The sequence below is a fragment of the Vibrio sp. LB10LO1 genome (genome assembly GCF_010092875.1).
Classification (GTDB): domain Bacteria; phylum Pseudomonadota; class Gammaproteobacteria; order Enterobacterales; family Vibrionaceae; genus Vibrio; species Vibrio campbellii.
Genome location: NZ_JAADJW010000012.1, coordinates 1 through 115,343, shown reverse-complemented (window position 1 = coordinate 115,343; position 115,343 = coordinate 1). Strand labels below are relative to the sequence as shown.

Below are 115,343 nucleotides of genomic sequence, written 5' to 3'. Positions count from 1 at the left end.
ACCTTCTCAGTTATTTGATATTCGAACATCAAGGTATCAGAAAGCTGCTGCGATATTGCTTGCCACATACAAAACCTCGCTTATCTATTTGACCAACAATAGTTTAGGATAAACGGCGGAACATTGACGCGGAGTGAAGCAAACTTCGACAATAATTTTTCCGCCTATAGTGAAAAATGTTTATAAGTGTGAATCACGTCGCCTATAACCCTATGATTTATCGGCTTAACATATGGAGCTATAACAGCACAGCTAGTATTATAATTTTTTTGACTTTAGTTCCATTGGTGGCATGAAAATACTAATTTGTGATGATTCGGCAGTCGCACGAAAGTTGATTACCCGCTCCATCGTACAAGATACATCATTACACCTACTTGAGGCCCAAGACGGCCATGAGGCTTTGAAAATCCTAGCGGAACAAAATATTGACGTTTTGTTCCTCGATTTGACCATGCCCGTCATGGATGGGTTCGAAGTACTAGAGTCGTTACCCGTTGGTCAATATCCAACCAAGATTGTCATTATTTCGGGTGATGTCCAACACGAAGCCAAGCAACGATGTTTAGAGCTTGGTGCAATGGATTTTATCGCCAAGCCTCTGGCTGAAGAAGAGATCATTCCTCTCTACGAAAAGCTGGGGTTACATTATGCCTTCAGTGCCCATACTAATGCAGAACCTTTACCTGTTGCTGAGGTCTCTCCCTTATCGAAGTTCCGCGAAGTCGCGAATATCGCTTTGGGTAAAGGTGCCGCGATTATGGCTGACCACTTACGAGAATTCATTCAGCTTCCAGTTCCTCATGTTGGCCCTTTGTCTTATGGTGAACTCCATATGACGCTGGTGGACGTTATTGGAAGAGATGGCTCCGTGGCGGTTGCGCAGCGCTTTGTAGGCGGTGGCATTCATGGTGAAGCGCTGGTCTGCTTACGTGGTAAAGACATTAACCAAATTGGTGAGCGCCTTGGGTACCTGTTGGAATTCACGCCACATAATGAAATCATTCTAAACGTATCGAACCTACTGGTTTCATCATTCTTAACTTCTTTGGGAAACCAGTTAGATAAACAGTTTTCCCTGCGCCAACCTGGCATTATTGAAACCATCACACCTTACTGTGAAGAAAAAGAAGAATCTGGCGAACTCTTTACCATTGAATACACCTATATGGCAGAATCACTCGACTTTGAGTGTGAAGTTCTGTTCCTGATAGATAAATCATCCGTAGACATCATCTATGAAATTATGGAGCTAATCTAATGTCCGAAATTACGCTGGACATAGCAGACTTTCACTGGGTCACTCAAATACTGGATACCATGGACTCTGGGCTTATTGTTCTCGATCAAGACTATAAAGTCTGTGTTTGGAACAGCTTTATGCAGTCGTATAGTGGTATTTTGTCCCAGAATATTCTTGGTGAGTGCTTATTCGATCACTTTGAAGAGCTGCCCAGAACGTGGCTAGAAACCAAGCTTAAGACATCTGCAGATTTAGAAACGCGTTCATTCTCTAGTTGGGAAAACCGACCATACCTTTTTAAGTTCAACAACTTCTCTCCGGTTTCCAACAGCAGTAACCTGATGTTCCAAGATATTGTGATCACACCTCTGCGCTCGTTGTCAGGTGATGTTAGCCACATTGCCATTCAGATTAACGACGTTTCCGAAACGGCGCGTAACCGTATTCATTTGCGAGAGACTAACCAACACCTGTCGGAAATCAGTCGTAAAGACGGCCTTACTGGATTGTTTAACCGAGCGTATTGGGAGCAGTCGTTGAAAGAGGAGTTCGCTCAACTTAAAGTCATCGAAGGGGCGAGTTCACTGGTTATTTTCGATATCGACCACTTCAAGAAGGTCAACGATACCTACGGACACCACACGGGAGATGAGGTAATTCGTCGTACTTCAAGCCTGTTGCGTAAAACAGCGCGTAGTAGTGATATTTGTGGTCGCTTCGGAGGGGAAGAGTTTACGGTGTTGCTGCCGCACACCAATCAAGAACAAGCCAATTACTTTGCTGAACGATTGCGAAAGCGAATTGAGCAAGAAATCGTGAAAGTTGAAGAGTTTTTGATTAACTACACGATAAGTATCGGCGTTTGCGAGTATAAATCGTATTTTGAGAGTCATACACAATGGCTAAAGAGTGCCGATGCAGCGTTATATCGCGCTAAAGAAAGTGGAAGAAATCAAACCTGCAATCATGAGGATGCTTAAGCTAATTGGATAAAAACCATGCAGTTAGTGCATCAATGCTTATTAATATGAAATAAGTTAATGAAATTTTCTCGGCATGTCTTACTATTGAAACTAATTCGCTTTCAGCTTCGAAGGCTTGCACAAAACGGAGAAAAACAGTGGTTGTAGAAACCGATGGATATCTCGCTCTAATCGAGCACTTGTCACTCAACTTAGACATTTTCACGTCTGAAATTGGTGACACAGGATCAGAAAGCATTGAAGATGTCGTAACGGACATGGTTGCGTCGAACATCATGGCGATATTCGAACAAAACCCAGAATTGCATTCAAGTGTGCGCTTTAAGTTACTAAAAGAAGCTGATGCGGTAGTGGAAGATTTGGGTGAAGTGCTTGCGGGTGTATGGACGAAGAAAGCGACCAATGAACAGATCGCTTTCCTAGATGAGTACATTGCGCTGGTGAAAAACTTATTTGATACCGCTGTCGCGACTTACGACTGATTCTAATCTTTCGTCATTTCAATCTAAAGGAGAGTTACATGGTAACTCTTCTTACTTGCCAAAATTTCGATGCCCAGTAAGGGTTATCGATTCTAGAAATGATCACGCCTTTTGATGTAGAAGCGTGCATAAACTGTTTATTCCCCAGATAGATACCTACGTGGTAGGTGCTTCTTCTCGTTTTAAAAAATACCAAGTCACCTTGTTGCGCGTCTGACCAACTCATTTCAACGCCTTGCTTAGATTGTTGGCGTGTCGTTCGAGGTAGCGACATTTTGTATGCCTCAACAAATGCTTTTTGCACGAATGCAGAGCAGTCAATGCCGGACTTTTTCGTTCCACCTAATCGATAAGGTGTACCTTCCCATTCATCATAAAAGTCGAACAAACTTTGATTATCTGAGAGGAGCTGAGTTACAGGGAGGGAGTGCTCTGCTTGCGTTTCTGGATCCGGGCCAGATGAACAAGCACTAAGTAGCACACTGATTATCAAAGGAAAATAAATACGACGCACATCACCCATCTGTCATTCCTACGACTTAAAACTGAAATATTAACGTCATAACCAATACCTAGTATGGGCAGCAAATCACGTTATTGTCTCACTTATGTGACGAACAAACGGAAAGTTGATTCAAACCCAAGAAAGAACATAAATTAATTATGACGATGCGCAAACGTTTACGCTTTTCTTTTTCACTGATTCAGACTATCAGTGCAACATTTTTAACTATCATCGCACTTGTTATAGCCCTTTCTACCGCAAGTTTCAAAGGAATGGAGCAGGTTGGGGAACAATTTGAAGAGTTGTCTCAAAAAGCGTTACCGATGGCAATGGCAAATGCGACACTCACTCGCAATGTGCTAGAACAGGTCAAGTTACTTAACTATGGGATGCAAATTACTGATCCCACTGAACTACTTCTTACCATTTCACAAATTGAGGCGTTAGCAAAGCAGAGTGATGGGCTAATCGAGCAAACATCCACTGTGGCAGAACATCTCTCAAGTATGCTGAGAGAAAACGTTGCAGAGCTTCATCAAGTCACCAATTCGATCTTATCGAAGCAGTCTGCGGTGATTCAGATGCAAAGCGATATTAACGCCGCAGTGGGTGGCTTTCGCTATGGTTTGAGCTCTATCGGGCCGGAGATGAACCGAATTAGTTCGTTCCTCAGTGAGGATAAACCTGAGTCTAGCGACGCAGCGAACCGCTTTATCGCCTCTGCAAGCTCAATGGAGAGTACTTTCTTGCTTATGATGACGCAGACCGAGTTAGAGAAAGCCGAGAAAGAGTATAGGGAAATGCGCAATCGAATTGCTGGTATCAATCTCGCTTTTGATGACTTCAAAGAGTGGCATCCGGAGGTTAATGAGTTTACCAGCTTGATCGCGCCTTATGACATGGTGCAAGCTGGCTTTAACGATGACGGCGTCTTGCGTTTAATACTGACCAAGCTAGAGCACAGCAAACAACAGAAAGCGGAGTTTCAACGTGCCTCACAGCTCGCAAACGAAACCATGTATTTGCTCGACCAAGTATCTGATGCCGCGTCTGATCTTATTGATGATCGTAAGTCCGTAGTTCACAGTACCATTCAAAACGCGAGTTTGATGTCAGTTATATCCGCTGGTGTTATCTCTCTAGTGGTCTTAGTGACGTGGTTTGGTCTAAGAACGTGGATCAACCGGGGCCTCAAGAATATCCTTAGCCGTTTGTCGGCACTGACAGAGCACGATTTCCGAGGTAAAGCGCAAGAGGTTGGACCGTTTGAGTTAAAAGAAGTCGCGCGCAAACTCAATCAAGTTATCGACTCAACGCATGATTCTATTTCTACCGTCACGCGTAACTGCGAAACCTTGTATCAAACCGCTGAGATCAGCCATGATGCGGCAGAGCAAACAAATCAAAGCCTAACTGTGCAAAATTCGGCGCTGGCGAGTATGGTAACGACGGTTACGCAACTAGAGGCTTCGATTCGAGAGATTGCGATGGTGACAAATGCCTCTTCCGAAGTTTCATACTTAGCGACGAAACATACGGTCAAAGGCGTGGGCGTGGTTGAGAAAAATCGCCAGCGTTTGGAGTCGTTAGAGAATTCACTCAATATGAATGAACAATCGATGTTAGAACTCGATGAGCGCGTCAAACAGATTCGTGAAATGGTGGACATGATCAGCGGCATTGCTGATAACACTAACTTACTTGCATTAAACGCGGCGATCGAGGCCGCTCGGGCAGGAGACCAAGGCCGAGGATTTGCGGTCGTTGCGGATGAAGTTCGTAAGTTAGCCAGAGATACCTCTCAGCAGACGACCAACATTCGCGAAATTATGAATGAGTTAGTTGCGGCGGCGGAACGTTCTCGTAAAGCGGTGAGTGATTCGCGAGAAGAAATGTCATGTGCGTTGCAATCAAGTCAACAAGTGAAATCAGCATTTACCGATATCAATGAAGCGGTACAACTGATTCAGCAGCGTGTCGACCAGATCTCTGTTGCGACAGAAGAGCAAGAGCGAGCAACGGCGGATGTGTCGCAAGCCATTACACATATTTCTGACCAAGGTGTACACACCAAACTTCAGTTGGAGTCGATGGTCGAGAGCTCAGAACAAGTTTCAGACATCGCGGGGCATCAACAAGCAATGCTGCACAAATACGAGCTGCATCAGATGAGTTGATCCAGTATTAGGTGAGACCAAACAAACTTCCAATACGACCAAAGGCAGGGCAATCGCTCTGCCTTTTATTTTTCGACTCCAAGAGTGAGTGACCCAAATCGCAAATTGATTAACGGCACAAGAGAAATGTGTTACCAGCATTTGTTAATGCTTTGTTATCGCTCCAAGGTTGTTAGAATATTCCGCTCAGTCAACGGAGTGAGATAAATGCCAGAGCGAGCAAGTCTGATATTAATAAACGATCATGGGGAGGTTTTATTGATTGAACGAGTGAAGAGCGATAAACACTATTGGGTGTTTCCTGGCGGTAGTGTAGAGGATGGTGAGAGTCTTCCTGAAGCGGTGAAACGCGAAGCTCTAGAAGAGACCTCTATAGAGCTGAAATCGCTCACACCTGTGTTTCAGATTCAAAATCAAGGCAGAATGGATCATTACTTCTTATCAAATATCAGCTCAGCTACCACAACGCTAGGTTATGGCCCCGAGCAACAAAGGCAATCAGCTTCCAATCAATATATTTTGAGATGGGTGAGTTTTACTGAGCTAGCCGTGCTTCCTCTGTTTCCAGTTGAAGCGAAACAAATATGCCTTCAGAGCGAGGAGGTATTCATTGGTCGATAAAGTGTGTCCTCTGGTGTTACGAAAACAAAACCGCGAGATACTTCTTTTCAAACATCCTCTTGCGGGCGTTCAGTTGGTTAAAGGCACTGTTGAACTCTTCGATTGCGACTTCTTAAGTGCGGCAAAAAGAGAATTGGCAGAAGAGTCGGGCATCGAAATGGTCAATCAAACAACCTACTTAGGGGCTTGGGAGAGTGGGTTTCAAGAGCAACGTTGGCATTTCGTTTTGTGTGAGTGTGAAGCGTTGCCGGAACATTGGGTCTTCCACACTCAAGATGATGGTGGGCATGATTTCGAATTCTTTTGGCATGAAGTTGCGAAAGACATTTCTTCCTGCGCCCATCCTGTTTTTCAGCGTGCTCTAGAGCAGGTTCGTGAGTTGCTCCGACTTGGAGAAATGAAGTGAACGTTGAAATTGGTAATCACACGAATGCAGAGTTGCTTCAAGAACTCAAAGAACAACACATTCAATTCAATCCGTTTGCATTGCAGCTGTTTGAAGACAAAATGATACAAACCAAACAAAGTGCCCAGACATTGTCTGTACTGGTAACAACGCCTTTGGATTTGGGGGCACCTTTTGGCGCAACGCTGGCTGAGCTTCTTGATCATGCAGCTCTGAAAGGGCTAGAGCCTTGTCCGCTCGCCGTCGCACCATACTTGTTACTTCAAGGTATTTCTCTCACAAAAGGTGAATACGTAACGCTCGCTTCTTTGCCTCTAGCTAAAGAGGATACCTATCCTAGAGGTTTGTATCTGCGTAAGCGGGATGATGGTTTGTGGCTAAGAGGCTACCGATGTGATGATGATTTTATTTTTCCGCCTTCAATGAAGTTTGTGTTCATTGACTTAAAAGCACCACAAGAGGGATAACCTTGACCTACGTTTACCATCGCGTACCAAGCAACTTGACGGGAGACCGATTAAAACCTCTTAACTGCTTGAAAGCATCACACCCGAACTTGTATCAACAACATGTCCAGAAATACGAGTATCGCCCGCAAGCTCTACAGCGTCGTGTTCATGGATTAGATTGCTATTGGAATGACGTGCTTCACTTTACGCCGATTCATCCGGTTAAGGTATTAGAGGGATTTAGAAAGTGCGGCCTTGAGACGACAACGCTAGGTCGTTGGTTTCGATTTGATGTGAGAGAACTCGGCTTTGATCAAACCAATACCGTGATTTTCTGGTCGCCCAATCAAGAATTTGGTGATTGGAAAGAATCAAAAGAGGATTTTATGCCTTACAGAGAGACCGAGCTTTCACAACTCAGCGAACTTCCGAGCAAAACGCTATGCTTTTATCAGGAGCGAATCGATAAGGAAAAAGTGCCATTGTTATTCTTTCGTACCCCTCACGTACTGTTTAAAGGCACTGTCGCTCTCAAAAATGGCGTCGAAATTACAATTATTTAGCTGATTTCTATATGCTTTGCGCATTCATTCAGATAAGGAAAGGAAACGATAATGGATAAATTCGTACTGTTTCTCCTATGCCTTTGCCTGACAGTGGGTGGTGTCATCCACATTTACGACAATATTGTCGATGGCTTTTTGCCTTACGATTTTGCCCCAGGCTGGTTAAATATGTATTGGAGTGCGCTTGGCCTCCTTGATTTGCTTGCCGTGTATTTGTTGATCAAGCATCGCCGAACAGGGCTGGTTTTACTGTTATTGATCATGTTGAGCAGCGTTGGCTTCAACTCTTATGCGCACTATGGATTAGGCGTACTAGAGAGCAGTGGACAACTACAGTGGCAAACGTTGTTGTTAGGATTTTCTATTGGAGTATCTATCTGGCTGTGGAATTCGCAAAAGCAGCGCCGATCACGTCAGATATTCCGTTAATTCTTTAGACGTTACGTATTTTTCAACAGGGAAGTGTTATGGATAATTTTAAGGAGCTAGCAAGCTTCGGCATTTTTGCAGCGTTATCAGGCTTTAGTTTTGGCGCCATCTTTTTTGGGATCGCGTTTGTATATTCGGCCATCAACAAACAACAAGACGTGAGTGTACTCGCCATTTCGTCGATTATCTTGGGCATTATCGGCTTGTTTGTTGGCGTGACCCAGTCAAATAAAAAACGCGATTTGATTAAAGCTTAACGGTTTTTATTCAATCCGAAGTACATTGGGATGAGTTGCGGTCGCGTGCTCGTGATACATATCATCTAGGTAGGTCAGCAACTCGTCCTCATCGAGAAAGGGCGGCACTACAAAGTCTCTTATTGGGCGCTTTATCGAAGCTTCCGAATCGATATAAAGCGCCCAAATCCCATCTTTGCATTCAGCAAGCATGATCTTTCCGAACACATTCACTTTCATTGAACTGCTCATGAGGAAGACTTTTTCTTGTAACGAAATGGCTGGGTAATCAGTTTATCTAATCTTTGCTCGTCTTTGTCGCGAATCTCTGGAACACCAATCACAACATCATCATGACCTAATTCCGGTTGAGCGCGGTAAGTGCCAAACAAACGATCCCATATCGACAAGAAGAAACCAAAGTTTGAATGTGTCTCGCGCACGATGACAGAGTGGTGCACTCGGTGCATGTCCGGCGTCACAACCAATTTGCGTAACTTCGCATCCCAAGGTAGTGGTAGCTTTGCATTGCTATGGTTAAACATCGCGCTGGCATTCAATACGATCTCAAATACCACGATGGCGATCGGAGACACACCCAAAGCAAACACCGCAGCGATTTTTACAATCATTGAGAGAATGATTTCTATCGGGTGGAATCGTGTCCCGGTTGTGACATCGATATCCAAGTCAGCATGATGCATGCGGTGAAGCTTCCATAGCGGTTTAACTCGATGGAAGACTAAATGCTGTAGGTAGATGATGAGATCGAGTAGCACAACGGCTATCAGCACATGTAACCAAGTCGGCAAGGCGAGTGCATTGAGTAGACCCCATTGGTTTTCATAAGCGATGATGGCTGCTTGGAAAGCGGCGATAGGCATCACAACGGCAACAATGACACTATTTAGCGCGACCAATGTGAGGTTGTTAAACCAGCGAAATGAACGGTCGACGGTCAACTGCTTTCTTGGTAGCTTGTTTTCCCAAAGGGTACACAGCAACAAAACACCAATAAAGATGCTGAGTCGTAGCCAAGAAGGGTCGTTAAATGCTGTTTCAGTCACGCTAATTTCCTTGATTGATTCGCTTATTTGTTAAGACCTTAAGACTCCACCGTATCTTTCACCGAGAAGAAAGGAATGTGAATATCAGTCCGTTTACGAGCATTTCTTGAGACTAACTGGCGATGCAAGTAGAATCGCGCTCTACTTCATACATGCACTTATTCTAACTGGCACTTTCTATCCATGAGAATCCACGCTTTCCATTGTTTATATCAGCACCGTCAATCTATCTCAACGAAGCCGTTTAACGCTCGTGGCTGTAAAGTGGTTCGCTGTCCATATTGTCAGGTTTCTGAGCAATATTGTTTGTGCGACATTCAGCCTAACATCGAATCCAATATTGCCTGCATGCTGATCGTATCAGAAAACGAAGTGTTCAAGCCGAGTAATACCGGGCGTTTAATTGCTGATACGATTCAAGAGACCTACGTGTATCAATGGAATCGTACTGAGCCTTCTCAAGAGATGCTCGTACTGCTAGAAAACGATGCTTATCAACCTGTGGTTGTCTTCCCTGCAGATTACGTGGATGAGCCTGAACGTTTGTTGGATGGTTTGAATCCAGAGCGTTTGAAGGCATCCGATTGTTCGGACAAAAAATGGTTACTGATCTTCATTGATGGCAGTTGGCGTGAGGCGCGTAAGATCTTCCGCCGTTCAGAGTTTCTTAAATCTTTGCCTGTGCTTTCCATTGAGCCTGAATCATTGTCTGAATACATCATGCGCCGCTCGGACAACGAGCAGCATTTGTCTACTGCAGAAGTCGCGACGTTAGTATTCAAACAGGCAGGTGAAGAGCAAGCTTCGGAGTGCCTGCAATTGTGGTTTGAAGCCTTCCGTGAAACCTACATGCTGACGAAAACTCGCGTAAAAACCGACTGGTCTCGACCGCATCTGAAACGTTTCAAAGAGTGGGCTAAAATCGAGAGCTAACTCTAAGGAATGAACTTTTGTTGATGGCTTGTTGTTCAACTGGCTTCAATGAGGGGATAAATCTGCATTCGGTCACGGTTTGCAGGCGTACAGATATGGATAATGCCTAAAGTTTATCTTTTTGACTCCAGCATATTTTGGGAGTCGTTTGAGCATTTTAGGAGAGAATTGCATGTATTACGGCTTTGATGTCGGTGGCACTAAAATCGAGTTTGGTGCGTTTAACGAAAAACTTGAGCGTGTAGCAACTGAACGTGTACCAACACCAACAGACAACTACGACTTGCTGGTAGAAACCATCGCAGGACTGGTTAACAAATACGATGCGGAATTTGGTTGTGAAGGTACGATTGGTCTTGGCCTTCCTGGGATGGAAGATGCGGATGACGCAACTGTACTAACGGTTAACGTACCTGCAGCAAAAGGCAAACCACTTCGTGCTGATCTTGAAGCAAAAATCGGTCGCAGCGTAAAAATTGAAAACGATGCAAACTGTTTCGCGCTTTCTGAAGCATGGGATGAAGACCTTCAAGACGAACCATCTGTACTAGGTTTGATCCTTGGTACGGGTTTTGGCGGCGGCTTTATCTACGAAGGTAAAGTATTCTCTGGCCGTAACCACGTAGCGGGTGAGGTAGGCCATACACGTCTTCCTATCGATGCATGGTTCCACCTAGGCGACAACGCACCTCTACTAGGTTGTGGTTGTGAAAAGAAAGGTTGTCTAGATAGCTACCTATCTGGTCGTGGTTTCGAGCTTCTTTACGCGCATTATTACGGCGAAGAGAAGAAAGCGATCGACATTATCAAAGCAAACGCAGAAGGCGAAGCAAAAGCGGTTGAGCACGTTGAGCGCTTTATGGAGCTTCTTGCAATCTGTTTCGCGAACCTGTTTACTGCGACTGACCCACACGTTGTTGTACTAGGCGGCGGTCTATCTAACTTCGAACTGATTTACGAAGAGATGCCAAAGCGTATTCCTAAGTACCTGCTTTCTGTCGCGAAATGTCCAAAGATCATCAAAGCAAAACATGGTGATTCAGGTGGCGTACGTGGTGCTGCGTTCCTAAACATCAAATAATCGTCTGAGTTTTCGGTAAGCGAAAATACATAAGACCTATATTGAAAGCTTCGTTTTCCTTTAAGGTGAAACGGGGCTTTTTACTTATAGAGTACGAACAAAAAGAATAGGTATAAAAAACTCGCGACGAATCGCGAGTTTTTGTTTTGGTCTGTGTAGTTTGGCTTATTTGTTCTTTTTACCTACGCCCAAGTTTTCTTTTTGAGCTAGGGTGATCTTGCTAAAGCCTAATTTTCTGAAGTAGTTATCACGGTAGTTACGCACCGCTTTAGTATCAGATACTGCTTCAATTTGTTGCTCCATCTTTAGGAACTCAGTGATGTCGATACCTTCGGCTTCTGCAACCGCTTCTTGAATGTTGCGGTGTTGCTGGTACGAGAACGTCAGTTCTTTGTCTTGGTCTTTGTAAGTGTAAAGAATGGTGCGAGCCATAGCTGTCTCTCTGAAAAATTTTTCTGTAATCAATAAAAAGGCCAGACATGCTGACCTTTGAATTCTGAATTGGCCTAGATTCTGCCTTGAAGCGGGATAATTGTCACGCTTTCTCCCGCTTTTACTGTGTCAACAGCAGGGGAGATTTCGATCAAACAGTTTGCCTCACTCATTGAACGTAAAATACCAGAACCTTGTTTGCCCGTTGTGCACACCGTTAGGCGACCTGTTTCGTCTAGTTCGTAGATACCGCGACTAAACTCGGTACGACCTTGGCGAGAGCGCAGATTTTCTGTTGCAATGGCACTGACTTTGAGTGGCTTCCAACCTTGTTCACCTTGCATCTTACGCAGCGCAGGCTCAACAAAGTTAATGAATGAAACCATCACAGCCACAGGGTTACCCGGTAAACCGAAGAAAGGCTTATCGTTGATTTGACCGAACGCAAGTGGACGACCTGGGCGCATGTTGATACGCCAGAAATCAATTTGTCCCAGCTTATCCAATGCCAGCTTAATGTAATCTGCATCGCCAACGGATACGCCGCCAGAAGTCATCACTACGTCGGCTTGCGCAGAAGCATTTTCGAGCGCTTCAATCATTAATTGCTCGTTATCTTCTAGGATACCGAAATCCAAAATTTCACAGCCAAGTTTCTCTAACATGCCCATGATAGTGAAACGGTTTGAATCGTAGATTGAATTCGCTTTCTGTTCTGTGCCTGGCGCTTGAACTTCGTCACCGGTAGAGAACACAGCAACTTTCAACTTGCGGAACACGTTCGCTTCTCCAAAACCAAGAGAAGCAATCATGCCCATCTCAGGGGAGGTTAGGCGAGTGCCTGCGGTAAACACATCGCTACCAATTGCTAAGTCTTCACCTGCTTGGCGAACGTTTTGACCAGTTTTGATGCTCGCACCATTGAACGTGACAGTATCGCCATCCTGTTTCGCTTGCTCACGCATAACAACGGTATCACCATTGATAGGTGTTGGTGCGCCCGTCATGATCTTAACCGCTTGACCAACTTCCAAAGGCTGATCGTAAGCGTGACCTGCCATCACTTCAGCAACCACTTGGTAGCTTTCACGCTCGACGTCATCACCGCGAATCGCGTAACCGTCCATCGCTGAGTTTGTGTATTGCGGAACATTCACTGGTGACACAACATGATCTGCAAGCACACGGCCGTATGCATCTTCAATCTTGCATGCTTCGGTTTCAGAAACCGTGTTTACCAACGAAAGGATCTTTTCTTGTCCTTGAACCACAGAAAGGAAAGCTGGAGAAAGGGTATCGCAGCAAGCGGCTTCTTTCTCTTTACTCTTTGGTGCTTTCGCTTCTTGAACATACCGAATAACGAACTGGGCAATTGCTTCAAGATCGTTGATGTTCATTTGTGGCAGATCAGAATCCAATTCGCCGCTGTCTGAAGCAATCGCGATGATGTTTTCATCATTTGGATGAAGCCAAGGCTTGCCGACTTCTTCACGGTGCAATTCGATCTTAGGAAAGGCAATGTTTTTGCAGCCTTCCACTAAAACCACGTCTAGTTTGTCTTCGTCGAAACGCGTCAGTAGGTAATCAAACTCCGATTCTGACTCTGGTGTTTCTGTCATCAGTGCGAAGCGGTTACGAGAAGAGATCAGCATTTGCGATGCGCCTGCTTTACGTAGGCGGTGGCTGTCTTTGCCCGGTTGGTCGACATCGAAGTTATGGTGTGCGTGCTTTAGCATACCGATGCGTAAACCCGCGTCGGTCAACTTTGGTAGCAATGCTTCAAGTAGCGTAGTTTTGCCCGTGCCAGAGTAAGCAGCAAAACCAAGAATAGGGATGTTTAGCGTGTGTTTCATGATTCGAGTTGTCCAAATTGCGCCAGTTCTTCAGGCGTATTTAAGTTGACGAAACAGTTTGGTGAGTCGCTAAAGTCAACGTAACTGGTGTTGCACTCTTTGTAGAGTAGGATGATCTTACGATCGCCACGTTCTAAAAACGCGGTCAGCTTTGGCAGTACGCGCTTGTGGTAAAGCGTGAAGACAGGCTGCTGGTGGTCGCCATCATGAGCAACCAAAATATCGGTGTCTTCTTTTACTGCATTGCAAAAACGTTCAACAAGATCAGTGTTGATTTGTGGGCTGTCGCAAGGGACGAAGCCAACCCAATCGGTTTCTGCATGAACCAAGCCCGCGTGGATACCGCCCATCGGACCTGGGAAATCTTTAAATTGATCGCTGAAGACGAAACCAAACGCACGGTAGGCGTCTTGGTTTCGGTTCGCATTGATTAGAATGCGTGGTGTTTGCGGAGATAAACGTTCGATAACGTGTTCGATGAGTGGCTTCTGATTCAGTTCGATCAGACCTTTGTCTTTTCCACCCATGCGGCTGGCTTGACCACCAGCCAAAATGACCCAACTAGTTTGTGTTGGCTGAAGCATATGCGTTCTCTTGGGATGTTTCTTTTGGTATGACATACAAGAGTGGAGACTCTACCAAAGTCTTGTCTTTAATCCACCACTGTTTTTTACATAAATCCGTCAACGCGTTCGCTTGGTGGCTAGTCACAACAATACTAGAACCGCGATCAAGCAGATCTTTTGCCATGATAACCAGACGTTCAATCGACTCTTGGTCGAGAGAGGCACTTGGTTCGTCCATCAACAAAATCGATGGTTTTAAGATCCAAGCTCGTGCCATTGCTACGCGTTGCTTTTCACCGCCGGACAATACAGAGATGTGTTCGTCGGCTAAGGTTTCTAACCCTACCATGCGCAGCGCACTAATAACTTGAGCTCGCTTATCTTTTGCCGTGTCTTGTTGATATTTAACTCCATAAACGACGTTTTCATACACAGTGCCGTCAAAAAGGTAAGGAGACTGATGGAGATAAATCACGTCAACACGACCATTGCGACGTGTCCACTTCTTCAACCAAGTATCTTTCGGTGCCACCACTTTACCCGTTGAAGGCTTGAGCAAACCTGCAAGGATCTTGAGTAGGGTGGTTTTACCAACGCCATTGTCACCTTTTAGGTAAATCGCGTCGTTTGGACCAATGGCCAATTCAGGGATGTGGAAAAGCACACGCTCTTTAAAGCGCATGGACAATTGCTCGGCGGTAATTTTTATAGTCATAATTCACCCTTACATTGGGTCGATGGCGAGTCGATTGCTTGCTTCATGTTCTTAGATAGCCTTTGCCTCTCATGCTCGATAAGAGGAAGTTGAGCGCTAACGCTAACGATAGTAATACAATTCCTAATGCAACTCCTTGCGCAAAAGCACCTTTACTACTTTCCATAGCAATGGCAGTCGGAATATTACGGGTTACGCCCATAATGTTGCCACCAACCATCATTGAACAGCCTACCTCTGTGACGATTCGTGAGAATCCCGCAATGATAGCCGCCAATAAAGGAAAACGTGTCTCCCAGATCATAGTAGCAGCGATACGAGGGATTGACGCACCTAACGTAATCGCTGTTTCAACTGCGCGACGGTCACTCGATTGAAGCGCACCGTGCATCATGGAAACCAGAACCGGAAAACAGACGATCATTTGTCCTAAGATCATGGCTTTTTGCGTAAACAGCATTTGCCAATCACCCAAAGGGCCTGCTCTTGAAAGCATCATGTACAGTAGCAAACCAATCACTACCGTTGGCACCGCCTGTAAGGTGTTCACAATGGACAGCAAGAACCACTTACCACGAAAGTCGGTGTAGGCGAGGACAAAAGACATCAAAATAGACGGCAATACCACCAAAGATATTGCCGTAATAGAAACACTAAAGGAGACCGCAACGATCTCCCATAGGTCTGCATCAAAATTCACCAGTAAGCGCAGGGCTTCTAGTGTTGTATCAGCAAGATTCATATTGCGTTATTTGCTCTCAGCATTCGCAACGAACAATTGTTTACCATTCAGACGGAAGCCATTGATCAGCTCTTGACCGCGTGGGTTCACCAACCAGTCACTGAAAGCCTTCGCACCTTGGTAGTTGATGGTTGGGTAACGCTCTGGGTTCACCAAAATCACTTGGTACGGGTTAAACAGTTTTTCGTCGCCTTGGAATAGAATCGCAAGATCCAATTTATTTTGGTAAGCCAACCAAGTGCCACGGTCAGTCATGGTGTAGCCTTGCATTTCTGACGCCATGTTTAGAGTAGGACCCATGCCTTGACCTACGCTGCGGTAGCCACCAAAGTTTGGTTCCATCTTAGTTTGCGCCCAGATGCCCAGTTCTTTTTTGTGTGTACCAGAATCATCGCCACGAGAGATGAATGTCGCGTCTTTGTTTGCGATCTCTTTGAATACGTCTAGTACTGACGCATCGTCTTTAACTTGTGCTGGGTCAGCTTTAGGGCCAACGATAACGAAGTCGTTGTACATCAGTTTACGTGGAAGGACGCCGTAGCCGTTCTCAACAAACACACCTTCTGCTTTAGGAGCGTGTGTCATAACCAAATCAACGTCGCCGTTTTCACCCATCTTCAGCGCTTTACCAGTACCAGCAGCGATGATATCCACTTTGTAGCCAGTGTCTTTTTCAAATTGAGGAAGTAGGTAGTCCAGTAAGCCAGAATGGTAAGTACTTGTTGTTGTCGCCAGGCGAATGTGTTCGCCATCTTGAGCTGAAAAAGCAGAGTAGCTTACAAGAGTGATTGACGTTGCAGCTAGAGTCAGCGCAATTTTTTTCATTTTAGTTGTTTCCTTTCCAATGATTCTTTGGCTTCTTAAGTCTTGGGTTACTAAAGAAGTCGCCAGAGCGTCAGAGAGCGCTCAAATCACAAGCCACCTTAGGGTGAGGGAGCGAGAAGCGATGGTATTGCATTGATGTCTCCCACATCCTGAGATCACTTGGACACTCCATATAGCAAACAAGATGCCAACATTTTACAAGCTCAAAATGTTTGATTTATGCGCTAATTCATGGACTTATTTGCATAAAAATTTGCGTTGGTACAAAATGTCGCACTTTTTGTAGGGTATCTCTATTTAAACTTGGTACACTCTGTCCCATTCCAATCCAACTGGGGTAAATATGTCTACTCAATCCCATATTAGTACAAACCAACAATACAACGCTTTTTCAGTACTGGTCGTTGATGACGAACTCGGTATGCAAGCCATCCTTAAAAAGGCGCTGGGCAAACTGTTTTCTCAAGTCGATACAGCGGGCAGCATTGAAGAAGCGGAAGAGCTACGTAACTCACGCCACTACGATTTGATTCTGTTGGATATCAACTTGCCGGGGCGTTCAGGGATTGAATGGGAAGAGGCGTTTGAAGATGACGACAAACGCGCGGATGTCATTTTTATGACCGGCTACGCGGATTTGGAAATTGCCATTCGAGCACTTCAGCTTGGTGCGTCGGACTTTATCCTCAAGCCGTTCAACCTAGAACAGATGCTGAAAGCGGTCAGTCGTTGTATGGATCGTCGTTTGAACGAGCGCATGCAATACGCGATGAAGCGTGACTATCAGCGTCACAACACCTCAGAGATTATTGGCGGCTCGGAAAAAACTCGCCAACTCAAACAGTTGATTACGCAATTTGCACCGTCTCGTGCGTCTGTATTAGTAGAAGGCGAGTCGGGCACGGGTAAAGAACTGGTAGCGAGAGGCATTCACCAAGCAAGTGGTCGAACAGGTCCATTCGTCCCACTTAACTGTGGCGCGATTGCACCAGAGCTTTTAGAGAGTGAGCTATTCGGCCATACCTCAGGGGCTTTTACAGGCGCTAAGAAATCTCGCGAAGGTCTTTTCCGCGTAGCCAATGGCGGCACATTATTCCTTGATGAAATCGGTGAGATGCCTTTATCCATGCAAGCATCACTGCTGCGTGTATTAGAGCAGCGCACCATTCGTCCGGTAGGTTCTGAGCGTGAAATCAGCATTGATGTTCGTATTGTCGCGGCGACCAACCGCAACCTCCAAGAAGAGGTCAACAAAGGTAACTTCCGTAGCGACCTTTACTACCGTTTGAACGTGTTGAAGATCGAAGTTTCCCCTCTGCGTGAGCGTAAAACTGACTTGTTTGAACTGGTTCCATACTTCAGCAACATGCTGACCAGTGAACTGGGTATGCAAGCACCGAAGTGGGCTCATGAAGATATGGAAGCCATGAGTGAATACGATTGGCCGGGCAACATTCGTGAGCTTAAAAACCTCATTGAACGTTGCATTCTGCTAGGCAAACCGCCTGCACATCACTGGCGCGAACTCAATGGCGGTCATGCTTTACCTAATGTTTCCATTACCGTGTCACACAGTGAAGAATTGCCAACCTTCAAAGAGGGTAAAGAGTTCTCTGGTGAAGGCTATCCAAACACTTGGACATTAAAAGAAGTGGAAAAAGCGCATATCCAACAATTGGTTAATTTGCACGAAGGCAACAAGTCGGCGGCGGCTCGAGATTTAGGAGTGGCACGAAAAACGCTAGAGCGCAAATACAAAGAGTGGGATTCTGAGGACGAGGATTATGCCGAGTAGTAGTTGGCAGCAACACAAAGGATTGTCTAAATGGACGTACCGATTCAAAACCATGGTGCGTTATCGACTGTTGATTTTGACATCTGCACCAATCTTCTTAACGCTGATAGCCCTTATTGGCATTACGATCTATTGGTCGATTCACTATACGTGGCAAAACGCGTTATTAGACGTTTCGGAGCGTTTGGGGGTCGCTAATAACAGCATTACGCTGCTGCAACAAAAGCAGGCGAACTACGTCAAATCGTTCGCGGACTCTTATGACTTCCGTACCCGAGTGAACCAAAATGTCCCACAAGCAGAGTTGCAAAAGTGGGTGACTGCGCAGAAAAAACGCTACGGTTTGGACTTTTTGTCCTTCCAACGTGTTAATTCGATGGAAAACAAATTCCGCTTTATGGATTTAACTAAGCGCGAATCTTTCTTCGATGTTCTGGACAGAAAAGAACTGGAAAGGCTAGACCCCGAACTCGCCAAACGTGCTGAAGTGCCGATTCTAAAAAGCGGTGGTGTGGAAGCGCGTGGCTTGGTGAGTCGAACCGTGATCCCAGTTTACAGCCAGCAGAATGACTTGATTGGCTTCTTAGATGGCGGTTTGCTGCTCAACAATAGCACGGTATTGGTCGATCAAATTCGTGATCTTATCTATTTGAGTGATCATGACACCCTCCGTCCAGTCGGGACTCTGACGGTATTTTTGGATGATCTTCGCGTCAGTACCAACGTTCCGTTAGACAGCGACCAACGTTTGGGGCGCGCTATCGGTACACGAGTAAGTTCTGAGGTATACAACAAGGTATTGGCGGAAGGTGAGCAATGGGTCGACCGCGCGTTTGTTTACGATGCTTGGTATATCACCGCTTATCAACCAATCAAAGACCAGTACGATAATGTCATTGGGATGCTCTACACCGGTTACTTGATGTGGCCATTTGTCAAAGCGTATATGACCAATATCGTTGAGATCAGCTTGATTACCTTAATGTTGCTCTTAGTTTCTGGCGTGATGGTGTATCGCGGCTCACGTGATCTATTCCGTCCAATCGAGCGCATCTACAAAGTCGTGAAGCTTGTCCAGTTGGGTAAAGAAAAGCGCATTGGCCCATTAGGGTTGGATGAACACCATGAGCTGGCTCAGTTAGCGCGCCAGTTCGACAACATGCTTGATGCTTTGGAAGATCGTAAAGTCGAGCTGAAGAACTCTGCCATGCAGCTAGAAGGTAAAGTTCAACAACGTACGGCGAGCTTGAAAGACAAAACTGAAGAGCTTGAACTTCATATTCAACTGCTTAACCAAACCCGTGACAAACTGGTCGTTAACGAAAAGCTTGCCGCACTGGGTGAGTTAACTGCGGGGATTGCCCACGAGATTAACAACCCAACCGCAGTGATTCTGGGTAACGTTGAATTGATTCAGTTTGAGCTAGGTGAAGAGGCAAGCCGCGTTCAGGAAGAGATTGATGCGATTCACGCTCAAATTGACCGTATTCGCAATATCACGCGCAGCTTGCTGCAATACAGCCGTCAGGGTGGCGTACAAGACGAAATTACGTGGCAACACGTGAATCCAATCATCGATGAGAGCATCACGCTGGTTAAAACCGGCACTAAGAAGCGCGACATCGAATTTGTCACCGATTTACAAGCCCATACTTCAGTTGAGATCAATCGCCATCACTTGCTGCAGATTCTGGTGAACTTGCAGATGAATGGCATTCACGCGATGGACGGCAAAGGCAAGCTAACCGTCGTGAGTGAAGATTGGATTGAAGACGGCGAACTGAAAGGTGCCGCGATTCATGTCACTGACGAAGGTTGCGGCATTAAGCCAGAAAACTTAAGCCGTATCTTCTCTCCGTTCTATACCACTAAACGCGATGGTACGGGTCTAGGGCTTTCGGTTTCGCAAAGTATTCTTAGTCAAACTGGCGGCGAGCTAAAAGCTGAATCGGAATGGGGCAAAGGCAGTACGTTCAGTATCTACCTTCCAAAGAAAGCCGAGCTATTGCTTGAGGTAACGAATATCGCTTAACCGGCGATTCCAATTAGCTAACGCGTAAAGAAAAGGGTCAGTGTAATCACTGACCCTTTTTGTATCTGTCCTTCTCTAAACGCGAGAGGAATACGTTGAATTAACCCGTATGCACTGCAATCTTCGGTGGATTGATGCCATGCTTCTTGAACTCTTTCATCACACGCAGAGTAATGTCGGTTTCAAATAGCTTCTCGTAGGCGGTGTCTACCACATAAGCCTTACACGTTAGCTGAATCGCCAAGTAGTTATCCGTAATGGTCTGCTTGACGAGAACCGTTACTGGCTTAGGTAGGTGGATATAACGACTTGAAGACGCCGCTTCCTGAATCAAGTCACGCGCTAACGTTATGTCTTCATTCATGCCGACATAAAACGGAATCACCACCTGCATATCCAGCGCGCCATAGTTACCGCTGACCACAACTTCACTCAAGAACTTGTTGTTTGGAATCGTAATGATGTCATCGGTTAGGGTACGCATACGCACTGAGCGCAAACCAATCGCAATAATATCGCCGTAGTTGCCTTCGAACGTGACGCGGTCACCAACTTGGAACGGGCGATCCACCATCACCGTCATACCCGCGATGAAGGATGCGGCTAGGTCTTTCAATGCGAAACCGACCGAAACCGCTAACGTACCACCAATCAAAGCAAGGATTTGATCGTTAATACGGAAGCTCATCATAAACACGACAGAACCAGCGGTTAAGTAGATAAAGAACTGCAAGAAAGATTGAAGCTTTTGCAGGACCATGCGGTATTGCACGAACTGGCTACCAATACTTTCTACCATCGAGTTCATGAACTTAAGCAATAGCCACGTTGAGGCAATCACAATGATGGAGAAGAACACGCCGCTCCAGCGAATTAGGCTGGCAATTTGCGAGATATTATCCACACTCGCGATCTCTTCAGTCGCCAATGCAGAGGTGCTTAATAGCGATAACGCTAATACGGTGAGTAGTTTTTTCATCGTTATTTCACCAATAAATGTTGACGGTCGAGAACGTTGGTAATGTGACGGAACCAATGATCCGACACGCGAGCTTTGTCTTCGCTCCACTCAATAAAGCCGCGGCTTTGGAAGTAGCGCAGAGTACCAATCACTTCCGCAATACTTAGCTGAGTACATTCAGACAGCTCTTCCGGCGATGCCACTTCAAGCTGAACAATTGAGCGCAGCACTGCCAGCATAGGCTTTGGCATTTTCTCTAGCTCTTGAGACTCTGGTGCGTGGAACAATCGAACCACCACTTGTTGCGTCTCTTTGTTCTGACGAAGAGACAGGCGGAAGAAACGTAGCGCAACCGTTGGATTACCATCTGAGTAATGCCACAGAATACGGTAGAAACCTTGCTTAGCACGTTCTTCTTCGGTGATGTCTTCTTGGTCCCATTGTTTAGGCACGACAAGACCATCAAACGTCACTGGGTTCTCAATCTCTTGGTTAATACGTGTATCAAACAGCGCAGACAGTTGTTTCTCGCTCCAACGCGGCATAAACGCCACCCAGTCAAACAACAAACGTTCGCCACGAGCACGGTCGACGAAACGCCAGCTCGCTTTCTCAATCGCCATGACAACACGATGGTTCTTCTTAGAGCGACGCAGTAGGTTCGTCAACTTAATCAAGTCGCCCAAACCGCCAACCATTGGCTTAACTAATCGTTGAGCATTATCGACCGCAATGAGGTAAGAAGTGTCGCTTTTACGTAGGACAGAAAGCACTTGAATCTCAGATGCGTCTTCTTCTAATCCTAATTGCAGAGCGAGCTCTGACAGTAGTTCACTGTAGCCTGCGTAAGGGCAGTTCAAGTAAATTGGTTCTGCATTTTTTACTTTACTCAGCATAGTGCGCAAGAAGGTTGTAGTACCGACGCCTCGCTCACCGGAAACAACGCAAACCGCAGGGCTGTCTGTGAGAAGGTATTTGGACAGCAGCTTGATTTCATCAGAAGCGTATTCCACCAATTCACTGTCTTCGCTACCAGGGAGGATATACTCGAACGTTTGTTCGCCTTTGATTCTCGCCAGATTGGTGTCGCCACCTTTATTGCCCGTTTGCTTGGCGACTTCGATGCGGAACAAGTACGCCAGCGCTTGGCTAAACATGGTGTAATTAGACAGCATTGCCACGATACGATGCTTGGAGCTGTGTAGTATGATCCACACTGCACAAATCGCAGTGCCAATGATACTCAGGAACAAAGTGTCTTTGCGGCGCAGAGACCAGTTTACCCAAACCGGACGGTCAGAAAGCTTCTCTGTGACTTCGAACACCTTTTTACGCCATAGGCGCAACACAGACAATGTCACCAAGACAAACCAGAAGAAAAGCGCACTGTAGATCCAAGAGTAGATGGTGCCTTTGCCTAGTGTTCGAATCGAGATTTGCAGAATCACACCCGCAACAATGGCGCTCCATACGTAACGACGAATGGTCGAAAGGCGTAGGGCAATGACTTCCTTACTAGTACTGCGACTGTTGCGGTAAGCAAATTCGAGGATGAAGCTAATTGCGATTGAACCACCCAGAACCCACCAAGTGAAGATTTCTAGAATGATTAAATGCTGCAAGCTTGGGATTTCTGATAGCACGCGCAGAGAGAGCGTAATGGCAATCAACCAAGCAATGGCTCTATGCGCACGGCTGAAATACCAAATCAAACGAACCCAAATTGGCGGCTTAGCGACGTTATCCAGTTGAGTCTCGCGGAATAGATTGATGATGCGCTTGCTATTGGTTAACCACCACACCAAACCGAAGTAGATGAACAGCACTTTGACGCCAGCCCAAACGACCGGGATTGGCGAAATTAGAATCTCCTTGATCAGAGATTTGAAAGCACGAATCTGGAAGAACACTAAGTATTCAACATTAAGCTGTGTTTGACGCCACTCTTGCTTAAACTGAGTCACACCGTATGGACCAAAACCGGTCAGTTTGTCATGCGTGATGGGATCAGTAAGTTCCAGCAAACGCTCTTTACTTTGTCCAAGGCTGTTCAGTGTCAGGTAGCTGGATTGCGTCTCAAACCATTCGCTGTCTTCACCGGACTCACGATAAGTCTGTAAGTGCTTATCAAAGATAAGGGTCTGTTTGCGCTGCTCGTTCATTACTGCATTGAGCAGTTGGTTGACCTTACGTTTGTCTTGGTCAGACATAAACAAAGGTTCTGGCAGCTTATTGATCTCCTGAGTGATCTCTTTTGCCACTGGCAGTATTTGAGGCTCAGGTTGGAATTCGTACTCCCACTCAGCGTGAGCAGGTAAAGAAAGCACGAGACCGACTAGCATTAAAATGCGCGCCATGAAATGCATAAAATTCTCTTAAAACTTATAAGGTTAGAGTTAGTGTAGTTGCTTTATCGCGATATGCGAGTTTTACCCATTAACCGTGTGCTATGTTGCGATTTGTTTTGAAAACTGACGTTTAATAAAAGCATAGCGTACGGAATTAATAAAAGGGGGCGCACTATAAACCCAATTTCATGGGTTATGTCAATGCTTAGTCATGACGAATTTTTGTCTCAAATTTGAGTCGGTTAGGGTAGGTGCCCTTATTATTAGCAAGGTTTATGTTGGCTAAATCTCAAAAATCCGTCCGCTAAAGAGTGCTTTTTCTCATTAATTAATAAAAACAAAACTTGAAGTGTGTAGCCTTAAGCAGTAACGTTGCGCGGTTTTTCCTAATAAACTTGAATTGCTAAGGTAAAGGTTTTGATTTCCACAGCGAATATTACTCAACAATTTGGCGCTAAGCCGCTATTTGAAAACATCTCAGTTAAGTTCGGCGAAGGTAACCGCTACGGCTTAATCGGGGCTAACGGTTGTGGTAAATCAACCTTTATGAAAATCCTGAGTGGTGAGCTTGAACAAACAAGCGGTAACGTAAGCTACGATCCAAACGAGCGCGTTGCAAAACTGAACCAGGACCAGTTCGCGTACGAAGAATTCACTGTAATCGATACAGTAATCATGGGTCATAAAGAGCTATGGGAAGTGAAGCAAGAGCGTGACCGCATCTACTCACTTGCTGAAATGAGCGAAGAAGACGGCATGAAAGTGGCTGACCTAGAAGTTCAGTTCGCGGAAATGGACGGTTACATGGCAGAAGCGAAAGCAGGTGAGCTTCTTCTTGCTGTGGGTATCCCAATGGAGCAACACTTCGGTCTAATGAGTGAAGTTGCACCAGGTTGGAAACTTCGTGTGCTTCTAGCACAGGTTCTATTCGCAGACCCTGACGTTATGCTTCTTGACGAACCAACCAACAACTTGGACATGGACACTATCCGTTGGTTGGAAGACACGCTAAACGCGCGTAACTGCACAATGATCATCATCTCGCACGACCGTCACTTCCTAAACTCAGTATGTACGCACATGGCTGACTTGGACTACGGCGAGCTACGTGTTTACCCAGGTAACTACGACGAGTACATGACTGCAGCTTCTCAAGCTCGTGAACGTCTACTAAACGACAACGCGAAGAAGAAAGCACAAATCGCTGAGCTACAAACGTTCGTTGCACGTTTCTCTGCAAACGCATCGAAAGCAAAACAAGCGACATCTCGTGCTAAGCAAATCGACAAGATCAAACTGGACGAAGTAAAAGCGTCTAGCCGTCAAAACCCATTCATCCGTTTTGAACAGTCTAAAGAGCTATTCCGTAACGCTCTGATTGTTGAAAACCTAAGCCAAGGTTTTGAAGACGACCTGTTTGCTAACTTCAATGCAATTTTTGAAGTCGGTGAGCGCGTTGCAATCATCGGTGAGAACGGTGTGGGTAAAACAACCCTACTGAACACACTTGCTGGTGTACTAGAACCACGTACTGGTGAGTTCAAATGGTCTGAGAACGCGAACATTGGTTACTACGCGCAAGACCACGCACACGACTTCGAAGAAGACCTAAACCTAACTGATTGGATGGGTCAATGGCGTCAAGAAGGCGATGACGAGCAAGTGGTTCGCAGTTTCCTAGGTCGTATGCTGTTTGGTCAAGATGACATTAAGAAGTCAGTAAAAGTACTGTCTGGTGGTGAGCAAGGTCGTATGCTGCTTGGTAAGCTAATGATGCACAAACCAAACATGCTGCTAATGGACGAACCAACCAACCACATGGATATGGAATCGATCGAATCATTGAACACGGCACTAGAGCAGTACAAAGGCACATTGTTCTTCGTATCGCACGACCGTGTATTCGTAGACTCACTAGCAACACGTATCATCGAAATCCGCGATGGTAAAATCACAGACTTTAAAGGTACTTACTCTGAGTTCCTAAAATCTCGCGGTATTGAAGGCTAACTGAAGGCTAACGCTCTTATTGCCCCAAAATAAAAAGTCTAAAGATAAAAAGCCCCAAGCATGCCTTATGCTTGGGGCTTTTTTATGTCCCCCCAAGAACGGAATATTAAAACAGGTACATATTGTGCAAAGGACAACTTAGAAAGCGAACCTTCGAGCTTTCTCGTATTTTGAAATTCAAAATGAGAATAGGGACGGGAATATATGCCGAATCATAGATCAGGCGTGAAAGTCAGAGCCGTTGTGCTCATGCTGTTGACATGCTTAGTGCCAATGCTGGCATGGTTTGCTTATTCTGCGTCTCAAGTACAAACGTATTGGCAAAACTGCACAGAGGTTTGGGCACATAGGGGGCTTACTGTAAGTGCGGAAGAAAATACCATTTCAGCATTTGATGAAGCGCTGAAAGCGGGAGCGAGGGGGATTGAAATTGATGTGTTCTTCGACCCAGCTCAGCAGCGTTTTTTGGTTAAGCATGAACCGGAACCGAGAGAGCAAGAGCTGACTTTAGAGTCAGTATTTACCACCTTTGGTAGTGGTACACAATATTGGTTGGATTTTAAAAATCTATATCGACTTAATATCGATGATCGTAACGCTGCGTTGGAGCGCTTGGTTAGTCTTGCTGACCCCAATATTAGCCGGAGACAAATCGTCATCGAGTCTGTCAATGAACGCGCGCTGTCTACTTTCACGCACCAAGGTTTCAATACGAGCTATTGGTTAAACTTAAATGATGACGTCAGTGACTGGCAGTACGTTGTCTATGGGGTCAAAACGCATATTAAGTATTGGTTAGGTTGGTTTACGGCGGTCTCAACCGACATATCCTATTACACAGACCGATTTCGCATTGCTTTCTTCGACATTCCTACTTTACTGTTTACTGTGAATCAGCCAATGGCGATAAGGAAAATAGAGCACCCCAACATTAAGGTTGTTTTAACCGATATCCCCATATATTCGCAGTTTTCTTATTGTCACCAACAAGGAGGTGAGTCATGAGTCCATCTCGTTTGGTTCGCTCGCAGTCCCTTGTATGCGTTGTCGTCATGGTTGCGTGCATCACTTTCGCCTACGTAACGAATATCGATAAGTTTCATGTCTCGATTGTAAAGGCGCTGATACACGTACTATTTCAATCCATATTGCTCTTTGGTTTAGTGGTGACATTAAACGTCTTTAAGCCGTTGAAATGGTTGGTTGTGCTTTTCCTCGGTATCGTGTTTTTTACACACTTGGCCTACCAAGCACCACTTTCGATTAGTACGATCTTCAGCGTGTTCAATGCACCTACTGAAGAGTCTGCGAGCTTCGTCGCTGAGCATGGGTGGGAAATGCTGAGTACTGTGCTTTGGGTTATCACGCTTGGGTTACTTAGCTCGGCGATAACGGCAAGCAAATGGTGGCGACGCTCTCTCTATGCCGGTTCGATATACCTGTTATTGCCTTTTCTTGTACAGATCCCTAAGGTATACAGTGGTAATGAATTTGCAGACTATATCAATAAAGGTACGGCGCGCGGGTACTCGCACTCTTACACAGCAGCTGAATACACCATCCATAAACTGTCTTTGCGTTTTCCGACCTTTCAAAGCGTGATTGCTATTAAAGACTCTGTAAGTCTGATGACACTGCAAACCGATAATGCGGCAACTTGGACGAATGTGGAAGTATCAATGGAGGCGCCAAAGGTTCTTGTTATTGGCATAGGAGAGTCTCTTCGAGCCGGTAACATGAGTTTGTATGGGTATGAGAGAAAGACGACTCCAAAACTCGATGCCATCAAGAGCCAGTTGACGGTCGTAAATCAGCCGTATGCGGCAGGGAGTAATACTTGGGGGGCGATACCAGCGATGCTAACAAAAACTGGCAATATGCCTAACTTCTCACAATCAATTATTCTTCTAGCGAAGGCGGCAGGTTATCAAACTTTCTGGTTGTCGAATCAAGCGCAGTTCGGTCAGTGGGACTTTTCAATCTCAACACTTGCTCAGCAAGCGGACACCCAATACTTTGCATCAAAGGAAGAAGGAGGGTCTCTGTATGATGATGTCTTAATTGAGCAATTATCCGCAGCACTTGAACAACGCTCTCAACGTAAACTAATCATCCTACATTTCTATGGCTCTCATATGAACTTCTCCGATCGCTACCCTGCAGATTTTGATTCTTTTAGCTCGGGAGACAAGAGACTCGACCAATACGATAACAGCGTTTTATACACTGATTTTTTGCAAGCTGAGATCATTGAGATGGTGAAAAAAGCGGGCGGAGAATATGTCTTTTTCTCCGACCATGGGCTTGGTTCTCCTCACGGAGATTTACCGCTTAAACACGACGTCAGAACACCACCGGATATCGAGTCTCTATACGTGCCATTTTTCTTCACGGGAAACCGAAATATTCCAGATATTAATCATCAACCATTTTCTCTGTTTTACTTTGAGTGTTTCTTCTCTAGTTGGTCAGGGATCACTACGGAAGAGTTATCGGAAGAATACTGTGGGAAGAGTGTTAACAACGATTTTATCGTGTATATGGATTCTAATATGGCAGTGCGTAAGCAAGGTAAACCTGAACTGGTTGATAACCATGTGGCGCAAAGCAAATAGAATGGGGAAGCGCTGAACTTCCCCCGTTGCATTACCTAGGCCTTTAATGCTTAAAGTGTGCACCACTTTTACTATTGGCTAAACGCACAAGCCTGAATGATTGTGTGGTTACTGGTTACCTTTCACGTCAAAATCAATCTTCTCTGCACCAGTAAAGACTTGGAAGCGTAAGCCTTTCGCACGAGCGATAGTCGTAATGCCAAACTTTTTCGCCAGATCTAACCCCATTTGAGTCACGCCTGAACGAGAAAGCAGGACAGGGATACCCATCTGCGCTACTTTAATCACCATCTCTGATGTAAGGCGGCCCGTTGTGTAGAAAATTTTATCTTCCCCTGTCTCTTGGTTAAGCCACATTTCACCAGCTAGCGTATCAACCGCGTTGTGACGACCAACATCTTCCACAAAAGACAGCACTTCATTGCCTTTACATACCGCACAGCCATGCACTGCACCTGCTTTTTTGTAGGTATCGTTGTAATGCGTCAATGCTTCAAGCGCCGCGTAGATTTCAGATTGCTTCAAAGGTACTTGTGGCACTTGGTAATCTTCAAGCTGCTTCATCACGTTGCCGTACATAGTGCCTTGACCACAACCGGACGTCACCGTCTTCTTTTTCAGCGCGCCTTCTAGGTGCTCAGTATTTTCTTTGGTAATAACCGCAGCTGAGTGCGTTTCCCAGTCAATAATGACTGATTCAATCGCTTCAGGATCAGACAAGAAGCTCTGGTTCTTCAAATAACCCAACACAAGCGCTTCAGGGCGAGAGCCAAGCGTCATTAGTGTAACGACCTCCTTCCAGTTCAACATCACTGTAAGAGGGCGCTCACAGGCGATCTGCTTAGTCAGCTTTTCACCGTATTCGTCAAACACTTCCACTTCGATGGTCTGTAGGGGATTTTCACTGGTTTTAATAATGTTTGGTTTTACCACAGTCATATCCTAATGAATGAGAGAGCCAATGCACGCTCTCATTAATGGGTCTATTCGTCTTAACGCTGCTTACAAAGCAATTCTCATTCCAAAATAGCTGTTATGTTGGAAATTGCGAGGCATTGATTCGATTCTGGGTTAATTCTGCGATATCGCAGCAATGACACAGGTGCGAATTTGAATTTCTACTAGTTTTGAACTTAGAGCTTGGTGAAGATTAGGCTCAATTTGGCGCGTTTATTGCTTTGTACCGCTAAAATGGTTGAAAGCAAAGTACAAAATGTCCTTTTCTGTCTTAAAGCCAACATAGAACAAATTGGGTGAGTTATGTCGGATAAGAAACAGTTCGAGAAAAATGAAGATTCATGGCCAATAGGCGTGGATCTTGTACAACATGAGATCAGTACTGGTATTTGGGTTACAACCCAATGGCAACTGACGGGATTTGAAATTAACCCAACCGAAAACACTCAACACGTGTGCTTGTTGCAGCTGCACAAAGACGAGCGCACCGATTACCGCTTTAACCTGAGCTCGCAACAGCCAAAGCTTTTCTTGGTAATGGACAATCTTGATTCTAGTGATACGCCGACGATTCAATTGCTTACGGCGTCTCAAACCGTCGCTGCGCAATATATGGATGGCGATAACCTAGTATTATCAAATGATATGCCGTTAGCCGTTCAAGCTTGGATGGAAGCCTTTATTGGGCGTCACGGTGAGTTGTTAGAAGTAAGACGTAAGAAACGCAAAGGAGCGGGCAGAGCAAATGGCAACTAGTTTTTTTAGCCGTTGGTCGAAACGTAAGTTAGAAGAAACGACAACCGAGCCTACAGACGCGAAGGTTGTGGGCTCTGTTGAATCTACTGAACCAGAAACCGCGCAAGCTCATGAAGAATTAAGCACTGAAGCGCAAACATTGGCTACCGAAGCTTCTGCCATAGAGACTGAATCTCAAGAGACATCCAGTGAAACTACTGCTCCTGAAGAGATGTCTGTAGCGCAGTTATTGGTGTCTGAGGCTTCAGAGAGCGTTAAGAAAGCCGCATTGCGTAAGATGTTCTTATCAGAAGAGTTTAACGTTCGTGATGGTTTGGATGATTACGACGATGACTACAGTAACCTCAAGTCGCTTTCTGAAGGGGTTGCTGAAACACTTCGTGATTGGGTAAAAGAGAAAACGGAACAAGAACCAGCAGAAGAAACGACACAATCAACTGAATCTCATGAAGAAAGTGATATTGAATCGGCTGATGTAGAACTTGCTGAAGGTGCCGAAATTCCCGAAGAACAAAAAGAGCTGGATATAAACACAGTATCTAATAAAAGTGATATTCTAGAGACAAAACTGGCCCCTGAAGAGGTGGGACAAAATATACCACACAAAGAATAGGTACATTTTGACTAAACGCTCAATGAACCGGCTGAGACAAAATGTCCCAGTCGGTTTTTTTATCCCTACTATTTCTAAGATAAATACCTAACCTATTGAAAATTAGCCGATATTTAATTGGCACGACATTTGCTATCTGTTGATCATTACCATTCTTGTTGAAGTTAGATCATTTGCCTAACAGGCAGCGATAACAAGTATTGGACTACCTAAAAGGGGTAGTTACTGACGAGTTAATCAGCAGAATCGCCTGCGCTAACTACAATGAAAGATGGAAGAAACTATCCATGCGTATAAATGGAACTGAGCAATGTTGAAACAACTATTAGAACAAGCAACTTCCAATAACGGTAAAGCGCGTCTGTATGCGTTTGAGAATACCGTTGAGTTGACCAATCTTATTCCACCAACGGTGAGCTACGAGAGTGGCGGTAATACACTGATTGTTGGACCGACTGCCATCATTGAGAGTGCAGCCGCGCAGCTATCTCAAATGAACAGCCTGACACTTCTTTCTACAGACGGAGAGAAAGGCACTAATCCAGAACTGTACTTTGCAAACTCAGTTCAGGTTTCTGGTTTTCTAGGTACGTTTGAAGTGCTTATTGAGAATAACGGTCTAACAAGCAACCTAGCAAAAGTCGCTATCAATAGTGATTGTTTCGATGTTGTTCTCGATCTTTGTCTAAGCAGCTGTATGTCAGAAGAGGTTCCGGTTCCGGGTTACTACCCAGTGGGACGCGGTTATCCAAAACTGGCTGAAGCGCTAGAAGAGATCCCAACATTAATGGGTACGTTTGATAAGCCAAAATTCTTCCGTCTGGATACAGACCTATGTGCGCACAGTTCTCGTGGCGTAAAAGGTTGTGAGCGTTGTGTAGATGCTTGTCCTGCTGGCGCACTATCAAGTGAAGGCAGCGATAAAACCGGTCATCGCATCGAGATTAACCCATATCTATGTCAGGGGGTGGGTACTTGTGCAACGGCTTGTCCGACAGAAGCGATTCACTACGCGCTACCTAATCCTGAAGATACGCAAAAATTCATTGAACGCACGCTAGCGAACTACGAGCAAGCGGGCGGTCTCGATCCTATCGTTCTTATCTGTAGCTCTCGCCACGAGACTTACAATGTGATGGCACTAAAAGCGCTACCAGATAACGTGATTCCAATTGTGGTTGAAGAGCTGCCTTCTATCGGTATCGATACATGGTTCGCCGCTCTAGTTAATGGCGCGACGCAAGTGCTATTTGCAGCTTCTCGCTTTATGCCTGCAACCATCATTCGTGTTCTGAACAACGAAGTGGGTATCGCGCAAGAGCTATTGGATCAACTTGGTATCGCAAAAGAGACCATCGATATCCTTTTCTTGGAATCGCTTCGTGAAGGTCCTCCAACACTATGTACAGATTCATTCGATCTTGCTCTTGGAGATCTTCAAGGTAACAAGCGTCAACGTTTGTTTACTGCGCTGGATGCAATGTCTTCTTCTCGTATTCCGGTTGAGAACATTGTTGAACTGCCTGCGAACGCGCCTTACGGCAATGTCTCTTGTGAGAGCAAAGATTGTACGTTGTGTATGAGCTGTGTGGCAGTTTGTCCAACACGTGCGCTTCATACCGATGGTGAATCGCCATCACTTAAATTCGTTGAACAAGATTGTATTCAATGTGGTTTGTGTGAAAAGGCATGTCCAGAGAAAGTTCTGACGCTAACGCCACGCATGAACTGGGTGAAAGAAGAGCGCCAAAAAGCGGTTGTGATTCACGAAGAGAAAGCCGCGGAATGTATTCGCTGTCATAAGCCATTCGCACCTCAGTCTATGATCGACATGCTACAAAACAAGTTACGCGGTCACTCTCATTTCTCCGATGAAGCGGCGATCAATCGTATCGCGATGTGTGAAGACTGCCGTGTGATCGACATGTTTGAGTCGATGGCAGAAGACCCAATGAAACAACTGAAATACTAGGAGCTCGCAGTGGATACACAACGAGAACAAGAACAAACACTGAGAACAGAGATCTACTTGGTTTTGTCAGCGCTTTTCCGTAGCGCACCAAGTGAAGAGATGATCGAGTTCCTGACTTCTCTAGAAGTTGAACCATCAGAAAGCGCGATGCAAAAAGCGTGGATTGCGCTTCAGCAAGCGGCGAAAGATTCCAACCGCGAAGCGCTAGAAGATGAATACCAAGATCTTTTCATCGGTATCGGTCGTGGTGAAGTGATGCCGTTTGGCTCATGGCACATGACGGGTTCAATGATGGAAAAACCATTGGCTGAAATTCGTCACGATTTGGAACTGCTTGGTTTCGAGCGCGATGAAAATGTGAAAGAGCCGGAAGACCACATCGCAGCACTTTGTGAAGTGATGTCGATGCTAACGGGTGAAGAAGAAGAGCTTCAACAAGCGGTGTTTAACAAACACATCGCACCTTGGTTTAGCTCTTTCACTCAGCAACTAGAAAATGCAGAGAGCGCGAACTTTTATAAGCCAGCAGCTCAACTGTGTGAGGCGTTCTTAACACTGGAACAAGTGCGCTTTAGCGTGAACACCAAAAGCAGTAAGCACAAATTAAAAATTGATGTGAAAAACGTCACTGATTACGAGTAATCGAGCAGTACTTGGTCATATCGATAGAGGGGCAATAGCCTCCAAAGATCTACCGTAAGGTAAGGAAGCAATGATGAAAGATAATAAAGAAATAAACACAAGCCGTAGGGATCTCCTGAAAGGCTTAACGACTGCAGCCGTAGCTGGTGCGGTTGTCGCTGGAACAACAAAAGTGGCAAGCGCTTCAGAAACGGTTGAGCCTTCTGAAAAAGACGTGAAGAAGAAAGGGTATCGTGAAACTCAACACATTCGCGATTACTACGACACACTTTAGGAGATAACGGATGAAACTTGTCAAACGCTCCGACAGTGTGAGCAAAGAAACCAATCAGCTTGGCGTTTCTCGCCGTGCATTCATGAAAAACACCTCGCTTGCTGCTGGTGGGGCGGTTGTAGGTGCAAGTCTTTTTGCACCGGGCATGATGAAAAAAGCACAAGCTAAATCGGTGGATCCAGAAGCGAAAACAGAAGTAAAACGTACCATCTGTTCTCACTGTTCTGTAGGTTGTGGTATCTACGCTGAAGTTCAAAACGGCGTGTGGACAGGTCAAGAGCCTGCATTCGACCACCCATTCAACGCTGGTGGACACTGTGCAAAAGGTGCAGCACTGCGCGAACACGGTCACGGTGAGCGTCGTCTGAAATACCCAATGAAGCTTGAAAACGGTAAGTGGAAGAAGCTTTCTTGGGATCAAGCGATCGAAGAAATCGGTAACAAGGTGATGGACATCCGCAAAGAGTCGGGTCCAGATTCGGTTTACTGGTTGGGTAGTGCTAAGCACAACAACGAACAAGCGTACATGTTCCGTAAGATGGCGTCGCTTTGGGGTACCAACAACGTTGACCACCAAGCGCGTATCTGTCACTCAACAACCGTAGCAGGTGTAGCAAACACTTGGGGTTACGGTGCGATGACCAACTCTTTCAATGACATGCACAACTGTAAGTCGATGCTGTTCATTGGTTCAAACCCTGCAGAAGCGCACCCTGTTGCGATGCAGCACATCCTAATCGCGAAAGAGAAGAACAACTGTAAGATCGTTGTTGCGGATCCTCGTCGTACCCGTACCGCTGCAAAATCGGACCACTACGTATCGCTGCGTCCAGGTTCTGACGTTGCGTTCATTTGGGGCGTGCTATGGCATGTCTTCGCGAATAACTGGGAAGACAAAGAGTTCATCCGTCAACGTGTATTCGGTATGGACGAAATCCGTGCAGAAGTGGCTAAATGGACACCAGCAGAAGTTGAGCGCGTAACTGGCGTTCCTGAGTCTGAAGTTTACCAAACAGCGAAACTGCTTTCTGAAAACCGTCCGGGTTGTATCGTGTGGTGTATGGGTGGTACTCAGCATACGACTGGTAACAACAACACTCGTGCTTACTGTGTACTTGAGCTTGCGCTAGGTAACATCGGTAAATCAGGCGGCGGTGCAAACATCTTCCGTGGTCACGATAACGTACAGGGCGCAACTGACCTTGGCGTACTATCTGACACGCTACCTGGCTACTACGGCTTGTCTGAAGGTTCTTGGCGTCACTGGTCGAAAGTGTGGGAAATCGATTACGAATGGATCAAAGGTCGTTTCGATGACAACGCTTACGGCGGTCAAAAACCAATGAACAGTGCAGGTATCCCTGTATCTCGTTGGGTGGATGGCGTTCTTGAAAACAAAGACAACATTCGTCAACGTGAAAACATCCGCGCCATGTTCTACTGGGGTCACGCAGTAAACTCTCAGACTCGTGGTCCTGAGATGAAGAAAGCGATGCAGAAGCTGGATATGATGGTTATTGTTGACCCATACCCAACAGTCGCAGCGGTAATGAACGATCGTACTGACGGCGTTTACCTGCTTCCTGCAACGACTCAGTTCGAAACGCACGGCAGTGTGACAGCATCTAACCGCTCACTTCAGTGGCGTGATCAGGTTATCGAGCCATTGTTCGAATCTAAACCTGACCACGAAATCATGTACCTGCTAACTAAGAAGCTCGGTTATGAAGATCTGCTGTTCAAAAATATCCGTGTTGAGAACAACCAGCCAGTGATTGAAGACATCACTCGCGAATTCAACAAAGGCATGTGGACGATCGGTTACACAGGTCAAAGCCCAGAGCGTCTAAAAGCGCACCAACAAAACTGGCACACATTCCACAAGACGTCTCTAGAAGCAGAAGGCGGTCCTGTGAATGGTGAGACTTACGGTCTACCTTGGCCATGTTGGGGTACGCCAGAGATGAAACACCCAGGCACACACATTCTGTACGATACGTCAAAGACAGTTGCAGAGGGTGGCGGTAACTTCCGTACGCGTTTCGGTGTTGAGTTTGAAGGTCAAAGCCTACTTGCTGAAGACAGCTACTCTAAAGGCTGTGAAATCAAAGACGGTTACCCAGAATTCTCTGACAAGCTAATCAAACAGCTTGGTTGGTGGGACGACCTAACGGCTGAAGAAAAAGCAGCAGCGGAAGGTAAAAACTGGAAAACTGACCTGTCTGGCGGTATCCAACGCGTAGCAATCAAGCACGGTTGTATCCCATTTGGTAACGCGAAAGCGCGTGCGATTGTTTGGACATTCCCAGACCGCGTACCGCTACACCGTGAGCCGTTATACACACCACGTCGTGACCTTGTCACGGATTATCCAACTTGGGACGACAAAGAAGCAATCTTCCGTGTACCAACGCTTTACAAGTCTATCCAGAAAGAAGACAAGTCTGGCGAATACCCAATCATCCTGACTTCTGGTCGCTTGGTTGAGTACGAAGGTGGTGGTGAAGAAACACGTTCAAACCCATGGCTTGCTGAACTTCAACAAGAAATGTTCGTTGAAGTGAACCCGAAAGACGCAAACGATCTTGGCTTCAAAGATGGCGATGACGTTTGGGTTGAAGGTGCAGAAAAAGGCCGCATCAAGGTGAAAGCGATGGTAACTCGTCGTGTTAAACCGGGTCTGGCGTTCATTCCGTTCCACTTCGGCGGTAAGTTCGAAGGTGAAGACCTACGTCCTAAGTACCCAGAAGGTACGGATCCTTATGTTGTTGGTGAAGCCGCCAACACGGCAACCACTTACGGTTACGACCCTGTTACTTTGATGCAGGAAACAAAAGTAACCCTATGTAACATTCGTAAAGCGTAAGGAGTCTGACAATGGCACGAATGAAATTCCTATGTGACACCAAACGCTGTATCGAGTGTAACGGCTGTGTTACTGCATGTAAGAACGAAAACGATGATGCGCTTGAGTGGGGCATTCAACGTCGTCGCGTGGTAACACTGAACGACGGTGAACCAGGTGAAAACTCAATCTCTGTTGCTTGTATGCACTGTACAGATGCGCCTTGCATGGCAGTTTGTCCAGCTGATTGTTTCGAGCACACAGAAGACGGCATCGTTCTTCACAACAAAGATCTTTGTATCGGTTGTGGTTACTGTCTGTTTGCTTGTCCATTCGGTGCGCCTCAGTTCCCGAAACAAGCATCTTTCGGTGAGCGTGGCAAAATGGACAAGTGTACTTTCTGTGCAGGTGGTCCAAACACAGAACCAGGTTCTCTAGAAGAGCGTGAGAAGTACGGTGCGAACCGTATTGCTGAAGGTAAGCTACCTATGTGTGCGTCACTATGTTCAACAAAAGCACTGCTAGCGGGTGATGCAGAGAAAGTATCTGACATCTTCCGTCAACGTGTGGTTGAGCGCGGTGCGAAAAACGCAGGTTGGACAGACGGTAACGATCTTTCTTACGACGCAACCAAAAGCTAAGTAGGAGAGACACATGTTAAATACTCTTAAACGTGCGTCTCTTGTAATGCTGTCTATGATGACAGCATTACTGCTGACCTTTTCGATGCCAGCGTCTGCGCAAGAAGATACATCTCCAGTAGTACAACAGGAGATGACACAACTTGCAGGTGCAGACTTCTGGCGTCAGGTCAAAGAGGGGCAAGAGGGCTATACCACGTCGAAATCAGCGGAACACGGTGTGCTGATCAGTACTCCGGGTGAGACTTGGTACATTCTTAAAGAGAAATGGATGTCTCCTGCGGGCGCTGTCGCGATTTTCGGCAGTATCGCAATGGTTATCATGGCTTACGTATTCGTTGGTCCTCTGATGCTAAGCAAGCCACGTACTGGCAAGAAGATGAAACGCTGGTCTCGACTAGACCGCGCACTACACTGGAGCATGGCGTTTACCTTCTTAACGCTGGCATTTAGTGGTTTGATGCTGGTTTACGGTAAGCACTTCTTGAAGCCGTACGTACCTACTGAGTTCTGGGGCTTTATCGTTATGTTGGCGAAGCAGTACCATAACTACATGGGTCCGCTGTTCTTCATCTTGCTGATGTTTGTTCTACTGAAATGGTGGCGCAAATCTATCCCTAACATGACAGACATCCGTTGGTTCATGAAAATGGGCGGCATGGTTGGTAAACATAAAGGTACGCACCCATCGGCTGGTTTCTCGAACGGTGGTGAAAAGGCGATCTACTGGTTGTTGATCTTCTTCGGTGCTATCGCTGCAGTGAGTGGCTTAATTCTGGATTTCCCAATTTTCGGCCAAACTCGTCGCGATATGGAATTGTCTAACCTTGTTCACGCGATTTCGGCATTGATTCTTATCTGTGGCTTTATCTTCCACATCTACATCGGTCTATTCGGTATGGAAGGTGCGTTAGAAGGTATGGTTACTGGTGAAGTTGACGAGACATGGGCGAAAGAACACCACGATCTTTGGTACGAAGAAGTGAAATCCAAAGAGGCGATGGGCGAAACAGACACAGCACAAACGGAAGTAAAAGGAGCGAAGACGAATGAACAAACCTCATAACGGGATTTGGGTTGCGTACATCCTGAGTTGTTTGACCCCGTTTACGTTCTTGATCTCAGGCGTTGTCGCAATCATTTACGCTGGGTACCGTTTGGATAAAGGCGAAGACAGCGACGTAGTGAACTCACATTACTACGGCTTGATTCGTACTTTCTTCCTATACCTAACGTTCTTTGTTGTACTTATCGTTACGGTAGCAACATCAAACGGTGTATTGATTGGTGTGAGTGACTACTGGATGCATAGTACGTTGCTGGACTCTGTTGCGTACTTTATCCCTTGGATTGGTATGCTGTTTGCTGCGTTGGCAATTCTTGTGTGGTTCCTACGTATGTACCAAGGTATGAACCAACTGCGCAACAATATGCCGCACAGACCGTCTACAGGCCCAAACCTGTAAAACTTATGGCGTTGCAGAGAAATCAAAAAAACAGTCTGTAAAAATGCAAAACCCTCGAAATAGCTCGAGGGTTTTTTATATCGTCTTTACAAGAAATACTGACTAGCAGTTTCCTTTCTTAGCTTGTCCCGGCGGACAGAAATCACCACCATGAACTGGGTGGTCATTATCTTTGTCATTGGTACTCACTTTGACTTTTACGTCATCGAATTCACCCTCAACATTTGTAAGCTGACACCCTGCTAAAGTACCCAATAATATAAGGACAAGAGATACACGTCTCATTGCTTTGCCTCTCAATTTATCATTCTAATTAGGACCACTACGACCATGGTCTAATCCATATTACTACTGTTGTTATTCGTTCAGTGTTAAGCTAATGAAAAAGAACAACAAGGATAGGTTATGAATTTCCCTTATAGAAATATTGTAGTACTTACTGGCGCAGGCATCTCAGCTGAGTCTGGTATTCAAACATTTCGAGCTCAAGATGGTCTTTGGGAGAATCACCGCATTGAGGATGTCGCAACACCAGAAGGGTTTGCGCGCGCTCCCGATCTTGTTCAATCGTTCTATAATCAACGTCGCAAAAAACTGCAGGGTGAAGATATCAAGCCTAATGCTGCTCATATCGCGCTAGGACGCTTAGAGGAGCAGTTGGAAGGCAAAGTAACTATCATCACTCAAAACATCGACAACCTGCACGAGAGAGGCGGCAGCGCCAATATTATTCACATGCATGGTGAATTGCTTAAAGCGCGTTGTAGTGAATCCAATCAAGTCATCGAGCATTCAGAAGACATTGAAACTGGCGAGTTGTGCCATTGCTGCCAAATTCCTTCGCAAATGCGCCCACATATTGTTTGGTTTGGTGAAATGCCACTGCGCATGGGAGAGATCTACGCGGCATTGGAAGAAGCAGACTTGTTTATTTCTATTGGTACATCTGGTGTCGTATATCCAGCCGCAGGCTTTGTGCATGACGCAAAGATGCACGGTGCGCATACCATTGAGATCAACTTAGAACCAAGTGCCGTCGAGAGTGAGTTTGAAGAGAAGCGTTACGGTAAAGCAAGCATCGAAGTGCCAAAACTGGTAGACGAGATTCTTGCTCTGGAAAACGAAACTAGCGCTTAAACAAGTTGGTAGAGTATCCATATAAGAAAGGCATCGAAGTGATTCGATGCTTTTTTGTATTTTGGTGCTTTGTATTTTGAAACTTTGTATTCTGGCGCTTGGTAATTTGAGCAGGATAGCTGGAGATACAAATAGTAAGTTTCAGATACAAGAAAAGCGACCGAAGCCGCTTTTCTAAACTATTTCGACAGACTGATTAGTTGTCTACTTTTAGCTTTTGGAAGTACTCATCGTAAAGCACGCTTGCTTCACCAACTTCGTCTTGCCATGTACCGCTGTCCATCACTTCTTGTGGTGGGAAGATGCTTGGATCGTTAGCAAATTCTTTCGGTAGAAGCTCGTGCGCCGTTTTCACTGGAGTAGGGTAACCTATCTCTAGTGCAATCTTAGCAGCGTTCTCAGGACGTAGTAGGAAGTCGATCATCTTATGAGCTGCATCAACGTTCTTCGCGCCAGCTGGGATTGCTAGGCTGTCCATCCAGAAGATAGTGCCTTTTTCTGGCCAGATGATATCGATGTTCGCGCCTTCTTGACGAGCCATGTAAGCAGAACCGTTCCAAAGCATACCAAGTGATACTTCACCTGCTAAGTATGGGTTCGCTGGGAAGTCTGAGTTGAATACCAATACGTTTGGCATTAGCTTTTTCAGTTCTTCGTAAGCGGCTTTGATCTCATCTGGGTTAGTCGTGTTTGGCGAGTAACCAAGCTTAGTCAATGCAATGTGGAATACTTCGCGAGAATCATCCATCAGCATTAGTTGACCTTCCCACTTGCTATCCCAGAAATCATCCCATTTAGAAACAGACGATTTGTCTAGCATGTCAGCATTGATACCAATACCAGTCGCCCCCCAAATGTATGGGATAGAGTAGTTGTTGTTCGGGTCGAACGGCTTGTTCAGGAAGTTGGTGTCTAGATCAGCAAAGTGAGACAGTTTCTCTTTGTCGATCTTTTGCAGCATGCCTTCTTTACGCATTTTAGATACGAAATAGGTAGACGGTACTACCAAGTCGTAACCAGAACCTTGAGTTTTCAACTTCGCGTACATGCTCTCGTTAGACTCGTACGTAGAGTAGATAACTTTGATGCCAGTTTCTTTTGTAAAGTCTTCAAGAACTTCGTTTGGAATGTATTCCGACCAGTTGTAGAAATACAGTTCTTGATCAGCAGCCATTGCAGGGGTAGCGATTAGCGTCGCCGCACACAGTGCGCTTGCGTAGAATTTACTTTTCATTTTATTTCCGTTTTGTTCAGCAATAGGACAAATCAATACTAGTAACAGAAATCGATTTGAGCCAAATTGCGATAAGCACAATCCTGTTTATTTGGAGTACGAATGATGAGCGTTATGACTTCGAGAGACGATAATGTTCATAGCCGCAGCAAATAAACCTAGCAACGTGTAATTATATCAGTCAATTACAAAAATAGGCAGCGTATTGCTGCCTATTTTCATTTACTAGATGGCTTATTAAGCGATTATTGACCCGCTTTCAGCTTCAGGAAGTAATCTTCGTACTTCACTGTCATGTCGCCAACAGAATCTTGCCATTCAACGCGGTCAAGATCTTCTTGAGAAGGGAACAGTGGCGCAACGTCTTTGAACTTAGCGTTAGATTCTGCAACTGCTGTTAGGTAACCCGTATCAGCCGAGATTTGCTCTGCGATTTCTGGACGTAGTAGGAAGTCGATCATCTTGTGAGCTGCTTCTACGTTCTTCGCACCAGAAGAGATTGCGAAGTTATCGACCCAGCCGATACCGCCTTCTTTAGGGAATACAAGCTTCAGGTTCATACCTTCGTTTTGAGCTGCTGCTGCGCTACCGTTCCAAAGCATACCAACGCCAACTTCGCCAGACATGTATGGTGCACCTGGGTTGTCAGAGTTAAATACTAGAACGTTAGGCATTAGCTTTTGTAGCTCAGCGTACGCTTCATCGATTTGTTTTGGATCCGTAGAGTTACCAGAGTAACCTAGTTTGCGTAGCGCAATGTGGAACACTTCACGAGTGTCATCCATTAGCATTACTTGACCTTCAAGCTCAGGTTTCCATAGGTCAGCCCAGCTTTGGAAGTCATTTGGATCGTACATGTCAGCGTTCACCGCTAGACCTGTAATCGCCACAACGTGAGGAATAGAGTAGTCGTTATTTGGATCGTAAGGCTTGTCTAGGTAGTTCTTGTCTAGGTTGCCGAAGTTCTTCAGCTTAGTCTTATCGATCTTTTGTAGCATGCCTTCATCACGCATCTTCGCTACGAAGTAGGTTGAAGGTACTACTAGGTCATAACCTTGGTTATGAGTTTTTAGCTTTGCATACAAAGTCTCGTTCGACTCGTAAGTCGAGTAGATCACTTTGATGCCAGTTTCTTTAGTAAATTGCTCTAGGATATTACTGTTGATGTAAGGACCCCAGTTCATAAATACTAATTCTTTATCATCCGCTGCCGCTGTACCAGAGAACAGAGAAAGCGCACATGCACTACCAGCTAATAGAGTAGCCCATTTTTTCATTGACGTTAGCTCCAAACCAAACGTTGTCCAATTTTGGACGATAGATAGAAAAACAGAATGGCATGTAACCATTCTGTTTCGTGATTTTAACGGGTGCGGATTCTACTTCACTTTTTCTCTTGCTAGCAACTGAGAAATTACTACCAAGACCAAAGAAACAATCAACATCACCGTTGCAAGGGCGTTCACTTCCGGTGAAATACCCACCTTAACCATTGAGTAAATCTTCAATGGTAGGATTTCGTATGTTGGGCCTGTTACGAACGAGCTAATAATTACATCGTCCAGAGACAGGGTAAAGCTCAGTAGCCAACCCGCAGCAACCGCTGGCTTAGCAAGAGGAAGGATGATCTGTTTCAAGATTACCCATTCGCTTGCGCCAAGGTCTTTTGCTGCTTCCAACATCTTCACATCAAAGCCGTTTAAGCGGCTGTACACTGTTACCACAACAAACGGTAGACAGAAGGTGATGTGAGCAATCAATAGAGTAAAGAAGCCAAGCTGTGCGCCTAATACTAGGAACAGAGCAAGCAATGAAATCGCCATTACAATATCTGGAGACATCATTACGACAAACAGCATGCCGTTTACCGCACCTTTACCTTTGAACGAGTAACGGAATAGGGCAACTGCTGTCAAACTACCAATAATAGTAGCAGCTGTTGCAGAAAATACCGCGACGTTCAATGAATGCCATGCAGCCTGCATTAGGCTGTCGTTATTAACTAAGGTTTCGTACCACTTGGTGGTAAAACCACCCCATTTCATACCAAATTTGTTGGCATTAAATGAGTTAACAATTAAGACGATGATTGGCAGATACAAAAATGCATATACCAGCGCCATAAAGCTAAATCTAACTGTGCGTCCCATTAGTCTAGCTCCACTTTCTTATTCAATAGTTTGCCTGCTCTGTAGTAAGCGTAAAGCATCACAGCCATTGCGAAGGTGAGGGCGATACTGGTCGCAGCACCAAATGGCCAGTCACGAGCGTTCAATACCTGACTCTTAATAACGTTACCGATCAGTAGGTTCTTCGCGCCGCCAAGAAGGTCAGAGATGTAGAACATACCTAGTGCAGGTAGCAGAACCAACAAACAACCACCGATAATGCCAGGCATTGTCAGAGGTAGAATCACTTTAGTAATGGTTTGGAACTTGTTCGCACCAAGGTCTTTTGCGGCCTCGATGTATGTGTTGTCTAACTTCTCGATTGCCGAGTAAAGCGGCAAAATCATAAATGGAAGCAAGATGTACACAAGACCGATCATTACTGCTGTTTCGGTATACATTAAACGCATCGGCTTATCGATGATTTCCATTGCCATCAAAGATTTGTTCAAAATGCCCTGAGTACCTAGAACAATCTTTAAGCCGTACGTACGGATCAGAGAGTTAGTCCAAAACGGTACAATCACCAAGAACAACATGAACGGACGCCATTTTTCAGGCATTTTCGCTACGATGTAAGCAAATGGATAACCAATCACCAAACACAACAAAGTTGCGATGATCGCCATGTAGAAAGAGTGCATCAGCACTTTTGCATACAGAGGATCGAGTAGGCGAAGGTAGTTGTCGAAAGTAAACGTTAATTCAATTAGGTTCGCTTCATCACGCGTCAAGAAACTCGTACCGATAATCATTAGGTTTGGTACTAACACAAACAGTGTTAGCCAGCCAACGATTAGGGTAATGATCGCGTTCTGAAGATTAAGCTTCTTGCTTATCATTTAGTACTACCTCCCAGCTCTCAACCCAAGTAATAGCGACTTTCTGGCCGAGTGAGTGGTCCACATCTGGATCATCTTCGTTAAAGAATTCGCTTACCATCACGCGCATGCCTGAATCCAACTGGATAACTGAATCAAGCGTCATACCTTTATAGGTACGCTCTGTTACGTGACCTACGATGCCTTTTTCTTCAGACTCTTTGATCTCTTCGATGCGTAAGTCTTCTGGGCGAAGTAGTACTTGTAGTTTGTCACCGGATTGTGCTTCTTGATCGTAGTAAACAACGGATTCAACGCCTTCGATTTCTGCACGGATACGTTTCTCGTCGATACGCTCTAGCATGGTTGCATTGAATACGTTGATCTCACCGATAAAGCGAGCAACAAATAGGTTCTTAGGCTCTTCGTAAATCTCACGTGGAGAGCCGTCTTGTTCGATAACACCGTCACGCATAACAATAATGCGGTCAGACATCGATAGAGCTTCTTCCTGATCGTGCGTAACGAAGATAAAGGTAATACCAAGTTGACGCTGAAGCTGTTTAAGCTCGATTTGCATTTGCTTACGTAGTTTGTAATCAAGTGCAGATAGAGATTCATCTAGCAGCAGTACTTTTGGTTTGTTAACAACCGCACGCGCAATTGCGATACGTTGTTGCTGACCACCTGAAAGTTGGTGAGGCTTACGCTGTGCCATTTTTTCTAGGCGAACCATGCGTAGCGCATCCATAACTCGTGGCTCGATCTCTGCAGCAGGTGTTTTCTGCATGCGAAGACCAAAAGCAACGTTTTCAAATACGGTCATATGAGGGAAGAGTGCGTAACTCTGAAATACCGTGTTGACGTGCCTTTGCTCTGCAGGAACCTGTGTTACATCTTGGTCATCTAGTACGATTTGACCGTTATCTGCCGTCTCAAAGCCCGCGATCATGCGTAAAACCGTTGTTTTACCACAACCAGAAGGACCAAGAATCGTCAGAAACTCACCATGATTAACATCCAGATTTAAATTACCGATGATTTCCTTACCATCGAAACTTTTGCTAATACCAGATAGACGAACTACTGGCTTTCCTGCTTGCTGTTTAGCGTTCAACGTCTGTATTTCTCCCACGTTCAAATTGGGTTGTATCCAATTGATGTGACATAAGTCATTCACTTTTGAGGCGCGCATCATAATCACCAAAATTGTGAAATCAAAGCATTTTCTTATCTTGAAACAGAAAAAATTTTGCAGGCAAAAGTAAACATTCCTTACCATACTGTTTTTATAGGGGTATTTGCATTTCCGCTATATATAGGTGAGGTATTGATTTCTTGTGCAAATGTTTTCAATTTCATGGATTTGCGAGTGGTTAATTATCGACCAAATAGCAAAGATTGCAAGTATTGAAGCCGAGATCTGATTTTAGACTTGGCAAGATTTCTTTATAATGACGCCCTTATTAATTAACTGGTTTTCCAGAAAAAATTTTACAAGTTAGCCTTGGATAAAATATGAACAACGATTTTGAGAAAGATTTCAACCTTGGAGGGAGTGTAGAGCGAGCTCTTTCTGGCAAGTATGAACTGAAGGCAGGTGCTGTTTTTAGTGAAGCTTGGCGCACTACCATTCAACAGTTTCTGTCCTTCTCACCAGCGATCATTCTATTGCTCTTCGTTCAGTTGGGCATTTTCTATATTGCTTTGCAGCTTCAATTGGGTGATCCCGCAGTCATTCTTGATGCCATCCAAACTCCAGAGTCTTTTACTGCTGACATCGTATCCGCTATTTATGTGGCTAACTTTAGTTACGAAGTGATCAGTGCACCGATTTACGCTGGCATTAGTCTAATGGCGATGAGTCACGTAGCAGGTCTTAAGACGAAAGTGCGCCATGTGGGCAAAGGTCTTCAGTTTACCGTTCCAGTGATTCTAGCTACGTTGTTTAGCTTGATGATGCAGGGCGTAGCAGGAATGATTTTCCCGTTGTTATCTCTGTACCTTTCTCTAGCATTTAGCCATTCTATCCTATTGATTTGTGAGAAAAGAGTGCCACCTATGCAGTCACTTCTTTTGTCACTTCGTGCCATCAACAAGAAGCTTTTTGTCGTCGCAGGGCTTTACTTAGGCGTGATGTTGATGTTTATTGTTGCTGCAATGTTCTACGGAATTGGCTTGATCTTCGTGCTGCCGTTCTTCTTCCATTTGAAGGGGATTCTGTACCGCGAAATGTTTGGGATTAAGTTGAAGATCGTAGCAACACAGCAAAATGATAACGATCACGATGGTAATTCTCAGGTGTTTGATGCCTAAATCTTTAAAGTCAATGAGTTTACGAGTGGCGGCTATCACAATAGCCGCCACTTTTGTTTCTGTTGGACCATATTTGCACTACGACCGCGTATATCGCAATACTGCTGATTCGCAAGCGGTGCATGGTCCTGTTAATCACTTGGATTTGTCGAACCTTCCTTATATTGGTGATATTCCTGATTTCAACTCGATTAAGGACACGAAAGATAAGAAGACCGCCTTCTTCGACTTTCTGCGCCCGAAAATTGCGTTAGAAAATCAACGTATCGAGAAAGAGCGCGCATTCTTAACGTCTCTGAAAATTGGAGAAGTTGGCTCTGAGCAGACGTCTTACGCTGAGCGTTTGGCTGCACTTTATTCCTATCCATTGAAGGATGATACAGTCACACAAGCTTGGTTGGATGAAATGCTCAAGCGTGTCAACGTGTTGCCTGAGGCACTGGTTTTAACCCAAGCAGCCAATGAATCTGCGTGGGGAACCTCTCGTTTTGCCACTCAAGCAAACAACTTGTTTGGTCAATGGTGTTATAAGAAGGGCTGCGGAATTGTCCCGGCACATCGTGGGGCAGGAAAAACGCATGAAGTAGAAAAATTCGACTCGGTACAAGAGTCGGTGCACGGTTACTTTATGAATGTGAACCGCAACCGTGCTTATGCTGATTTACGCGATATTCGCGCTAATTTAGCAAAGAAACACAAGGATTTGTTATCTGTGGCGACGGCATCAGAGTTGACTCATGGCTTGCTCGCGTATTCTGAGCGTGGCATCGCCTATGTTAATGACTTACGAGCTATGATTCGTCACAATAACGCTTACTGGACACAATAGAAGAAATAACGGATCGGATGAAGAAGTTAAGCCTAAGTTTACTAGGCAGTGCGGTACTGGTCTTAGCATCGCCTGCAACTCACGCGCAAGAATACATGTTTACGTATTCTAAGCTCTACACACAATTGAAGAACAATGCGAAAGAAGGGCATGACGACGTTAAAGTTGGTGTGTTCTTTGTCGACGCAGACACTAAGAAATTGTGTGAGATAGAAAAAGCATGGATGGAAAAAGAAGAGCACTACGAAGAGTTTGTGATTCCGGCTTCTAAAGAGCTTCCAATTCCGATCGACAAGAACTTAAAGTCAGCAAACCCTCTTGTCTTCGTTCAAACACCAAAAGACACGCGCTGTGATTACTCTTTAGTTGTGATGACCAAAGAGCCATTACAGGGTAACGTATCTTACGAGCAACTTACGCCTTTGATGCCCCAAATGCAGGCTTTGCTTGAAGATTTAGGCGGTATGTTTGCAGGTTGGTTCACTCCAGAGGTTCAAGGCGTGACGATGGAATTTGCTGACGAGTTGAATGACACCATTACATTCTCCAATGGCACAGAAAAAGCCATAGTGAATGGTAAAGTTCAAGTCGCACTGAGTGATATTGGTGAAGGCGGACATATGACGCTTCCTCAACCAACGACTCGCGTTCTGCCTTATCTACCCAACGCGAAAAAGTAATCGTGATTTGATTTTGAAAGAGCTGCCTTGGCGGCTCTTTTTTGTTTTTATTGCCCATCGCGCTGTTTTAGAGTGCATTTATTGACGACTCGGTCACACAAACATTTAATCCTGCGTAAAAAGCTCGTATAATCCACGCCCCATAGAAACCCATGTTAGGAAGCCCTAGTCGATTTATCGGCGATGTGAGAGCCCGCAATGAACCAAGTAGATACAAGAAAAGAAACCCTAGAATTCAACAAGCTTCAGAAGCGCCTAAGAAGAAATGTTGGAAATGCCATTACTGATTACAACATGATCGAAGAAGGCGATGTTGTAATGGCATGTATTAGTGGTGGTAAAGATTCATTTGCGATGCTTGATATCCTGTTGAATCTACAAAAGGCAGCACCGATCAAGTTTGACGTGGTTGCAGTTAACCTTGACCAGAAACAACCTGGTTTCCCAGAGCACATTCTCCCAGATTACTTTGAAACGCTGAACATTCCTTACTACATCGTAGACAAGGACACTTACTCAGTTGTTAAAGAGAAAGTGCCAGAAGGCAAAACAACGTGTGGTCTATGTTCACGTCTTCGTCGTGGTACGCTTTACTCATTCGCAGAGAAGATCGGCGCGACTAAATTGGCGCTTGGCCACCACATGGATGATATCGTAGAAACGATGTTCTTGAACATGTTCCATGGTTCTCGTCTTAAAGCGATGCCTCCAAAGCTTCGTTCAGATGATGGCCGTAACGTTGTGATTCGTCCACTGACATACTGTCGTGAGAAAGACTTAATCAAGTACGCTGAGCACAAAGAGTTCCCAATCATTCCTTGTAACCTATGTGGCTCACAAGAGAACTTACAACGTCAATCAATCAAGGCAATGCTTATCGATTGGGACAAGAAAACACCTGGTCGCGTAGAAGCTATCTTCAAGTCAATCCAGAACGTAAGCCCAAGCCAGCTTGCTGACCGTGAATTGTTCGACTTTGAAAACCTTCCATTAGACCGTGAAGGTAACCGCGAAGAATACGAATTCAGTGAAGCTGTAGTTTCTTCGACAAACATCGACGAATCAATGTTTATCGATGTAACCAACATCTAATTCGAAAAGAGGGGGCTAAAATCAGCCTCCTTTTTAATTTGCGCGCTTAGGTCCGTGAACAGAATAAAAAATCCCCCAACAATTGGGGGATTTTCATTTCTATATTATTTCAAAAACAAGCGCTGTTATGTCGCTGTATTTGGATCGAGCGGACTGATGTAACCGTTTGGTTTTAATGCCAGTACGTCGCAATTGATTTTATCAATCACATGCTCGGCTGTATTACCAATAAACACTGCAGAAAGCCCTGTACGACCTGTCGTACCAAGAATAACCATTGCTGCATTCAGCTTTTCAGCCGTTGCTGGAATGATGTCTTCTGGTAGGCCTTGTTCAACGATAGTTTGCTCTTCATTCAAGCCGTGTTTTTGGCGAAGTGCCTTCATTGCTGTTAAGTGATGGCCACGAACGGCGTCTGTGTACGTCGTTGGGTCAAACTCAGGCAACTCAATCGTTATATTCGCCGGTGTAACTGGGTAAGCATTGACGAGATAAGGTTCTGCATCGAGACGATTGGTGATTTCTTTAAGGCGTTCTACCATCGAATCGTTCAAATCAATATGGGTTGGATTTTCCGAACCAACATGAACAGACGCAAGAATCTTCGCATGTTCAGGCCAATCAGCGTTTTTAATTAGAAGTACAGGGATAGGGCACTTACGCAACAAATGCCAATCTGTAGGAGTGAAGATGACGGATTCTAGAACATCGTGCTTACGCGTTCCTTTAATAACGATGTCGTGGCCGCCAGCAAAGACTTCAGCAATGATCGCTTCATAAGGGCGATTATGCCAAACAACACAAACATCAAAGTCGAAGCTATCGTCTAAATACGGTTGGGCTATCTTACGCATCCATTGTTCACGTTGGTGGATAACACCGCGACGCATAGCATCTCTTTCATCGACCGACAGCATTGAGGTCATGTCATACGAAAAATCGTAGATTGACAGAAAGAAAGTGATTCGGCTTCTGGATACACTTTTTCGAGCGAGTTGAACCGCTCTTGCAAGTGCTGGCTGCTCATCGTTATTGATGTCAGCAACAACAAGGATCTTACTGTATATACTCATATCTAAGCCCACTTATTATTGTAAAACCAAATACCGAATATAAGGTAAATCAGTATATTGGAGTACACAAGGTACATTTTTACTGTAGCTCAGTTTGAGGAAGAATTTGAGGACTTTCGAAGGGATTTTAGAAGAAATATGATGTAGCTCATTTTCGAGCTACATCAATTGATAGGGCAGATTAGTCTTTGCTAACGCCAGCAAGTTCCATCAATGCATCGTGATCTAAGATGGTGATGTACTTACCTTTTACGCTCAGAATCTCAGATTTCTGGAAGCGGCCAAGTAGGCGACTGATGGTTTCAACAGTCAGGCCAAGGTAGTTACCGATGTCACCACGAGTCATGGTTAAACGGAACTCACGAGGGCTAAAACCACGTTGCGAGAAACGCGTTGATAGGTTGTAAAGGAAAGCAGCTAAACGTTCTTCCGCGTTCTTTTTAGAAAGCAGAAGGATCATTTCTTGGTCGCCTTTAATTTCGTTACTCATCAGACGCATGATCTGTTGACGAAGTTTAGGCATTTTTCCTGACAGGTCATCAAGGATTTCGTAAGGGATCTCACAAACCATTGATGTTTCAAGTGCCTGAGCGAAACTTGGGTGTAGGTCACCCGTAATCGCGTCGAAACCTACAAGGTCACCTGCTAAATGAAACGCAGTGATTTGCTCATCGCCTTGTTCTGTAATTGTGTAGCTCTTGATCGTGCCAGAGCGGATAGCGTACAGAGATTTTAGCTCATCACCTGCTTTAAAAAGCTCTTGGCCTTTTTGGATTGGCTTTTTACGCTCGATGATTTGATCCAGCTGGTCAAGTTCAGACTCGTTTAGAGTGAACGGAATACACAGTTGGCTAATGCTACAATCTTGGCAATGAATCGCGCAACCGCCTGATTGGATACGCTTTGTTGCAGGTTTTTCAGAAATCATAACAACCTTTCACTATTTGATATACATCAATATTTTATCACTGGTTACTTCTAAAGGGTAGTAAAAAAATGACTGATATCGACTTTCATACTATATGAAACCGAGCATTTTCATTGCTCCGGCGGCAGTATACATGCCATAGCTTATTAGAATTAATGCTGAGATGTTTCTAAATATTAACGATTTTTGCAGGTTCTGAAAATGCCTTGCTCCATACCCGACCGCGAGCATCGAAGGTAGAGTCCCCAGCCCAAATGCTAGCATGATTAATCCGCCATTCAATGCACTGCCCGAAACGGCAGACCAAGTGAGCGCTGAGTAGACCAATCCGCATGGCAGCCAACCCCAAACAAAACCAAATGGGAATGCATGGGAGGGGTGCTTCAAGGGAAGTAGGCGTTGTCCTGCTGGGGAAATAAACTTCCAGATATACTGGCCCGCTTTTTCAACAATGAGCAGTCCTTGCCACCATTTAGCAATGTATAGTGCAACTAAGATCATGAAAAGTGCAGCGACAAATCGAAGCCACGCAAGAGACTGGGTAAGACCGCTTAACTCTGAAAGGCCTGATACCGCACCTCCAACCATTGCGCCAATTAAAGCGTAGCTTGCAAGTCTGCCAAAGTTATAGAAAAGAGGAATAGAGGAAGAAGGTTTGTTGTTCGGTGCGCCCATGGAAAGGAGAGAGGCGATGCCGCCACACATTCCCATGCAATGACCAGCCCCAACGAGGCCGATCATAAATGCACCAATAAAGTCTGGGCTCATAGAGAAACGCTATTGTTTTTTGTTGTTTGGTTTTTCGTCTTCATCAAGAAGAATGTTGTGTCCTTGTCGCTCTAGATCTTCAAACTGATCACTACGAACAGCCCAAAGGAAGATAGCAACGGCAACACAGACCAATACAATGGCGATAGGGATTAATATGTATAGACTTTCCATGTTTGATCTCTCACTTACTTCTCTTTAAGCAGTCGCAACGAGTTGGATACAACGATGATAGAACTTGCCGACATACCCACTACTGCAACATATGGTGCGACTAAGCCTGTAACTGCCAGCGGCAAAATTAACAGGTTGTAGCCCAAAGACCAAGCCAAGTTTTCTCGGATTATCTTTCTTGTACGTATTGCAAGCAATCTTGCCTCTAATAATTTCTCTAAATTATCGCCTAGAAGCGTCATATCTGCTGATGCTTTCGCAACATCCGTACCACCGCCCATCGCGACAGAAAGGTGTGCCCCAGCCAGCGTTGGTGCATCGTTGATACCATCACCAACCATCATAGTGATGTCGTCTTGATCTAGCCCTTTAAGATACGCGAGTTTGTCTTCTGGTTTTGCCGATGCGATCACATGGTCTATACCCATTTCATCCGCAACAGGCTGTGCATTTCGTAGTGAATCGCCTGTCAACAACGTTGTTTTAATGCCCGCATCCGCAAAACGTTGGATAAATGCTTTACTTTCTTTACGAATTGGATCGCGGTAGTAGAAGGTTGCGACATGTTCATTATCGACAGAAAGGTATACGGCGTTACCTTCATCGCGATTTTCACCAACAACGAAGCTTGCACTACCGATTTTTACTGTCTTGGTATTCCAAATACCTTGGATACCGGAGCCAATGATATTTTGAACATCACTGACGGTAACGTCTTCTTGACCAAACCCTGAGAATGCGCGAGCAATCGGGTGGTTTGCGTGTGCTTCAAGTGCCGATGCAATCGCAAGTACTTCAGTTTCATTGAAGTCAGCGAAGGTCTGGGTTTGACTAATTTCTATGTCGCCTTTAGTCAGGGTGCCTGTCTTATCCACGACAAGATGATTAATCTTACATAGCGTTTCGAATACATGACCTTTACGCAGCAAAATACCAAAGTTGCCCATACGAGAAGTAGCACAAGTTAGCGCGGTTGGGGTTGCCAAGGATAGAGCACATGGGCAGGTTGCGACTAGAACAGACAACATAATCCAGAACGCATCATCGGGTTTAGTTTGATGCCAGTAAAACCAAGTTCCTGCAGAAATAATTAGAATCGCACCAACGAAATAGCGCGCGACTACGTCTGCAATCTCAGCAATTTTTGGTTTGGAGTGCTGAGCTTCATCTTGAAGGCGGACTATATTCGAAATCATCGAGTCTGCTTTCGAGTTCGTTACTTCTAGCTCGAAAGACTCCTCACCATTTAATGTACCTGCGTAAACGGCATCTCCGGCTTTCTTAACCACGTGCACGGACTCGCCGGTCAGCATAGATTCATCGATATGGATACGACCGGAAATCACTTTGCCATCTGCCGGTATATGTTCGCCAGGAAGGACACGAATGCGATCACCAACCTTTAAGGTTCTTACCGGGATTTGTTCACCGTCTAGCGTCGTCGCAATCGCTGGGATTAACTTGAGAAGGTTGCCACTAGCTGCTGCTGCTTTGCGGCGAGCACGCATCTCTAAGAATCGACCGACCAACAAGAAGAAGGTAAACATCGAGATCGATTCGAAGAACACTTCGCCTTGTTCAGTCACCGTTGCAACTAAGCTCGCCACATAAGCAAATATGAGTGCAATGGATACAGGAACGTCCATCCCAAGGGTACGCCCTTTAATGCTCCTCCATGCATTGAGGTAGAAAGGAAGAGCAGAATAGAGCAGTACAGGTGTCGCGAAGATTAAGCTTACCCAGCGGAAGTAGTTTTTAAACTCTGGCTCTAAATCGCCAAAGACTTCTAAATACAATGCTACTGCAAGCATCATTACTTGCATGGTTGCAAGCCCCGCGATACCCAAACGATACAGGTATTGTTTCATTGTATGGTGGTAGGCGGCTTCTTGCTTGTCTGCTTCAAAAGGTGCGGCTTTGTATCCAAGCTTGTGAATCACAGAAAGCAATTCACTCAAACGCACTTGTGTTTTATCCCACGCAAGTAAAGCTCGGTTCGTGGTGGTATTGACACGAATGGAGATCAAACCTTTGACACCAGAGACTTGTTTCTCAATTAACCACGCACAAGCGGCGCAAGAAACACCTTCTAAAGAAAGGGTAACCTCAGATGTGTTTTCATTATTTCGAACAAACTCAGATTGAACGTCTTCGTTGTCATAGTGAATGAGGGCTTGGAGTTGCTCTGGAACTAGGTCAGCTTTTTCTGCTGGCGCAGTTCGGTATTGGTAATAGGAGACAAGACCACTATCGACTATAGTCTGAGCCACGGTTTCACAGCCCGGACAACACATGTCGCGAATTTCACCCAATATTTCTACTTTGAAATCCGTGTTGGCTGGTACATCTTCACCACAGTGATAACAGGATTTACACATAGACTTACTTCATTAATGTTGTTGGTTGCGCAGGGAATTCAACTCGACCTTGAATCATCCATTCTTTGTTGTGTGGCTCAAGCTCAACGAACCATGGTCCTTGAATCGAGTCTTCAGGCGTTAAGCGATAGTTACCTTTTGCATCAGCAGTAAGAAGCTTTGTGAAATCACGGTCTGGCAACGTACGGTGCGTGAACGTCGCAGTTAGCGCAGGGAAGTGCGGTAATTCGCCTTTATTGAAAGCGATAACAACGGTGTTGTCATCTGACGAAACGCTAGCGTTAAGACCAAGGTCTCGAGCGACATTCATTTTACTGATGTCGATGTTGATACCTTTGCCTTTTTTATAGTAATCCTCGGCGACCAAAGATACAGAGTTGTTGGCGAATACGACCACTGTAACGATTGTCCATACCACAACAGTTAAAGGCAGGATGATCAGGAACCACGGCCAAAATTGTTTATACCAAGGCTTTACCATAAAAAAGTTCTCAACAGCTAAATGAAAAAATGTAAGGCTTTAAATTTAAAGGAAAGACAGCCCCTATGAAAGGGGCTGTTATTGAAATGTTACTTATTGTCAGAGTTGCTTAAACTCCACACGTATGCCGCGACAAGTTGAACTTTGTCTTCGCCTAGAATGTCCTTCCAAGCTGGCATCACACCAGAGCGACCGTTCATAACTGTTTCTGTTACTGCAGCGCGTGAATCGCCGAATAACCAGTCTTGGTCAGTTAGGTCAGGAGCACCTACAGCCGGGTTACCTTTACCATCTGTACCGTGACAAGCTGCACACACAACGAAACGAGCTTTACCAGCTTCTGCTTCACGTGCGTTCACTTTACGACCAGATAGGCTTAATGTGTAGCTTACAACTTCTTGAACGCCTTGTTCGCCAAGTGCATCTTTCCACGCAGGCATCTGACCGATACGACCTTGCATAATAGTTGTAACGATAGCTGCTGGCTCACCGCCGTATAGCCATGCATCGTCAGTTAGGTTAGGGAAGCCTTTCTGACCGCGAGCATCAGAACCGTGACATTGCGAACAGTTCTGTAGGAACAAACGTTGACCAACTTTAATTGCTTCAGGATCTTGCGCAATCTCAGGGATAGGGCGTAGACCATCTGCGTTATGAGCAAGTGCACGGAATGCTTCACCGAAGTAAGCGTCTGCGTCATCTAACTCTTTAGCGTATTGGTTAAGTTGTTTGTTTTCCTGTGCTCGTGCGATGGCTTCTTTCGATTCTTCCAACGTACGCACAGTTTGATCTGAACTTTGCCAGTTTAGAACACCTTTAAAGCTGCCTAGTCCTGGAAACAGAGTCAGATATACAGCTGCAAACACAAATGTGCTCACAAATAAGTATGTCCACCATTTCGGTAGAGGGTTGTTAAGCTCGCGAATACCATCGTACTCGTGGCCCATGTCTTCCCCTTCCTCGACGCCCATTTTGTCTTTAGCGCACCAAGTCAGGAGGATCGCACAGCCTACTAGCGTACCGACAGTAATCACGATAATCCAGAGACTCCAGAATGTAGTCATTACTTCTTCACTCCTTGGTTATTTGGGGTCGTTTGTTCTTCGTCAGCAAACACCAAGTTAGCATCTTCTTCAAAGCGTGCTTTACGCTTCTTACCAAATGCCCACCATACGATGCCAATAAAACTAGCGAAGAGTACAACGGTATAAATACTATGAATTGTACCGAAATCCATATGACCCCCTTACTTCATTGCATGACCAAGAGACTGAAGGTAAGCGATGATTGCATCCATCTCTGTTTTACCTTCTACTTCTTTAGCCGCATTCGCGATTTCTTCATCCTCATAAGGGACACCGAACTGGTCACGGAAGATTTCTAGTTTCTTCTGTGTCAGCTTGCCGTCTAGCACGTTCTCTTCAAGCCAAGGGAAACCAGGCATGTTTGATTCTGGTACTAGCTCACGCGGGTCAATAAGGTGAACGCGATGCCATTCGTCAGAGTAACGTCCGCCTACGCGTGCCAAATCTGGACCAGTACGCTTAGAACCCCATAGGAATGGGTGCTCCCAAACACTTTCACCAGCAACAGAGTAGTGACCGTAGCGCTCTGTTTCAGAGCGGAAAGGACGAATCATCTGGCTGTGACAAACGTTACAACCTTCACGGATGTAGATGTCACGACCTTCCATTTCCAGAGGAGTGTAAGCACGTAGATTCTCTACAGGCTCAGTCGTTTGCTTCTGGAAAATCAGAGGAGTGATTTCTACAAGCGCACCCCAGCTGATTGCAAAGACGATGAAAATAGCCAACAAACCGACATTACGTTCTAGGATTTCGTGGCGATTATTCGAATTATTACTCATTCTTTAATCTCCTTATGCCGGTTGAGGGATAGCTTTTAAGCTTTCTTTAGGTGCAGTTACCGTCTTGTACGTGTTGTATGCCATTAGGAACATACCTGATAGGAAGATGAAACCACCTAAGAAACGTACGAAGTAGAACGGATATGATGCTTCTACAGATTCAACAAAGCTGTAAGTCAGTGTGCCGTCAGAGTTAACTGCACGCCACATTAGGCCTTGCATTACACCTGAGATCCACATCGCTACGATGTAAAGAACGGTACCGATAGTTGCCAACCAGAAGTGAACATTGATTAGGCTAACTGAGTACATACGCTCTTGACCGAACAGTCGAGGGACAAGGTGGTATACAGAACCAATGGAAACCATTGCAACCCAACCTAATGCACCAGAGTGGACGTGACCAATGGTCCAGTCTGTGTAGTGCGATAGCGCGTTTACAGTCTTAATAGACATCATTGGACCTTCAAAAGTAGACATACCGTAGAAAGACAATGAAACGATTAGGAAACGTAGGATTGGGTCATAGCGAAGCTTATGCCATGCGCCAGACAGCGTCATAATACCGTTGATCATACCACCCCAAGATGGAGCAAATAGAACCAAAGACATCACCATACCAAGAGACTGAGTCCAGTCAGGCAGTGCTGTGTAATGCAGGTGGTGAGGGCCAGCCCAGATATATAGAGAGATAAGTGCCCAGAAGTGAACGATAGATAAACGGTAAGAGTAAACAGGACGTTCAGCTTGTTTAGGGACGAAGTAGTACATCATACCTAGGAAACCAGCGGTCAGTAGGAAACCTACCGCGTTGTGTCCATACCACCATTGAACCATCGCATCCACCGCGCCTGAGTAAATCGAGTAAGATTTACCAAGTGACACAGGGATAGCCATGCTGTTCACGATGTGAAGTACTGCTACTGTGAGGATAAAGGCACCGAAGAACCAGTTAGCCACGTAGATGTGAGAGGTATTACGTTTGACCAATGTTCCAAAGAACACGACCGCGTATGATACCCATACAATCGCGATAGCAATATCAATAGGCCATTCTAACTCAGCATACTCCTTACCAGAGGTAAAACCTAATGGTAGGGTGATTGCTGCGGCTAGTATGATTGCTTGCCAACCCCAAAAGGTGAAGGCAACGAGTGGGCCACCAAAAAGACGAGTTTGACAGGTGCGCTGAACAACATAATAAGATGTTGCGAACAGAGCACTGGTACCAAACGCAAAAATTACCGCATTAGTATGCAATGGACGTAAACGACTGTACGTCAACCACGGCGTATCAAAGTTTAGCTGTGGCCAAACTAACTGAGCGGCAATCAAAACACCAACAGCCATACCAACTATGCCCCATAAAATGGTCACAAGGGTAAATTGGCGAACGACTGTATAGTTGTAGTTTTGTTCAAGCTGCTTTACTTGGCTCATTTGCATGCTTCCAATTTCTAATTAACTACACTTTACTTCCAACACGACTTGCGTCGTAACACCACCCAAGTAAACTCTAGAATTCAAGTGTTATCATCACTTTATTTCCATTGCTGACTTTAATAAAAAGTGGCATTTTCAGCGTGACACTATACTTGAATTAACAATTCAATGACAGAGTAGTAACCTTACAAGGCCTCTGGAAATCATTTTTTATTTAAAAAGTTTGAAGTTTGTAACAAGGATATTAGGAATTATGGCCGCACAAAAGTTAACAAAGGCACGACTTGCACAAATCTTAATCATGCTCAGTCTTTTAATTGGTGCCTTTTTCTGGCGCACCTTTACTTACGAGACGAACAGAGAGGTAGATTGTTCACAAAAACAACGATGTGATGTAACAATTGGTGCTGAGAAAATAATCATAAATAAGACTTCGAAAGGGTTTTCGATCGAAAGCTCAAAAACAGACAGTCTGAAAATTGATCTAAATCAAACGGGTGATTTTATTAATATCGATGATGAATTTCGTGACATCGATTGGAATAGTATTTCTGAGAAGAAGACAATTAATTTCAAATTAAACGAAAACATTGTCCAAGTTCATTTATAAATCAGATCTGACACGAGATAATTACATCTTCTTATGCAATTAATACCGTCATGCTTAGCACTAAATTGTCGCAGTGGTATAACAGTAAAGTGATAACCAATAATAAAATCGTATGCAGTGCCAATCATTATTTACTCATATTACCGACGAATATTTAGCTATCAAACGATTTCGCTCTGAGCTGACAGAGGATAACCTGTCGCATATCGTCTGTTATTACACCGAAGAGTACGATTTCAGAGTAATCCAAAGCGCTTTTGTTGAGCTGTTCCCCGAGACAACCGTTCACGGTGCTAGCTCCTGCCAAGCGATAATGACAAATCATGGTTATCACCAAGGGCCGGTGATTGCTATACTCGCGATTTATGATTCGGGCCAGCACGCATATGGTACGGGTATCTCAACTTTTGGAGCAAATGTTGAAGCGAGTGTAGATGCTGCATTAAACATGGCATTGGTGCATGCAGATAGAATAGGAGAGGTGCCGAATCTTATCCTTTTACACGCAACCCCTGGCCATGAAGAAAGCATCATTGAATGTATTGATGAAAGGTTTGGGACACTAGTACCCATCATTGGCGGGTCGGCTGCGGATAATAATATCGAAGGTAACTGGTCGATTATTACTTCTCAGGGGGCTCAGCAAAACGGTGTTAGCCTGACACTATTTTACTCATCACAGCCCGTTGATATCGCTTTTAGTGCTGGGCATTCACCAACGGGGATAACAGGTATTGCGACGAAAACGAAAGATCGCATCTTACTCGAGATAGATAATAAACCCGCTCTCGATGTCTACCGTGATTGGACTAATCACCAAGAGACACAATCCGACAAAGAAAGCTTTCTATTTACCAACTCCAGTGCTTATCCATTGGGGAGAATCGCCGGGCATCTTTACGAGAGACCTTACTACAAACTCTCACATCCAATAAGAGAGACCAAACAAGGCGGTATCGAGCTCTTTACAAGTATCCAAGAAGGTGAATCTTTGACGTTGATGCAGGGAAGTCGTCAGCATCTTGTCGCAAGAGCCGCAAGAGTAGTGAACGCAGCATTTAATCAAAAGTTAGAAGAGTCTCGAAAAATAGGGGTAATCAATATCTTTTGTGCTGGTCCTATGCTGCACTTAAAGCAGGACATAAACAGCGTTTGTGAACAAATTAACCAGGAATTAGAGAACCTACCTTTTATTTGCCCGTTTACTTTTGGTGAGCAAGGAAGATTTATAGGTGGCGAAAATGGACATGGAAACTTGATGATTTCATCGGCAATTTTCCATAAACCTTATGAAAGATAAATATTTAGAGATTTACCAACAAGAAGCGTTACAAGAGGCTCTTGTCGAACTAAAAGAGGCAAGACAGCGAGAGAAGCTCTTAGCTGACGAAAACAAAGCAATCTTATCAGCCATTTCTGCTATGAGTGAGGCTCGTAATCGACACGAAATTTTTTCCGGCCTCAACAGCGTTCTAAAGAAATACATCGACTTTGATGACTTCATCGTCATTACCCGTGACTGCAATCAACAAAATTTCAAAACACTTCTATCGACAAATAGCGTCTTTGATAGAGCTAGCTGGTTACCGGGTAACGCATCGGAGAGGGCGCTCAGTGGTGAATGTATTTTGCTGTTTGAACCAATGCGGTTAAAGGAGTTTGAGGGGCTTAACTCCTTTATTAAAAGTCAGGTAAGCTCCATGCTTTTAACTGGTATTCGCTCTGAAGTTACGCAAACTATCATCATACTTGTTGGCGCACAAAAAGGGCACTTTAGTATCGAAAACAAAGAAACCCTTAGGCGGTTTCGACCTTTGATAGAAAGGGCGGTAATCGATATTGAAACGAAAGAGAAGTTACAACGTATCGTAGAGGTACGTACTTCGCAACTTGCGAAAGCAAGAGAAGAAGCAGAACGCGCTAACCAATCAAAATCTGAATTTCTCGCTATGATGAGTCATGAGATTCGAACCCCTTTGAACTCGGTTTTGGGTATGCTCGACATATTAAGACAGTCGACGTTAACAGAAAGCCAATCTGAAGTTTTGAATCAAATGGAGTGCTCAGCAGATCTGTTATTAGCGATAATTAGCGATATCCTCGATTTGTCCAAAATAGAGTCGGGAAGCTTTCGTCTAAGCGAACAATGGACAAACTTACGTGACGCGGTAACCCTGGTCATTTCCCAACAAAAACAGGTAGCTACAAGTAAAAATCTGAGTTTTGAATACCAATGTAACTTGGATAATAACAAGCAATATTGGATCGATTCGACTCGATTGTCTCAAGTACTTTTCAATTTAATTGGGAACGCCAGCAAATTCACTGATTTTGGTGGCATCAATGTCTCGGTTATTGAGCGTGACGGTGAGCTTGTCATCTCAGTGGTGGATACCGGAATTGGAATCCCTAAATCAAAAATCGGACATCTTTTTACAGCTTTCCATCAAGGAGACAGTTCGATTACTCGAAGATTTGGAGGTACAGGCCTTGGACTTGCTATCACCAAACATTTGGTTGAAATGATGCGAGGAACAATCAGCGTTAAAAGTGAAGAGAATGTTGGCTCACACTTTGAAATTAAGATACCTGTATTAACGAGAAATAATCAAGATAGACCGGTAAAGATAGAGCCCAATCGTCCATCAAAAGCAGTGAACCTTCTTGTTGTAGAAGATACAGCATCTAATCAACTTGTAATTAAACTAATCTTAAACAAGTTAGGACATAATGTTTTTATTGCTAGCCACGGCGCAGAAGCAATAGCATTTCTTGAAGAGCAAAGGCAAAACATCGACATCATTTTGATGGACGTCTCAATGCCAATTATGGATGGGATAACAGCGACGAGGCTAATCAGACAGAAAGGCATCAATATTCCAATCATCGCGTTAACAGCTCACGCACTGGAAAGTGACAAGACTACATGCATGAAAGCCGGCATGGACGGTTTTGTTTCAAAACCAGTTCGACGACAAGAGATCTACGAAGCAATTCAATCGTTAGTTGAAACCGCGTAGCGCGTTAATATAGATCTTAACAATCGTAAGATTATTAAGATCTATATTAAGTATTTTATGGTAAATCACCATTATGTTTAATAACACTATCAAAAAGCGCCGTATTTTAAAATCTGAGAGGGATAGGAGACCAATCTAGAGAAGATTTGGCGTACGTTGGCATTTCATTTAACATAACACATATAATGCGCACCAAGGGTGTAGGCGCAAAGTTGTAATGTCACTTTTTAGCAAAGTTAAAATGTCTCTTTTTTAGGTTCAACCGCTAACTTCATTCTTATATGAACTTATTTAAGGAACATTGGGATGTTGGTAACTATGAGTGACAAAGACCTTTCACGATACAAAGTGATCAATGACGTTTGTGATCGTCGCTTACGACGTTCGGAGGCTGCCCAGATCTTAAACTTGAGTGAACGCCAAGTGCAGCGTTTAATGAACCGCTTGCGAGAATCCGGTGCGGCCAGTTTGGTGCACGGTGCTCGTGGCAAGCCCAGTAATAATCGTATATCGAGTGATTATCGTCAGACTATCTTAAGGCTTGTTCGTAAACACTATTCGGATTTTGCCCCAACGTTAGCAAGAGAAAAACTTATTGAGCTCCATAACTTACCCATTTCTAATGAAACGTTACGTCAATGGATGATTGCTGATGGTCTCTGGGTGCCACATGCTCAGCGTCAACCTCGGGTGTACCAACCTCGTCATCGCAGAGACTGCCTAGGAGAACTGGTTCAGATCGATGGTTCTCACCATGATTGGTTCGAAGGACGCTCTGATAAATGTTGTTTACTGGTTTTCATTGATGATGCGACTGGCCGCCTGAGTTCCTCGTTACCGATATAGCCTCATATCTCTTAGGTTACGCTGTCATCATGGCTCTAGATGTTCATAACAGAAACTATTACTAGTTTCCGAACTGACGATTTAACCTTTTTCCAGAGCAATAAAAAAGCGACCAGACTTGGTCGCTTGAAGTTTTGTGACATCGTAACTCTTCTATATCATAAGAGTCATCTTGCCTGGAGCGCTCATTCTAATGGATGATAGCGCTTCTCCTGAGATCTGAACGTTAGCAAACCAAAATGGTTTGTGTTTTTCTGCGAACACTTCGCTTCTCGATAAGCTGTCGTATATTGCATACGCCCTAGCCTGTGCTAATGCTGCTCCATAGATGCTGCGTTCTAAGATCGGTTTGTTTTCTATGTCTTCTAGAATGGCAACTTTAATATTCTCTGTACTTTTCGGCCAGTTAAAGCTTTCCATAAGTCGTTTAGTGACCACAGCTTCCATATCAACAATAACTTTAGGTAAGAACGCTGAATTAGGTCGAACGTCGGCACAAGCATAATACTCATCTTTTCTGTTCATCTTTCTATAGTTCAGCATGACTTCAATAAGAGCATCTTCGAAAGTGTCTGTGAAATGATTAATCAGCACGATGCTTCCTAGGCTACGAAGTGTTCCAATTAGAACACCACAATCAGAATCTTTTACACCTGCCGATTCCAATCGCATTTTGGTAACGTTGGCAGTCAAGACCAGTTGTTGCCAAAACTTGGGAGTCAGGATCTTAGTATTACTGTCTGACCACCTCATTATTGGTCGTGCCATTAAGACTGGGAATAGCTTGCGGCAATTTTCAATTCCAAGACGACTAATCGCAACTCTTACATCTGAGCTGGTTTTAGCTGCACTTCCTCGCTCACGCAGTCTAGAGTTTTCAATCAGATCAATAATCGTTGAGCTTAGTTGGTGGCTATCGCCGGCCAAGCCTGTCAGTTTTGAAAAGCTGAGTGATGGAGAATAAGCAAACGATGCGAACAGTTCAAATGGGGGTATATTGCTCGATAATTTTTCAATTGGAAGTGTTTCAAGCTTCTTCATTAACATTCGATCGGCGACTTTCGATACATCGCTGATGACTTTTTGAAGTGTTTTCTGTTTGTCTTCCACGATTTGGCGTTTTTCTTTTACTCGCTCTTGTTCACATATGAGAAGTATTCTTTGGTTGCGCGTGATTCTGTCTTCTTCACTAAAGATCACGTCGTCACAGTAACGCCCCTGTAAACTGAGGAGTTTATCCACTTGCGACTGATCCACTTGGTGGTTCATACTAGCTAGCCATTTTGCATGTCTAAGTTCGACTTCTTTCGATACTTTGGCTGCGATGTCCATTGCTTCTTGTGTATATTTTTTTTGCGTGAGCAACAAACTGATATTCCTAACGTTATTTTACTTTTCCGTCAGCAGTGTATCTATAAACACCAAAGCAGTAAATGGAATGTGATATTAATTCCACTTATAAATATATTCAAATTATCGAAATATGATTAGTGAATACTAGTTGCCCGTTGTTATGTGTAGTCGTATGTACTTTTCAGAGAATTTATAGCGATAACGTTTGCCAATTTTCACATTTGATTTGGTGAACTGGCATACGCGTTTATCACCACTGCTTTTTACCCTCTTGATCTTTGCACTTTTACCTTTGTGTTCCATTTCAATCATCAGGTCACAATACCCATGGTAACCATCAAATTCTCTATCAGTTTTCTTCTGTAACTCCGCTTTAATTTTTTTCGCCACGGGATTCGTCTCAGAATCATCAGCTGTAGCAACAGAAATCCCAAATAATAAATACAAAAACGTGACAGTGTATCGCAATGAAGTTCCCTTTCGATTTCGTAAAAGTGAAACTCTAACACACTGACTTTATTGAAATAAAAACGGGACGCAATTAATGCGTCCCGTCTAACACGAATAAGTAATTGATAGTTTGCTTAAGCGCGTTTTTTGCCTTTGGTTGACTTAAAACCTTGATGAGGAAAAACGTTCCTAATGCGTTGTTGAACTTTTTTCGGCACTTCTTTGGAGAAAGCTAAACGCATCCCAGTACGTTGATTGTAGACTTTCATCTCACCATCGAAAGGAGCATGCTCGGCGATGTCTTGCAGGTTGTGTTTAAAAGAAGGTGGTATATGACCTTTCACTTTCGATATGTGCCCTTTTTCGAACTTAACTTTTAGGACCGGTCTATCTACAGCGATAAGCCAAAAAATGACAACAGCAGCAATCAATATTACGTAAAGCATATGATTCTCCTTAGCTGGACAACAATTTACTCAAGTCTTCTTTCAACGATGATACCTTCATGCTCGCCTTCTCGCTTCGAGACGCTTCTGACAGCAAATACTCAATGGCATCGGATAGTGTGCAACCTAGCTCGTTTGCTCTGTTAGAGAGCTTTTCCCACACTCGATAGTCAAGATCTATGGATTTTTTCTTTGTGTGGACTTGCTCCGCATTGAAGTGACGTTTACGCTTTGCACGGATCGCTTGTTTCAGCTTGTTATCAAGCTCTTCTGACATGTGGTTCTCAATCCAAGCAAGAACTTGAGTAGGTTCATGCTCGAGTTTACGAAGTTCAGCAATCGCAGCATCGGCTTCACTTGTATCGATGTATCGAGTAACGGCTTCACCATCTTTCCACTTTTTAATGAGATACTTCCATTTCCAACCACATTCTAAATTTTCAAGCTGCTGATATTTCATCCTTCTGACCCTCAATGCACGTATGGTGACAGCGTAACCCAACTGTGCAGGTTCGGCAATTAAAACTCCTAAAAGTATCGATGTTGATCACTCATTTGTCGAAGGTTTAATCAACTGAATTTGCAGAATTTTTGGATTGGTCAAATTGTCGCTAGGGAGTTGATCGCCGTTTCGCTATAATGCCCCTAAGACTAAATTAAGATGAATTTGAATGAACCAAGTTAACTGGCAAGATGTCACCCCTTCTTTTGAACAGTACGAAGAGATTTTACGCAACGCCACTTCTCTCCCAGCAAAGCCTTTCATTGACCTTCAGCCGAGGCTTGAAGCAACCACTGAGCGATTTACGCGTGTACAAGGATTAACTCGCATTTTATTGGTGAATTGCACTGATAATGCGATTTACCGAGGTTTCATTAGCGAAGTGTTGGAGGCTAAAACCTCAGCACCTGTTGTTGCAACAGAGTCACTCGATGCTAAAGAGCTGTTTGATCGCTACAGTGTGAACCAAGATGGTCAAGCGACGTTTGAATCTGGCTTACTTTCCAAAGCACATGGCGGCTATCTTGTTATTCCTGCGAACTTGGTGCTTGCGAATGCTGCACGCTGGCCAAACATCAAAGCTGCGGTTCAAGGTGGAAGCTTTGCTCCAATTAATCTTACTCCAAATCGAATTGCTTCATCGCCTTTTGCGCCGCAAGAATACAATGTAAAACTGATCATTACCGGTGACCGAAACCAGTTGGCTGAAATCGAGTATGTCGATGAAGACTTCTCTGCAGGTCTGACGATGTATACAGAGGTTGAAGACGATATCCACCTATCTCAAGAAAACCTGAGGAATTACATTAGTTTGGTAAACTGGATTTGCCAGAAGTACCAGCATCCTACATTGAGCAATGAAGCGTTCAGAAGATTAATTCTTGCAGGGATGCGCTACACAGAAGATCAACACTATCTACCGCTCGGTGTCATGTGGCACAACCAACTATTAGGTCTTGCTAGCCAATATTCAAACTCATCGGTTATCGAATTCGACGATATTGATCAGGCTATTGATGATAAATATTACCGTGAGTCGTACCTACCACAGCGTGCAGTTGATGACATTCTTGATGGACAAGTGATCATTGAAACGACCGGCGAACAAGTAGGCCAAATTAACGGTCTTACTGTTATTGATATGGCTGGACATCCGGTCTCTTATGGTGAACCTGCGCGTATTTCTTGTGTTATTCACTTTGGTGATGGCGATATTTCAGATGTTGAGCGTAAAGCGGAGCTTGGTGGCAACCTGCACGCTAAAGGTATGATGATCATGCAAGCGTTTGTAAGCTCGGCGTTGAATTTAGATGAGCCCCTACCTTACTCTGCGTCAATTGTCTTTGAGCAATCATACAGTGAAGTAGATGGAGATAGCGCCTCTTTAGCGGAACTTTGCTGTTTGGTAAGTGCACTATCTGAATCTCCAGTTAATCAGCAGATCGCAGTGACTGGTGCGGTAGACCAATTTGGTCGTGTGCAAGCCGTCGGTGGCTTGAATGAAAAGATCGAAGGTTTTTACCAAGTGTGTAAGCATCAAGGCTTCACAGGTGAGCAAGGCGTGATTATGCCGAAAACTAACCTAAAGCACCTTGCGTTACATAAAGATGTCATAGAAAGCATTAAGAATGGTGAGTTCCACCTTTGGTCTGTTTCTACTGTTGATGAAGCGATTCCTCTTCTGATGTCCAAGCCATTCCGAGGTGAAGACGACAGCATCATCGGTAAGATAGCCGAACGTATTGAAAACTTTGAAAGACACGAGCATCCAGAAGGAATTGTGGAGCGCATCAAAAACTGGTTTGTCTAGTACTGATCGGAGTTGTTTAGCGTACACGTGTTCACTAAGATGCAGCTATCAAAAATTGGAGTAATTGATAATGCAAAACAAACGTGATTCATACACCCGTGAAGATCTTCTAGCTTCTAGCCAAGGCGAACTATGGCCACAAGGCCCTCAGCTACCAGCACCAAACATGTTGATGATGGACCGCATCACAAAAATGTCTGAGACTGAAGGTGATTTCGGTAAAGGCTTGATCCTAGCAGAATTGGACATTACTCCAGATCTTTGGTTCTTTGATTGTCACTTCCCTGGTGACCCAGTAATGCCTGGCTGCCTGGGCCTTGATGCAATGTGGCAACTTGTGGGCTTCTTCCTAGGCTGGGTTGGCGGTAAAGGTAAAGGACGCGCTCTAGGTGTTGGCGAAGTGAAGTTTACGGGTCAAATTCTACCAACAGCTAAAAAAGTGACTTACGAGATCCACATGAAGCGTGTTGTTAACCGTAAATTGGTAATGGGTCTAGCTGATGGCCGTGTATGTGTAGACGGCAAGGAAATCTACGTAGCAAAAGATCTAAAAGTAGGCTTGTTCCAAGACACCTCAAGCTTCTAATCTCCTACTCTCAAGTATTCAAGAAGGCTCCTTTCAAAGGGGCCTTTTTTAGTTTTGTATATACCCAAGTAACCTCGAGATGCTAGGTTCAGCGAGAATGACTTGGTTTGTAGATGCGGCGGCGATTTAAAGATCTAGTGGGTCTAAATCAAGAATCGACAACAAAGTATACAAGCCAAGACAGCTCGCCCTTTGGGAGCGTGTCATTGACTCGACTTCTGCGTCAAACAACTTGGAAAGAGCTGGCTATTACGCTGCGTTGTTTTCCTTGACCTCGAATCAATGACAACGCTCTGAATCCTGCATCTTGAAGTCACTTGGGTATAGCTACTTACAAATGCAGAAAAGGCTCTTAACGAGCCTTTTCAAATCCTTCTGTTTGTATGTGGAGAGTTTATTTGTAGAGACCAGATTGTTTTTCATCTCTGGCATCACGCCAACCACCTAACCAATACGACCGAGCGTCAATCTGTTGATACGGACAAGCCTCTTGAGACCTTCCATTCAACCCAGCTTTGTAGCCTTGAGATTGAGCTCGTTCTAGGCGATCACGCTTTTGTCTCTTCATAGTTAATTCCTCATACAGGTCCATTTACAAACGTACTACTGTTTTTGTGAAACTTTAGTGGAGTTTTTATGACTCCACTTACAAGAATCGATCAAATTACGCATTTTCTCAAGGCATAAAAAAAGCAGAGGCTCATTTCTGTGAGCCTCTGCTTGATTTAAAAATTACTGACTATTTTCTACGGAACCCGAAGAAGCCCAGCATGGTCAAAGCCAACCAACCAAGACCGGCACCTTGACGTTCGGCAGATTCCTCTTCAACGCTTCGCTGCTGAATATCTGCAGAAGTCGCACCAGCGATAGGCATAAGCTTGACTGCAACGATTTTTTCTGTCCCATCACACGACGCGTTATGTTGTGTGCTCTTATAGCCGCCTTCACACTTCATCGCGGTTGCCGAGATAACGCCAGCATCATTGATGTCTGTAGCATTGATGATACGGAATGCGTTGTTGTCCGCTGAGTATTCACCACCGTTCGTTAGGTTATCCAAAAACCATGGTTTACCCTCAAACAAGTCTGTCGCACGCTGGCTCACGGCTTCACCTGTTTTAGTGTAAGGGTAAATAAAACCACGTTTGCGACGAGGCTTACCTTCTTCTTCACGAGTAGTCTCAGCATCTAGTTGACCAACAATCTCATTGTAAGAGTTGATAGCCCCCATATGACCGCCTGCACCACTAAAGAAAATGTCGGTTGTTGGGTAGAATGCGCTAACAGAATCTGCAGTGACGTCGTTTACAATAAACAAACGGTTCGGCGCAGAACCTGTCGGCATTAGGTAAGCGCCAGAGCGCTTCGCTTCACCGATTGCAACAAAGTTAGAGTTCACATCCGTTAAACGAGAGTTACTATGAACAGTGTCGCCATCGATACGTTGTTGAGCCCCACTTACTAACTTGCTCTCCCAAGTAGAGCCAGTCATGCTACCAGCAGTAGCTAAGGTGCCAACAAACACAGTCGCATTCATGTAGTTATCATCAGAATACGTATTGTAACCAACACCATAGACAGTTGTCCCATCTTCAACGATGCCACGCATGCTACCTTGAGCTAAGCGCTCACCATCTTTAGCTGAGTTACTAGGCCAAGCAATTTGACTGACTGTACCGTCTTTATCCCAAATTGCCGCTTTTGAAGTATGGTGCGTGCCGTTATCGTTTGATGCTTGTTCAGAAATACTGCCTACTGTAAATGTCCCATCGGTGCGCCATGCTCGGCTCCCGACAACAACCGCCTCTTCGCTGCTTGGAACAATAGTTGGAAGCGATGGAGCAACAACAGTATTTCTTGTTTCTAATTCAGAAGAATCTGTATCGCTTACGACACTTTGATTACCAACTGGTTTGCCATCTTCAGTTAGGCTATTGATAATATTGTTGTACTTGTTGTCATAAGCACTCGGGTCATTCTCGACAAATGCGAGTGCGTTTGTTGTAAAGTCTTTACCTAGCTCTTTACCCCAAGGTTGCCAATGAATAGATGCCCAAGATTCACATGTTGAGTAACGACGCTCGTTGTAACAGTAGCGCTCAAAATCGTCGTACTCTTGCACATAATAAAAACCGGAGTCCATTGCAAAAGGCACTTCTTCACGGTAACTCACACCATCTACAGCTTCGCCTGCTGAAATTGGTGTTGTACGAGTTTCCAGTGCCAATTTGAATTGTTCCGTTGTACATCCTGCTGCTGAATCAAAACAACCATGGACAAACGGTGAACCAGTGCTTACATCCTGAACATCACCTTGCTGGATAGCAACGCCGTAGGCAGTTTCGTAATTAACGATGTCACCATTTGATTCTGGCTCTACTTCAACCACCTGATACAATGCTGCATTGGCATTCATTGCTGTACCAACCATCATCGCGACGGCGGTTAGTTTGAATTTATTACTACAATTCATGGAATTCTTAACTGTCCTGTTGCATTGCTTCGAGTTCTTCCCATCTCTCGAACGCGATTTCCAACTCCTGCTCTACAGCAGCGAGCTGTTCCAATACCGGTTGAGTCTGTTCTACAGATTTAGTGAAAAACTCTGGGTCATTCACTTGTTCTTGCAGAGTCTCAATATCCGACTCTAATTGTTCTAGTTTAGCTGGAAGAGCCTCTAATTCTCTTTGCAGCTTATACGATAACTTCTTCGAATTGTTCTTAGGTTGCGTAGTTTTGGGAGTTTCCTCAACCACTTTCTCTTTCTTCGCTGCTTTTTCAACCTGACCACGCGAAGCAAGAACTTGATCACGCTGCTGTTTTGCATCGTGATAACCACCAACGAACTCTTCGATTACGCCGTTACCTTCAAAAATCCAACTGGTCGTTACTGTGTTATCTACAAACTCACGGTCGTGGCTCACTAACAGTAACGTACCCTGATAATTGGCAAGCATTTCTTCTAAAAGTTCCAACGTTTCGATGTCCAAATCGTTGGTTGGTTCGTCCAGAATAAGCAAGTTGTTAGGTTTCAATAAGATACGAGCCAACAACAAACGGTTTTTTTCACCGCCTGATAACGCTTTAACTGGCGTACGAGCACGTTTTGGTGCGAACAAGAAATCTTGCAGGTAGCTCAATGCATGACGCTGACGACCGCCAACCATCACTTCTTGCTTACCATCCGCTAAGTTATCGATAACCGTCTTTTCAGGATCGAGGATTTCACGGTACTGGTCGAAGTAAGCCACTTCAAGTTTTGTACCGCAATGTAGACGACCACCTTGTGTCTCTAACTGGCCCAGTAGCAACTTGAGAACCGTACTTTTACCACAGCCATTAGGGCCAATAAGTGCGATTCGATCACCGCGCATGATGTTGAAGCTGAAGTCATCCACGATCTTTTTGCCTTCAAAAGCAAAAGAGACGTTCTCTGCTTCAAAGACGATCTTGCCTGAACGCGACGCATCATCGATATTAAGGTTAACTTTACCTTGAACTTCACGGCGGTCACGACGTTCTTCACGTAGCTTTTTAAGAGCACGAACGCGACCTTCATTACGGGTACGACGCGCTTTAATACCCTGACGAATCCATACTTCTTCTTGAGCTAACTTTTTGTCGAACTCCGCATTTTGCATTTCTTCAACACGAAGCATCTCTTCTTTGTCATTCAGGTACTGATCATAATTACCAGGGAAAGAAGCCAATTGACCGCGATCTAAGTCAACGATGCGTGTCGCCATCGATTTGATGAACGCACGGTCGTGAGAAATAAAGATGATTGAGCCTTTGAAGTCTTTTAAGAAGTTCTCAAGCCATTCGATGGTTGTAACATCAAGGTGGTTAGTCGGTTCATCGAGAAGCAATACATCGGGGTCACAAACAAGTGCACGAGCCAGAGCTGCCTTACGTTGCCAACCACCAGATAAGTCCGTCAGTTTGGTTTCTGGGTCTAGCTTTAACGCCCCAAGTACGTTCTTAACGCGGTCATCAAAGCGCCAAGCATTAAGGTGATCCAGCTGTTCTTGAATCTTAGCAAGTCGGTTGATGTTCTTTTCACTTGGGTCTTGAGCTACAAGATCGAGAAGATCGTGGTAGATCTTTAACTGTTCACCGATTTCAGCCAAACCGCCAGATACGTATTCGTAAACCGTACCCTCTTGATTGCGCGGTGGATCTTGTTCAAGTCGAGAAACAACTACGTCTTGAGTGATTTGAATCTTGCCATCGTCCAACAAAATGTCGCCGGCAAGCACTTTCATTAACGTGGACTTACCTGCACCGTTACGACCAACTAAACAAACGCGTTCGTTTTCTTGAAGAGCGAACTCCGCTTTATCTAGCAATGGGTGATCACCAAATGCAAGTTGCGCGTTATGAATGGTAAGTAATGCCATTATTATCCAACCAATGTGTGAGTTGTTCTAAGTCAAACGGCCAGTTCAACTCAGAGTCTTGATATTTTAATACGGGAATTGTGACGCCGTAACGAGAAAAGAGAACATCGTCGAACGCAATGTCGACGATGTGTGTTTGTTCGGCGAGACCAATCTGACCAACGAGGTCAAACGCCATCTCACAGAGATGGCATCCTTCTGTGCTGTAAAGTGTTAGCACGTTCAACATCCTTTTGCTGTTCCGTCCCTATTCTGCGTGCGTAACCAGCCAGCAGTTGTGAATCTGTTTGTTACGAGAGAAATCCAATGGCAGAGTTTGTGAAGAAATGTTCTGCGCTTTCAGGCCCAGTTCTGCAAGCCCTGCTTCGTCCATCTTGAAGTGACGTTTGTTGTTCGAGAAAACAATCGTACCGCCAGCACGCAACAGGCGCTTAAGGTTTGTCATTAGCTTAATGTGGTCGCGTTGCACGTCGAACGACGTTTCCATTCGCTTAGAGTTAGAGAATGTCGGTGGATCAATAAAGATAAGATCGTATTCACCTTTTGCGTTCTCAAGCCACTGTAGACAGTCAGCTTGCTCAAAACGATGCTGGCGACCCACGCAGCCATTTAGCTGCATGTTGTCTTTCGCCCAGTTCAGGTAAGTGTTAGACATGTCTACCGTGGTTGTAGAACGCGCACCACCAACTGCAGCGTGCACTGTCGCACTACCAGTGTAAGCAAACAAGTTAAGGAAATCTTTACCCTGAGCCATTTCACCAAGGCGACGACGAGTGATCTTATGATCCAAGAACAAGCCCGTGTCTAGGTAGTCATGCAGGTTTACGATCAGTTTCACGCCATACTCGTTCACTTCAAGCGTCTCTGAAACTTGACCTAGTTTTTGGTACTGACTACGGCCTTTCTGCTTCTCACGAACTTTAAGTACAACTTTGTTCGCTTCTACGCCCGTTACCTGAATCGTTGCACGGATAATGTCCGTCAAACGACGCTTAGCTTTTTCTTCAGGAATATTCTTAGGTGCCGCGTATTCCTGAATCACGATTTGATCGCCATAAACGTCGATAGCCACGTTGTATTCTGGAAGGTCCGCATCGTAGATACGGTAACAGTCTAGCTTCTCTTTACGCGCCCACTTGCCAATCTTGCCGATATTTTTCTTCAAACGGTTTGAAAAGTCAGGTGCGATCTGAACATTAGTGTCCGCGCCTTTCACTTCATCAGCGCTGCGCTCTGCAATGCTGTAGTTCTTTTGGTGACACGGTAACGCACCGTTATTCAATTTGAACTGTTTGTCTGCACGCATACGAAGACAACTTAGTAGCTCGTCTGAACTAGAGAAGATAGACGCTTTACAACCGCCAAACTCAGCTTTTAGCTGGCCACCAAATGCTGTGTATAGCGCAATCAAACCAGGCTCAGTACCAAGACGCTCACCATATGGAGGGTTAGAAACGATAACGCCTGCTTCGAAGCCAGCCGGACGAGTGATGGTTGCCGCGTCACCTTGTGCAAAAGTAATCAACTCTTCAACACCAGCTCTACGAGCATTGTCTTGAGCAACCTTCAGTACTTTCGGGTCGTTATCGAAGCCGAAAAACTTAGCGTCAACTTTTTTGACGCCGCGTCGAGCCTGTACATTTGCTTCTGATTTAATCTCAGCCCAAAGCTCAGGTTCAAAATCTTCTAGCGCTTCAAAGCCCCACTGTTTGCGCTTAACGCCAGGTGCCATGTTCGCTGCCATCATTGCTGCTTCAATCAGCAACGTACCAGAACCACACATCGGGTCTAGAAGTGGTTGAGAGCCATCCCAGCCACAACGCATGATAATAGCGGCTGCGAGTGTTTCACGTAGTGGAGCTCGACCGGATTCTGGACGGTAGCCACGTTGATGAAGACCACTGCCTACCATGTCGACACCAAGAATCGCTTTGTCTTTGTGTAGACGAACGTGAACGCGAATATCTGGGCGTTCTTTGCTGATGTTTGGACGAGGAAGTCCTTTCTTCTCAAAGCAGTCAACGATGCCATCTTTGACTTTCATTGCACCATATTGACTGTTACGGATTTCACGGTTGGTACCGTTGAAGTCAACCACAAAACGCTTTGAGCTGTGGAATTGGTTTACCCAGTTAATTGAAGAGGTCGACAGGTAAAGGTCCATGTCGTCGTTACAGGTAAACTCCGATAAAACACGTACAAATCGAGACGCCAAACGGCTCCACAAACAGCAACGGTAAATTTGTTCATTCGTCGCCTTAAATTTAACGCCTGCCTGTACTGGCTTGGCGTTTTCAATGCCTAGTTTAGTCAGCTCTTCTGCAAGCAAGTTTTCCATGCCGTTTGAAGTTACCGCGAGATATTGATTCATAGTGTTCTTTCGTCGATAAAAAATGGCTTTGATTATACCTGACTTTACGATCAATGCCTCGTTTTTAAAGGCTTTTTCGCTTTATTAGCGCAAACAGTCACCAATCTCACCAACTGAAAGTCAGATCACATCACCTTCATAAACAGAATACGTCTCCTTATCACCTTATCGTAAAAATGCGGCCTGCGGTGAAAGTAAATACTTATTCACCATTAAATTGGTATATACCAGAGTGATTTCTGGTGTGTAATTTACCTACAAAAACCACATATAGGGGAATAAAAGATGAAATATTAAGCGTCCTGTTGCCTAATTTAAGGAAAAGCTAAAGTGAAAAAATTGGAATAAAAGTGAGCTGCTTCATATATGAGATATGAAATCCCCTCACCTAGGAGTGAGTTTGGGGTATGTACTAGGAGAGATTTGGAAAAATTTTAGGCAAAAAAAATCGACCTAATGCGGTCGATTAATGCAAACAAAGGAACGAAAATAAAGAAAAAATCAAAATGAAACTAACCCACCATCGCCATCGGTGCCATCATGAATAAGTGATTAGCACACACCATGCGATCATGCATTACTTTAATCGGTTGTCCAAACTGGAGCGTTTTGTTGCCGTCTAGCAGGAATTCTTCCTGTCCAACATAAGCACACAGGCTTGATGTTTCACCAGGCTCTAGGACGACGAACACACCTTCTGAATATCGGTTTGTTAGGAAGACCATGTCCCCTTCTTCTGGCTCATGTCCATCACATTGGGCATCGAAGAACCAGCTCTTAGGCTGGACTGGCTTGTGAAAGCGTTTCGCGGCTACGCAATAAAGCGTAAGTTCGGCTTGACGGTATTCGTTGATGTCGAGACAACGGATTCGTTCGTTGTACGTTTGGAACGCGCTTGCGTCATCAACGGTGAATTCATTGTCTGAGAAGGCACAATTGACCAACAGCTTACGGCATAGATTGGTTTGGAAAATCATCTCCTCCCCTAAATCCAGCATTAGGCAAGCTTTCTGCTCGTCAAAATACCAATTCCATTTGTCGCTGGGTTTAAGCATTATTCCGTTCTCTTGTGACTAGTTAAACAGTAATAAGAGGTAAGACGCTTAATTACCTACTCATGATTTTTAAATTTTACAAACGAACGGACAAAAAAAAAGAGGAAACGAATTCCTCTTTTTTTAGTAACAAGCGTCGATTTCTCAACGATTTAGCGATTGTTCTTATAGATTTTTAACAATATCGCGTACGAGACCTGGGCCGTGGTAGATGAAACCTGTATAAACTTGAACAAGTTGAGCGCCAGCCATCATTTTCTCTTTCGCAGCAACGTAAGAGTCAACACCACCGACACCAATGATCGGAAGCTTATCGCCAAGTTCTTGGTGAAGTTTACGAACAACCTCTGTTGAACGAGATTGAACCGGACGTCCACTTAGGCCACCCGCTTCATGTGCATGTTTCATACCTTCAACGACTGTTCGATCCAACGTTGTGTTTGTCGCAATTACGCCGTCGATATTGTTCTTAATTAGAGACTCACAAATCTGGCTGATTTCGTCATCGCTCAAATCCGGTGCGATTTTTAGCGCAAGCGGTACGTACTTACCGTGTTTCTCTGCAAGTTCAGCTTGTTTCGCTTTGAGTTCAGATAGCAGTTCATCTAGTGCTTCACCGTACTGAAGCGAACGAAGTCCTGGTGTATTTGGTGACGAAATGTTCACGGCGATGTAACCGGCGTACTCGTACACTTTTTCCATACAAATCAGGTAGTCCTCTGCCCCGTTCTCAATTGGTGTGTCTTTATTCTTACCAATATTGATACCAAGAACGCAGTTGTATTTTGCCTTTTTCACATTCTCAACCAGATGATCCACACCTAGGTTGTTAAAGCCCATACGGTTGATGATACCTTCCGCTTCAACTAAGCGAAACAAGCGAGGCTTGTCGTTACCAGCCTGTGGACGAGGTGTAACAGTACCAACTTCGACAAAACCAAAGCCCATCGCGTCAAACGCTTCGATACATTCGCCGTTTTTGTCCAAACCTGCAGCAAGACCCACTGGGTTACGGAATGTAAGTCCCATGCATTCTACTGGACGATTTGGTAATTGTTGACGATAGAAAAGATCGAGAGGAGTGCCGTTAAAGCGTTGGAAGTTTTTGATTGCAAGATCATGTGCCTTTTCGGCATCAAGTTGGAAAAAGCCAGTTCTGGCTAGACGGTAAAGCATTGTGCCTCCGAAAGAAAAAAGCCCCGTGTAAACGGGTCAATATTATTTACTGTTTTTCAATGCAATTCAATGAAAATGAGTGAATTCAGCAAAATAGTACGTCTTATTTTAGTTTTTCTCATAGAAACAGTTAATTAGCGCACTATTCTCTGTACAAAATTGCTAGCTTTTTCTTTAAAAGCAAACGATTTCATGCCATAAAAACTTAAATGTGGAGTTACGGTGTCACTATTTATGGGTAGTTATAATGATTTGAACATAAAAAAGCCCCGCGATTGCGAGGCTTTTGCTAGAGTCACTTACCCTATTCGTTCGAAGAACAGTTCAGGTTAAGTAGAACCAATTCTCGAAGTGCCACCGAGAACTTAGCGAACTCATGAACGGAACCAACTTTGAACTCGTTCAAGATACTTTCCCAGCGGTGTAATGACAGCTCGTTCGTTGTCATCCAATCTTCTAGCGCTTGCATCACATCTAGATCTTCTGTTGAACAGCCGCAAGTTAGAACTTGAGCCGTCAGTTGGCGTTGTTGCCAATCAAGATCTTCACGGAAAGCCGCACGAGCAAGAGCTTGCCAGTTGTTGTCTACCGCTTGGCCATTAATTTGTTTCAAGAACCAGTGAAGTGATAGACGGTCACCTAAGTTGAAGTAAAGCTTCGAAGCTTGCTCAACGGTTTTACCTGTTTCACTTGCCACTGCTGAGATATCCAGTGCTGACTGCAGGCTAGAAAGACGAGCCACATGATGAGCCAGCTTCTCTTCTACTCCACGCTCAATCCATTTCTGAGCAAGTTCGTTATGCTCTTCGACTTCTGATGCAACTAGCATGGTGTCCAGCGTTTCAGTAATAGTGTGAACATCGTCTTTATATAGTGCAACGAGCTCAGTTACTGTGCTCTTACCGCTACGGTTACGTAATAACCAACGAGAAATACGGCGTAATGCGCGACGTACGTAGAACATAATCTCATATTGAGCTTCTGCGGTTGCAACATTATCGAGTGCACGAGTTTGCTTAAGAATATCTTCCAGTTTGAAGATCTCACGTGTTGCACTGTAAGCGTTCGCAATATCAACGACACTCGCGCCCGTCTCTTCTTGAAGACGAGTCACGAAGTTACAGCCCATTTCATTAACCATTTGGTTAGCCAGCGCTGTTGCGATGATTTCAGCACGCAGCGGGTGGTTTACCATCTGATCTTTGTAGTTACGGCGTAACTCACTTGGGAAATAAGCAACTAACTGTTTTCCATGGAATTCATCATTTGCAATTTCGTCAGCAACCAATTGTTCTTTCAGAACCATCTTACCGTAAGCTACGAGTACTGAAAGTTCAGGACGTGTGAGGCCAAGTCCTTGTTTTTCGCGCTCAATGAGTGTTTCGTCGTCAGGAATGTACTCAAGAGCACGATCCAAGTACCCTGCCTTCTCCATTGTATGGATAAAGCGGATTTGCTCTTTAACGATGCCAACACCTTGTTGTTCAGTCACAGAAATCGACTCAGACTGGCGGTATGCATCGTCCAATACGATCTCACCCACTTCGTCTTCCATCGATTCAAGAATTTGGTTGCGCTGTTTAACCGTTAGATCACCATTTGATACAAGACCATTCAAGAAGATCTTAATATTTACTTCGTTATCCGAACAATCTACACCACCAACGTTGTCAACAAAGTCCGTATTTACTCGACCACCAGTCGTTGCATACTCGATACGACCCAACTGAGTCATACCCAAGTTACCACCCTCACCAACGACTTTCGCTTTTAAATCACGTCCGTCGATGCGCAGCACGTCGTTTGCACGGTCGCCAACGTCAGTATGTGTCTCGCTAGAAGCTTTAACATACGTACCGATACCACCATTCCAAAGTAGATCCACTTCCATTTGCAGGATCATCTTAATTAGATCATTTGGTGCTAAAGACGCTTTCTTCGTGCCCAACATTTTTTGGATTTCTGGTGTAAGTTGGATCGATTTAGAGCGACGAGAGAAGATACCACCGCCCTGTGAGATCAACTCCGCATTGTAATCTTCCCAGCTTGATCGTGGCAGATTGAATAAGCGATTACGTTCTTCCCAGCTGGTGGCTGAATCTGGATTTGGATCAATGAAGATGTGCATGTGGTTAAACGCAGCTTGCAGACGAATATGCTTAGATAGCAGCATACCGTTACCAAATACGTCGCCTGCCATATCACCAACACCAATTGCCGTGAAGTCAGTGGTTTGACAGTTGATGCCCATTTCACGGAAGTGGCGTTTCACCGATTCCCAACCACCTTTCGCAGTGATACCCATTGCTTTGTGGTCGTAACCGTTAGAGCCACCTGACGCAAACGCATCACCTAGCCAGAAGTTGTACTCATCCGACACTGAGTTCGCCAAATCAGAGAACGTCGCTGTACCTTTATCGGCTGCAACAACCAAGTATGGGTCGTCTTCATCGTGACGTACGACACTCTTAGGCGGAATAACTTCACCTTCGATGATGTTATCGGAAACATCAAGAAGCGCGCGAATGAAGCGTTTGTAACAACGCTGACCTTCAGCAAAGATATCATCACGGTTAGTTAGAGTGTGCTGACGTTTACATACGAAGCCACCTTTTGCACCCACAGGGACAATAACCGTGTTCTTAACTTGTTGTGCTTTAACCAGCCCAAGAATCTCCGTACGGAAGTCTTCTTGACGGTCCGACCAACGCAAACCACCACGTGCGACTTTACCGCCACGTAGGTGCACACCTTCGATATCCGGTGCGTACACAAAGATTTCAAATGCAGGTACAGGTTGAGGAATATCTGGGATTTCGCTTGGCTTCATCTTCAATGATAACCAAGGTTTTGGCTGCTTATCTTCGTCCAACTGGTAGTAGTTAGTACGCAGCGTTGCTGTGATCATTTCCATGTAGCGACGGATAATACGATCATCATCTAGGCTTTCCACACGATCCAATTCTTCAGTAATCTTCTTAATGAGATCGTTCTGACCTTTCTCACTGCCCTTGTGTTTTGGATCGAATCGCTTAGCAAACAGGTTAACGAGACCCGTAGCTAAATCCGGGTAATGGCTGAGAGTATCTTCTATATATTGTTGACTGAATGGGAAGCCAACTTGACGCATGTAACGCGCGTATGCACGAAGGATTGAGATTTCACGACCAGACAGTGAAGCGCCTAGTACCAAACGGTTGAAGCCATCACTTTCTAAGTTACCTGCCCAAATCGCTGCAAATGCTTGTTGGAAACGATCGCGAGCTTCACGAAGATCAACGGTCTTGTCGCTCTTATGCAGCATTGAGAAGTCTAAGATCCAAAACGTTTGGCCGTTGTTCGTTTCGATCTCATATGGTGATTCGCCGATCACGCGTAAGCCTAGGTTTTCCAACATTGGCATCACGTCAGATAGGTGAATTGGCTCGTCGCGGTGGTATAGCTTTAAACGAACAGCTTTCGATTCTGCCGCTTCTTCTTGCGGACGGTAGAACAACATGCCGAGCTTGTTATCATCGCTTAACGCTTCAAGGCGCTCGATGTCTGCAACCGCAGAACCTGGCATCATGTCTTCTTTATATGAACGTGGGAATGCGCTCATGTACTCTTTCGAAAGTGGAAGACCTTTACTCTCACCAAAGTTAGCAATGATGGATTCTTTTAGGCGGTCATCCCATGAAGTCGATACTTCCATTAAGTTCTGCTCAATCTTTTTCACGTCTACATCAATGTTGTTATTGTCTACACGAACAATGTAATGGGTTCTCGCCAGCGGGCTTTCTGAGAAGAAGGTTGTGAATTCAACTTCTTGCTCACAGCCAAAGTACTGCTTAAGAATGCGTTGCGTTTGACGACGAAGCTCGGTGTTGTAACGATCTTTTGTCACGTAAACCATGCAGCTGAAGAATCGACCAAATGGGTCTTTACGAACAAATAGACGCAACAAGTCACGATCTTGCATTTGCACGACGCCCATCCCCACTTCTAATAGCTCTTCTTCACGAGCTTGAAGGAGTTCATCACGTGGGTAGTTTTCTAGAATGTTGTGCAGGGCTTTGTAAGAGTACGATCCGTTACGGTAGCCACTCGCTTCTAGAATACGATCCACTTTCTCGCGGATCAGAGGAATACTTTGTACAGCTTGGTTATATACAGCAGAAGTGTAAAGACCTGTGAAACGATGCTCACCAATCACTTTGCCGTTTTTATCGAATTTCTTAACGCCAATATAGTCAGTGTAAGCTGGGCGGTGAATACGAGAGGCCTGATTGCCCTTAGTGATGATCAGCGCGTATGGTTTTTTCGCTTCAAGGCGCGCGGAGTCAGACAGTTCAGATAGTTTAATGCTACGAACACGACTGTCATCAGCAAACATGCCAAGGCCTTTCTCTTTCACCGGCTGGAGTTCAGTGTCACCATTGACACTAACAAGATCATATTCCTTATAGCCCATGAAGGTAAAGTTATGATCCCCTAACCAACGTAGGTATTCGATCGTTTCATCTAAACGATCTGTTTTCATTGAAACACGATCTTTATTTTTCTCAAGGTCGCTGGTAACGATCTTAAGTTTTTCAACCATTTGCTTCCAGTCGTCGACGACTAAGCGCGTGTCAGACAAGATAGTTAGCAGTTCATTTTTCAACGCTTGCATTTCATCTTTACTGGTTAAGCGGTCAACTTCGATGTGGAATAGAGATTGAAGAACACCATTCTCGCCGTTAACGTCCGTCACTTGCCCTTTCTTATCGCGTTCCAGCTGCGTTGGGTTGTTGAGCATCAAGTGAGAGACAAGGTCGAGTCGCGTTAACGCCATCTTGATGGAATCCACCAAAAATGGGCTATCCGGTACAACAATTTCAACAATAGTGTGAGTCGATTGCCAACCTTGGCGGCTGACAGTTGGGTTGAACACCCTTACAGAGATCTCTTCTGGTTTCTTTTCATTGACGTGGTGCCACAGGCTAACAACAGCACCATAAAGGTCGGATTCGTTTCGCTGAATTAAGTCATCATCAGCAATGTTACTAAATAAGTGTTGAGCAAGTTTAGTTACAAGCGGTTGGTGAGAAAGCTCGAGTTTGTCTTGAATTAGTTGGTATACCTTTTCAAGCAGAACCGGCACTACATTTTCACGCGCGGTCATATTCACACTCCACATTAGAATTGTTGTTTTGTAGGGGGACTTAACTTCGGGTTTTAGCCTCGAAACTAAGCATAGGTAATGCATGCGCTTATTGTAAAAGCATAATTACAAATGTTTAACAAAAAATAGCAGTGGTAGGAGGTGAAATGTTTGATTATGTGACTAAGATTCCTGTTTAACTCACTAGGAATATCGGGCATCACAGAGTTTCTAACTTTAGAAACTTATTATTTTGGTCAGTTGTGAGTCTAAAACGACCTCTAACGCCTAATTGCGTAAGAAAAGGTCGAAATTTTGATGCATCTAGTTGCACTCTTAAGCCGTTGTCAGTAATGACTTGTACAGAGCTTGCTATGCCAGAATAGTGTGAAAGAAATGTTTGATATGGGATGTTGAGAGAGAAGTAATACTGGTTCATGAGAATGGTTTGTTGTCAGAACAAAAAACTAGGGTGATCGTACTGACCACCCTATTCTTTTGTTGATTATTCGTCTAGTGCTTTAGTCACTTTTTCGAATAGGTCTTTCGCTAGGTTGTCCATTGCTTTAAGCTTTTCAAGCTCAGTACGAATAAGCGCTTGGCGACCTTCATCGTATTTACGGAACTTCAATAGAGGATCGATCAGACGAGATGCCACTTGTGGGTTGGTATCGTTCAACTGACGAAGGATCTCACCAGCAAACTGGTAACCAGAACCTGACTTATCATGGAATTGCACTGGGTTTGCGTTTAAGAAAGAACCAATCAAGCTACGTGTACGGTTCGGGTTCTTCAAGCTAAACGCTTCGTGGCTCATGGTTTCTTTCACTTTCTCAAGTGCGTTTTCTACTGGGTTGCTGCCCTGAAGAACAAACCATTTGTCCATAACCAGACCATCATGCTTCCACTTGTCGCTGTAATCCGCCATTAGCGCTTCACGACATTCAAGCTGCGCACTGTTTGCTGCACTCATGGCCGTGATCGTGTCCGTCATATTGTTTGATGACTCGTATTGCGCTTTCGCTAGCTCGTTACCCTTTTCAGTGTAAGCCAAGTACTGCAAGCACTGGTTACGTAGAGCACGTTTACCAATCGCTGCATGGTCAATGCTGTATTCTGCCTGGTTCAATGCGTGATAAGTAGCACTCAGCTCATCTTCTAGTTCTTTAGAAAGTGACACTGTAATGTTATTCAGTACCGTATCTACCGCATCAATATCAATCTGCTTGTACCAACCAGTGATTTCGTTGATGGAAGGCAGAGAAAGCACTTGAGCAATAAACGCAGGTTCAAGATTCGCATCAAGCAGGACGCGGCGGAATGCATCAATCAAGTCTTCAGACAGCTTAACCTCTCCACCCGCTTGAACATTAGTGACGTTTTGACGAATGTATTTCGCTAATAGCATTTGGCTAGCGTCCCAACGAGCAAAATCATTCGTTGCGTGCTTCATCAAGAAAATCAGTTCATCATCACTGTAATCGTATTCCAATTTAACTGGTGCAGAGAACTCACGAAGCAATGAGGGCACTGGTTGTTCTGCGACGTTTTCGAATACGAAAGTCTGCTTGTCTTGCTTCACGTCCAGGACGTTGTGTACCGATTCACCGTTGATAACCAGGGGAATCACGTCACCGTTTTGTGCGTATAGCTCAATATCAAATGGAATATGTAGCGCTTGTTTTTCTGCTTGGTCGTGTGTTGCTTCAGTAAATTGCTCAACCGTTAGTGCGTAAGTTTTTGCTTCCGCATTGTATTCACTGTTTACACGAAGTGTTGGCGTACCAGACTGGCTGTACCATAAGCGGAACTGCTTAAGGTCAACGCCCGTTGCGTCTTCCATCGCAGAAACGAAATCTTCACACGTTGCCGCGGTGCCATCATGACGCTCGAAGTAAAGCTTCATGCCTTTTTGGAAGCCTTCTTCGCCAAGTAGCGTGTGGTACATACGGATAATTTCGCTGCCCTTTTCGTACACAGTTAGCGTGTAGAAGTTATTCATCTCAATAACTTTATCCGGACGAATTGGATGCGACATAGGGCTTGCGTCTTCCGCGAACTGAGGACCACGAATAGTACGAACGTTGTCGATGCGGTTTACTGCACGCGAACCTAAATCTGATGAGAATTCTTGATCGCGGAATACCGTTAGGCCTTCTTTTAAACTCAGTTGGAACCAGTCACGACAAGTCACACGGTTACCCGTCCAGTTGTGGAAGTACTCGTGACCGATTACCGCTTCAATACCAAGGTATTCACGGTCAGTCGCGGTTTTTTCATTCGCAAGAACAAACTTCGAGTTGAAGATGTTTAGACCTTTGTTCTCCATCGCGCCCATGTTGAAGAAATCTACAGCCACGATCATGTAAACATCTAGGTCGTATTCAAGACCAAAGCGGTCTTCATCCCACTTCATAGAGTTGATAAGTGAGGTCATTGCATGACCCGCACGATCGAGGTTACCTTTGTCGACAAAGATTTCTAGGTCAACTTCACGGCCAGATGTTGTCGTGTATTTATCGCGTAGAACATCAAAATCACCGGCTACCAACGCAAACAGGTAAGCTGGTTTTGGGTGCGGATCTTGCCATTGCACCCAATGACGTCCATTTTCTGCTTCGCCTTCAGCGATACGGTTACCATTACTTAGTAGGTATGGGTAAACGGCTTTGTCTGCAATTACTTTTGTTGTGTATTTTGCAAGAACGTCTGGGCGGTCTAAGTAATAAGTGATGCGGCGGAAGCCTTCTGCTTCACATTGTGTACAGAATGCACCACCTGATTTGTATAAACCTTCAAGGGCAGTATTTGCTTCTGGGTCAATCTTAGTGACGATTTCTAATGCAAATTCAGCAGGAAGATCCGTAAGAACTAAAGAAGTTTCTTTGATTTCATGATGAGACCAATCTTCACCATTTACTTTTACGGAGCGTAGCTCTAGCCCTTCACCGTCGAGTTCCAATGTGGTTGATTCACCCTTTTGAACTACTTTTGATACTGCTGTAACGATCGTGTCGTTGTCATAAAGATCAAACGTCAAATCAATATCAGTAATGTGATGAGATGGCGCCTTATAATCTTTGCGATATTTCGCTTGGGGAGCTTGAGACATGTCCATAAATCCTTGTATATAGAACCACAAAAATACCAGGACTAGAGGCTCAAACACCTCTTACTGGTATCACGATATAAGCTATTTGTAGGGGTTGTGGTATCAGAATACAAGTCTTTCTATAAAAAAACGGAGCTTTTAGTGGCTTAGCTCCGCTTTCTGTTTAACATTTAATCAACATCAGAATATTTCACTATTAATAAACCTGCGTGAAATAATGGTGATGAATCATTTATGGCGTCACTCGATTGAGTACCGCGTACATATCACCATTAGAATCTTCAATAGTGAGTTCATTTTGGTTTAATGTATAGCGTGTTCCGTGTTCACCATTCTCATACAAAAGAACCAAATGCTCGCCTTCGGTATAGAAAACACCTTGCTTAACCGACTCCTCACCTTTTTCATTCGATACTCTGAACATGAACACAAAGTCTGGCTGGAGGATTAAGTCCATCTGATTGATGTTGTTAGCAAGCATGCCATCGCCGCCAACCTGAGAACTGGACCAAATACCAGCAAGCGCATCCGAAAGTCCTTTGGTAAAGGTCACGCCGTTAAGGTCGAGAGTGTTATGGTTGTTGCGATATGCATAAATTTGCGGCTCGTCCGTGTTTAACCCTAGGACAATCGTGTCTTCATTTGCATTGTACAACCCTTCCCAATGGTCAATTGAGTAGTCCTTTTTCTGGATATCGATAGAGAACGTGTAGTCTGAGCCCAAAGTCAGCTTAATCGCTCGAAAATTCTCAGAAGAATCGTCGGGATTGGGATTCATGAGGTACCAATCCCCGATCAAAAACGGGGTGTCAAAGTGGCTAAGTTCGTCTTCCTTGTTAGTTTCCGCACTAGAAACGCTGAAGCAGCAAACGCTAAGCAAAATAATGAACCATTTCATAACGGTATCCTTATCGTTTTCTTTTAGCTTAGGCTCTAGATCTCGTTTTCGCGAAATATTTGATCTACATCACGTAAATTGTTGGTGCAAATTAAGCGTATGAACGACCGAGTTCACTATTCAACACACGTTTTAAACACATAAAAAAAGAGCGAGTCATTATGACTCGCTCATGATTCACAGAATTGTTAGTCGTTCTGACTGAATTTTTAGTTCTTCAGCATATCAACCATAACAGCTACTGATTCATCCAGATAAACATCCGGCGCTTCGTAGTCTTTCGGTACATCGTCTAGTGTCTTGAATGGTTCTTTATCCATTGAAGATTGACGTTCATTAATGCGTTCTAGACGTAGAGCTTCCGCTTTATCTGATTCATCTTCGCGAACTTTCTCGTTAAGAGACAACAAGTTATCGTCTTTCTCTTTACGGTACTTCTCGATATCTTCATTGATGAAGCGGAATTCCATTTCATCAGCGATACGTTTGTTATGAAGTTCGGTTAGCTTAGTAACAAGTACGTCATTGCTTGGGAACGTCTGATATTTTGCTTTATCAATGCTATCCCAAGGCAGTGCGTTGTCTTCAACACTCTCGCCCGTTTCGCTCGGTTCAACCGGAGTCGGGTAAGCGATGTCTGGTGCTACACCACGATTTTGCGTACTACCACCATCAATGCGGTAGAACTTTTGAATCGTGTATTGAACATAGCCAAGCTCTTTATCAAAAAGATCGTAGATATGGTTCAATGAACGGTGCTGCTGAACGGTACCCTTACCGAAAGAGTTTTCACCAAGGATAATCGCACGGTTGTAATCCTGCATTGCCGCCGCAAAAATCTCAGACGCTGAAGCACTGTAGCGATTGATTAATACCGTCAGTGGGCCATCGTAGCTTACTTGACCATCAGTATCCGCATTCACTTTGATACGGCCGTAACTATCACGAACTTGAACAACCGGACCTTCTTTAATGAAGAGACCCGTTAGCGCCGTTGCCTCTGTTAGTGCACCACCACCGTTGTTACGTAGATCAACGATGACACCATCAACGTTCTTGGTTTTCAGTTCAGACAGCAGTTTATCTGTATCTTTCGAAAGACCGACATAGAAGCTCGGCACTTCAAGTACACCAATCTTCTTACCGTCTTTTTCGATAATTTCAGATTTAACCGCGCGGTCTTCTAAGCGAACTTTGTCACGGACAATTGTGACAACGTAACTCTTCGCATCTTTGCCTTCAGGCAAGACTTGCAGGTTCACTTTCGTTCCCTTAGGGCCTTTAATTAGCTGAACCACATCATCAAGACGCCAACCGATTACATCAACAACTTCTTCGCCATCTTGGCCAACACCAATAATGCGGTCACCCTCTCCTAGCTGCTTGCTCTTAGATGCAGGGCCACCCGCGACCAAAGAACGGATCACTGTGTAGTCATCAGTCATTTGAAGCACGGCGCCAATACCTTCAAGAGAAAGGTTCATCTCTGATTGGAATTGTTCGGCATTTCGAGGAGATAAGTAGCTAGTGTGCGGATCAACTTCACGAGCGAAAGCATTCATGTAAAGTTGGAAAGCGTCTTCGTTGCGAGTTTGCGTGATACGTTTCATCGCGTTGTTGTAACGCTTCTCTAAAACCTCTTTAATTTCTGGCCACTCTTTGCCAGTCATTTTAAGGTTAAGAGCATCGTACTTAACGCGTTTACGCCATAATTCGTTTAACTCTGCTTCATTTTTAGGCCATGCGGCTTCAGAACGATCCAGTTCGATAGATTCGTCAGTATCAAACTTGATTTCTTTATCGAGTAGAGTCAGTGCGTAGGCAAAACGGTCAAAACGCTTCTGCATCGAAAGGTTATAAACATCAAATGCAATCTTGTTGTTGCCAGCTTTAAGCTGATCATCAAGGCTAATTGACCAATCTTTGAAAGAATCGATATCGGCTTGAGTAAAAATATTTCTATTGTAATCAAGCATTTCTACATAGCGTTCAAAGATCGCTTTGGAGAAATCATCATTCAGATTGAAGTGCTTATAATGAGAGCGGGTAAATCGAGAAGTTACTCGTTTGCTGGCTGTTTCATGCTGAACTTCAGGAGCAAGAACCGGCAAATCATCTTTGTTTAGTTTGGCTTCTAGAGCCTGAGCTGATGCTGCTAGCCAGAAGCTAGCAGCAATCAGTGTCACTTTTGAACGGCAATTCATGCGTAGGAGTATCTCCCTTATGCGCGCAAGTGCTCCGCTTTCACAACCATTTGTAGGCCGTTAGCAAGTTGAACACGTACATCATCCTTATTGACTTCAACAATGGTCGCTGCCATGTTTCCTTTGCCCATGTTCACGTTAACTGCGTTGCCGATTGTGATTTCGTCAGCGTTTAGTGCGCGTGTTTCTACAGGCTTACTTTCTTTTTGTACTTTTGGTTTGTTAGCACGACGAGGCTGTTGTGGCTTCTTAGCCGCAGGTTTTGCTTTCGCCTTACCCTCTTCGCGAGCTTTTTGAGCTTGCTCTTTACGACGAGCTTGAACCTTCGCTTTGCTTTCAGCAAGTGTCGCTTTAGCGTGTTCTACGTGTTCTTCTTCTAGCTCACCACATGGGTTGCCATCTAGGTCAACACGTACTGCACCTGGTTTTACACCGTGTAGGTAACGCCATGATGAAGTGTACTGTCTTAACGCTGCACGAAGCTGAGTTTTGCTTACTTTTTCGTCTTCATTTAGACGTTCCGCAAGATCTTGAAAAATACCAATTTTCAGAGGCTTTGCTTCACCTTCTAAAGTAAAGCACTTAGGGAAACATTCAGCAATGTATGCGATAACTTCTTTGCTGTTTTTTAACTTTTCAGTCATGAGGGTTCCTGGTTTGAGCGGATTTCCGCGAAGCATTAAGAAAAAATATTCTCGTATTATAGTGACATGCCAAGGAAAAACCACACTCGAAGGCGAATTTATGCGTCGTTAGCGTGCGAATTAAGCAGCTTTTCTACTTCAGCCATAAAATAAGTGAGACCTTCTTCATCAATTTCATTGAATCGACCGATATTTGGACTGTCGATATCCAATACTCCAGCCACTTCCCCATTGATAGTAAAAGGAATAACAATTTCTGAGTTACTTGCTGCATCACAAGCAATATGACCTTCAAACTCGTGCACGTCGTATACTCTTTGTACGCTGTTAGTTTGTGCAGCAATGCCACAGACACCTCTTCCCATTGGGATTCGAACGCAAGCAGGCTTACCTTGGAAAGGACCAAGCACCAATTCATCCCCTTTTGTTAGGTAAAAACCGGCCCAGTTTAGGTTTTCTAGTTCCATAAATAGAAGAGCGCTGATGTTAGCAAGGTTTGCGATGTAGTCTTTTTCTGATTCGATAAGCGCAACTGCTTGCTTGGTAAGTCTTTGGTATTGTTCTATGTTCATATTAACTTCCTACTTTTTATTTAGGCTTCCATTCTTATGGTATGGCGTTACAATGCAGCCCTACTTTTTAATAGGACTTATTCTCAATTACAATGAATCCGAAAAACGACACTATTAGCCGTTCTTGGTTGATAACACAAGTGAAAAAGCACAAGTCCAAGCTGATTCTAGCGAACTTGATAGCCGTACTTGCGACCTTGATTAGTGTTCCAATCCCTCTTCTTATGCCTCTTATGGTAGATGAAGTCTTATTGGACAAACCGGCATCCGGCCTTGCGGCGATGAACTCGGTTTTACCAGAAGCGTGGCATACACCTACGGGTTATATCTTTTTTACTCTGTTCTTGGTTGTACTGATGAGAGCCGCTAGCCAAGGCCTGAATATTCTTCAAAGTCGTCAATTCACCCTCGTTTCAAAGACCATCACCTTTGAAATGCGCAGTAAGATGATCGACAAGCTTGGACGTATTAGCATTCGCCAATACGAAACCAAAGGCAGCGGTGGCATTAATGCACACCTTATCACTGACATCGAGACCATTGATAAATTTATTGGTTCTACATTAGCAAAATTCGTTATCAGCTTTCTAACCGTTATTGGTACGGCAATCGTGCTACTTTGGCTCGATTGGAGGCTCGGCCTTTTTATCCTCTTGGTTAATCCTATTGTCATCTACTTCTCGCGAAAGCTGGGAGGTATGGTTAAGCACCTCAAACGTAAAGAAAACCACTCGTTCGAGATTTTCCAAAACCGCCTAGTCGAAACGCTTGACGGCATCTATCAACTGCGTGCAGCTAATAAAGAAAGAGAATTCCTTCAACAACTGAAAGGCAGCGCGGATCAAGTTCGTATCGATGCTGACAAATACGCATGGCAATCAGAAGCCGCTGGACGTGTTTCTTTTCTCCTTTTCTTAATCGGCTTCGAATTGTTTCGCGCTGTCGCAATGTTAATGGTGATGTTCAGCGATCTCACCATTGGTCAAATCTTTGCGGTGTTTGGTTACCTTTGGTTTATGTTGTCTCCTGTTCAAGAGCTTTTGGGCATCCAGTTCTCTTGGTACAGCGCAAAAGCGGCGCTTAAACGCATCAATGACCTACTCGAGTTAGAGGAAGAACATAGACCTGTCTCGAAAGTAAATCCTTTCAAAGAAAATCGAGAAGTTGATGTAAAAATTGAACATGTTGATTTTTCATACAACAATGAAAACAAAGTTCTGGACGATCTTTCTCTACACATCCCTGCGGGCAAGAAAGTGGCGCTTGTGGGTGCAAGTGGCGGCGGTAAATCGACGCTTATCCAGCTCTTGATCGGGGTTTACCGTCAGAATGCAGGTTCTATCCGTTTTAATGATGAACTGACGGAAGACATCAGTTTTGAAGTGATACGCGACAAGATTGCCGTTGTTTTACAACAACCTATACTATTTAATGACACCTTGAGGCATAATCTCACCCTTGGTGGTGACTTTGATGAAATGTCACTGTGGCGAGCACTCGAAGTTGCACAGCTGCAAGATGTCATTTCTCAACTTAACCATGGTTTGGATACTCAAATTGGTCGCAATGGTATTCGCCTATCCGGCGGTCAGCGTCAGCGCTTAGCTATTGCTCGTATGGTGCTGAGCACCCCACAATTTGTTATCCTCGATGAGGCAACGTCGGCATTAGATACCGCAACCGAAGCGGCATTGCACAAGGCGTTAACTGAATTCTTACGTGGAAGAACCACGCTTATCGTCGCCCACCGTTTATCTGCGGTGAAGCAAGCGGATTTGATTTATGTGCTTGAAGACGGAAGAGTGACGCAAACAGGAACACATGGTGAGCTCGTTGAGCAAGAAGGCTTATATCAAACCTTGTACGGGGGCATTCAGTCCCACGCTTAACCCATTCTTTGTAGAGAGGTCGTTGTGACCTCTCTGTCTAAACACGCCATGCAACCGAGCAGCGTCCGCTTATGCCAAGGTTGCGAACTGCCTGTCGATATCGTCGATTTGCCTAACGGTAAAAATGCATACTGCCCACGTTGTGGCACTCAACTATACCGGGGCGGCAGCCCTAGCCTGTCAGGTAATCTTGCTATTGCAGTAACCTGTATTCTGCTTTTTATTCCTTCGCACTTTTTTAATTTCATCAGTATTCGTCTGTTTGGTGTGATGATTCCAGCAACATTGCCTTCAGGAATGATCACGCTTTTTCAAGAAGGCTTTGTTCTTCTTTCTATTCTTATCCTATTTTGTAGCTCACTCGCCCCACTCATCGTTTGCAGTTCTGTTGTTACGGCCCATTGGTCGCTACACAAACGGTGGTTTAAAGGTTTGCGCGTATCACTTTGGTTGATTCAGCATCTTAAGCATTGGGTGATGCTGGATGTCTTTCTTGTGAGCATCGCGATCTCTTGCTTCAAACTCCAAGATTACTCCGATATTTTTGTTGGGCCTGGGTTGATTGGCCTTGTGCTACTGCAAGTTTTTACTGTTTTATTAATTTCTCGTATTAGCGTTCGTCGTTATTGGGAAGCTTGGCAACCTGAAACCAGTTATGACTTTGAACACAAAGATGTGCACTGTCATGAATGCCATCTATCACAGCCTGAGGGTGGAAATTGCCATCGCTGCCACCATGAGCTGTATCATCGCAAACCGAATTCAATCCAAAAGACGTGGGCGTACTTAATCGCCGCGACCATTGCAATCTTCCCTGCTAACTTGATTCCGATTTCGATTTTGCTCACCAATGGCAAACGTTTAGAGGACACCATTTTCTCGGGCGTTGCGGGTTTGGTTAAAAATGGCATGTACGGTATCGCGATCATCATTTTTGTTGCCAGTATCGTGGTGCCTGTCGCTAAGATTCTCGGCCTTACTTACATCTTGCTATGTATCAAGTTCAAACGTTCGGTGTATAGAAGACAGCGAATGATGGTTTATTTTGCAGTAAAGTGGATCGGTAAATGGTCCGTGATGGATTTATTTGTTATTTCTATCATGATGACATTGGTCGATCGTGGACAGATTCTCGACTTTACACCGGGGTATGGCGCAGTAGCGTTCGGTGTCGTGGTCGTACTTACAATGCTCGCGGCGGAGAGCATTGATCCAAGGCTTATTTGGGACCAAGCCCAAACACAATCAGAAAAAGAGTCAATTAATGAGTGATCAGAACAGTTCTCAAACGTCATACGTGCCAGATGTAAAGAGGAGTAAAGGTATATCTCCCCTTTGGCTATTACCGATTTTAACTATGGTATTAGCCGGATGGCTCGTGATGAAATCGATTCATGACGCGGGACAACGTGTACAAATCTATTTCTCCGATGCAGCTGGTTTAGTCGCAGGACGAACGACCATTCGCTATCAGGGTTTAGAAGTGGGTATGGTGCGAGATATCAACCTATCCGAAGATTTGGGCAGCATTTATGTGGATGCAGACATCTACCCAGAGGCGGCTAAATTGCTCAACGACAAAACGCGCTTTTGGTTGGTTAAGCCGACAGCCAGCTTAACTGGCGTGTCTGGTCTTGATGCACTTGTATCTGGTAACTACATTTCTATTCAGCCAGGCGACGGTAAAAAGTTTGAAACGACCTTCACCGCACTTGAATCAGCGCCTACCGACCTACGTGTGACACAAGGCCTGAACATTAAATTGAAGAGCCGAGACTTGGGTGGCGTTTCGATTGGTTCGCAAATCGTCTACAAAAAGATCCCTATTGGTGAGGTATTCAGCTACCAGCTCAACGAAGATGCGAAATCCATCACCATCCAAGCCAACATCCAAGAGCAATACCAGCACCTGATCAACAGTCACAGTCGTTTTTGGAATGTCAGTGGCATTGGTGCCAACATCGGATTTGACGGTGTTGATGTTCGTCTTGAAAGCATGAGTGCCCTACTTGGTGGTGCTATCGCGGTAGACTCGCCTGACGATGGCGAGCCAGTGAAAGAGAATACGGAGTTCCGCCTTTATAAAGACCTTAAAACCGCTGGTCGAGGGATCCCGATCAAAATCGCGCTTCCTGATGACAACAAAATCAGCGGCGAAGGCGCACCTATTATGTACCGCGGCATCGAAGTCGGACAAATCACAGACTTAAATCTTTCTGAAGGTCGTGAAGTCATTTTGGCATCCGCTGCTATTCAACCAGCCTTTAGCGATATGCTGACTTCAGGAACGCGTTTTGTTCTTGAAGAGGCAAAAGTTTCTCTATCTGGCGTCGAAAATATCGCAAACCTTGTTCGCGGTAATTTCTTGACCATTGTTCCGGGTAAAGGTGAACGCGCTCGTCGATTCACTGCTATTCGTCAGAACGTCTTTGACCAGCAACAACAGAAGTCGATTGCAATTCGTCTTGTGTCTGATAACTCCTTCGGTTTAGATAGTGGTGCAAACGTGCTTTATAAAGGCATCGTGGTAGGTTCAATCATTAAAGTCGGCCTGCTTGATGAAGCAAAAGCGCAGGCAGCAAAACATGAAGTGTTTATGGATGTTTTGATTGATAACGAATACAAACACCTGATCAAATCGAATAACCGTTTTTATGTTACTGGCAGCGCTTCTGCAGAACTAACAGAATCAGGTTTGAGTGTTACGGTTCCTCCTGCGAAGCAGCTTCTTACTGGGTCAATTAGCTTTGTTAGCGAAGGGCAAGAGAGTATCCAGAAAGAGTACCAACTATTCCAAAGCGCTTCGTTGGCAGAATTGGCCCAATACAACCAAACTGGTTCGAAGACATTGAGCCTGTTCGCCACTGAGCTTCCTCCTATTTCCAAAGGTAGCCCACTGCTCTATCGTAACTTGCCAGTTGGCAGCATCTCTGACTTCAACTTGGTAGACGGCGGTGTTGTTGTCAAAGCAACCATTGAAAATCGTTATGCTCATCTGCTAACCGCACAAACGGTATTTTGGAACCGCTCTGGCGTAGAAATAGATGCATCTTTATCTGGCATCAGTGTTAAAGCGCATCCTCTCAAGACATTAATTAAGGGCGGTATTGCTTTCGATTCTATCCCTGGCATCGAAAATAAAGTTGGCCAACGTTGGAAGCTTTACAACGACCAAAATCAAGCTCGTAAGTTTGGCCGTGTAATAGCGCTGGAAACCGATGGTAGTCAAGAAGTGACCAAAGGTATGCCGATTAAATATCAAGGCGTTAAAGTCGGTGAAGTCACAATGGTGGTGCCGAACTTTCAGCGTGAAATGGTTGAAGTCACCGCCCGCATTCTTCCTGAATATGTCAATAGCATCGCCGTTACCGGGTCACACTTTTGGCTAACAGAGCCTGAGATTGGCCTAGGCGGAGTTAAGAATTTGGGAGCGCTGGTATCGAAATCCATCAGCGTACAGCCAGGTAAAGGTTCCGCGAAATTTAAGTTTGATTTAGCTAAGAACGAGCAAGCGGAACCAGGCGTATCCTTCACATTACAAAGTGAACAGCGTGGCTCCGTCCAAGTTGGTACCCCTATCTTATACCGACAAATGGAAGTAGGCAGCGTAACTAAAGTCAACTTGGGTGAATTTGCTGATCGCGTCGTTACGAGGATCGAGATTAAACCTGAGTATGCTTACCTTGTTCGTCAAAACAGTGTGTTCTGGAACGTCTCAGGTGTCGATGTTTCTATTGGCCTAGGTGGTGCGAACATCAAAGCAGGCACATTTGACAGCTTAGTCCGTGGCGGCATTGCTTTCTCGACACCAGAACAATCGCAAATTCCACCAGCGGCGAAAAAAGGCCAATCTTTCTACTTGTACCCTCAAGCTGAAGAAGGTTGGACTCAATGGCGCACTGCAATTCCCAAACCATAGCGCGTTAAGACAACACTAACGACGTAAAGAGCAGCAAACGCTGCTCTTTTTTATTACTCACTCTTATGTGGCTATTCGTTTCTGACCCGCTTTCGTATATTATTTGCAGCAAATTCTGCAATCGAGATTTCACTTTGCATCCTAATGTTTACATCCCAGAAGCTTTTCTGGAAAAAATCCAAACTATCCTCCCTGCTCACCTCAACATGGAAGACTTTATCGCGTCATGCCAAAAGCCGCTGCGCAAAAGTATTCGTGTTAATACGCTTAAGATTAGCGTAGAGGCGTTTCTCGAACGTGCTGAAGCAAAAGGTTGGAAGCTTTCACCAGTACCTTGGTGTAATACGGGTTTTTGGATTGAAGCGGATGAGTCGGTTGTGCCACTTGGTAATACTGCTGAACACATGTCAGGGCTATTCTACATTCAAGAAGCCAGCTCAATGATGCCAGTATCGGCTTTGTTTATGAATGACGAGTCGTACGATGCCGTTCTTGATACCGCAGCTGCGCCCGGTTCAAAAACGACTCAAATCGCTGCGCTTATGAATAATGAAGGCGTGTTGGTGGCGAACGAATACGCAGCAAGTCGTGTAAAAGTGCTACACGCTAACATTGAACGATGTGGTGTACGTAATGCAGCATTAAGCAACTTCGATGGTCGCGTATTTGGCGGTTGGTTACCGGAACAGTTTGATGCTGTTTTACTCGATGCGCCATGTTCAGGGGAAGGCACCGTTCGTAAAGACGAAGATGCAATGAAGAACTGGACGCAATCGTCGGTTGTCGAGATTGCAGATACGCAGAAAGATCTGATTGAAAGTGCGTTCCATGCTCTAAAACCTGGCGGCGTTATGGTTTATTCAACCTGTACGTTGAGTACCGAAGAGAACCAACAGGTTTGCCATCACCTTAAAGAGACATTTGGTGACGCGGTTGAATTCGAAAGCTTAAAAGATCTGTTTGAAAATGCAGAAGCGGCACTAACTGAAGAAGGCTTCTTACATATCTTCCCTCAAGTTTATGACTGTGAGGGCTTCTTCGTCGCTCGCATTCGTAAACTTACAGCAGTCGAAGCGCCAAAAGTGAAAAAGCGCATGGGTAAATTCCCATTCGCGAAAGCATCAAACAAAGAGTCAGCAGAGATCGCTAAACAGCTACAAAATACGATGGATATCAAAGTGCCTAAAGACAGCACAGTTTGGATTCGCGAGAAAGATGTTTGGCTTTTCCCTGACGCGCTAGAGCCAATGATTGGTGAACTGCGTTTCTCTCGTATGGGAATCAAAATTGCTGAAACACACAAGAACGGTTACCGCTGGCAACATCAAGTCGCAACGGCTCTAGCTACCGGCGATGAGAAAAATGCTATTGAGTTAACGATTGAAGAAGCACGCGAGTGGTACATGGGTCGCGATGTTCGCCCACAAAACATTCCAGCAGATATGAAGACAGGTAAAGGCGAAGTATTCGTTAAGTACGAAGGTGCGATTATTGGTCTTGGGAAATGGGTAAGCAACCGCATTAAAAACGGTCTGCCACGTGAACTTGTGCGTGATAAGAACTTATTTTAGTAGCAAAGTGACACGCTATAAATAAATGAAAAGCCATCGTATTTACGATGGCTTTTTGGTTCTAAAGTATGATTGGAACTGGGTTCACTAGCGATCCGAGTGCCCTGTACTAAACTGAATGTATCAAAGCATCGCTTTGAAACGGCATTTCTCTCTATGTTTAGCCAGCAATATGTGTTGGTCACAAAGTTTAGCGCAGGCTCTTAAAAGAGCCGTTTCCCCTAGGCCCAAAATAAGGACGAGTTTGGGCCATTTTTTTGACTGACACTTTCTAAAAGGTAAAGTCAAAATGTCATTCACTTAACCTCGAACCACCAGCCAAGACGCCTTTAAGCTTTAATAAGAGATTAAGCCAGACGAATGCCGTCTTTCTCGATAACGATCTTACCCGCTTTGTATAGACCGCCGATGGTCTTTTTGTAAGTACCTTTACTTGTGCGGAACGTTTCAAAGATCGCTTCTGGTGAAGATTTATCGTTAAGAGGCAAGAAACCGCCCTTCTTCTCTAGGAGTTCAATCACTTTACTCGAGAGATCATCCATCTTCGCAACGCCAACTTTTTGTAGCGCTAAGTCAATCTTACCGTCTTCACGAACTTGCTTGATGTAACCTTTCAGTTTCTTACCGATAAACAATTTACCGAATACGTCTGATGGGAAGATCATGCCCCAATGTTCACCGTTCACGATAGCCTTGTAACCAAGTTGGCTGCGCTCAGCGATAATTAGATCAACTTGTTCGTTCACTTCGTAGTTAGCTGGCGTTTTATCAAGCCATTTGTTGAACTTCGTTGTACCTACGATACGGCCAGAGGCTTTATCTGTGTATACGTAAACCAGAATATTTTGGCCAGCAGTAAAGCGTGCACGTTGCTCACTAAAGGGGATCAAAAGATCTTTTTCTTTAATACCCCAGTTTACGAACGCACCCGTTTTGTTGATGCCTTCGATTTTCATTAGACCCCATTCGCCGACTTGAGCGATAGGCTTATCAATGGTCGCAGCTAGCTGGCTTTCTGAATCGAAGTAAAGAAATACGTCAAGATGAGCACCTAGCTCAGTGCCTTCTGGAACATATTTGTTAGGCAGCAGTACAGAACCGTAATCTTCACCATCCAGAAATACGCCAAAATCAGCCGTTTTAATGACTTCTAAGCTGTTAATTTGACCAATTTTAATCATTGAATTTGTCTCTTTTTAAATTTACAGGGAATTATACCCAAACTAACAAGAAAATCAGAGAGAAAAGCGAACCTCTCTGTTATGCTTTGATCGTTCAACAATTTATCCTAGTCCGAACTTAAGTTAATGCAATTAACGGACGCTTATGGGTATAGGATGCTTTAGCAAAATCAGGAGCCTTCCTTGGTCACTGTCGACAAACAAGACTCGGTAACTTTAAAAATCAGCCACGCATTGGCAAAGAGTAAAACGCTCGACCTTGATATCTATATTTTTGTCCCTGGTGAGTTGGGGTTAAATTCCGACATCATTAGTGAGTCTGAGTACTACTACACTTCGATTACACAAAAACGCTCTTACTACAGTACGGAAGTACTGCTGCCTTTGGTACACAGCCGTCTCGCCAAACGTGGTCGCCTGTCCAATCGCCAATATCGTGTAAGTTTGAGTTTATTTGCTTATCAATACGTTATAGCACTTGATAAAGCCGTCGCGGCGCTAAATAAACACGAGAATGACAGTGTCACGGCTGAAGAAGTCGATGAGGTGATTGAGCTGACACTTGATATCCTAAAACGTTTGCGTCGTTCGATCCCCTATGAAGAGAACCTCAAGCGTTACTACGTCAACATCGATAACTATCTGTCTTGGTACACCGAGCAGAGATTCCTATCTCTCGTGGCTCACCTTCCTCGCGAAGGCGATTACAGCACAATTAAAGATCGCTTGATTACGTTATGCGAGAAAGAGCAAGCGCACCGTAAGCTAAATAACTACAACTCGACAAGCGTTGTGGATGACGTGACGCGTCTGTCAAACAAGATGCGTTTATTAAGGCGCTTGATTGAGCACCCTATCGTCCTACGTGAAAAAACCATGTCGATGGGTAACAACATTAAGCGTGCAATCAAAGGCATCGCGACAGGTTTAGTGATGGTCGTGGTGACGAGTACCGTGATTCTTGCGCGAGACTACTTAGGCGAGATTTCTGCGTCTTTCATTATCGCGATGTCTTTTATTTATGCCCTACGTGAAATCTTTAAAGATGACTTGCGTGACGCAATGTGGCGTTGGATTCGTAAAGGTAAGCCAAAGTGGCGTAAGAAATACATGGATCCAACGACGAAGAAAGTCGTTGGCCGTAAGTTGGAATGGCTAGATTACCGTTCGCTTTCAAGCTTACCTGACCGCATTCAAAACATTCGTAAGAAACGAGTCGTTCAGCGTGAAGAGCAAATTCTTCACTACCATGCTAAAACCGAAATGGCGACGTCTTTGTTCTTAAGTGGTTACGAGCAAACTCGTGAGACATTGAATATGAGTCTACGCCCGATTATTCGCTTAATGGACAAGAGCTCCAACCGTGTTTATCGCTTAAATGAAGGACAAGTGAGTAAAGAGTCCGTTGAGAAACGCCACTTGCTCAATGTGATTGTCAAAGAAGACAACCACACCGATGAGCCCGTTTACTATCGCTGGAAGGTGGTATTAAACCGCTCTAAAATTGTTTCGATTGAGAAAATCGACTTGGTATAAACCCATCAAATGGGAAACGACATTAAGCAGCTTGTTTTTGAGCTGCTTTTTTTATCGAAAGCGTTAGAGAAAATTCTGCCATTGGTTCTTCACCATTCACGCTTGGACACAACGCCGTAATCTTAACATCTCGATTAATACGCTCGCCTGTTTCTAGTGTCATTCGCAGCATTTCATCAATCAGTGGGCCGTCATGACAAACAAAGTGTACATCCCCTTCCGGACGTTTTAAAAACTCAGCCGACACGCCTTTAAAAGCCAAAGAAATGCGTTCTCCCTGCTCTTGAGCCTTACTCATGGCAAGAAAGCCACCCGCGACATCCGCACCAACAGCAAGCGCACCAAAATACATACTATTAAGATGGTTCTTCGTTCTACGTCTCAGTGGGATTTTGACTTCTACATGTTGGTCGTCAATCGCCAAGATCTTTGGGCGACATAACCAAATGAGCGGGACTTTGGAAAAGCCAAAAAGGTTTAAGTAAAGATTTGCACGTCGAACAGCAGATAACATCTTGGTCTCCTTACCAGACTAGTCAGACCAGTTAACCAACGAAGCACAAAGATGTCAAAGAAATGTTAATGATAAATCGATCTACGTATAGAAAATCGCAAACGGTTTCTTTTTCCAAGCAATGAAAGCTGGATATGAAACTTCCGCCGTAGCCCGCTTTACAAGGTATTTTGCAAGATTTGCGTGTTAGCAAATAGAAAAACTAGTTATAAATTCAAACGACTATGTATTGATCTCCAAGGACATTTTTGTCATTTATACATAACTATCACTGATGATAAGACACAGCATTACATACATTTCGGTATTTACTAGATAAGAATCCCGTGAAACGGTTTATTCCTAACTATAATTCCGTTATCTTTACCGCTTCGCAATAGAGAATAAAGCTATAACATGCCTATTAAAACAGATGAATTGAGAACCCAACCTTTGGGTCCGATGCCGACACCCGCAGAGCTAGGTAGCGTACATCCAATTACCGATGACGTCGCTGACCGTATCGCTCAATCTCGTCGTCAAATTGAGAAGATTTTAACTGGTGAGGATGACCGCATCCTTGCTATCGTTGGCCCATGTTCGGTGCACGACACTGAAGCGGCAATTGACTACGCAACTCGCCTTGCGAACATTCAAGATAAGTACAAAGATGAACTGTTCATCGTAATGCGTACTTACTTTGAAAAACCTCGTACCGTTGTTGGTTGGAAAGGCCTAATCACGGACCCTAACCTAGATGGTTCCTACGCGCTTGAAGCTGGCCTTCACAAAGCGCGCAAACTTCTACTGGATATCAACAAGCTTGGTCTTGCGACTGCTACTGAGTTTCTTGATATGATCACAGGCCAGTACATTGCTGATCTGATCACGTGGGGCGCAATTGGTGCTCGTACAACAGAATCGCAAATCCACCGTGAAATGGCCTCTGCGCTATCTTGCCCAGTTGGCTTTAAGAACGGTACAAACGGCAATGTGAAAATCGCGATCGACGCGATTCGTGCGTCAAAAGCATCACACTACTTCTACTCTCCAGACAAGAATGGTCGCATGACGGTTTACCGCACAAGTGGTAACCCATACGGTCATATCATTCTTCGTGGTGGTGAGAAAGGCCCTAACTTTGATGAAGCGTCTGTTAAACAAGCGTGCGAAGCTCTGGCAGAGTTCGACTTGCCACAACGCTTGATTGTAGACTTCAGCCATGCGAACTGTCAGAAACAGCACCGCAAGCAAATCGAAGTTGCACAAGACATTTGTGACCAAATTAAATCAGGCAGCACTCGCATTGCGGGTATCATGGCAGAAAGCTTCATCATTGAAGGCAATCAGCCAATGACTGATATTCACAACTTAACTTATGGTCAATCTATCACTGACCCATGTCTAAGTTGGGATGATACTGTAACTATGCTAGATATGCTGGCAGAAGCAGTAAAATCCAGTAAGTAATTTCCCTATAACAAGATAATCAAGGAATCTTCATGCCATCGTTTGATATTGTTTCAGAAATCGATACCGTTGAACTACGTAACGCGGTTGATAACGCTAACCGTGAACTATCGACTCGTTTCGATTTCCGCAATGTGAATGCGAGCTTTGAGCTAGTAGAAGAAAATGTAAAAGTGTCCGCAGAAGGCGAGTTCCAGCTTAAGCAAATGCGTGACATCCTACGTAGCCACTTGGCAAAGCGTAACATTGATGCGAACGCTATGGATGCAAAAAATCCAGAAGCGACGGGTAAAAACTGGCACCAAAACATCGCTTTCCGCCAAGGCATCGATACGCCTACTGCGAAAAAGCTAGTTAAGCTAATCAAAGATGCGAAGCTTAAAGTTCAAGCGTCTATCCAAGGCGACAAAGTGCGCGTAACGGGTAAGAAGCGTGACGACTTACAAGCAACGATTGCAGCGATCCGTGAAGCAGAGATGGGTATCCCATTTCAGTACAACAACTTCCGTGATTAATTGCGCTCTCCTATTCGCCTTGTAGGTGGATAAGAAAAGTGGAATAAAAAACGCCGGCGATAATCTCGTCGGCGTTTTTGTAGGAGTTCAATAGCTAGTGACCTTGAAGATTAGATCACTAAATCTTGCCCTTGCAGCAGCGAGAACTCACTTGTTCCGTGAGGAATGAACACACATACACGAAGCTTCTCCTCTTTGGCTTTTCTCAGCATGTCGGAGAGCTCAGTTGCACTGGAGAATGCCTCACGTTCTGCATCTCTTCTCACCAGCTCCATTACATCCGCTTCGCATTTCGTTGAGTGAAGTGCCAGCTCTGCTTGCTGCATATAACGCACAGCTTTGATAGGTAACATTTCCACATCTTTACCTACCTGAATCCATGTACAACTGCCTGTCTCATCCAACGGCTTGGTCATGGTTTCTTGATAGATGGTTTCAAGCTCTCGATTATCGCGCGCATTTTCCACTTCAGGATGCGAGAAATAGTTCTCCCAAAACTTGCGACGTAAATCGACACTAGGAAGTGCTTCTTTGATCGAGTTACGTTTCGAGTTAGCAAACTCCGCCATCAATCCCATGTTTTGTGGTAGGATCGCTTCTAGTTTTTCACGAATGTTTCGAATCAGTACTGGTGATGCACCACCACTAGAGATGGCAATTTGAATACGACCGCGGTTAATCATCGAAGGCGTGATGAAGTCACAGTAAGGTTTGTCATCAACGACGTTGACTAAGATGCCCAACTCTTTCGCGTCTTTATAAACCTGGTGATTCAATTCCGGATTGTCTGTGGTTGCCCACACTTGAATAAAAGACTTTGTGACAAGGTCACTTGAGTAAAAGCGTTGAATCCAATGTACTTGCTGCTCTTGAGCAAGCTTATCGAGGAAATCAACAAGGCTTGGGGAGACAATGGTAACATCCGCACCAGCTTTAAGCAGTGCCTCCACTTTACGGCTTGCTACTTCACCACCACCAACAACCAGTACTGGTTTATTCACTAAATCTAAGAACAGAGGAAAATATCGCATTTCAATCCATGATCACTTCAAATAACTGTCGAAATTCATGCTACCAAAAATGGGGCAATCACTTCACCTTGTTTCGACTTCACAAATAATATTTGTTCAAATTTTCGGCTGACATAGCCGCCCTACACTAATGACACTTTTAATAACAAACTTTTATCCTTCTGTTTTATTCCTTCTTTTACCGATTATTCTGATGCACCAATTCAACAATTAGTTGCACTATTTACAAACAATTAACATTTCGTCATTCTAAATCGCAAGGCGCTTTGTGACTTCTCTCCAAAACTCTTTTTAAATTATATGTTTGAGAATTAGCAAATCCTTTCCTACGCTTTAACTGATTGATTTGACGATGGCCGTTTCTTCTAAAATCAATCATGTAGGACGAAAACACAAACGAATTGGACACGTTGTATCAGGTCGCTCCTGATTAAACATGGATCATACAGGAAGGATACAAATGGCGAATAAACTCACAGTTCTTGCTTCCGTCGTAGCGGCTTCTACTGCAATGATGGCGACTTCAGCTCAAGCAGCAGACACTACTCTGGACAAAGTCACAAAACAAGGTTTTATTACTTGTGGCGTAAGTACCGGTCTACCTGGTTTCTCAAACCCTAACTCAAAAGGTGAATGGGAAGGTATCGACGTAGAATATTGCCAAGCACTGGCTGCAGCCGTTCTTGGGGATAAAACGAAAGTTAAATATGTACCCCTTACCGCGAAAGAACGTTTCACTGCACTTCAATCGGGTGAAATCGATGTGCTTTCACGTAACACCACCTGGACACTACACCGTGATACGGCTCTTGGCTTGAACTTTGTCGGCGTTAACTATTACGACGGTCAGGGCTTCATGGTTAAGAAAGATCTTGGTGTATCAAGTGCGAAGGAGCTTGATGGCGCATCAGTGTGTGTACAGTCAGGTACGACAACGGAGCTTAACTTGGCGGACTACTTCCGCAACCAAGGTATGGCATACAAACCCGTCGTATTTGATACAGCTGCACAAACTTCTAAAGGTTTTGATGCTGGTCGCTGTGACGTACTGACGACGGACCAATCTGGTCTGTATGCTCTGCGTTTAAACCTTAAAGACCCTTCTTCTGCAACCGTTCTTCCTGAAATCATCTCTAAAGAGCCTCTAGGCCCAGTGGTACGTCAAGGTGATGACCAATGGTTCAATATTGCCAAGTGGACTCTATTTGCGATGGTCAATGCGGAAGAGTATGGCATTAGCTCTAAGAATGCTGATGAGATGTTGAAATCGAAAGATCCAAACATCAAACGTATTCTTGGTGTGGATGGTCCGAAAGGTAAAGGTCTAGGCATTCGTGACGATTGGGGCTACCAAGTTATCAAGCAAGTAGGTAACTATGGTGAAAGCTTCGAGCGTACGGTTGGTACTGGTTCACCGCTGAAAATTTCTCGTGGTGTGAACGCACTATGGAATGCAGGCGGCTTCATGTACGCGCCACCAATCCGCTAATACAACGATTATCACAGGGCGGTTTATGCCGCCCTTTTTCGTGAGTAACTGTATAAATAAGGGTTTGAGGTTATCGCTGTATGAAACCGACGAATGATACATCGCCAAGTACGATGTCCAAACCAAGCGGAAGTAAGAGCCTGATTTACAATCCTGCTTTTCGCTCCGCTCTTTTCCAGATCATTGCCGTAGCTGCACTGGTATTTTTCTTCTACACAATCATCAACAATGCGCTGACCAATCTTGAAGCACGTGGTATTGCAACAGGCTTTGGTTTCCTTAATCAAGAAGCAGGCTTTGGGATCGGCCTGACTCTTATCGAATACGATGAAACGTTTTCTTATGGGCGTACTTTCGTCGTTGGTCTTCTTAATACCGCACTGGTTTCTGTGCTCGGTATTATTCTCGCAACCGTAATTGGTTTTGTTATGGGTATCGCACGTCTCTCCTCCAACTGGTTGGTGAGTCGATTAGCCGCGGTTTATATTGAAACATTCCGAAATATTCCACTACTTCTGCAAATCTTCTTTTGGTATTTCGCCGTTCTTCAAGCCCTACCATCACCGCGTCAAAGTATGAGCCTTGGTGAAGCTATCTTTTTGAACGTACGTGGTTTGTATTTCCCTGCACCGGTTATGGAAGCAGGAAGCAGTTTTGTTATTGCTGCACTCATTATCGGTATCATCGCAAGTATTCTGATCAACGTTTGGGCGAACAATAAGCAACGCTTAACGGGTCAACAAACGCCGATGGGCCGCATTATGTTTGGCTTAGTCATTGTGCTTCCTTTGGTCGTTTACTTCTTAGCGGGAATGCCTATTTCATTGCAATACCCAGAGTTAAAAGGCTTTAACTTCCGTGGTGGCATCAGCATCATTCCAGAACTTGCAGCACTCCTACTTGCGTTGAGTGTCTATACCGCGTCGTTCATTGCTGAGATTGTTCGCTCTGGTATTAACGCTGTGAGTCATGGTCAAACAGAAGCGGCAATGTCGCTTGGTTTGCCTCGAACGAAGACACTAAAGTTGGTCGTCATTCCACAAGCGCTGCGAATTATCATCCCTCCTCTTACTAGCCAATATTTGAACCTAACCAAGAACTCTTCGCTAGCAATGGCGATTGGTTACCCAGATCTGGTATCTGTGTTCGCTGGTACCACCTTGAACCAAACTGGGCAAGCGATTGAGATCATCGCGATGACCATGGGGGTTTACTTGACGTTGAGTTTGATTACTTCGGCGCTGATGAACGTGTACAACCGCAAAGTTGCACTGGTGGAGAGATAATATGAGCACACATCAATTTCAACCTGATCTTCCACCACCGGCGAACACTGTCGGAGTAATAGGTTGGCTACGCAAAAACCTATTCAATGGGCCGGTGAACTCCATCGTCACGCTTATCCTTGCTTACATCGTGTTCTCAGCCCTTTGGAACATTATTGATTGGGCATTTGTTGATGCGGATTGGATTGGCGCAACCAGAGACGACTGCACACGCGAAGGCGCATGCTGGGTTTTTATTAGCGTACGTTGGGAACAGTTCATGTATGGATTCTATCCAGAATCTGAACTCTGGCGCCCTCGCTTGTTCTACATCACATTAGCTATTTTTACAGTGCTACTCGCTTACGAGAAAACACCAAAACGCATTTGGATTTGGTTGTTCTTCGTAAACATTTACCCATTCATTATTGCCGCATTGCTTTACGGTGGCGTATTTGGTCTTGAAGTCGTTGAGACCCACAAATGGGGTGGTTTATTAGTTACGTTGATCATCGCACTTGTTGGTATCGTAGTTTCTCTACCAATTGGTGTGGCGTTAGCACTTGGTCGACGTTCAGATATGCCGATTATTCGCAGTATCTGTACGGTGTACATTGAAGTGTGGCGCGGTGTCCCACTCATTACTGTTCTGTTCATGGCATCGGTCATGCTACCGCTGTTTTTAGCGGAAGGCTCCGAAACTGACAAGCTGATCCGTGCGCTAATAGGTGTGGTTATGTTCAGTGCCGCCTACATGGCGGAGGTAGTGCGTGGTGGTTTGCAAGCGATTCCTAAAGGCCAGTATGAAGCGGCAGATGCTCTTGGTCTTACCTACTGGAAAAAGATGGGACTGATCATTTTGCCTCAGGCGCTGAAGATCACTATCCCTTCTATCGTGAACACGTTTATCGGCCTGTTTAAAGATACCAGTCTTGTGCTTATTATCGGTATGTTTGACGTACTGGGCATTGGACAAGCCGCGAATACCGACCCTGAGTGGTTAGGTTTCGCAACCGAAAGTTATGTATTTGTCGCGTTAGTGTTTTGGGTATTTTGTTTTGGCATGTCACGTTACTCGATATGGCTTGAAAACAAACTTCATACCGGTCACAAACGATAACTCATCAAGATCAAGGACGTATTATGACGCAACAACAAGATTATATGATCCAGTTGAAGGACATGAATAAGTGGTATGGTGAGTTTCACGTACTAAAGAACATCAATCTAGAGGTAAAGAAAGGTGAGAAAATCGTTATCTGCGGCCCTTCAGGTTCAGGTAAGTCAACCATGATTCGCTGTATCAACCGTTTGGAAGAGCATCAAGCTGGTAGCATCTATGTATCGGGTACTGAACTTACCGAAGACCTGAAAAACATTGAGGCGGTTCGCCGTGAAGTGGGTATGTGTTTTCAGCACTTTAACCTTTTCCCTCATCTAACGGTTTTGGAGAATTGTACGCTTGCCCCTATCTGGGTGAAGAAAATGCCGAAAGAAGAAGCTGAAGCTGTCGCAATGCAGTACCTAGAGCGCGTTAAGATCCCAGATCAAGCGGATAAATACCCAGGTCAGCTTTCTGGTGGTCAGCAGCAGCGTGTAGCGATTGCCCGTTCTCTTTGTATGAACCCTAAAGTAATGCTGTTTGATGAACCCACTTCTGCACTCGACCCAGAAATGGTGCGTGAAGTGCTTGACGTAATGGTTGAGCTCGCGGAAGAAGGCATGACCATGCTGTGTGTAACGCATGAGATGGGCTTTGCAAAAGAAGTTGCCGACCGAGTCATCTTTATGGATGCGGGGGAAATTATCGAAGAAAACAACCCTGTCGACTTCTTCGAGAACCCACAATCGGACCGAACTCAGAACTTCTTAGCTCAGATCCTTCATCACTAATTGTGATTTAAACATTCAGACGAAAAATGAAATAAGAGTGCAAAGCGCTGACCTCAAATCAGCGCTTTTTCTTTATTCCAACAAGCGCATATCACCCTTGTTACGAAAATCCAGTTGATTCAATACGTTGTAAATTTGCGCAAACTTACAACACAGTTCGTGAACTGGCCATCATAGCTTTGAATAATAAGCCTTTGTTCGCTATGCAAGGCGGTAATATTGTGTTACAAGTTGCCAAATACATAACACATTATTTCTATTATTATTTTGTTCTAGATATACGTGTGGCGGGCTTGATTTTTTGAACTATCGGGCCCATATATGTCTATATATTAAAGATAAGACAGTCCCTTATAGAGGAAGATTATGAACAGTCCTATGTTTTCTCGCACTACTACTCAAGAGAGTGCTCTACAAACCAACAAAGTACTGCGTAATACATATGCACTACTTTCTATGACTCTACTATGGTCAGCACTCGTTGCTGGCGTATCAATGGCATTTAACCTTCCACGTCCGGGTATTATCCTAATGTTGGTCGGTTTCTACGGTCTACTATTCCTAACAGAAAAGAACCGTAACAACAGCCTAGGTCTTGTGTTTACGTTCCTATTCACAGGCTTCTTGGGTTACACCATTGGTCCAATCCTAAACATGTACATCGGCGCTGGTATGGGCGACGTTGTTCTAACAGCTCTTGGCGGTACAGCTCTATCATTCATGGCTGCATCGGCTTACGCTCTAACGACAAAACGCGACCTGTCTATGATGGGTGGCCTAATGCTGTCACTATTTGTAGTTCTAGTAGTGGGTATGATTGCGAGCATCTTCATCCAATCAACGATCCTACATCTAGCACTTAGCAGCTTGTTCATTGTTTTCTCTACTATGGCAATCCTGATGACCACTCAAGGCATCATCCGTGGTGGTGAAACAAACTACATCTCTGCAACGATTACACTGTACGTTTCAATCTACAACATCTTCATCAGCCTACTAAGCATCCTAGGCATCATGAACGACGATTAATACGTCAGATTGAATTCAAAACGCAAAAGCCCGAAGGTCACCTTCGGGCTTTTTCTTTTCTGCTTTATTCCAATGATTACTCTGGTTCGTAAATTGGCGCGTCGTAGTCATATCCCTTATCGCTGTATGCGGTAACGATCGCATCTTCTACTAACCCAGAGTCTGCCTTTACCTGCGTTTCGAAAAACTGTTGAATCTGCTTTCGGCGTCCATGTGCAGACCATGATTCAGCATCTTCCCAAATCTCGTTAAACACAATTGGGTATTCATTTCGAGTTGCACTAGGATGGTCAATTTGACGAGTGAGCATGTACTGTATGCATCCCTCCTCCCTGTATGAATCTGGCTCTAAAGCTTTGAGCACTTCAAACAGCTCGGCTTCCTTGCCTTCTTTCGGCTTGAACTGAGCTAAAACATAGACGCGATTTGTCATTGGATTTCCTATTTTGATGAACAATGTAATTTAAAACGTAACCGAATACGCTGAAACTTCACGTTCAGGACAGATAATTTGCGATAGAGATCCACAGCGTTGCCTTTGAAGCTATCGACGTCGTCACACAGCACATTATCAATTACCTTGGTAAGCAATCCTCATCACATTAATGAATATTCATGCAAAAACCAAAATACTCACCCCGAGAATTTTCTAACCAAATGAATAAATCAACAATTTAGTGAATAGCCGTTAATTTATCCGAACCGCTTGCCCATGTTCGAAGTCTACTTTTGACTGCACACATTTACATCGCTCGGAAAGCCCAAAGGATTCTTTTGTTGAGAATACGTCAGCCTCTACGCTACCCTATACGTATCAAAGGTTACTTAGCGGAAGCAAAGCTATGTTCGTTTACAACGGCAAAGAAATTGAAACCGATGCTCAAGGTTATCTACTTGACCACACTCAGTGGGAAGAAGGCATGATTGAGCTTCTAGCAAAAGAAGAAGAAATTGAACTAACAGAAGCGCACCTAGAAGTGGTTCACTTTGTGCGTGATTTTTATGAAGAGTTCAACACATCACCAGCAGTAAGAATGCTAGTAAAAGCAATGGAAAAGGCACACGGCCCGGAAAAAGGTAACAGCAAGTACCTATTCAAACTGTTTAAGAAAGGCCCTGCAAAACAAGCAACCAAACTGGCTGGGCTACCAAAACCAGCGAAATGTTTGTAAGACACTTGTTTCCAGCCTCATCGCTTACAAAATAATTGACTGTAAAGCTATAAGATCTTAAATCCGCGGAAAGGCTTATAAGACACACTTTCCTGAGTGACACTGTCTACTGTCGCCGTCCGCGGCCCTTCCTCTAACCACGCCGAAAACGCTGCAATTTGTTCTTCTGTGCCACAGGCAATCACTTCAACATCTCCGTTGTTTAAGTTCTTCGCATACCCCGTTAGACCGAGCTTCAATCCTTGATGTGATGTGTGGTATCGAAATCCTACCCCTTGTACATGACCTACTATCAGAAACTTCTCACACTTTAGTACCATCCGTATACCGCTCCCTATATTTGAGTGATATATTATTTGCGTCTATTTACCCCACTAAGGATAGTGGGTTTTTATATGGTTATAATAATTATGAAAGAAATTCCTTTCCGTTGGATTGATAAATACCTTATCCACTTAAAGATTCAAGAAAAGTTCTATTTACTCTTCTTCCTTCCTCTCCTCGCATTAGTCATTCTTACTCTTGTTTTGAACAGTGCCGCTAACTCACTCATCTCTGACTTGTACCAAGAAGAGCTGATGTTGATGAAAGGCTTGATTGAAGCAGGAAATCTCTCGCAATCTCAAGTTGCTAGTCTAATCGCGAGTTCAGATACAATTACTCTCGGTACAGGACCTGACTCTGTGTCGGTAATGAATGGCACGTTTAGTCTGGTTGCAAGTCATGAGCAATCACTTTGGACAGCGCTTTCTACGACGCAAGTAAGCATTATCCTTGTTACGCTATTTATCATCGCGCTGGGTGTTTACTACATCATGACCTTCATCGGTGGCGCTATGTTTACGATGAACAAAGCACTGAACACATTAGCTGATGGTGATTTGACTGCTCGTATGAACTTCTTCCGCGTTCGTGATGAATTCAGTGAAATCGCAATTACGATAGACAAAGTTGCCGACCGCGAACAAAAAATGGTTCAGTCGATTCAAGAGTCTGTCGCACTGATGCAGCAAATCAGTTCTGATCTGAACCTATCGATTCAAAACAGCTCTGAGATTTCTAACACCCAACAAGAACATCTAAACTCTCTGGCAAGTGCAACGGAGCAAATGGCCTCTACGATTCGTGAGGTGGCAACACTGGCACACGATTCAAGCACACAAACAGACGATGCTCGCAGCGTAGCGCAATCTGGCCAAGTGAAAGTAGAAAATACCCTTCACTCTATCTCGAATCTTTCTACTGAGATCCAATCCGCCTCTCAAGCGGTTGAAGAGCTGGATGCAAACGCAGCGCAAATTGATGAAGTGGTAACGACCATCAACGGTATCTCTGAGCAAACTAACCTACTCGCCTTAAACGCTGCGATTGAAGCAGCTCGTGCAGGCGAACAAGGTCGTGGCTTTGCAGTTGTTGCTGATGAAGTTCGTGCTCTTGCAGGCCGCACTCAACAAGCGACGGTAGAGATTCAAGCTATGATTGAAGCGCTACAACGTAACAGCCAATCACTCACCAAGCTGATGGAAGTAACGGTTCACAATGCGAATGAAGGTCAGACTCTGATGGCAGAAGTAAATCACGAGATCGGCTCACTAGCAGACAAGAACCAAACTATCTCTGACAGCAGCATCCAAATTGCAACCGCTGCAGAAGAGCAAGGCGTCGTGGCTGACAATATTGCGTCAAGCGTTGAAGAGGTCCGCATTCAAGCAAACAATGTGTGTATGATGATCAGCACAACGTCGCAAAACGTTGAGCAGCTTCGAGCTCAAAGTGACACCATGGAGTCGCTACTGACAGGCCTTAAAGCTTAGTTATATAAAGCTTGGTTATAAGTTGAAAAATCAGGGTCACTTCGGTGGCCCTTTTTTGTACCTACCGCTAGTTTCTTACCACCTTAAAGTGGCCCTTTGTTCCGGTTCTCGGCATATAATTAGAGCCTCTACAAATGATTGGATTGTCGATGGATATTGCTTTTGCGGACAACATCCCGGACAATACGCCCCTTTCAAAATTCAACAAGAGCTAAAGAAATGACAGCTGCTATCTATTTGGTTAAAGGTCGTGAGAAATCGGTTAAGCGCAAGCACCCTTGGATCTTCTCTCGAGGCATCAGTAAAGTTGAGGGCGAACCTGCTCTTGGCGAAACCGTTGATGTATTCACTCACGACGGAAAATGGCTAGCTAAAGCAGCATATTCACCAGCTTCTCAAATTCGTGCTCGTATTTGGAGTTTTGAAAAAGAAGAGATCAACAAAGCGTTTTTTGTTAAGCGTTTCAACAACGCTCAGCTTCTTCGTGAAGACGTTATTGAGCGTGATGGTCTTACCGGTTACCGCCTTATCGCGGCAGAGTCAGACGGTATGCCTGGCGTTACTATCGACCGTTACCAAAACTTCTTTGTGTGTCAGCTTCTAAGTGCGGGCGCAGAATATAACAAGCAAGCGATTGTTGATGCTTTGGTTGAGTGTTTCCCAGACTGCAACGTTTACGAGCGTTCAGACGTCGCGGTACGTAAGAAAGAAGGTTTGAAAGAAACCACTGGCTTACTGCACGGTGAAGAGCCGCCGAAATCAGTGGTGATTGAAGAGAACGGCGTAAAAATCAGCGTAGACATCGTTGGCGGTCATAAAACGGGTTTCTACCTAGACCAACGCGACAGCCGTCAACAAGCGATGAAGTACGTGAAAGACAAAGAAGTTCTGAACTGTTTCTCTTACACCGGCGGTTTTGGTTTATACGCACTAAAAGGCGGCGCAAAACGTGTTATCAACGCGGACGTATCGCAACCTGCTCTAGACACTGCAAAGTTCAACGCAGAGCTGAACGAGTTTGATATCTCGAAAAAGCGTGCTGTGTTCCTAAACGCAGACGTGTTCAAATTGCTACGCGAATACCGCGACCAAGGTACGAAGTTCGATGTTGTGATCATGGATCCACCGAAGTTTGCAGAGAGCAAAGCACAGCTAAACGGTGCATGCCGTGGCTACAAAGACATCAACATGTTGGCGATGCAAATTCTAAACCCTGGCGGCACGCTGCTTACCTACTCTTGCTCAGGTTTAATGGACCAAGTTCTGTTCCAAAAAATCATTGCCGATGCAGCAGTAGATGCAAATCGCCAAGTAAAATTCGTAGAGCGTTTCGAGCAAGCAGCTGATCACCCAACAGATACGGCCTACCCAGAAGGTTTCTACCTAAAAGGTTTTGCGTGTAAAGTGCTTTAATCGCTGATTAAAACCAATTCAAAAAGAAAACGGAGCTGTCGCTCCGTTTTTTTATTCTCTCAATTGCTCGAGGTTAGTGATGATACTGTTTGCGATATCCGCCGCTGAAGCGCCGTCAAAATTGACTTCAAGTTGCTGGCCATCTTTGTTAATGGTCAATGTTGAGTTTCCACCATCTTCCGTTACAGAGACTGTTATGTCGTCCACTTGCCCCGCATAGTCACCAGAACTCAAATCATCTAGTAGAATAGAGATGTCACTCTCGCTGACATCATCAAATAGGTCCACAAAGTCTAAAGAATCGCCACTTTCAAAGTCAGTAACGGTATCCGTAGCCGTATCCATTTCGAGCCATTTAAAGATGTCGTCGCCTGCACCACCAGTGAGCACATCGTCTCCAAGCCCACCAATCAAAATGTCATTGCTGTCCGTTCCGACTAAGTTGTCATTCTGGTCGGTTCCTTGAATAGTATTAACTTGCAACGCTCCCACTTGAACACCAAACGCTTCGACCGCATCAACAGACACATTGGTAAAATCAATATCCACGGTTGCAGTATCGGCACTGGTGAGACCATCTGAATCTATTGCCTTGTAATCAAAGGAGTCGTTCACATTGTTAAAGCTGGTAATCTGAGTACCGACGAGAGTAAAACTCGCTTTGTCACTCGCACTGTTCGTCTCTGGGAACAAGCGAATTTCGTCGAAACTACCGTTAGTAATAGCCACTGTGGCAAAACCTTCTTGATTACCGGTAAACACAATGTCAGAGGTTTGAATGACCTGCGTTTCTGCTAGGACACCATCCATGTAAAAATAAACATTGATCCAAGCAGCTCCACTATTAAAGCGGTCATTTAAGCTCGCTAGATCGAGGCGAGCTTCTTCGGCCTCGAGGCCTTCATCTAGCTCAATCGCAATGAACTCGCTCGTACTGATCTCATCACCTTGTCCTGTTTCTCCGGGAGAAACAACAACCAAACCAACTTGTTGGTTTGCAAAGTCCACTTTGATTTGAGCGTTGTTAACAAAATCTCCGTTGCTATCGATGGTTCCACCAAAGAAACTCAAGCCATTAACGTCAACAGTGTCCGCGATAAAGTCTTTATCAAACTCATCCAACAAGTCTTGTGAATCAAAACTTTGTTCATCGAAGAAGTCTTCGGTGAGTCCATAGCGAACTTCTGTTGACTCAGGGATAACATCGCCTATTTCGAGTACAACTTCATTATTCTGGTCATCAAAGTAGTAAAGATACCCATACTCAGGGAGCGTCGTGATGCAAATGCTGGTTTCTTTATCATCGAAAGGATCGAAGTCATCTTCCAAGTCCTGCGCATAAGGACCAAAATCAATCAACGCATCTTCACCGGGGTTGTTCAAATCAATAATGATATTGAAATCTTCTACGGTTGGAGGTGTGTTGTCATCGTCAAGAATTGTACCAATACCTGAAGCTGCGACATTTTGGCCTTGGATTTCGCCAGTCAACGTGAAGTTTTCTGATTGCTCATAAACTTGATCTTCAAGAGTATTAACCGTAACGCTAAATGTCGTATCGTTCACAGGTACAGAGACATCAAACGTTCCATCAGGTGCCACGTTGACCACTTCGGTCGTATTGTCGGCATAAGTAATTGTTACGGATGTTGCATTAAAATCATCCCCTGCTAAAGCGGTTCCATCAAGTAGTGACATGCTTACTAAGATCGCGACAGTGCTCGCATTGCTTAATGTGACATTGAAGGTCGCGTCCTCACCCTCGGTGACTTGTATATCTGTGATATCCGCAACGCTTGGTCTATCCGTTTCATCATCTATCGTTACCGTACCAATCGCAGGCGTAGTCTGAACAGACGTCGAACCCGATAGTGTGAATGTTTCATCACCTTCATAGATATCGTCATTTAATGTTTCCATCGTAACACTAAATGTCGTATCGATTGCCGGCACGGTAACATCGAACGAACCATCAGGGTTTACTACTACAACTTCGGTGCTGTTGTCCGCATAAGTGATCGTCACCTGCGTATCGGTGTAATCCACGCCACCATCTGCGGTGCCATCGGCGAGCGTCATGTTAACAACAGTATCTGTTGTACTGGCATTACTCATGGTCACATCAAGTGTTGCAGGATCACCTTCGTTAATAGTGGTCGAGCTTATCGATGCCACGGTTGGGCGGTCGTCATCTGGATCGGGACCAGGGCCACTGCCATCATCAACAATCGTACCTGTGCCTTCTGCTGGCGTGGTCTGTACGGCAGTCGCACCATTTAGTGTGAAGGTCTCTGGACCTTCAAACAGCTCATCATCCGTTGTACTAACGGTGATGCTGTATGTCGTGTCGTTAGCAGGAACAGTGACATCGAACGAACCATCAGGGTTTACTACTACAACTTCGGTGCTGTTGTCCGCATAAGTGATCGTCACCTGCGTATCGGTGTAATCCACGCCACCATCTGCGGTGCCATCGGCGAGCGTCATGTTAACAACAGTATCTGTTGTACTGGCATTACTCATGGTCACATCAAGTGTTGCAGGATCACCTTCGTTGACGGTGGTTGAGCTAATTGATGCTGCAGTCGGACGGTCATCATCTGGATCAGGACCTGGGCCACTGCCATCATCAACAATCGTACCCGTACCTTCTGCTGGTGTAGTTTGTACAGCAGTTGCACCAGACAGCGTGAAGGTCTCAGGGCCTTCGAACAGGTCGTCATCCGTTGTACTAACAGTGATGCTGTATGTCGTGTCGTTGGCAGGCACGGTAACATCGAACGAACCATCAGGGTTTACTACTACAACTTCGGTGCTGTTGTCCGCATAAGTGATCGTCACCTGCGTATCGGTGTA

Annotated in this window: 104 protein-coding genes and 1 pseudogene (1 of these 105 running past the window's edge); 52 read left to right on the top strand and 53 right to left on the bottom strand. The window is 44.6% G+C overall.

All coding sequences use genetic code 11. The annotated features are described in order from the left end of the window. Positions 1-68: the 5' end (the start) of a fructosamine kinase family protein gene (locus GXP65_RS11145; RefSeq protein WP_081233532.1), read on the bottom strand. It extends 799 nt beyond the left edge of the window; the window shows 68 of its 867 coding nt (coding positions 1-68); it begins with the start codon at positions 66-68; its stop codon lies beyond the left edge, outside the window. A 224-nt stretch (positions 69-292) separates the two neighbouring features. Here GXP65_RS11145 and GXP65_RS11140 point away from each other — a divergent pair, with 224 nt between their 5' ends. The 3 genes from GXP65_RS11140 (at position 293) to GXP65_RS11130 (ending at position 2,708) form a co-directional block, all read left to right on the top strand. Further along, entirely contained in the window at positions 293-1,261 is a 969-nt protein-coding gene (locus GXP65_RS11140; RefSeq protein WP_162092797.1) for a response regulator, read from the top strand. Continuing rightward, on the top strand, positions 1,261-2,223 hold the full coding sequence (locus GXP65_RS11135; protein WP_005427771.1) for a GGDEF domain-containing protein: 963 nt from the start codon (positions 1,261-1,263) through the stop codon (positions 2,221-2,223). Before GXP65_RS11140 ends, GXP65_RS11135 begins: the two co-directional genes overlap by 1 nt. 140 nt (positions 2,224-2,363) lie before the next feature. Then, a complete protein-coding gene (locus GXP65_RS11130; protein WP_005427720.1) occupies positions 2,364-2,708 on the top strand; it encodes a DUF3802 family protein in 345 nt (114 codons plus the stop codon). Positions 2,709-2,742: 34 nt separating this feature from the next. Here the strand turns inward: GXP65_RS11130 and GXP65_RS11125 are convergent, their stop codons facing one another. Then, on the bottom strand, positions 2,743-3,231 hold the full coding sequence (locus tag GXP65_RS11125) for an NlpC/P60 family protein (protein ID WP_162092796.1): 489 nt from the start codon (positions 3,229-3,231) through the stop codon (positions 2,743-2,745). Between the two features lie 140 nt (positions 3,232-3,371). On the opposite strand from GXP65_RS11125, the gene GXP65_RS11120 reads away from it, so the two are divergent. From GXP65_RS11120 to GXP65_RS11090, 7 genes are all read left to right on the top strand, one after another. Beyond that, positions 3,372-5,390: a methyl-accepting chemotaxis protein gene (locus tag GXP65_RS11120; protein ID WP_162092795.1), complete on the top strand. Its 2,019-nt coding sequence runs from the start codon at positions 3,372-3,374 to the stop codon at positions 5,388-5,390. Positions 5,391-5,597: 207 nt separating this feature from the next. Next, positions 5,598-6,011: an NUDIX domain-containing protein gene (locus tag GXP65_RS11115; protein ID WP_162092794.1), complete on the top strand. Its 414-nt coding sequence runs from the start codon at positions 5,598-5,600 to the stop codon at positions 6,009-6,011. After that, complete coding sequence (locus tag GXP65_RS11110) at positions 6,001-6,417, top strand: NUDIX domain-containing protein (protein ID WP_162092793.1); 417 nt, start codon at positions 6,001-6,003, stop codon at positions 6,415-6,417. The genes GXP65_RS11115 and GXP65_RS11110 overlap by 11 nt, the downstream gene beginning before the upstream one ends. Further along, positions 6,414-6,884 (top strand): hypothetical protein, encoded by a 471-nt coding sequence (locus GXP65_RS11105; protein WP_162092792.1) that lies wholly within the window; start codon positions 6,414-6,416, stop codon positions 6,882-6,884. Before GXP65_RS11110 ends, GXP65_RS11105 begins: the two co-directional genes overlap by 4 nt. A 2-nt stretch (positions 6,885-6,886) precedes the next feature. After that, positions 6,887-7,429 carry a hypothetical protein gene (locus GXP65_RS11100; protein ID WP_162092791.1) on the top strand — a complete coding sequence of 181 codons (543 nt, stop codon included), beginning with the start codon at positions 6,887-6,889 and terminating at the stop codon, positions 7,427-7,429. Positions 7,430-7,480: 51 nt separating this feature from the next. Then, positions 7,481-7,861 carry a hypothetical protein gene (locus GXP65_RS11095; RefSeq protein ID WP_005427791.1) on the top strand — a complete coding sequence of 127 codons (381 nt, stop codon included), beginning with the start codon at positions 7,481-7,483 and terminating at the stop codon, positions 7,859-7,861. Positions 7,862-7,899: 38 nt separating this feature from the next. Beyond that, positions 7,900-8,118 carry a hypothetical protein gene (locus GXP65_RS11090; RefSeq protein WP_005528408.1) on the top strand — a complete coding sequence of 73 codons (219 nt, stop codon included), beginning with the start codon at positions 7,900-7,902 and terminating at the stop codon, positions 8,116-8,118. 6 nt (positions 8,119-8,124) lie between these two features. Here the strand turns inward: GXP65_RS11090 and GXP65_RS11085 are convergent, their stop codons facing one another. Together GXP65_RS11085 and GXP65_RS11080 are read right to left on the bottom strand one after the other, a co-directional pair. Then, positions 8,125-8,337, bottom strand: a complete 213-nt coding sequence (locus GXP65_RS11085; RefSeq protein WP_240334989.1) for a hypothetical protein — start codon at positions 8,335-8,337, stop codon at positions 8,125-8,127. Positions 8,338-8,345: 8 nt separating this feature from the next. Continuing rightward, positions 8,346-9,164, bottom strand: a complete 819-nt coding sequence (locus tag GXP65_RS11080; RefSeq protein WP_162092789.1) for a sterol desaturase family protein — start codon at positions 9,162-9,164, stop codon at positions 8,346-8,348. A 183-nt stretch (positions 9,165-9,347) separates the two neighbouring features. Here GXP65_RS11080 and GXP65_RS11075 point away from each other — a divergent pair, with 183 nt between their 5' ends. Next, complete coding sequence (locus tag GXP65_RS11075) at positions 9,348-10,097, top strand: tRNA-uridine aminocarboxypropyltransferase (protein ID WP_162092788.1); 750 nt, start codon at positions 9,348-9,350, stop codon at positions 10,095-10,097. Between the two features lie 172 nt (positions 10,098-10,269). Continuing rightward, positions 10,270-11,178 (top strand): N-acetylglucosamine kinase, encoded by a 909-nt coding sequence (nagK, locus tag GXP65_RS11070; RefSeq protein ID WP_162092787.1) that lies wholly within the window; start codon positions 10,270-10,272, stop codon positions 11,176-11,178. Between the two features lie 165 nt (positions 11,179-11,343). Here nagK and GXP65_RS11065 read toward each other — a convergent pair whose 3' ends face one another. The 6 genes from GXP65_RS11065 to GXP65_RS11040 form a co-directional block, all read right to left on the bottom strand. After that, complete coding sequence (locus GXP65_RS11065; RefSeq protein ID WP_005377584.1) at positions 11,344-11,610, bottom strand: DUF2960 domain-containing protein; 267 nt, start codon at positions 11,608-11,610, stop codon at positions 11,344-11,346. Between the two features lie 74 nt (positions 11,611-11,684). Continuing rightward, on the bottom strand, positions 11,685-13,463 hold the full coding sequence (locus GXP65_RS11060; RefSeq protein ID WP_162092786.1) for a bifunctional molybdopterin-guanine dinucleotide biosynthesis adaptor protein MobB/molybdopterin molybdotransferase MoeA: 1,779 nt from the start codon (positions 13,461-13,463) through the stop codon (positions 11,685-11,687). Further along, positions 13,460-14,047 (bottom strand): molybdenum cofactor guanylyltransferase MobA, encoded by a 588-nt coding sequence (gene mobA / locus GXP65_RS11055; protein WP_005441549.1) that lies wholly within the window; start codon positions 14,045-14,047, stop codon positions 13,460-13,462. The genes GXP65_RS11060 and mobA overlap by 4 nt, the downstream gene beginning before the upstream one ends. Next, positions 14,025-14,744: an energy-coupling factor ABC transporter ATP-binding protein gene (locus GXP65_RS11050; protein WP_005441550.1), complete on the bottom strand. Its 720-nt coding sequence runs from the start codon at positions 14,742-14,744 to the stop codon at positions 14,025-14,027. The genes mobA and GXP65_RS11050 overlap by 23 nt, the downstream gene beginning before the upstream one ends. 43 nt (positions 14,745-14,787) lie before the next feature. Further along, a complete protein-coding gene (locus GXP65_RS11045) occupies positions 14,788-15,486 on the bottom strand; it encodes an ABC transporter permease (protein WP_005427748.1) in 699 nt (232 codons plus the stop codon). A 6-nt stretch (positions 15,487-15,492) separates the two neighbouring features. Continuing rightward, entirely contained in the window at positions 15,493-16,311 is an 819-nt protein-coding gene (locus tag GXP65_RS11040; protein ID WP_005441551.1) for a substrate-binding domain-containing protein, read from the bottom strand. Positions 16,312-16,654: 343 nt separating this feature from the next. Here GXP65_RS11040 and GXP65_RS11035 point away from each other — a divergent pair, with 343 nt between their 5' ends. Both GXP65_RS11035 and GXP65_RS11030 read left to right on the top strand, forming a co-directional pair. Further along, positions 16,655-18,106, top strand: coding sequence for a sigma-54 dependent transcriptional regulator (locus GXP65_RS11035; RefSeq protein WP_005427691.1), 1,452 nt, complete (start codon positions 16,655-16,657; stop codon positions 18,104-18,106). Beyond that, positions 18,096-20,138 carry a cache domain-containing protein gene (locus GXP65_RS11030; RefSeq protein ID WP_162092785.1) on the top strand — a complete coding sequence of 681 codons (2,043 nt, stop codon included), beginning with the start codon at positions 18,096-18,098 and terminating at the stop codon, positions 20,136-20,138. The genes GXP65_RS11035 and GXP65_RS11030 overlap by 11 nt, the downstream gene beginning before the upstream one ends. Positions 20,139-20,238: 100 nt before the next feature. On the opposite strand, the gene GXP65_RS11025 is transcribed toward GXP65_RS11030, so the two are convergent. Together GXP65_RS11025 and GXP65_RS11020 are read right to left on the bottom strand one after the other, a co-directional pair. Next, a complete protein-coding gene (locus GXP65_RS11025; RefSeq protein ID WP_005427576.1) occupies positions 20,239-21,117 on the bottom strand; it encodes a mechanosensitive ion channel domain-containing protein in 879 nt (292 codons plus the stop codon). Positions 21,118-21,119: 2 nt separating this feature from the next. Beyond that, a complete protein-coding gene (locus tag GXP65_RS11020) occupies positions 21,120-23,465 on the bottom strand; it encodes an ATP-binding protein (protein ID WP_162092784.1) in 2,346 nt (781 codons plus the stop codon). A 399-nt stretch (positions 23,466-23,864) separates the two neighbouring features. Here GXP65_RS11020 and GXP65_RS11015 point away from each other — a divergent pair, with 399 nt between their 5' ends. The 3 genes from GXP65_RS11015 to GXP65_RS11005 all read left to right on the top strand — a co-directional run bounded on the left by GXP65_RS11015 (position 23,865) and on the right by GXP65_RS11005 (position 28,072). Beyond that, positions 23,865-25,457 (top strand): ABC-F family ATPase, encoded by a 1,593-nt coding sequence (locus GXP65_RS11015; RefSeq protein ID WP_005427581.1) that lies wholly within the window; start codon positions 23,865-23,867, stop codon positions 25,455-25,457. Between the two features lie 204 nt (positions 25,458-25,661). After that, a complete protein-coding gene (locus GXP65_RS11010; RefSeq protein WP_162092783.1) occupies positions 25,662-26,462 on the top strand; it encodes a glycerophosphodiester phosphodiesterase family protein in 801 nt (266 codons plus the stop codon). Then, entirely contained in the window at positions 26,459-28,072 is a 1,614-nt protein-coding gene (locus GXP65_RS11005) for a sulfatase-like hydrolase/transferase (protein ID WP_162092782.1), read from the top strand. Before GXP65_RS11010 ends, GXP65_RS11005 begins: the two co-directional genes overlap by 4 nt. A gap of 108 nt (positions 28,073-28,180) precedes the next feature. Here the strand turns inward: GXP65_RS11005 and GXP65_RS11000 are convergent, their stop codons facing one another. Beyond that, the gene (locus GXP65_RS11000) at positions 28,181-29,005 is read right to left on the bottom strand and encodes a formate dehydrogenase accessory sulfurtransferase FdhD (RefSeq protein WP_005427802.1); all 825 of its coding nucleotides are present in this window, start codon (positions 29,003-29,005) and stop codon (positions 28,181-28,183) included. A 327-nt stretch (positions 29,006-29,332) separates the two neighbouring features. Between GXP65_RS11000 and GXP65_RS10995 the strand changes: the two genes are divergently transcribed. From GXP65_RS10995 to GXP65_RS10955, 9 genes are all read left to right on the top strand, one after another. Next, on the top strand, positions 29,333-29,785 hold the full coding sequence (locus GXP65_RS10995) for a DUF3305 domain-containing protein (RefSeq protein ID WP_005427814.1): 453 nt from the start codon (positions 29,333-29,335) through the stop codon (positions 29,783-29,785). Beyond that, positions 29,775-30,398 carry a DUF3306 domain-containing protein gene (locus GXP65_RS10990; protein ID WP_162092781.1) on the top strand — a complete coding sequence of 208 codons (624 nt, stop codon included), beginning with the start codon at positions 29,775-29,777 and terminating at the stop codon, positions 30,396-30,398. Before GXP65_RS10995 ends, GXP65_RS10990 begins: the two co-directional genes overlap by 11 nt. A 310-nt stretch (positions 30,399-30,708) precedes the next feature. Continuing rightward, positions 30,709-32,370, top strand: coding sequence for a 4Fe-4S dicluster domain-containing protein (locus tag GXP65_RS10985; protein WP_162092780.1), 1,662 nt, complete (start codon positions 30,709-30,711; stop codon positions 32,368-32,370). Between the two features lie 9 nt (positions 32,371-32,379). Beyond that, complete coding sequence (locus GXP65_RS10980) at positions 32,380-33,012, top strand: molecular chaperone (RefSeq protein ID WP_162092779.1); 633 nt, start codon at positions 32,380-32,382, stop codon at positions 33,010-33,012. A gap of 73 nt (positions 33,013-33,085) precedes the next feature. Next, positions 33,086-33,286 carry a twin-arginine translocation signal domain-containing protein gene (locus tag GXP65_RS10975; protein ID WP_005427585.1) on the top strand — a complete coding sequence of 67 codons (201 nt, stop codon included), beginning with the start codon at positions 33,086-33,088 and terminating at the stop codon, positions 33,284-33,286. Between the two features lie 10 nt (positions 33,287-33,296). Continuing rightward, complete coding sequence (locus GXP65_RS10970) at positions 33,297-36,152, top strand: formate dehydrogenase subunit alpha (protein ID WP_045452372.1); 2,856 nt, start codon at positions 33,297-33,299, stop codon at positions 36,150-36,152. Positions 36,153-36,163: 11 nt separating this feature from the next. Then, positions 36,164-36,772 (top strand): formate dehydrogenase FDH3 subunit beta, encoded by a 609-nt coding sequence (fdh3B, locus tag GXP65_RS10965; RefSeq protein ID WP_005427693.1) that lies wholly within the window; start codon positions 36,164-36,166, stop codon positions 36,770-36,772. 13 nt (positions 36,773-36,785) lie between these two features. Next, positions 36,786-37,838 carry a formate dehydrogenase subunit gamma gene (locus GXP65_RS10960; RefSeq protein WP_038883705.1) on the top strand — a complete coding sequence of 351 codons (1,053 nt, stop codon included), beginning with the start codon at positions 36,786-36,788 and terminating at the stop codon, positions 37,836-37,838. After that, positions 37,822-38,238 carry a membrane protein gene (locus GXP65_RS10955; RefSeq protein ID WP_005427687.1) on the top strand — a complete coding sequence of 139 codons (417 nt, stop codon included), beginning with the start codon at positions 37,822-37,824 and terminating at the stop codon, positions 38,236-38,238. The genes GXP65_RS10960 and GXP65_RS10955 overlap by 17 nt, the downstream gene beginning before the upstream one ends. A gap of 102 nt (positions 38,239-38,340) precedes the next feature. Here the strand turns inward: GXP65_RS10955 and GXP65_RS10950 are convergent, their stop codons facing one another. Continuing rightward, positions 38,341-38,523, bottom strand: a complete 183-nt coding sequence (locus GXP65_RS10950; protein ID WP_009706097.1) for a hypothetical protein — start codon at positions 38,521-38,523, stop codon at positions 38,341-38,343. Positions 38,524-38,643: 120 nt separating this feature from the next. Here GXP65_RS10950 and cobB point away from each other — a divergent pair, with 120 nt between their 5' ends. Further along, positions 38,644-39,375: a Sir2 family NAD+-dependent deacetylase gene (gene cobB / locus GXP65_RS10945; RefSeq protein WP_162092778.1), complete on the top strand. Its 732-nt coding sequence runs from the start codon at positions 38,644-38,646 to the stop codon at positions 39,373-39,375. Between the two features lie 196 nt (positions 39,376-39,571). Here cobB and GXP65_RS10940 read toward each other — a convergent pair whose 3' ends face one another. The 5 genes from GXP65_RS10940 to potA all read right to left on the bottom strand — a co-directional run bounded on the left by GXP65_RS10940 (position 39,572) and on the right by potA (position 44,793). Next, on the bottom strand, positions 39,572-40,609 hold the full coding sequence (locus tag GXP65_RS10940) for an extracellular solute-binding protein (protein ID WP_045418766.1): 1,038 nt from the start codon (positions 40,607-40,609) through the stop codon (positions 39,572-39,574). A gap of 245 nt (positions 40,610-40,854) precedes the next feature. Beyond that, complete coding sequence (locus GXP65_RS10935) at positions 40,855-41,886, bottom strand: extracellular solute-binding protein (RefSeq protein WP_009706099.1); 1,032 nt, start codon at positions 41,884-41,886, stop codon at positions 40,855-40,857. A 102-nt stretch (positions 41,887-41,988) separates the two neighbouring features. After that, on the bottom strand, positions 41,989-42,759 hold the full coding sequence (potC, locus tag GXP65_RS10930; protein WP_005389180.1) for a spermidine/putrescine ABC transporter permease PotC: 771 nt from the start codon (positions 42,757-42,759) through the stop codon (positions 41,989-41,991). Beyond that, positions 42,759-43,619 carry a spermidine/putrescine ABC transporter permease PotB gene (gene potB, locus GXP65_RS10925; RefSeq protein WP_010447924.1) on the bottom strand — a complete coding sequence of 287 codons (861 nt, stop codon included), beginning with the start codon at positions 43,617-43,619 and terminating at the stop codon, positions 42,759-42,761. Before potB ends, potC begins: the two co-directional genes overlap by 1 nt. Continuing rightward, positions 43,600-44,793 (bottom strand): spermidine/putrescine ABC transporter ATP-binding protein PotA, encoded by a 1,194-nt coding sequence (gene potA / locus GXP65_RS10920; RefSeq protein ID WP_205455500.1) that lies wholly within the window; start codon positions 44,791-44,793, stop codon positions 43,600-43,602. The genes potB and potA overlap by 20 nt, the downstream gene beginning before the upstream one ends. Before the next feature lie 323 nt (positions 44,794-45,116). On the opposite strand from potA, the gene GXP65_RS10915 reads away from it, so the two are divergent. The 4 genes from GXP65_RS10915 to ttcA all read left to right on the top strand — a co-directional run bounded on the left by GXP65_RS10915 (position 45,117) and on the right by ttcA (position 48,515). Then, positions 45,117-45,914, top strand: a complete 798-nt coding sequence (locus tag GXP65_RS10915; RefSeq protein ID WP_005528450.1) for a hypothetical protein — start codon at positions 45,117-45,119, stop codon at positions 45,912-45,914. Then, a complete protein-coding gene (locus GXP65_RS10910) occupies positions 45,907-46,743 on the top strand; it encodes a glucosaminidase domain-containing protein (RefSeq protein ID WP_050913321.1) in 837 nt (278 codons plus the stop codon). The genes GXP65_RS10915 and GXP65_RS10910 overlap by 8 nt, the downstream gene beginning before the upstream one ends. Before the next feature lie 17 nt (positions 46,744-46,760). Next, positions 46,761-47,423, top strand: a complete 663-nt coding sequence (locus GXP65_RS10905; RefSeq protein WP_050905640.1) for a DUF2987 domain-containing protein — start codon at positions 46,761-46,763, stop codon at positions 47,421-47,423. A gap of 198 nt (positions 47,424-47,621) precedes the next feature. Then, positions 47,622-48,515 (top strand): tRNA 2-thiocytidine(32) synthetase TtcA, encoded by an 894-nt coding sequence (gene ttcA / locus GXP65_RS10900; protein ID WP_162092777.1) that lies wholly within the window; start codon positions 47,622-47,624, stop codon positions 48,513-48,515. A 125-nt stretch (positions 48,516-48,640) separates the two neighbouring features. Here the strand turns inward: ttcA and uspE are convergent, their stop codons facing one another. The 10 genes from uspE to ccoN form a co-directional block, all read right to left on the bottom strand. Next, positions 48,641-49,588, bottom strand: coding sequence for a universal stress protein UspE (gene uspE, locus GXP65_RS10895; protein ID WP_005429885.1), 948 nt, complete (start codon positions 49,586-49,588; stop codon positions 48,641-48,643). A 181-nt stretch (positions 49,589-49,769) separates the two neighbouring features. After that, complete coding sequence (locus GXP65_RS10890; RefSeq protein ID WP_005429849.1) at positions 49,770-50,516, bottom strand: FNR family transcription factor; 747 nt, start codon at positions 50,514-50,516, stop codon at positions 49,770-49,772. A 90-nt stretch (positions 50,517-50,606) separates the two neighbouring features. Continuing rightward, the gene (locus GXP65_RS10885) at positions 50,607-51,284 is read right to left on the bottom strand and encodes a sulfite exporter TauE/SafE family protein (RefSeq protein WP_162092776.1); all 678 of its coding nucleotides are present in this window, start codon (positions 51,282-51,284) and stop codon (positions 50,607-50,609) included. Between the two features lie 9 nt (positions 51,285-51,293). After that, positions 51,294-51,458 (bottom strand): cbb3-type cytochrome oxidase assembly protein CcoS, encoded by a 165-nt coding sequence (gene ccoS / locus GXP65_RS10880; protein ID WP_005429857.1) that lies wholly within the window; start codon positions 51,456-51,458, stop codon positions 51,294-51,296. A 14-nt stretch (positions 51,459-51,472) separates the two neighbouring features. Next, on the bottom strand, positions 51,473-53,836 hold the full coding sequence (locus tag GXP65_RS10875; RefSeq protein WP_162092775.1) for a heavy metal translocating P-type ATPase metal-binding domain-containing protein: 2,364 nt from the start codon (positions 53,834-53,836) through the stop codon (positions 51,473-51,475). 4 nt (positions 53,837-53,840) lie between these two features. Next, on the bottom strand, positions 53,841-54,317 hold the full coding sequence (locus tag GXP65_RS10870) for a FixH family protein (protein ID WP_051118131.1): 477 nt from the start codon (positions 54,315-54,317) through the stop codon (positions 53,841-53,843). A gap of 89 nt (positions 54,318-54,406) precedes the next feature. After that, positions 54,407-55,381: a cytochrome-c oxidase, cbb3-type subunit III gene (gene ccoP / locus GXP65_RS10865; RefSeq protein WP_005429865.1), complete on the bottom strand. Its 975-nt coding sequence runs from the start codon at positions 55,379-55,381 to the stop codon at positions 54,407-54,409. Beyond that, the gene (locus GXP65_RS10860) at positions 55,381-55,554 is read right to left on the bottom strand and encodes a CcoQ/FixQ family Cbb3-type cytochrome c oxidase assembly chaperone (RefSeq protein ID WP_005429887.1); all 174 of its coding nucleotides are present in this window, start codon (positions 55,552-55,554) and stop codon (positions 55,381-55,383) included. Before GXP65_RS10860 ends, ccoP begins: the two co-directional genes overlap by 1 nt. Before the next feature lie 9 nt (positions 55,555-55,563). Further along, complete coding sequence (gene ccoO / locus GXP65_RS10855) at positions 55,564-56,184, bottom strand: cytochrome-c oxidase, cbb3-type subunit II (RefSeq protein ID WP_005429861.1); 621 nt, start codon at positions 56,182-56,184, stop codon at positions 55,564-55,566. A gap of 12 nt (positions 56,185-56,196) precedes the next feature. Continuing rightward, a complete protein-coding gene (ccoN, locus tag GXP65_RS10850; protein WP_005429859.1) occupies positions 56,197-57,624 on the bottom strand; it encodes a cytochrome-c oxidase, cbb3-type subunit I in 1,428 nt (475 codons plus the stop codon). 256 nt (positions 57,625-57,880) lie between these two features. On the opposite strand from ccoN, the gene GXP65_RS10845 reads away from it, so the two are divergent. The 4 genes and pseudogenes from GXP65_RS10845 to GXP65_RS10830 all read left to right on the top strand — a co-directional run. Further along, positions 57,881-58,237 (top strand): hypothetical protein, encoded by a 357-nt coding sequence (locus GXP65_RS10845; protein WP_043883267.1) that lies wholly within the window; start codon positions 57,881-57,883, stop codon positions 58,235-58,237. Between the two features lie 112 nt (positions 58,238-58,349). Next, on the top strand, positions 58,350-59,537 hold the full coding sequence (locus tag GXP65_RS10840; RefSeq protein ID WP_162092774.1) for an FIST N-terminal domain-containing protein: 1,188 nt from the start codon (positions 58,350-58,352) through the stop codon (positions 59,535-59,537). Continuing rightward, positions 59,527-61,257, top strand: a complete 1,731-nt coding sequence (locus GXP65_RS10835) for a response regulator (RefSeq protein ID WP_162092773.1) — start codon at positions 59,527-59,529, stop codon at positions 61,255-61,257. The genes GXP65_RS10840 and GXP65_RS10835 overlap by 11 nt, the downstream gene beginning before the upstream one ends. A gap of 318 nt (positions 61,258-61,575) precedes the next feature. Further along, positions 61,576-62,082, top strand: a pseudogene (locus tag GXP65_RS10830) (helix-turn-helix domain-containing protein); the annotation flags it as partial. Between the two features lie 174 nt (positions 62,083-62,256). Here the strand turns inward: GXP65_RS10830 and GXP65_RS10825 are convergent. The 4 genes from GXP65_RS10825 to matP form a co-directional block, all read right to left on the bottom strand. Further along, positions 62,257-63,471: an HDOD domain-containing protein gene (locus tag GXP65_RS10825; RefSeq protein ID WP_162092772.1), complete on the bottom strand. Its 1,215-nt coding sequence runs from the start codon at positions 63,469-63,471 to the stop codon at positions 62,257-62,259. A gap of 129 nt (positions 63,472-63,600) precedes the next feature. After that, entirely contained in the window at positions 63,601-63,924 is a 324-nt protein-coding gene (locus GXP65_RS10820; protein ID WP_038890259.1) for a hypothetical protein, read from the bottom strand. Between the two features lie 116 nt (positions 63,925-64,040). Next, positions 64,041-64,352: a DUF3634 family protein gene (locus GXP65_RS10815; protein ID WP_005429845.1), complete on the bottom strand. Its 312-nt coding sequence runs from the start codon at positions 64,350-64,352 to the stop codon at positions 64,041-64,043. A gap of 10 nt (positions 64,353-64,362) precedes the next feature. Continuing rightward, the gene (matP, locus tag GXP65_RS10810; RefSeq protein WP_005429851.1) at positions 64,363-64,812 is read right to left on the bottom strand and encodes a macrodomain Ter protein MatP; all 450 of its coding nucleotides are present in this window, start codon (positions 64,810-64,812) and stop codon (positions 64,363-64,365) included. 211 nt (positions 64,813-65,023) lie between these two features. On the opposite strand from matP, the gene GXP65_RS10805 reads away from it, so the two are divergent. Together GXP65_RS10805 and fabA are read left to right on the top strand one after the other, a co-directional pair. Next, positions 65,024-66,664, top strand: a complete 1,641-nt coding sequence (locus GXP65_RS10805) for a Lon protease family protein (protein ID WP_162092771.1) — start codon at positions 65,024-65,026, stop codon at positions 66,662-66,664. Between the two features lie 70 nt (positions 66,665-66,734). Then, positions 66,735-67,250 (top strand): bifunctional 3-hydroxydecanoyl-ACP dehydratase/trans-2-decenoyl-ACP isomerase, encoded by a 516-nt coding sequence (gene fabA / locus GXP65_RS10800; protein ID WP_010647877.1) that lies wholly within the window; start codon positions 66,735-66,737, stop codon positions 67,248-67,250. 394 nt (positions 67,251-67,644) lie between these two features. Here fabA and rmf read toward each other — a convergent pair whose 3' ends face one another. The 14 genes from rmf to GXP65_RS10730 all read right to left on the bottom strand — a co-directional run bounded on the left by rmf (position 67,645) and on the right by GXP65_RS10730 (position 88,807). Continuing rightward, entirely contained in the window at positions 67,645-67,818 is a 174-nt protein-coding gene (rmf, locus tag GXP65_RS10795) for a ribosome modulation factor (protein ID WP_005532367.1), read from the bottom strand. A gap of 171 nt (positions 67,819-67,989) precedes the next feature. Next, the gene (locus tag GXP65_RS10790) at positions 67,990-69,723 is read right to left on the bottom strand and encodes a DUF3466 family protein (RefSeq protein ID WP_045419732.1); all 1,734 of its coding nucleotides are present in this window, start codon (positions 69,721-69,723) and stop codon (positions 67,990-67,992) included. Between the two features lie 7 nt (positions 69,724-69,730). Further along, complete coding sequence (locus GXP65_RS10785) at positions 69,731-71,650, bottom strand: ABC transporter ATP-binding protein (RefSeq protein WP_010647881.1); 1,920 nt, start codon at positions 71,648-71,650, stop codon at positions 69,731-69,733. Then, positions 71,628-71,879 (bottom strand): glutaredoxin family protein, encoded by a 252-nt coding sequence (locus tag GXP65_RS10780; protein ID WP_012128011.1) that lies wholly within the window; start codon positions 71,877-71,879, stop codon positions 71,628-71,630. Before GXP65_RS10780 ends, GXP65_RS10785 begins: the two co-directional genes overlap by 23 nt. A gap of 18 nt (positions 71,880-71,897) precedes the next feature. Then, positions 71,898-74,021, bottom strand: a complete 2,124-nt coding sequence (rlmKL, locus tag GXP65_RS10775; RefSeq protein WP_010647885.1) for a bifunctional 23S rRNA (guanine(2069)-N(7))-methyltransferase RlmK/23S rRNA (guanine(2445)-N(2))-methyltransferase RlmL — start codon at positions 74,019-74,021, stop codon at positions 71,898-71,900. 512 nt (positions 74,022-74,533) lie between these two features. Beyond that, positions 74,534-75,076, bottom strand: coding sequence for a cell division protein ZapC (locus GXP65_RS10770; protein WP_005426674.1), 543 nt, complete (start codon positions 75,074-75,076; stop codon positions 74,534-74,536). Positions 75,077-75,241: 165 nt separating this feature from the next. Beyond that, entirely contained in the window at positions 75,242-76,252 is a 1,011-nt protein-coding gene (pyrD, locus tag GXP65_RS10765) for a quinone-dependent dihydroorotate dehydrogenase (RefSeq protein ID WP_038890263.1), read from the bottom strand. A gap of 304 nt (positions 76,253-76,556) precedes the next feature. Further along, the gene (locus GXP65_RS10760; protein ID WP_162092770.1) at positions 76,557-81,398 is read right to left on the bottom strand and encodes an NAD-glutamate dehydrogenase; all 4,842 of its coding nucleotides are present in this window, start codon (positions 81,396-81,398) and stop codon (positions 76,557-76,559) included. 199 nt (positions 81,399-81,597) lie between these two features. After that, a complete protein-coding gene (locus GXP65_RS10755; protein WP_005532375.1) occupies positions 81,598-81,816 on the bottom strand; it encodes a DUF2835 domain-containing protein in 219 nt (72 codons plus the stop codon). Between the two features lie 66 nt (positions 81,817-81,882). Continuing rightward, positions 81,883-84,489 (bottom strand): aminopeptidase N, encoded by a 2,607-nt coding sequence (pepN, locus tag GXP65_RS10750; RefSeq protein WP_162092769.1) that lies wholly within the window; start codon positions 84,487-84,489, stop codon positions 81,883-81,885. 232 nt (positions 84,490-84,721) lie between these two features. Then, positions 84,722-85,387: a hypothetical protein gene (locus GXP65_RS10745; RefSeq protein ID WP_005426672.1), complete on the bottom strand. Its 666-nt coding sequence runs from the start codon at positions 85,385-85,387 to the stop codon at positions 84,722-84,724. A 209-nt stretch (positions 85,388-85,596) separates the two neighbouring features. Further along, a complete protein-coding gene (gene prc, locus GXP65_RS10740) occupies positions 85,597-87,591 on the bottom strand; it encodes a carboxy terminal-processing peptidase (RefSeq protein ID WP_162092768.1) in 1,995 nt (664 codons plus the stop codon). Between the two features lie 17 nt (positions 87,592-87,608). After that, the gene (proQ, locus tag GXP65_RS10735) at positions 87,609-88,235 is read right to left on the bottom strand and encodes an RNA chaperone ProQ (protein WP_005446802.1); all 627 of its coding nucleotides are present in this window, start codon (positions 88,233-88,235) and stop codon (positions 87,609-87,611) included. Positions 88,236-88,333: 98 nt separating this feature from the next. Beyond that, on the bottom strand, positions 88,334-88,807 hold the full coding sequence (locus tag GXP65_RS10730; RefSeq protein WP_162092767.1) for a GAF domain-containing protein: 474 nt from the start codon (positions 88,805-88,807) through the stop codon (positions 88,334-88,336). A gap of 92 nt (positions 88,808-88,899) precedes the next feature. On the opposite strand from GXP65_RS10730, the gene GXP65_RS10725 reads away from it, so the two are divergent. The 4 genes from GXP65_RS10725 to rsmF all read left to right on the top strand — a co-directional run bounded on the left by GXP65_RS10725 (position 88,900) and on the right by rsmF (position 96,186). After that, positions 88,900-90,696, top strand: a complete 1,797-nt coding sequence (locus GXP65_RS10725) for an ABC transporter ATP-binding protein (protein WP_162092766.1) — start codon at positions 88,900-88,902, stop codon at positions 90,694-90,696. Positions 90,697-90,720: 24 nt separating this feature from the next. Beyond that, on the top strand, positions 90,721-91,968 hold the full coding sequence (locus GXP65_RS10720; RefSeq protein ID WP_086028373.1) for a paraquat-inducible protein A: 1,248 nt from the start codon (positions 90,721-90,723) through the stop codon (positions 91,966-91,968). Next, the gene (locus tag GXP65_RS10715; RefSeq protein WP_103410956.1) at positions 91,961-94,615 is read left to right on the top strand and encodes an MlaD family protein; all 2,655 of its coding nucleotides are present in this window, start codon (positions 91,961-91,963) and stop codon (positions 94,613-94,615) included. The genes GXP65_RS10720 and GXP65_RS10715 overlap by 8 nt, the downstream gene beginning before the upstream one ends. A gap of 134 nt (positions 94,616-94,749) precedes the next feature. Next, entirely contained in the window at positions 94,750-96,186 is a 1,437-nt protein-coding gene (gene rsmF, locus GXP65_RS10710) for a 16S rRNA (cytosine(1407)-C(5))-methyltransferase RsmF (protein ID WP_162092765.1), read from the top strand. A 347-nt stretch (positions 96,187-96,533) separates the two neighbouring features. Here rsmF and GXP65_RS10705 read toward each other — a convergent pair whose 3' ends face one another. Further along, positions 96,534-97,367 carry a S1-like domain-containing RNA-binding protein gene (locus GXP65_RS10705; RefSeq protein ID WP_005430978.1) on the bottom strand — a complete coding sequence of 278 codons (834 nt, stop codon included), beginning with the start codon at positions 97,365-97,367 and terminating at the stop codon, positions 96,534-96,536. 183 nt (positions 97,368-97,550) lie between these two features. On the opposite strand from GXP65_RS10705, the gene GXP65_RS10700 reads away from it, so the two are divergent. Beyond that, on the top strand, positions 97,551-98,903 hold the full coding sequence (locus GXP65_RS10700) for a hypothetical protein (protein WP_038890275.1): 1,353 nt from the start codon (positions 97,551-97,553) through the stop codon (positions 98,901-98,903). 22 nt (positions 98,904-98,925) lie between these two features. Here the strand turns inward: GXP65_RS10700 and GXP65_RS10695 are convergent, their stop codons facing one another. Then, on the bottom strand, positions 98,926-99,417 hold the full coding sequence (locus GXP65_RS10695) for a DUF4442 domain-containing protein (RefSeq protein ID WP_005430975.1): 492 nt from the start codon (positions 99,415-99,417) through the stop codon (positions 98,926-98,928). A 396-nt stretch (positions 99,418-99,813) separates the two neighbouring features. Here GXP65_RS10695 and GXP65_RS10690 point away from each other — a divergent pair, with 396 nt between their 5' ends. Then, positions 99,814-100,866: a 3-deoxy-7-phosphoheptulonate synthase gene (locus tag GXP65_RS10690; RefSeq protein WP_005430973.1), complete on the top strand. Its 1,053-nt coding sequence runs from the start codon at positions 99,814-99,816 to the stop codon at positions 100,864-100,866. A 32-nt stretch (positions 100,867-100,898) separates the two neighbouring features. Continuing rightward, complete coding sequence (locus GXP65_RS10685; RefSeq protein WP_005430971.1) at positions 100,899-101,381, top strand: YajQ family cyclic di-GMP-binding protein; 483 nt, start codon at positions 100,899-100,901, stop codon at positions 101,379-101,381. A 110-nt stretch (positions 101,382-101,491) separates the two neighbouring features. Here the strand turns inward: GXP65_RS10685 and GXP65_RS10680 are convergent, their stop codons facing one another. After that, complete coding sequence (locus GXP65_RS10680) at positions 101,492-102,412, bottom strand: bifunctional precorrin-2 dehydrogenase/sirohydrochlorin ferrochelatase (RefSeq protein ID WP_010647911.1); 921 nt, start codon at positions 102,410-102,412, stop codon at positions 101,492-101,494. 460 nt (positions 102,413-102,872) lie between these two features. On the opposite strand from GXP65_RS10680, the gene GXP65_RS10675 reads away from it, so the two are divergent. The 5 genes from GXP65_RS10675 (at position 102,873) to GXP65_RS10655 (ending at position 108,088) form a co-directional block, all read left to right on the top strand. After that, positions 102,873-103,901 carry an amino acid ABC transporter substrate-binding protein gene (locus tag GXP65_RS10675; RefSeq protein WP_005430967.1) on the top strand — a complete coding sequence of 343 codons (1,029 nt, stop codon included), beginning with the start codon at positions 102,873-102,875 and terminating at the stop codon, positions 103,899-103,901. 80 nt (positions 103,902-103,981) lie between these two features. Continuing rightward, a complete protein-coding gene (locus tag GXP65_RS10670) occupies positions 103,982-105,187 on the top strand; it encodes an amino acid ABC transporter permease (RefSeq protein ID WP_162092764.1) in 1,206 nt (401 codons plus the stop codon). Position 105,188: 1 nt separating this feature from the next. Then, a complete protein-coding gene (locus GXP65_RS10665; RefSeq protein ID WP_162092763.1) occupies positions 105,189-106,286 on the top strand; it encodes an amino acid ABC transporter permease in 1,098 nt (365 codons plus the stop codon). A 23-nt stretch (positions 106,287-106,309) separates the two neighbouring features. Continuing rightward, a complete protein-coding gene (locus GXP65_RS10660; protein ID WP_005430960.1) occupies positions 106,310-107,059 on the top strand; it encodes an amino acid ABC transporter ATP-binding protein in 750 nt (249 codons plus the stop codon). 366 nt (positions 107,060-107,425) lie between these two features. Then, complete coding sequence (locus GXP65_RS10655) at positions 107,426-108,088, top strand: Bax inhibitor-1/YccA family protein (protein WP_005532392.1); 663 nt, start codon at positions 107,426-107,428, stop codon at positions 108,086-108,088. A 76-nt stretch (positions 108,089-108,164) separates the two neighbouring features. Here GXP65_RS10655 and GXP65_RS10650 read toward each other — a convergent pair whose 3' ends face one another. Continuing rightward, entirely contained in the window at positions 108,165-108,521 is a 357-nt protein-coding gene (locus GXP65_RS10650; protein ID WP_162092762.1) for an antibiotic biosynthesis monooxygenase, read from the bottom strand. A 409-nt stretch (positions 108,522-108,930) separates the two neighbouring features. On the opposite strand from GXP65_RS10650, the gene GXP65_RS10645 reads away from it, so the two are divergent. After that, complete coding sequence (locus GXP65_RS10645; protein WP_005446773.1) at positions 108,931-109,260, top strand: TusE/DsrC/DsvC family sulfur relay protein; 330 nt, start codon at positions 108,931-108,933, stop codon at positions 109,258-109,260. A 47-nt stretch (positions 109,261-109,307) separates the two neighbouring features. On the opposite strand, the gene yccX is transcribed toward GXP65_RS10645, so the two are convergent. Continuing rightward, positions 109,308-109,580 (bottom strand): acylphosphatase, encoded by a 273-nt coding sequence (gene yccX / locus GXP65_RS10640; protein WP_010448072.1) that lies wholly within the window; start codon positions 109,578-109,580, stop codon positions 109,308-109,310. Positions 109,581-109,670: 90 nt separating this feature from the next. Here yccX and GXP65_RS10635 point away from each other — a divergent pair, with 90 nt between their 5' ends. Together GXP65_RS10635 and GXP65_RS10630 are read left to right on the top strand one after the other, a co-directional pair. Then, entirely contained in the window at positions 109,671-111,074 is a 1,404-nt protein-coding gene (locus GXP65_RS10635) for a methyl-accepting chemotaxis protein (RefSeq protein ID WP_045380564.1), read from the top strand. 219 nt (positions 111,075-111,293) lie between these two features. Further along, complete coding sequence (locus GXP65_RS10630) at positions 111,294-112,487, top strand: class I SAM-dependent methyltransferase (protein ID WP_162092761.1); 1,194 nt, start codon at positions 111,294-111,296, stop codon at positions 112,485-112,487. Between the two features lie 51 nt (positions 112,488-112,538). On the opposite strand, the gene GXP65_RS25410 is transcribed toward GXP65_RS10630, so the two are convergent. After that, on the bottom strand, positions 112,539-115,343 hold a 2,805-nt coding region (locus GXP65_RS25410), incomplete at its 5' end, for a Calx-beta domain-containing protein (protein WP_275898097.1).

Excerpts from the sequence above, each read along its gene's own strand:
- GXP65_RS11140 (WP_162092797.1), top strand. The coding sequence starts at position 293 with ATGAAAATACTAATTTGTGATGATTCGGCAGTCGCACGAAAGTTGATT.
- GXP65_RS11135 (WP_005427771.1), top strand. The coding sequence starts at position 1,261 with ATGTCCGAAATTACGCTGGACATAGCAGACTTTCACTGGGTCACTCAA.
- GXP65_RS11125 (WP_162092796.1), bottom strand. The coding sequence starts at position 3,231 with ATGGGTGATGTGCGTCGTATTTATTTTCCTTTGATAATCAGTGTGCTA.
- GXP65_RS11120 (WP_162092795.1), top strand. The coding sequence starts at position 3,372 with ATGACGATGCGCAAACGTTTACGCTTTTCTTTTTCACTGATTCAGACT.
- GXP65_RS11115 (WP_162092794.1), top strand. The coding sequence starts at position 5,598 with ATGCCAGAGCGAGCAAGTCTGATATTAATAAACGATCATGGGGAGGTT.
- GXP65_RS11095 (WP_005427791.1), top strand. The coding sequence starts at position 7,481 with ATGGATAAATTCGTACTGTTTCTCCTATGCCTTTGCCTGACAGTGGGT.
- GXP65_RS11090 (WP_005528408.1), top strand. The coding sequence starts at position 7,900 with ATGGATAATTTTAAGGAGCTAGCAAGCTTCGGCATTTTTGCAGCGTTA.
- GXP65_RS11085 (WP_240334989.1), bottom strand. The coding sequence starts at position 8,337 with ATGAAAGTGAATGTGTTCGGAAAGATCATGCTTGCTGAATGCAAAGAT.
- GXP65_RS11075 (WP_162092788.1), top strand. The coding sequence starts at position 9,348 with ATGAGAATCCACGCTTTCCATTGTTTATATCAGCACCGTCAATCTATC.
- nagK (WP_162092787.1), top strand. The coding sequence starts at position 10,270 with ATGTATTACGGCTTTGATGTCGGTGGCACTAAAATCGAGTTTGGTGCG.
- GXP65_RS11065 (WP_005377584.1), bottom strand. The coding sequence starts at position 11,610 with ATGGCTCGCACCATTCTTTACACTTACAAAGACCAAGACAAAGAACTG.
- GXP65_RS11060 (WP_162092786.1), bottom strand. The coding sequence starts at position 13,463 with ATGAAACACACGCTAAACATCCCTATTCTTGGTTTTGCTGCTTACTCT.
- mobA (WP_005441549.1), bottom strand. The coding sequence starts at position 14,047 with ATGCTTCAGCCAACACAAACTAGTTGGGTCATTTTGGCTGGTGGTCAA.
- GXP65_RS11050 (WP_005441550.1), bottom strand. The coding sequence starts at position 14,744 with ATGACTATAAAAATTACCGCCGAGCAATTGTCCATGCGCTTTAAAGAG.
- GXP65_RS11045 (WP_005427748.1), bottom strand. The coding sequence starts at position 15,486 with ATGAATCTTGCTGATACAACACTAGAAGCCCTGCGCTTACTGGTGAAT.
- GXP65_RS11040 (WP_005441551.1), bottom strand. The coding sequence starts at position 16,311 with ATGAAAAAAATTGCGCTGACTCTAGCTGCAACGTCAATCACTCTTGTA.
- GXP65_RS11035 (WP_005427691.1), top strand. The coding sequence starts at position 16,655 with ATGTCTACTCAATCCCATATTAGTACAAACCAACAATACAACGCTTTT.
- GXP65_RS11030 (WP_162092785.1), top strand. The coding sequence starts at position 18,096 with ATGCCGAGTAGTAGTTGGCAGCAACACAAAGGATTGTCTAAATGGACG.
- GXP65_RS11025 (WP_005427576.1), bottom strand. The coding sequence starts at position 21,117 with ATGAAAAAACTACTCACCGTATTAGCGTTATCGCTATTAAGCACCTCT.
- GXP65_RS11020 (WP_162092784.1), bottom strand. The coding sequence starts at position 23,465 with ATGCATTTCATGGCGCGCATTTTAATGCTAGTCGGTCTCGTGCTTTCT.
- GXP65_RS11010 (WP_162092783.1), top strand. The coding sequence starts at position 25,662 with ATGCCGAATCATAGATCAGGCGTGAAAGTCAGAGCCGTTGTGCTCATG.
- GXP65_RS11005 (WP_162092782.1), top strand. The coding sequence starts at position 26,459 with ATGAGTCCATCTCGTTTGGTTCGCTCGCAGTCCCTTGTATGCGTTGTC.
- GXP65_RS10995 (WP_005427814.1), top strand. The coding sequence starts at position 29,333 with ATGTCGGATAAGAAACAGTTCGAGAAAAATGAAGATTCATGGCCAATA.
- GXP65_RS10990 (WP_162092781.1), top strand. The coding sequence starts at position 29,775 with ATGGCAACTAGTTTTTTTAGCCGTTGGTCGAAACGTAAGTTAGAAGAA.
- GXP65_RS10985 (WP_162092780.1), top strand. The coding sequence starts at position 30,709 with ATGTTGAAACAACTATTAGAACAAGCAACTTCCAATAACGGTAAAGCG.
- GXP65_RS10975 (WP_005427585.1), top strand. The coding sequence starts at position 33,086 with ATGAAAGATAATAAAGAAATAAACACAAGCCGTAGGGATCTCCTGAAA.
- GXP65_RS10970 (WP_045452372.1), top strand. The coding sequence starts at position 33,297 with ATGAAACTTGTCAAACGCTCCGACAGTGTGAGCAAAGAAACCAATCAG.
- fdh3B (WP_005427693.1), top strand. The coding sequence starts at position 36,164 with ATGGCACGAATGAAATTCCTATGTGACACCAAACGCTGTATCGAGTGT.
- GXP65_RS10960 (WP_038883705.1), top strand. The coding sequence starts at position 36,786 with ATGTTAAATACTCTTAAACGTGCGTCTCTTGTAATGCTGTCTATGATG.
- GXP65_RS10955 (WP_005427687.1), top strand. The coding sequence starts at position 37,822 with ATGAACAAACCTCATAACGGGATTTGGGTTGCGTACATCCTGAGTTGT.
- GXP65_RS10950 (WP_009706097.1), bottom strand. The coding sequence starts at position 38,523 with ATGAGACGTGTATCTCTTGTCCTTATATTATTGGGTACTTTAGCAGGG.
- cobB (WP_162092778.1), top strand. The coding sequence starts at position 38,644 with ATGAATTTCCCTTATAGAAATATTGTAGTACTTACTGGCGCAGGCATC.
- GXP65_RS10940 (WP_045418766.1), bottom strand. The coding sequence starts at position 40,609 with ATGAAAAGTAAATTCTACGCAAGCGCACTGTGTGCGGCGACGCTAATC.
- GXP65_RS10935 (WP_009706099.1), bottom strand. The coding sequence starts at position 41,886 with ATGAAAAAATGGGCTACTCTATTAGCTGGTAGTGCATGTGCGCTTTCT.
- potC (WP_005389180.1), bottom strand. The coding sequence starts at position 42,759 with ATGGGACGCACAGTTAGATTTAGCTTTATGGCGCTGGTATATGCATTT.
- potB (WP_010447924.1), bottom strand. The coding sequence starts at position 43,619 with ATGATAAGCAAGAAGCTTAATCTTCAGAACGCGATCATTACCCTAATC.
- potA (WP_205455500.1), bottom strand. The coding sequence starts at position 44,793 with ATGCGCGCCTCAAAAGTGAATGACTTATGTCACATCAATTGGATACAA.
- GXP65_RS10915 (WP_005528450.1), top strand. The coding sequence starts at position 45,117 with ATGAACAACGATTTTGAGAAAGATTTCAACCTTGGAGGGAGTGTAGAG.
- GXP65_RS10910 (WP_050913321.1), top strand. The coding sequence starts at position 45,907 with ATGCCTAAATCTTTAAAGTCAATGAGTTTACGAGTGGCGGCTATCACA.
- GXP65_RS10905 (WP_050905640.1), top strand. The coding sequence starts at position 46,761 with ATGAAGAAGTTAAGCCTAAGTTTACTAGGCAGTGCGGTACTGGTCTTA.
- ttcA (WP_162092777.1), top strand. The coding sequence starts at position 47,622 with ATGAACCAAGTAGATACAAGAAAAGAAACCCTAGAATTCAACAAGCTT.
- uspE (WP_005429885.1), bottom strand. The coding sequence starts at position 49,588 with ATGAGTATATACAGTAAGATCCTTGTTGTTGCTGACATCAATAACGAT.
- GXP65_RS10890 (WP_005429849.1), bottom strand. The coding sequence starts at position 50,516 with ATGATTTCTGAAAAACCTGCAACAAAGCGTATCCAATCAGGCGGTTGC.
- GXP65_RS10885 (WP_162092776.1), bottom strand. The coding sequence starts at position 51,284 with ATGAGCCCAGACTTTATTGGTGCATTTATGATCGGCCTCGTTGGGGCT.
- ccoS (WP_005429857.1), bottom strand. The coding sequence starts at position 51,458 with ATGGAAAGTCTATACATATTAATCCCTATCGCCATTGTATTGGTCTGT.
- GXP65_RS10875 (WP_162092775.1), bottom strand. The coding sequence starts at position 53,836 with ATGTGTAAATCCTGTTATCACTGTGGTGAAGATGTACCAGCCAACACG.
- GXP65_RS10870 (WP_051118131.1), bottom strand. The coding sequence starts at position 54,317 with ATGGTAAAGCCTTGGTATAAACAATTTTGGCCGTGGTTCCTGATCATC.
- ccoP (WP_005429865.1), bottom strand. The coding sequence starts at position 55,381 with ATGACTACATTCTGGAGTCTCTGGATTATCGTGATTACTGTCGGTACG.
- GXP65_RS10860 (WP_005429887.1), bottom strand. The coding sequence starts at position 55,554 with ATGGATTTCGGTACAATTCATAGTATTTATACCGTTGTACTCTTCGCT.
- ccoO (WP_005429861.1), bottom strand. The coding sequence starts at position 56,184 with ATGAGTAATAATTCGAATAATCGCCACGAAATCCTAGAACGTAATGTC.
- ccoN (WP_005429859.1), bottom strand. The coding sequence starts at position 57,624 with ATGAGCCAAGTAAAGCAGCTTGAACAAAACTACAACTATACAGTCGTT.
- GXP65_RS10845 (WP_043883267.1), top strand. The coding sequence starts at position 57,881 with ATGGCCGCACAAAAGTTAACAAAGGCACGACTTGCACAAATCTTAATC.
- GXP65_RS10840 (WP_162092774.1), top strand. The coding sequence starts at position 58,350 with ATGCAGTGCCAATCATTATTTACTCATATTACCGACGAATATTTAGCT.
- GXP65_RS10835 (WP_162092773.1), top strand. The coding sequence starts at position 59,527 with ATGAAAGATAAATATTTAGAGATTTACCAACAAGAAGCGTTACAAGAG.
- GXP65_RS10815 (WP_005429845.1), bottom strand. The coding sequence starts at position 64,352 with ATGCTTTACGTAATATTGATTGCTGCTGTTGTCATTTTTTGGCTTATC.
- matP (WP_005429851.1), bottom strand. The coding sequence starts at position 64,812 with ATGAAATATCAGCAGCTTGAAAATTTAGAATGTGGTTGGAAATGGAAG.
- GXP65_RS10805 (WP_162092771.1), top strand. The coding sequence starts at position 65,024 with ATGAACCAAGTTAACTGGCAAGATGTCACCCCTTCTTTTGAACAGTAC.
- fabA (WP_010647877.1), top strand. The coding sequence starts at position 66,735 with ATGCAAAACAAACGTGATTCATACACCCGTGAAGATCTTCTAGCTTCT.
- rmf (WP_005532367.1), bottom strand. The coding sequence starts at position 67,818 with ATGAAGAGACAAAAGCGTGATCGCCTAGAACGAGCTCAATCTCAAGGC.
- GXP65_RS10790 (WP_045419732.1), bottom strand. The coding sequence starts at position 69,723 with ATGAATTGTAGTAATAAATTCAAACTAACCGCCGTCGCGATGATGGTT.
- GXP65_RS10785 (WP_010647881.1), bottom strand. The coding sequence starts at position 71,650 with ATGGCATTACTTACCATTCATAACGCGCAACTTGCATTTGGTGATCAC.
- GXP65_RS10780 (WP_012128011.1), bottom strand. The coding sequence starts at position 71,879 with ATGTTGAACGTGCTAACACTTTACAGCACAGAAGGATGCCATCTCTGT.
- rlmKL (WP_010647885.1), bottom strand. The coding sequence starts at position 74,021 with ATGAATCAATATCTCGCGGTAACTTCAAACGGCATGGAAAACTTGCTT.
- GXP65_RS10770 (WP_005426674.1), bottom strand. The coding sequence starts at position 75,076 with ATGCTTAAACCCAGCGACAAATGGAATTGGTATTTTGACGAGCAGAAA.
- pyrD (WP_038890263.1), bottom strand. The coding sequence starts at position 76,252 with ATGCTTTACCGTCTAGCCAGAACTGGCTTTTTCCAACTTGATGCCGAA.
- GXP65_RS10760 (WP_162092770.1), bottom strand. The coding sequence starts at position 81,398 with ATGACCGCGCGTGAAAATGTAGTGCCGGTTCTGCTTGAAAAGGTATAC.
- GXP65_RS10755 (WP_005532375.1), bottom strand. The coding sequence starts at position 81,816 with ATGAACCAGTATTACTTCTCTCTCAACATCCCATATCAAACATTTCTT.
- pepN (WP_162092769.1), bottom strand. The coding sequence starts at position 84,489 with ATGTCTCAAGCTCCCCAAGCGAAATATCGCAAAGATTATAAGGCGCCA.
- GXP65_RS10745 (WP_005426672.1), bottom strand. The coding sequence starts at position 85,387 with ATGAAATGGTTCATTATTTTGCTTAGCGTTTGCTGCTTCAGCGTTTCT.
- prc (WP_162092768.1), bottom strand. The coding sequence starts at position 87,591 with ATGAATTGCCGTTCAAAAGTGACACTGATTGCTGCTAGCTTCTGGCTA.
- proQ (WP_005446802.1), bottom strand. The coding sequence starts at position 88,235 with ATGACTGAAAAGTTAAAAAACAGCAAAGAAGTTATCGCATACATTGCT.
- GXP65_RS10730 (WP_162092767.1), bottom strand. The coding sequence starts at position 88,807 with ATGAACATAGAACAATACCAAAGACTTACCAAGCAAGCAGTTGCGCTT.
- GXP65_RS10725 (WP_162092766.1), top strand. The coding sequence starts at position 88,900 with ATGAATCCGAAAAACGACACTATTAGCCGTTCTTGGTTGATAACACAA.
- GXP65_RS10715 (WP_103410956.1), top strand. The coding sequence starts at position 91,961 with ATGAGTGATCAGAACAGTTCTCAAACGTCATACGTGCCAGATGTAAAG.
- GXP65_RS10705 (WP_005430978.1), bottom strand. The coding sequence starts at position 97,367 with ATGATTAAAATTGGTCAAATTAACAGCTTAGAAGTCATTAAAACGGCT.
- GXP65_RS10695 (WP_005430975.1), bottom strand. The coding sequence starts at position 99,417 with ATGTTATCTGCTGTTCGACGTGCAAATCTTTACTTAAACCTTTTTGGC.
- GXP65_RS10690 (WP_005430973.1), top strand. The coding sequence starts at position 99,814 with ATGCCTATTAAAACAGATGAATTGAGAACCCAACCTTTGGGTCCGATG.
- GXP65_RS10685 (WP_005430971.1), top strand. The coding sequence starts at position 100,899 with ATGCCATCGTTTGATATTGTTTCAGAAATCGATACCGTTGAACTACGT.
- GXP65_RS10680 (WP_010647911.1), bottom strand. The coding sequence starts at position 102,412 with ATGCGATATTTTCCTCTGTTCTTAGATTTAGTGAATAAACCAGTACTG.
- GXP65_RS10675 (WP_005430967.1), top strand. The coding sequence starts at position 102,873 with ATGGCGAATAAACTCACAGTTCTTGCTTCCGTCGTAGCGGCTTCTACT.
- GXP65_RS10670 (WP_162092764.1), top strand. The coding sequence starts at position 103,982 with ATGAAACCGACGAATGATACATCGCCAAGTACGATGTCCAAACCAAGC.
- GXP65_RS10665 (WP_162092763.1), top strand. The coding sequence starts at position 105,189 with ATGAGCACACATCAATTTCAACCTGATCTTCCACCACCGGCGAACACT.
- GXP65_RS10660 (WP_005430960.1), top strand. The coding sequence starts at position 106,310 with ATGACGCAACAACAAGATTATATGATCCAGTTGAAGGACATGAATAAG.
- GXP65_RS10655 (WP_005532392.1), top strand. The coding sequence starts at position 107,426 with ATGAACAGTCCTATGTTTTCTCGCACTACTACTCAAGAGAGTGCTCTA.
- GXP65_RS10650 (WP_162092762.1), bottom strand. The coding sequence starts at position 108,521 with ATGACAAATCGCGTCTATGTTTTAGCTCAGTTCAAGCCGAAAGAAGGC.
- GXP65_RS10645 (WP_005446773.1), top strand. The coding sequence starts at position 108,931 with ATGTTCGTTTACAACGGCAAAGAAATTGAAACCGATGCTCAAGGTTAT.
- yccX (WP_010448072.1), bottom strand. The coding sequence starts at position 109,580 with ATGGTACTAAAGTGTGAGAAGTTTCTGATAGTAGGTCATGTACAAGGG.
- GXP65_RS10635 (WP_045380564.1), top strand. The coding sequence starts at position 109,671 with ATGAAAGAAATTCCTTTCCGTTGGATTGATAAATACCTTATCCACTTA.
- GXP65_RS10630 (WP_162092761.1), top strand. The coding sequence starts at position 111,294 with ATGACAGCTGCTATCTATTTGGTTAAAGGTCGTGAGAAATCGGTTAAG.